Raw genomic sequence first — 115,343 nt, 5'->3', positions numbered from 1 at the left:
GTATCAAAGAATGCATGAGTTTTTTTCAGAAAGTGATATCGTCATTAAAGCAGCAGCAGTTGCAGACTATCGACCGAAAACAGTATACAGTCAAAAAATGAAAAAGCAACCCGGTGAATGGAATATGGAAATGGAAAGAACAAAAGATATTTTAAAATCCTTAGGAGAACGGAAAACGAATCAATTTTTAGTTGGCTTTGCCGCCGAAACGAACACCCCTCTAGAATATGGTTTAAATAAATTAGAAAAGAAAAATTTAGATGCTATCGTCATCAATAATGTAGCAGAAGAGGGTGCAGGTTTCGGGGCGGATACGAATATTGTTACCTATGTAAACAGATTTCAAGAAAAAGAAGAACTAAGTATAGCTTCGAAAACAGAAATAGCAAGAAAGTTATTTATTTTGATCGATCGTGATTTAAGGGCTGATAACTAGTGAATATAGCGAAAGTGATAGTAGATGTACCATCGAGCGCCATCAATCAAACTTTTGATTATTCTATTCCAAAAAGGTTTCAAGAAGTAATAAAACCAGGTATGCGAGTGATTGTACCATTTGGACCTAGGAAAATTATGGGTTTCGTAGTTGAACGTGTATCGGAATCATCATTTGATAAATTGAAAGATATTGTTGATGTACTAGACATAACTCCTGTATTAACGAAAGAATTACTTGATTTAGGGAAATGGGTTGCTAATAATACATTAAGTCTTTCCATTACTGCATTACAGGCAATGTTACCACAGGTATTAAAGTCAAAGTATAGAAAACAATTAATTCGAGAAACAGATGAAGTCTTAACTCCAGAACTGGAACATTTATTTGCTGGCAGAGGCTTTATTGACTACGAAGAATTTGAACATGCTAATATTAGTTATTATCAATTGCAAAAAGCCATTCAAGAAGGGGACATATCCATTGAATATCTTGTTGAGTCAAAGATAACAAAAAAACAAATAGTAATGGTAAAACCTTCCAAAGAATCTTATTTACTAGAAGAAGCTATCATGGACATTCCTAAAAATGCAAACAAGCAAAAACAAGTTATTTCGTATTTTTTAGAATATCCAAAAGCCGTTTCACAAAAAGAATTAATAAATAAAGTAAAGACCACTTCTAGTACGATAAAAAATTTAGTTGATAAAGGAATTTTAGAAACATATAAACAAGAAATTTTTCGTAACCCATATAATGATGATGCGATTAAACATACAACACCATTACCATTAACAGAAGAACAACAAAATGCGATTGAACCTATTCAGGCGTCTATTAATGAACATCAACATGAAGTATTTTTACTGCATGGGGTAACTGGTAGTGGTAAAACAGAAGTATATTTACAAGCTATTCAAAACGTAATAAGTAAAGGGAAAGAAGCGATTGTACTTGTTCCTGAAATATCATTAACTCCGCAAATGGTAGAGCGTTTTAAAGGACGCTTTGGTAAAAATGTAGCTGTCATGCACAGTGCTTTATCCGCTGGGGAAAAATATGATGAATGGCGAAGAATTCATCGGAAAGAAGTACAGGTTGTAGTCGGTGCTAGGTCCGCGATTTTTGCTCCATTTGAAAATCTTGGAATTATCATCATTGATGAAGAACATGAAACAACGTATAAGCAGGAAGATCAACCCCGCTATCATGCAAGGGATGTTGCAATTGAGAGAGGAAAGTATCATCAATGTCCAGTTGTCTTAGGAAGTGCAACACCGACATTAGAATCCTATGCTAGAGCTAGTAAAGGGGTATATCAATTAGCTACACTTAGTAAACGTACAAATGATCAGCCGATGCCAAATGTTGATATTATCGATATGCGTAAAGAGCTTCATGCCGGAAACCGTACGATGTTTTCTAGAAAGCTAATGCAAAAAATGGAACAATGTATTCAAAAAGGAGAACAAGTCGTGCTTCTATTGAATCGAAGAGGTTATTCTACCTTTGTTATGTGTCGTGATTGCGGACATGTTATGGAATGCCCACATTGTGACATTGCGTTGACTTATCATAAAAACTCCAATCGGCTAAAATGTCATTATTGCTCCTATGAGACAAATCTTCCTGCAAGTTGCCCAGAGTGTACAAGTGATTCCATCCGTTATTTTGGAACAGGCACACAAAGAGTAGAGGAAGCATTAGGTAAATTGTTACCAGAAGCAAGAATTCTGAGGATGGATGTTGATACAACGAGAAGAAAAGGATCACATGAAAGATTGTTAAAACAATTTGGCGATCGAAAAGCTGATATTTTATTAGGTACACAAATGATTGCTAAGGGATTAGATTTCGAAAATGTTACATTAGTTGGTGTTCTTACGGCGGATTCTATGCTTCATTTACCAGATTTCCGATCCAGTGAAAGAACTTTTCAACTTCTCACTCAAGTTAGTGGTAGGGCTGGAAGGCATGAATTAACAGGTGAGGTTCTTGTCCAAACGTATACTCCTGATCATTATAGTATAGAACTTGCGAGTGTTTACAATTTCCATGATTTTTATAAAAAGGAAATGTCGATGAGAAGGAAATTCAAGTATCCACCGTATTTTTATCTCGTGTTAATTACGGTCTCGCATGAAAATAACGTGTTAGCAGTACAAAGGACGCAAACAATCGTTCAGATGTTGATGAAGTCTGTGAAAAGAAATACAGTCGTGTTAGGACCGACACCATCACCAATCCCACGTATCAAAGATAGATATCGATATCAATGCATGATAAAATACAAAAATGAACCAAATCTACGACCGTTATTAAATAAAATAATGGAATATTTTTCGGACGATGTAAGAAAAAATAATCTTTTGATTACAGTTGATTTAGAACCGTATCATTTTATGTAGATTCCCTTAAATGCGTGTTTAAAAAGTAGGATTAGAGAAAGAAGGTTTAACAATGAAACGAATTGTATTTATGGGTACTCCTGATTTTTCGGTACCAGTATTAAGGTCTTTAGTAGAATCAGAATATGAAGTAGTTTTAGTCGTAACCCAACCGGATCGGCCTAAAGGGAGAAAGCGAGTCATTACTCCTCCGCCTGTAAAGGTTGAGGCAGAGATGCATCATATCCCCGTATTTCAACCGGAAAAACTTAAAGAAGAATTTAAGAAGATTTTATCTTATGAGCCTGATCTTATAGTGACAGCAGCATATGGCCAAATATTACCAAATGAATTATTAGAAACACCACCATTCGGTTGCATTAATGTACATGCATCTTTACTACCAGAGTTGCGAGGCGGAGCACCGATTCACTATTCCATCATCCAGGGAAAACAAGAGACAGGAATAACCATTATGTATATGGTAGAAAAACTAGATGCCGGTGATATTATTTCTCAAGTGAAAGTTCCAATAGAATATAAGGATCATGTCGGAACTTTACATAATAAGCTTTCTGAAGCAGGTTCTCAATTATTAATGCAGACTTTACCTAATATTTTTTCAAGAAGTATTCATCCAATTAAACAAGATGATACGAAAGCTACGTTTGCTTCTAATATAAAACGAGAACAAGAAAAAATTGATTGGAATAAACCAAGCATCGAAATTTATAATCAAATTCGTGGTTTACATCCATGGCCAGTAGCTTTTACGACGTATCAAGATGAAAACATGAAAATTTGGTGGGGAGAACCAGATCGTACTGAATATAATGGTGAACCTGGTGAAATAGTGAAAGTAGAAGAAGATTACTTTACTGTTGTTAGTGGTGATGGTCGTGGTATACGAATTACGGAAATTCAACCAGCTGGAAAAAAACGTATGCTAGTGAAAGACTATCTTCGTGGTGCAAGTGATCGAATAAAAACAGGGATCATTTTAGGTGATTAAATGAAAAATTATCAACTTAGAAATTCTATTTTAGACTTACTAATTCGGACTGAAAAAGACCAAGGATTTAGTCATTTATTAATTGATCATGAGATTAAATCTAAACGAATGAATCCGAAAGATGAAAAGTTACTAACGGAAGTTGTATATGGAACGTTACAAAGAAAAATATCTCTAGATTATTTTATAGATCACTATATAAATTCAAAGAAAAAACTGGATCTATGGGTAAGAATGCTTTTACGAATGTCTATTTATCAAATGGTTTATTTAGATAAAGTTCCAGATCACGCTGTTATACATGAGGCAGTGGAAATTGCGAAAAAACGTGGTCATAAGGGGGTAGCCGGTTTTGTGAATGGTATTCTTAGAAATATCCAGAGAAACGGTATACCTGATACTACTGACATTCAAGATCATGCAAAAAGACTTTCGATAGAAACAAGCCATCCTGAATGGCTTGTTAAACGCTGGATTTCAGAGTATGGGTACGAAACTACGGAGAAAATGTGTCAAGAAAATGTTGCAAAACGCCCACAATCTGTTCGCATACAACCATTAAAAATAACACGAGAAAAGGCCATTGAAACGCTAAGTGAATTTGGCCTTGTAGTGGAACCTTCCATTTTATCTAAACAAGGAATCATTGTGAAGAAAGGTAATGTATTAACTACCGATTTATTCAAAGACGGCTATTTAACGATACAAGATCAGAGCTCGATGCTTGTTGGAGAAATGCTCGATGTCAAACCAAATATGAACGTATTAGATGCTTGTAGTGCACCAGGTGGAAAAGCGACACATATTGCTGAAAAGATGGAAAATGAAGGAATCGTTTATGCTTATGATTTGCATAAGAAAAAAGTTAATTTAATAGATGAGAAAGCATCTACTCTTGGTCTTTCCATTATTAATGCAAATCAGGCTGATGCCAAAAAATTAGGTGAAGTTCATGAACCGGAAAGTTTTGATCGGATTTTAGTGGATGCACCATGTTCTGGTTTAGGTGTTATGCGTGGTAAACCAGAAATTAAATATAATAAAAAGGAAGAAGATATAACCAATCTCTCTAAAGTACAACGTGAGATTCTAGATAGTGTTTCTCCATTGTTGAAAATTGGAGGATTATTGATCTACAGTACATGCACAGTGGATACAAGTGAAAATGAAAATGTTGTTAAAGTATTTCTAGAAAGCCATCCTAACTTTAAAGTAGACGAAACATTTTTCGATGATTTACCAGATGAATCAAAAGGCTTAACCGGAATTTCCGAGTATGGATTTCAGTTGTTTCCACAAGATTTCCAAACAGACGGATTTTTCCTCACTCGTCTTAAAAAAATTAATTAATTTTGTTCTTTTATGTTGGGATTTGTGTAATACTTGGAGTAATAGAGTGTTCAAAAAGGGGATAAAAAGGACTTCTACGTTGCCCACTGGATGTGGGCGGTCTTAATAGAAGTTCCGCTTTTGCCAACGAACTTCTTAAAGGAAGGCCGACTAAAGATGAGCTTTGCGCCTAATTCACGCCTCCCCTTTTTTAGTCGCATGTCATTTTCATCGGACTTTTTGAACAACCTTTAATCGGAACGTTTTTAACTCTTTATGCTTGGGGGTATTTTATGAGAGGAACATTCTTAACTGACAGGGGTAGGGTAAGAAGTCACAATGAAGATGCCGGTGGAATATATTATAATTCTACAAATCAACTATTAGCAGTTATTGCTGATGGAATGGGTGGGCATCAGGCTGGTGATGTCGCTAGTAAAATGGCTATAACCCAAATAGATAAACAGTGGAAGAATACAAAGAAATTCGAAAAACCTAATGAAATCGAGGAATGGTTACAAAATACGATTCAAGAAATTAATAAAGCTATTTATGAGCATGCACAGAACAACCAAGAGTGTGAAGGAATGGGGACAACTCTTGTTATCGTAGTTCACATTGACGAGTTTTTAACGGTTGCTCATATTGGTGATAGTAGATGTTATCTGCTTAATCAACATAAACTAAAACAAGTAACAGAAGACCATTCACTAGTCAATGCTCTAGTTCAGTCTGGTCAAATATCCAGAGATGATGCTAAACATCACCCGAGAAAAAATGTTGTGTTAAGAGCGCTAGGTTCAGAATTACAGGTTGATGCTGACATAAAGACGATTTCGATTGACGAAAATGAAAAAATTTTACTTGCGACAGATGGACTAACTGATAAGATTCTTGATGAAGAACTGTTTGAAATTATTAACAAACATGACGATATCCATTTGGCTTGCCAAGAATTAATTGACTTGGCTAATAATAGAGGTGGCGAGGATAATATTTCTCTAATTCTTCTTTCAAATCATACATCTTTGAAAGAAGGTGAGAATGAATGAGAAGTGGTCACCTTTTAAATGAGCGGTATGAAATAAAAAATAAAATTGGTGCTGGTGGAATGGCCGATGTATATTTAGCTAGGGATACTATTCTGGAACGTGATGTAGCCATAAAATCTTTACGTTTAGAATATGCCAATGATCAAGAATTTATCGCTCGTTTTGATAGGGAGGCTCAATCTGCCACCAGTCTTTCTCATGAAAATATCGTAAGTATTTATGATGTAGGGGAAGAAGATCATTTATTATACATGGTAATGGAATACATAGATGGGATGACATTGAAAGAATACATACAGCGCAATGGTTCACTCGACGTAACGGAAACATTGGATATTATGAAACAAATTACGTCTGCAATTGCTCATGCCCATGCAAATAATATAGTCCATCGAGATATTAAACCACAAAATATATTAATCGATAATTTTGGCAAGGTGAAAGTAACTGATTTCGGAATTGCAATCGCATTAAGTGCGACATCACTTACCCAGACTAATTCCATACTAGGTTCGGTACATTATTTATCTCCCGAGCAAGCACGTGGTGGTATGGCTACTAAAAAGTCGGATATCTACTCATTAGGAATAGTAATGTTCGAAATGTTAACAGGGAGATTACCATTTTCTGGACAGTCTCCCGTATCGATAGCTTTGAAACATTTACAGAGTGATACACCTTCTGTTAGGAGGTTTAATCCAGATATCCCTCAAAGCGTTGAAAATATAGTGTTAAAAGCAACTGCCAAAGATTCCTTTCATCGGTATGAGACGATTTACGATTTGGAAACGGCAGTAGAGACTGCACTTGATCCGGATAAAATGAATGAAGCTCCCTATACTCCACCCGTAGAGGCAGGAGATGAAACAAAAGCGATACCGATTATTACAGATGACCACATTCAAGGTAATAATGATGATGAAACAATCATCCATACAAACGGTTTAACGAAAAATCATCCGGAAGATACTCCAAAGAAAAAGTTAAAAAAGGGAGATAAAAAAGCCAAAGGAAAGAAAAAGAAAAAGACGAAACAAAAGAAAAAGAGAAGAAAATGGCCCATATTTCTTTCTATATTTATAATCCTTTTAATTGGTGTCATTGGTTTGTTTTTCATCCCAGGTCTATTTCAACCAAAGCAAGTCGATGTACCTGAGGTAAAAGAAATGGAATCAGATGAAGCGAAGGATTTATTAGAAAATTTGAATCTGGTAGTCGAAGAAGAAATGGTTAGTTCAGAAGACATAGATGAAGATCTTGTTGTAAAAACAAGTCCTAGTGCTGGAAGAACTGTAAATGAAGGTTCTAATGTTACACTTTATATAAGTACTGGTAAAGAAAAATTTACTTTTGAAGACTATGTTGGAAAAGATTATAGTCAGGTTAAACGAGAGCTTGAAGTAGCTGGATTTGAAAATTTTATTCCATATGAAGAATACTCAAGTTTACCTCAAGGCCAAATAATCACACAAATATTCCCTAATCCAGATAGTGAAGTAGTACCTAGTGATACAACGGTGAGGTTTGAGGTAAGTTTAGGTCCCGAACCTGTATACTTAGGTAATCTAACAGGATTAACGGAAGCGGAAGCAAAACAAGAATTAGAGGATAATAACTTACAAATGAATAAGGTTGAAAAAAATTCCGATACAGTTGAAGCCGGTTATGTAATAAGTCAAGAACCGAGTAAGGGAACAAGTTTACAGCATGGTGATACGGTAAATGTATATATTTCTACTGGACCAGAACCAAAACCACCAAAAACAGTTTCAGTTAAGGTACCAATAGAGTACAGCCCTTCCGAGTCAGAAGACGCTGATTCTGAATCGGAAGAAGAAAAAGAAGAAAAGGAAAAAGAAGAGCCTTCAGAAAAGGTTGTAAGAATCTACATTGGTGACGCGGAACATAATATTTCAGATTTATATGAGGATAAAGTAATAACTGGTGATGATGAAGTATCATTTACAGTAACGATAGCACCGGATAGTTCAGCGGAATACAAAGTGATGTTAGAAGATGAATTAATTAAAGAAGAAAAATTAAACTATGAGGATGGTGAATAAATGGCAGAAGGCAGAATTATTAAAGCTTTAAGTGGATTTTACTATGTTAAATCGAACGATAATCTTTACCAATGTAGGGGAAGAGGGGTATTTAGAAATAAAAAAATCACCCCTCTAGTTGGCGACATGGTAGAATTTGAAATAAATGGTCCTAACGAAGGATATATTATGGAAATTAAGCCCAGAAAAAATGAACTTGTTCGTCCGCCAATTGCGAATATAAACCAAGCTATTATCGTTAGCTCTGCCATAGCACCGGAATTTAGTACTAAACTTTTAGATCGGTTTCTAGTACTAATTGAATTTAAAAATATAAAACCGGTTATCTTTATTACAAAGATAGATTTATTGTCCGAGGAAAAGTTGGAAGAACTAAAAAAATATAAGAAAGTTTATGAAAACATAGGCTACCAAGTGGAATTACTTTCAACAAAGGACTCCAACTATTCCCCCAATATTGGATTATATTTGAAGAACCATATAACTGTTATTGCAGGGCAATCTGGTGTGGGTAAAACCTCATTAATCAATTTATTAGATTCAAGTTTATTGTTAGCTACTGGTGAAATATCGGAAAGTTTAGGAAGAGGTAAACATACAACTAGGCATGTGGAATTATTAGAAGTAGAAGGCGGATTAGTTGCAGATACCCCAGGCTTTTCCGCTCTTGACTTTAATGAAATTGAGCTTGAAGAATTACCAGAACTATTTCCAGAAATGAGAGAACGAAGAAGTAATTGTAAATTCCGTGGTTGCTTACATCATAGGGAACCAAAATGTGCTATTAAAGAAGCATTAAGCAATGGTGAAATTGAAGAATTTCGATATGAACATTATTTAGACTTTTTAAAAGAAATACAAACGAGAAAGCCGAGGTATTAATTATGACAAAAATTGCTCCATCCATATTATCAGCGGACTTTTCAAAATTAGGAGAAGAAATAAAAGAGGTGGAACAAGGAGGAGCTGACTATATCCATGTAGATGTAATGGACGGTCACTTTGTGCCTAATATTACAATTGGTCCATTAGTGGTAGATGCTATTAAACCTATAACAAATCTACCACTAGATGTCCATCTAATGATCGAAAATCCGGATTTGTATATTCCATCGTTCGCAAAAAGCGGTGCATCGATTATTACAGTGCATCAAGAAGCATGTGTACATCTACACCGTACAATCCAATTAATAAAGGATCAAGGCGTGAAAGCAGGGGTTGTAATCAATCCCGCAACTCCAGCTGATGTTATTTATCCTATTCTTCCTGATGTGGATTTGGTTTTAGTTATGACAGTTAACCCTGGGTTTGGCGGGCAGTCATTTATTACTAACACATTAAGTAAAATTGAACGAATTTCTAAATGGAGAGCTGAATTAAATCTTAATTTTGAAATTGAGGTTGATGGTGGTGTCAATGTTGAAACAGCTAAATTATGTACAGATGCTGGAGCAGATGTACTTGTAGCTGGAAGTGCTGTTTTTAATCATCAAAACCGAAAAGAAGCCATTCAAAATATTCTTCAAGCAACGAAAGGTTAATGGACATGGCTGCTAAGATAGGAATTGTAGGCAACGGTCCAATCGAAACATTACCGGATTTAAAACAATATAAGGACGAGGTGGATGTGTGGATTGGTGCCGATCGTGGAGCTCTCTATATATTAAATCATGGTATAAAGGCATATTATGCAGTTGGTGATTTTGATTCCGTTAATGAGGAAGAAAAATTAAAAATCAAGGCGAATGCGATTGCTTATGAAGAATATCCTGCCAAAAAGGATGAAACAGATTTAGAATTAGCAATACAAAAAGCTTTTGATGAAAATCCGTCTACTATTTATTTATTTGGATTCACTGGTGGAAGATTGGATCATGAATTAATAAACATTCAATTATTATATAGAATCCGAAAAAAGGGAATTCGGGCAATGTTAATTGATTATTTAAATGAAATGGAATTAACATTTCCGGGAGAACATAGTATAAAAAAGGATCTAAGATATCGATATATATCTTTTATTCCATTTTCTCAAGAAGTAGAAGGGTTAACACTAACCAATTTCTACTATCCTCTTCAAAATAAAACAATCCATTGGGGTTCGACTCTATGTATTTCTAATGAGCTTATTTCAAATTCTGGTACTTTTTTTTATGAGAAAGGCATATTATTAGTTGTAAAGAGTCGCAGTGCAATTCCTGAATAAAATGGAATTGTCATTAGAGGAGGGCACTTATGAAATTTTATACTATAAAACTCCCGAAATTCATTAGTGGAATTGTGAAAGTAGTCATAGGTATTTTTAAAAAAGATTAATTATAAGGATTGCTTTTGCCTTAAAAGGCAAGGGCTCTTTTTTTGTGTGTTGTGATGATTAATCATAAAAGGTAAAATAAAAAGCACCCTATGGATGGGTGCTTTTTATTTCACTAATGTAAAACGTATATTAAACGCGTTCAACTTTACCTGATTTAAGTGCGCGAGCAGATACATAAACTTTTTTAGGTTTTCCATCTACCATAATACGTACTTTTTGTACATTAGCTTTCCATTTACGCTTATTGGAATTCATAGCGTGAGAACGTAGGTTCCCTGTGCTAGTTTTACGTCCAGTTACTACACATTTTCTAGCCATGTTATTCCCTCCTTACTCTATAACATGTGACATTAATACTTATACAATTTATCATAAGTAAGAAAAGATTGCAATTGGTTATTATAGAATAGTTAGAGTCATTCTTTTAAAATAGGCTAATATATAGTATACTTTTCATATATTAGCAGGGTTTAAGGAGGATTTTTATGTCCATAGAGCTAAATACGAATGATGGTCAAGTTACGATTACGAATGAAGTAATTGCGACAATTGCTGGGGGAACCGCCGAAGAATGTTATGGTATTGTCGGCATGGCCTCAAAAAGTCAAATTAGAGACGGAATAGCTGAAATACTTAGGAAAGAAAATTATTCTAAAGGTATAATCGTTCGTCAAGAAAACGAAAAATTACATATAGATATGTATATTATAGTTAGCTACGGAACCAAAATATCCGAAGTTGCTAGTAATGTACAGTCTCAGGTAAAATACGCATTGAATCAGTCGCTTGGTCTATCCATTGACTCTGTGAATATTTACATTCAAGGAGTCCGGGTAGCCCGAGATTAGGTTCTTTAAGTAGGAGGAAGTATTGTGACATTTGAAAAAATAGATGGCGTTATGTTAACAAATATGATTTTAACTGGAGCACATCATTTAGCCAGTAACGCCAAAATGATTGATGCATTAAATGTATTTCCAGTACCGGATGGTGACACTGGAACAAACATGAATTTATCCATGACTTCGGGTGCAAATGAAGTGAAAAAATTAAATAGTTCCAATGCCTCAGCAGTTGCGAATGCATTTTCCAAAGGGTTATTAATGGGTGCTAGAGGAAATTCTGGGGTAATTTTATCTCAAATTTTCCGGGGCTTTGCAAAAGGGATGGAAAAAAAGGAAACCCTTACTGCTGAGGATTTTGCGATGGCAGTTGACTTTGGAGTGAAAACTGCTTATAAGGCAGTGATGAAGCCTGTAGAGGGTACCATTTTAACGGTAGTTAAAGATGCTGGAAAAAAGGCAGTAGAGACAGCAAAAACCGAAACAGATATTATCCAATTAATGGAAGTTATTTTGGAGGAGGCTAAGGCTTCCTTAAAGCGAACTCCAGAACTCTTGCCTGTATTAAAAGAAGTTGGTGTTGTTGATTCAGGTGGACAAGGTTTGGTAACTATTTACGAGGGATTTTTAGCCGCACTTAAGGGTGAAGAATTACCCGAAGGACTTTCTAATATCGATATGGAAGAAATGGTTAATGCAGAGCATCATAAAGTGACACAAGATTTTATGGATACTTCTGATATTAAATTTGGTTATTGCACGGAATTTATGGTGAAGTTTGAAGAAGAAAAGTTAGCTGAAAATCCATACAATGAAGATGAATTTCGAAAAGAATTAAGTGAAATTGGTGACTCTTTATTAGTTGTTTCTGATGAAGATATTGTAAAAGTCCATGTACATTCTGAAACTCCGGGGACTTGTCTTACGTTAGGTCAACGATATGGTAGCCTCATCAACATGAAAATTGAGAACATGCGTGAGCAGCATAGTGCAATTGTTGGAGATACGCATAAGAAAAAGGTTGCAGAAGAAGAAAAGAAAAAGTATGCTATCGTAACCGTTGCAATGGGTAAAGGGATTAAGGAACTTTTAGAAAGCCTTGGTGCTACCGTTGTTATTGAAGGTGGACAAACGATGAACCCTAGTACCCAGGATATAGCTGATGCGATTAAACAAGCAAATGCTCGGAACGTTATAGTCTTACCGAATAACAAAAATATTAGAATGGCTGCGGATCAGGCTGCTGAATTAGTAGAAGAAACGGTTGCGGTTGTACCGACAACAACGATCCCGCAAGGTATTAGCGCCATACTTGCATTTCATCCCGAATCAGATATCGAAACAAACCAACAAACAATGGATTCTGCTAGACAGCAAGTAAAGACCGGTCAAATTACTTATGCAGTTCGAGATACTCAAATTAATGGCATTACAATTGAAAAAGATAACTTTATGGGTATCATTGACGGAGATATTAAATCTTCTCATCCTAATAGAGAAGAAGCACTAAAACTATTGTTAAAAGAAATGATATCAGATGATGATGAAATAGTAACCGTGTTATATGGGGAAGATGTTCAATCGTCTGAAGTCGAGAAGCTTGTGGCATATATTGAAAGTGAATATGAGGATATTGAAGTGGAAGTGCACAAAGGGGATCAACCTATCTATTCCTATATTTTATCAGTTGAATAAATAAAACACCAAATTTTTGTACGAACCCGAAACTATAGTTTTGGGTTCGTCGGTTTGGTGTTTTTTATTTTTGAATCTCTACATGGTGATTCTGCTACTTTTTGTTATAATTTAATCTAAAGTTAAAAACGATTTTAATAGTTATTAATAGAAAGAGTGATTAATTTGCTTGATGAGTCTATTACAGAACTAACTGGAATAGGTGAAAAATACGCTGAGGAATTGGCATTATTAAATATTTATACCATAAGAGATTTATTAGAATATTTCCCTTATCGATATGATGTATTTGAAATTAAACCGCTTATTGAACTCATTCATGAGGACAAAGTGACGATTGAAGGTACCGTCATACATGAACCAAGACTTCAAGTTTATGGCAGAAAAAAATCACGACTTACGTTTACTGTTGAAGTAGAAGGTGTAGCGGTTAAGGCAGTAATGTTTAATAGAGCTTTTGCCAAGAAACAAATACATTCAGATGCCACTGTGACGTTAACGGGAAAATGGGATGCCCACAGGCTTCAAATAACTGTCAGCAATTATAAAATCGGACCAGCTAATCAAGATGCAACCATTCAACCTATGTATTCACTAAGAGGGAAGCTTACGAATGCAAGAATAAGAAAAACCATTCAATCTGCAATGGATTATAAATGGAATGAAATAACAGAATTTATTCCAGAGAGATATTTAACTTCCTATAAACTTCCTGAACGAAAAACTGCGATTAAAACAATGCATTTCCCACCGAATCGAATAGCTTTAAAACATGCGAGAAGAAGATTTATATTTGAGGAATTTTTACTTTTTCAATTAAAAATGCAATTATTACGTAAAATCAATCGTGAAGCTTCTATAGGAAACGCACAAAGTTACGATGAAAAGGAAGTTGAACAATTTATTCAAGGTTTCCCTTTTACCTTAACAAATGCACAAAGGAAGTCTTTAAAAGAGATATTAAAAGATATGAAATCCCCGTACCGTATGAATCGTTTATTACAGGGAGATGTAGGGTCAGGAAAAACGGCTGTCGCAGCTATCGGATTATACGCAGCAAAGACAGCGGGAAAACAAGGAGCTCTCATGGTACCGACAGAAATTTTAGCGGAGCAGCATTATGAATCCTTACTTGAATTATTTAAGGATAAAGCCAATATTGCGTTGCTAACGGGATCCGTTAAAGGTAAGAGAAGGAAGGAAATAATATCTGCATTAGAAGAGCATAAGATAGATATTTTAATAGGGACACATGCGTTAATTCAAGAGGATGTAAATTTTTCTGATTTAGGATTTGTTATTGTTGATGAACAACATCGTTTTGGCGTGGAGCAACGTAGAATGTTACGAGATAAAGGACTTAAACCTGATGTTCTTTTCATGACTGCTACACCAATTCCTCGCACGTTAGCCATAACGGCTTTTGGGGATATGGATGTCTCCACTATTAATGAAATGCCAAAAGGAAGAAAGGAAATTGAAACATACTGGGCGAAAGACAATATGTTCGAGCGAGTGTTACGTATGATTGAGAAACATGTAGCATTGGGAGAACAAGCATATGTTATTTGTCCACTTATTGAGGAATCGGATAAGTTAGATATTCAAGATGCGGTCGACTTATATGAGCAATTAACGGAATTTTTTCCACCTGAAGTTAAAGTAGGGCTGATGCATGGACGATTAAAATCGGCTGAAAAAGAAGAAGTAATGAAACAATTTGCCGACAATGAAGTACAGGTATTGGTATCGACTACAGTTGTTGAGGTAGGTGTGAATGTTCCTAATGCTACGATCATGGTAATTTATGATGCAGAACGTTTTGGCTTATCGCAATTACACCAATTACGCGGAAGGGTTGGTAGAGGAGATAAACAAAGCTATTGCATTTTAATTGCTGATCCAAAAGGAGAAGTCGGTAAGGAAAGAATGAAAATTATGACCGAGACATCGAATGGTTTTGAATTATCAGAGCAAGATCTTAAATTAAGGGGACCAGGTGACTTTTTTGGTAAAAAACAAAGTGGTATGCCCGAATTTAAAGTAGCGGATATGGTACATGACTTTAAAGCCCTTGAAACAGCACGCTCCGATGCACAAGAAATTATTGAGAATAATCTTCTATATGCTGATGAGGAATATTATTATTTAAGACAACTATTAGAAAAAGACCCCTCATTTGCAAATATATTAGATTAATAACATTACTTGCATAAATGTTAATGGTATAATATATTACTATTAGTACCAAGTCATAGAATGAGTCGGAAATGTGAAGTTTGCTGGCCGTTGTAGCCGGAGGGAATAAAGCTAATAGATTGAACGGTGCGTGATAGGATGAAGCGATCAAAGTCAGAACGACAAAAATTATTAAAAGAAAAGATAGAGAAAACACCATTTATAACGGACGAGCAATTGGCGAATTACTTCTCAGTTAGCATACAAACCATCCGGCTAGATCGGATGGAGCTTTCGATTCCGGAATTAAGAGAAAGGATAAGAAATGTAGCAACGAATCAATGGAATGAGACTGTAAAAGCACTACCACTTGAGGAAGTCATCGGAGAAGTAATTGATCTAGAATTAGACAGAAGAGCTATATCTATATTAGATATAAATAAAGATTTAGTATTCTCAAGAAATAAAATAGCCCGTGGTCACCATTTATTTGCTCAAGCCAATTCTCTTGCTGTTGCACTAATTAATGATGAACTAGCACTCACTGCAAAGGCTGATATAAGATTTACTAGGCAAGTAAAAGAAGGCGAACGAGTAGTGGCAAAAGCAATGGTAGAGGGGAACCAAAAAGGGCTAACAAAAGTTAAAGTAAATAGTTTTGTAGGAAATGAAAAAGTATTTACTGGAATATTTCATATGTACAGATCTACGGATAAAGGAGAAGACGATCATGAGATTAGCAATTGACGCCATGGGAGGAGACCACGCTCCGAAAGAAATAGTTTTAGGAGCTATGGAAGCTGTCTCTGAAATAAAAGATCTACATATCACATTAATAGGGGATGAAAAACAAATCAATCCACTATTAACGAATCGTGAGAATCTTGATATTATCCATACAGAAGAAGTTATTACTGGAAATGACGAACCAGTGAGAGCGGTAAGACGAAAGAAAAATGCTTCTCTTGTTTTAGCTGCAAAGGAAGTAAAAGAAGGACGTGCTGATGCATGTATTTCTGCTGGAAATACTGGTGCATTAATGAGTGCGGGGTTGTTTGTCGTAGGAAGAATACCTGGAATTGATAGACCTGCATTGTCACCAACATTACCAACTATAGATGGTAAAGGATTTCTACTATTAGATGTAGGTGCAAATGTAGATGCTAAGCCACAACACCTTGTACAATATGCTATTATGGGTTCCGTTTATGCTGAAAAAGTGCGTTCCATTACTAACCCCACTATTGGATTATTAAATGTTGGTACGGAAGATGGAAAAGGCAATGATTTAACTAAAAAAGCATTTGAACAATTAAAGAACGCACCTGTCAATTTTATTGGAAACGTGGAAGCACGTGATTTACTTGACGGGGTAGCAGATGTTGTAGTTACAGATGGGTTCAGTGGGAATATCGCCTTAAAAACAATCGAGGGAACAGCAAATAGTCTTTTTACAATATTAAAAGATACGATGATGTCTTCTTTTAAAACAAAACTAGGTGCAGCAATTCTAAAAAATGATTTACGTGGTTTGAAAGGTAAATTAGATTACTCTGAATATGGTGGTGCAGGTTTATTTGGCCTAGCAGCTCCAGTTATAAAAGCTCATGGTTCTTCTAAACATAGAGCAATTGTAAGTGCTGTAAAACAAGCGAAACATATGGTGGATCATCATGTAACAGATACTATCAAAACAACGGTGGAATCAATGGAATTTGAGAAGGAGTGAAAAAAATGAAACGTGTTGCTTTTATGTTTCCAGGTCAAGGTTCCCAAGATATTGGGATGGGAAAAGAATTTTATGATACATATCCAGAAGTTCAAGAACTTTTTCATAAAGGAAATGAATTATTAAATAAAGATATTACCAAATTAATGTTTGAAGGACCGAAAGAGACGTTAACGGAAACGGAAAATGCTCAACCTTCATTATTGCTTTCAAGTATTGCTGTACATCAACTGCTTATTAAAGAGGAAATTGAACCTGTTATGACAGTTGGACATAGTTTAGGGGAATATAGTGCATTAGTTGCTGCAGGAGCAATAAGTTTTGATAATGCATTACCACTTGTTGCCACCCGAGGGAAATTAATGGAAAATGCCTTTCCAAAAGGCAAGGGTACCATGGCAGCTGTATTGGGCTTAAACGAGCAGGAAATCGCAAAGGCAATACAATCTATTACAGATGAAGTAGTGGATATTGCAAATTTAAATTGTCCAGGACAAATAGTTATTTCTGGTTCGAAGGAAGGAATTGAAGAGGCAAGTAAATTATTAAAGGAAAATGGTGCGAAGAGAGTTTTACCTTTAAATGTTAGTGGTCCATTCCACTCCAGATTAATGAAATCCGCGAACGAGGAATTCTCTAACTATTTAAATCAAATAGAATTTAATGATTCTAAAATTCCAGTTTACGCTAACGTTTCTGCTAAACCAGTTTCAAAAAAAAATGAAATAAAAGATCTTCTTATTAAACAATTGTATTCTCCTGTGAGATTTGAAGAGTCCATACGTAACATGATGGAGGAAGGAATAGATGCATTTGTGGAAGTTGGAAATGGCAAGGTTTTAAGCGGCCTTTTGAAAAAAATCGACCGGAAGATACCAACTTTCTCAATACAAGATATCGATTCAATGAATAAATTTATCTCATGGTATAAGGAGGATAACTAATGTTAAAAGGCAAAAATGCTTTAGTAACCGGTGCATCTCGAGGTATTGGAAGAGCAATTGCACTTGAACTAGCGAGGAAAGGTGCAAATGTTGCTGTGAATTATGCTGGCAGTGAAGAAAAAGCGCAACAAGTTGTGGAAGAAATTGAAAGCTACGGTGTAAAAGCATTCAAAATCCAAGCGAATGTTGCGAATGAATCGGAAGTTAAAGGCATGATAAAAGAAGTTACCAGCCAATTTGGTAGCCTAGATATACTTGTAAATAATGCTGGTATAACAAGGGATAATCTTTTAATGCGAATGAAAGAAGAAGAATTTGATGATGTCATTACTACAAACTTAAAAGGGGTATTCTTATGTACGAAAGCCGTAGCTAGACAAATGATGAAGCAAAGATCTGGTAAAATTATTAATGTTGCTTCGATTGTTGGTGTATCTGGTAACCCTGGACAAGCTAATTACGTGGCTGCTAAAGCAGGAGTCATCGGTTTAACAAAAACAACTGCGAAGGAATTTGCTTCACGTAATATTCTAGTGAATGCTGTAGCACCTGGATTTATTGCAACAGATATGACAGATCAATTAACAGATGAACAAAAAGAAGGAATGTTAGGGTTAATTCCTTTACATAAATTAGGACAACCTGAAGATGTTGCGAAAGTAGTTCGATTCCTTGCTTCAGATGATGCAAATTATATGACAGGTCAAACGCTTCATATTGATGGCGGAATGGTTATGTAAATTTCTTGAGTTTTTACTAGTAATTTATTTTATGGATATGATATTATACAATTTTAAGAAAGTCTTTTGAAATTAAAAATTTAGCTAAGAATAAGTTTTGCTAAATTAATTGATACTATTTGAAGGGAGGTGAATAGTAATGGCAGATGTGTTTGACAGAGTTAAAGCAATTATTATCGATCGTCTTGATGTAGATGAAGAAAAAATCACGCTAGAAGCATCTTTTAAAGATGACCTAGAGGCAGATTCACTAGACGTTGTTGAGTTAGTAATGGAACTTGAAGATGAGTTTGATATGGAAATTGCTGATGAAGAAGCTGAAAAAATTAATACAGTAGGGGATGCTGTTAATTACATAAATAGTCAACAGTAAACAATCCTAATAATAGGAAAGTCTCGCAAATTATTGCGAGACTTTCCGTATCTACTTCTCAGAGGTGAAAATATGGAACAACTGGAAAAGCAATTAAACCTGTCCTTTCATGATCATGATTTAATCAGGCAGGCTTTTACACATTCATCGTATGTGAATGAGCATCGGAAGGAAGTATTTTCGGATAATGAACGGTTGGAGTTTTTAGGGGATGCTGTTCTTGAACTAGGTGTGTCTCAATACTTGTATCGAAATCATGAACAAATGCCAGAAGGTGAAATGACGAAGCTAAGAGCTGCGATTGTGTGTGAACCATCTTTAGTAGGATTTGCACAAGATCTTCATTTTGGGGATTATTTGCTACTAGGTAAAGGGGAAGAGCAAACTGGTGGAAGAGAACGCCCAGCAATTTTAGCCGATGTATTTGAAGCCTTTCTTGGCGCGTTATATCTCGATCAGGGATTTGATATAGCTTTAGATTTTCTAAAAGAACATGTTTTTCCGAAAATAAAAGCTGGTACTTTTTCGCATGCGATGGATTATAAAAGCCAATTACAAGAATATATTCAGCAATATAAAAACAGAGTTATTGAGTACAAAATAGTGAATGAAAAAGGACCCTCACATAATAAAGAGTTTATTGCTAATGTATTCATTAATAATGAAGTTGTTGGCGAAGGAATTGGTAGAACCAAAAAAGAAGCAGAGCAAAGAGCAGCAAAGATTGCACTGGATACTTTTAATGCTTAGTAGAAAAGCTGTTATTCTGGGAATAACAGCTTTTTGCTATTTCTTATTTCTTTCTTATAGAGCCCAATTCTTCGACAAATGCTTGCGTCTCTAACGTACTAAGTTGTCCTTTTTTCTTAATGATATCGTACATTAGTTTCAGATCATCATATTTATTAATATCATAATCCTCAGCATCTAGTAACCCTCGATTTACCACATTTAATTTATCTGCTAATTCATCAAGAAGAATTTTAAGATTCTCTTGTGATGCTACTTTTAAATCCATTTGCAATCCCCCCATTTTAGATACAATTGCTAATCTGCGTTATGTATTGATTCCATACTTCTTTATGTCACTAATTTTATGATAAGATAAATGCGACAAAAAGCCAATGACTTTTTATCAAGTACGATAAAAAATCCGCCTTAGTTATCTGAACCCTCTATTATAATTATAACTTGGTGTTATTCCTTTTATTTATGTTTAATTATAAAAAATTGTTATTTCAATTATGGCTACGCTTGCAGTAAACTAAAAATAACCAATTTAATTAGTGTTCTTTACTTTAAAAGATAATTATTTAGCTAACTTTACAACCAATCAGCAATTAACTTTAGGACTATTGGCTTTTGCTATATATCTATGGGTTATTTTTCTAATAGCTATGTCGTAGTCTGAATTAATAGGTATCGCACTAGTTCAATTGGCCTAGTATCAAGTGTGTTTTTAACGTTTGTCGCTATCCTGGCAACATTTTTTATTGGTGAAAATAGGGTGATTTAAAAGGAGTAGATTAAAAAATGAGTCAGTACAAAATTGGCGTTCTATATGGTGACGGAATCGGTCCAGAAATTGTAGATTCAACTGTTGAGATAGTTAACGCAGCTTGCAGGCAGTTAAAGCTGAATGTTTTGAAGTTTCAATACCTCCCTATTGGCTGGGAATCTATTGATAAATTAGGTCATCCGGTACCATCTTCGACAAAAGAAGCATTAGCTGAGCTAGATGGTTGGATTATGGGTCCCCATGATTCAGCTTCCTATCCTGATAAATTTAAAGAGATAAGAAACCCTAGTGGAGAATTACGTCATTCCTTTGATTTGTATGCGAATATTAGACCTTCGAAATCAATTCCAGGTGTAAAAGGTTTGGTAGAAAATGCAAATCTAGTTATTTATCGAGAAAATACGGAAGGGTTTTATCCAGATCGCAACATGTATTCAGGAGTTGGGGAGTGGAAAATAACGCCGGATGTAGCTGTGTCCACCGGGGTCTTCACAAGAAAGGCTATTACAAGAATTGCGAAGGCAGCCTTTGAAGCGGCTATGAGTAGAAGGAAAAAAGTGACGATTGTACATAAAGCGAATGTAATTAGATTAGGAACCGGTATGTTTAAAGATATTTGTTTGGAGGTTGCAAAAGATTATCCAGATGTTCAAGTGGATGATTATCATATTGATGCAATGACGGCTCACCTTGTAAGAAATATTTATCAGTTTGATGTTATTGTAACAGAGAATATGTTTGGAGATATTTTATCAGATTTAGCGGGAGAACTTGCAGGTAGTTTGGGGTTGGCACCATCCATTAACACGAATAGCCAACAGGTAATGGCTCAAGCTGCTCATGGATCTGCACCAGATATAGCTGGTCAAAATAAAGCCAACCCTGTCGGAATAATCCTATCAACCGTAATGTTGCTTCAATGGCTTGGTGGCCGACATAAAGATGATAAGTTAATTGAAATTGCCAATCTAATAGAACAAAGTATATTTACAGTTATGGAAGAAGGAATAAAGACGGTTGATTTGAATGGAAAGGAGACGACAACTTCTTTTACCAAAGCCGTTATGAATAAGATTCAACGACAATAGTGAGAAATTACTACATAGTTATATACTTCCATACCAATACTACTCCCTAAAGCAACAAAGTAGACCACTTAAAAAAACAGGTCTAGAATATAACATATAGGGTGGTATCTACCCTAAGAAATTTGCACACATTCATGAGAGAAGGGTTTTTATGGTATTTAAAAATGTAACTGTCGCTGGTAGTGGCGTACTAGGTAGTCAAATTGCTTATCAAATTGCCTTTAAAGGTTTTAACGTAAGCGTATATGACATTAATGATAAGGCTATAGAGACAGCAAAGGGACGAATTGAAAAGCTTAAAGATCGTTACAAAGAAGATCTTGGTGCCACTGATGAGCAGGTAAATCAAGCATATAAAAGTATGAACTTTTATTCGGATTTAGGAAAAGCTGTTGAACAGGCGGATTTGGTAATTGAGGCTGTTCCGGAACTAACGGATATTAAAATAAATTTCTACCATCAATTAGCAGAGGTTGCTCCAAAGCATACGATCTTTGCATCAAATTCTTCGACAATGCTTCCGAGCCAATTCGCTGATGCAACAGGTCGTCCAGAGAAATTTTTAATGCTGCACTTTGCAAATGAAATTTGGAAAAATAATACCGCTGAAATTATGAAGCATGAAGGAACGGACATGAAGGTATTTCAGGATTTAGTGGATTTTGCAAAAGAGATTGGTATGATTCCACTTCCAATTTACAAGGAGCAGCCTGGCTATATCTTGAACTCCCTATTGGTACCATTCTTGGATGCAGCTCAACAATTGCTAGTCAATGAAATAGCAGATGTTGAAACAATTGACAAAACGTGGATGGTTGCAACAGGTGCACCGAATGGACCATTTGCTACTCTTGATATCATTGGGATTCGTACACCATATAACCTATCTAAAGCAAAAGGTGAAGCAGGAGACGAAAATGCCAAGAAAGTTGCTGAATATTTAAAGGTAAATTATTTGGACAAGGGTAAACTTGGTGTTGAATCAGGTGAAGGCTTCTACAAATATCCAAACCCAGCTTATAAAAATGAAGATTTCTTGAAATAGGTATTAAAAAGCGAAACTTATTCCCAAGTAGGGATTAAAAATATAAGTAATATGATTAAAAAGCTTCTCGAAATACGAGAGGCTTTTTTTACTTTTAGAGGAATATAGTAATAGAGTACAATACAAATATGCCTAATTCATATGTTTATGGTAAAATAAATGCGGTAAAAAGCCAATGACTTATGTGAAAGAACGAAAAAAGGTTCTTTTTATTTAGATATAGGAGAATGATTATGTATTTAAAACGGTTAGAAAGTGTTGGATTCAAATCATTTGCTGAACGTATCAGTGTTGATTTTGTTCCAGGTGTTACTGCTGTCGTTGGTCCTAACGGTAGTGGTAAAAGCAATATAACAGATGCAATCAGATGGGTGCTTGGAGAACAATCGGCAAAAACGTTACGTGGATCCAAGATGGAGGATATTATTTTCCAAGGTAGTGATTCAAGAAAACCGTTAAATGTAGCTGAAGTAACATTAGTTTTAGACAATCAAAATCATTCATTGCCATTAGATTATGATGAAGTTAGTGTAACAAGAAGGGTATATCGATCGGGTGATAGTGAATTTTATATAAATAAACAATCATGTCGTTTAAAAGATATTATAGACTTATTTATGGATTCTGGTCTTGGCCGTGATGCTTTTTCCATTATTAGCCAAGGAAAGGTAGAAGAAATTTTAAGTTCCAAAGCGGAAGAAAGACGAACTATTTTCGAAGAGGCTGCCGGGGTCTTGAAATATAAACAGAGAAAAAAGAAAGCAGAATATAAATTAGCTGAGACCCAAGAAAATTTAAATCGTGTGGAAGATATTATTTATGAGATTGAACAACAGAAAGAGCCCTTATGGGAACAAGCTGAAAAAGCAAAAAATTACATGAAATTAAAAGAAGAACTGAAGCAAGAGGAGATATCTCTTTTAATTACCGAAATTGAAAAGCTACATAATGAATGGAAAGCATTGTTGGATATAATCAATGAGAAAAAAAATGAAGAAATAAAGATGAAAACCTCCATTCGTCAAAAAGAATCCCAAATTGAAAAACAAAGACTACAAATAAATAAATTAGATAAAGAAATTGAAAATAAGCAAGATGAATTACTCCAGACTTCAGAGTTGCTCGAAAAATATGAAGGGAAAAAGCAATTATTTAACGAACGTTCGAAACACTTTGATGAAAATAAGCAAAAGTTAGAACGATTAAAAGAAGAAACAGCAGAAAGTATTAAGAATCTAGAAAAGGAATTATTAGAAGAACAAGGGAAATTAACTAACCTTTCAGATTCCAGGAAAAAAGCGAAGCAACAAATACAACAGTTACAGGAAAAATTGGCAATAAGTGAAGAGTCCATTTCTGATCAGATTGAAGGTTTGAAGTCAGATTATATTGAGTTTCTAAATAAACAAGCAGCTATCAGAAATGAAAAGCAATCCATTAAACAACAAAAACAACAAATATTTGGGAGGAAGGATAGACAAGCCTCAAGGTTTAAAGATTCATTGAGGCAAAGAGAAGAACTTTCGCTAAAGAAAGAAGAAACGGAAGCCAAATTAATTCAACAAGAGAAATTATGGACAACCATTCAAGAAGAAACGACCGATATTAAATCGAAGTTGGAAAAAGAAAGGAATTTATTTCAGGAATCACAAACAAAGCTTTATCAAGGTTATCAATATATAGAAAAGTTGAAATCCCAAAAAGAAATGCTTGAAGAAATGAAGGAGGACTTCCAAGGTTTTTTCCAAGGCGTAAAGGCAATTTTAAAAGCACGTGAACAAAAACAGTTAGAAAATATCCATGGTGCAGTCATTGAATTAATTGATGTTCCAAAGAATTACATTACAGCTATTGAGACCGTGCTTGGTGGTCAAGCTCAACATATTGTTGTGCAACATGATCTTGCAGCTAGAAATGCAATTCAGTGGTTAAAACAAACGAATAATGGTCGTGCTACTTTTCTCCCACTAGAGTCAATTCAAGAACGTTTCATAACGAATGACGTGCTTTTACAAATTAACAAACACCCCGGATTTATCGGTGTTGCTGCTAATCTCGTTCAAGTAGAATCTCTTTATCGTAAAGCCGTTAATCATTTAATGGGGCATGTAATCATATCGAAAACATTAAAAGATGCCAATGAAATTGCTCGAATGATCGGGCGGAGATTTCGGGTTGTAACGTTAGATGGCGATGTTGTGAATCCTGGAGGTTCGATGTCAGGCGGTGCGCTTAAGAAAACGAATCAATCTTTATTTTCTAGAGATAAAGATATAAAAGAATTAAATGAAAAGATAAATCAATTTCAACAAAAAATTACCTTGTTTGAACAAAAATTGGCTAATCAAAAAGAAAAAATTTCCGATCTAGAAAACCAATTCAAGACCAATGAAGAATCATTAGTACAAGAACAACAATCATTGCAAAAACTTCAGTCCTATTGTAAAGAATTAGAACTGAAATTGGATTCCTTAAATAACAATCTCTCTATATACGATCAGGATCATAAACAATATATTCATGAGAGTGAACGGCTAGAAAAAAGGGATAAAGAACTGACAAAAAAATTGCATGATATTAAACAGGAATTGGAAGAAATTCAAAAGAAGATGGATCAATTAAGTGAAGAAGAAACACAACTTAGAGATAGTAAAGAGGTAATGCAACAAGAATTACATCAATGTCAAATTTCTTTAGCAGAACAGGAAGAAAGGATAAAAAACCAGAAAGAAAAGGTAAAATCTGTAGAAACAAGGATAACGGAGTCTAATAATTTGCTACGTTCTTATAAAAAGGACCTAGATAATTTATACGAAATGGCTTATATTGAGGAAACGGAAGAAGAAATTGATCAAAAGCTGGAATTAAATCGCAAGAAAAAAGAAGGATTAACCAATCTTATTCAGGAAAGACGTTTACAACGCGCACAATTAACACAGATTATCCAAGATGAGGAAAAAGAATTAAAAGAAGAAAATAAAAGGCACCAAACTTTTGCTCAAGAGATACAACAAAAAGAGGTTCAAGCAAATCGTCTAGACGTCGATTTGGAAAATAGGTTAAACCATCTACAAACCGAATATACGATTACTTTTGAAAAAGCATCACAACTTTATGAAAAAGTAACAGATGTGACGGAGTCAAAAGCCCTTGTAACTGATTTAAAGGCAAGAATAGAAAGATTAGGAACGGTGAATTTAGGGGCAATTGACGAGTACGATAGGATTTCTGAACGATATGAGTTTTTATCTGGCCAAAGGAATGATCTTGTAGAGGCAAAAGAAACGTTATATTCTGTTATTTCGGAAATGGACGAAGAAATGATAAAACGATTTGATGATACATTTTCTAAAATAAAAGAAGAATTTGCGGTTGTTTTCCAGCAATTATTTGGTGGTGGTCATGCGGAATTAAAATTAACCGATCCCAAACATTTATTGGATACAGGTGTGGATATTATCGCCCAACCACCAGGGAAAAAACTACAAAACTTAGGGCTTTTATCTGGTGGAGAGCGATCTTTAACTGCTATAGCTTTATTATTTGCTATATTACGAGTACGTCCAGTCCCTTTTTGTATACTGGATGAAGTAGAAGCTGCTTTAGACGAAGCTAACGTTACTCGTTTTGCAAAATATATTAAATTGTATAGTGAAAATACACAATTTATTGTTATCACTCATCGTAAAGGAACGATGGAAGAAGCGGATGTCCTTTACGGAGTAACAATGCAGGAATCAGGGGTTTCTCGATTGGTTTCTGTAAGACTTGAAGACACGAAGGAATTAATTAATTCTTAAGGAGGTAGTTCACAATGGGTTTTATGGATAAGTTGAAAACTAAGTTTACACAAAATAAAGAAACCAAAAAAGTAAGTGAAAAATATAAAGAAGGTATGAAAAAAAGTAGAAATACTTTTTCCGGTAAGATTAACGACCTAATTGCGAGATATCGGAAGGTAGATGAAGACTTTTTTGAAGAATTGGAAGAAGTGCTTATTACTGCAGACGTAGGAGTTATGACAGTAATGGATCTAATTGACGAATTGAAAATGGAAGTGAAACGTCAAAATATAAAAGATACAAGTGAAGTGAAGAATGTCATTTCAGAAAAATTAGTTGAGATCTATCATGGCGACGATGATGAAGAAATAAAAACATTAAACATTCAAGAAGAAGGCTTATCCGTAATTTTAGTAGTTGGTGTAAATGGTGTAGGAAAAACAACTTCTATAGGGAAATTAGCAAATCAATTAAAACAGCAAGGGAAAAAAGTTGTGCTTGCAGCAGGGGACACTTTTAGAGCTGGTGCTATTGAACAGCTTGAGGTTTGGGGAGAACGTGCTGGTGTTGATGTCATTAAACACAGTGCGGGAAGTGATCCTGCCGCTGTCGTTTTTGATGGTATAAAAGCTGCCAAATCAAGAAATGCAGATGTTTTAATTTGTGATACTGCTGGGCGGCTTCAAAATAAAGTTAACTTAATGAACGAGCTTTCTAAAGTTAAACGCGTAATAGAACGTGAAATTCCTGGTGCTCCACATGAAGTGTTATTAGTTTTAGATGCAACTACAGGTCAAAACGCGTTAAATCAAGCGAAAACATTTTCTGAAGCAACAGATGTAACTGGAATAGTTTTAACGAAATTAGATGGTACTGCAAAAGGTGGTATTGTACTCGCAATTCGTAATGAACTTAATATTCCAGTAAAATATGTTGGACTTGGAGAAAAAGTGGATGATCTTCAGCAATTTGATGCTAATGCATTTGTCTACGGATTATTCGCAGATATGTTAGAAGAAGAGGTAGAAGAAGAATAACTAGGTAGGAATATAATCCTTGACAGACAACCTTGTTAAAGTATGATATTATGTAAAGGAGATTCACTTAACAAAGGGGTGACGTTTTGATAGAGAAAACAACCCGGGTAAATTATTTATATGATTTTTATCAAACTTTATTAACTTCAAAACAACGAAACTATATGGAACTGTACTATTTGGAAGATTATTCTCTAGGTGAAATTTCTGAACTACATCAAGTTTCTAGACAAGCAGTTTATGATAATATTAAACGAACTGAATCGATGCTTGAGTCCTATGAAGAGAAACTTCACCTATATGAACGTTTTTTAAAACGGGCTTCTATATTAGAAAAAATGGAAGAATATACTTCAGATGAAAATATACTATCTTTCATTCAGCAATTAAAAGAATTAGATTAGGGGGAAACCTTCTATGGCATTTGAAGGATTAGCCGACCGTCTGCAAAGTACGATGAAAAAAATTACCGGTAAAGGTAAGGTTTCAGAACAAGATGTTAAAGAAATGACTCGCGAGGTACGCCTTGCATTGTTAGAAGCAGACGTTAACTTTAAGGTTGTGAAAGACTTAATTAAACGAATTAAAGAACGTGCTGTTGGACAGGAAGTGATGGAAAGTTTAACTCCTGGTCAACAGGTTATTAAAGTTGTTAAAGAAGAATTAACGAATTTAATGGGTGGAGAACAAAGTAAGATTGCGGTAAGCGACCGTCCGCCAACTATTATTATGATGGTAGGTTTACAAGGGGCTGGTAAAACAACCACTACAGGAAAGTTAGCTAACCATCTTCGTAAAAAACATAATCGTTCTCCACTGCTCGTAGCATGTGATGTGTACCGTCCAGCAGCGATTAATCAATTAGAGACGCTTGGTCAACAATTAAGTATGCCAGTTTTTTCTATGGGAACAGAAGCTAATCCTGTAGATATTGCTACAAAAGCAATTGAAAAAGCGAAAGAAGAACATAATGATTATGTCATTATTGATACTGCTGGTCGTCTTCATGTCGATACCGATTTAATGGATGAACTGCAACAAATCAAAGAAAATGTCAAACCAGATGAAATCTTCTTGGTAGTAGATGCCATGACTGGACAAGATGCGGTTAACGTTGCGGAAAGCTTTAATGAACAGTTGGACATAACTGGAGTAGTATTAACGAAATTAGATGGGGATACTCGTGGTGGTGCAGCCTTATCTATTAAAGCTGTTACCGATAAATCAATTAAATTTGCCGGAATGGGTGAAAAATTAGATCAGTTAGAACCATTCCATCCTGAACGAATGGCTTCTAGGATTTTAGGAATGGGGGATGTACTTTCCCTTATCGAAAAAGCACAAGCAAATGTTGATGAAAAGCAGGCAAAAGAATTAGAAGAAAAAATGCGTACCATGTCATTTACTTTTGACGACTTTCTTGAACAAATGGGGCAAGTAAGAAATATGGGGCCATTAGATGAACTTATTAACATGATCCCAGGTGTAAATAAGATGAAAGGTCTTAAAAATGCCCAAATAGATGAGAAACAGCTCTCGCAAGTAGAAGCTATTATTCAATCTATGACAAAAAAAGAAAGGCAAGAACCCGGCATTATTAATGCTAGCCGTAAAAAAAGAATAGCTAAAGGATCCGGAACTACCGTATCTCAAGTTAATCGTCTTTTAAAACAGTTCAATGAAATGAAGAAAATGATGAAACAAATGACCAACATGCAAAAAGGCAAAAAAGGCAAAGGATTTAACCTTCCGTTTATGTAGAAAAAGCATATGCCGACATTGGCCGCAAAGGTCGCATTTAGTCGGCCTTCCTTTATTACTTTGGGTCGATGTTGACTTTCATCACAAGGGTATAAGTGCGACTAAGCCTATGGTTTCACCAGTCCGAAAGTCTTCTTTATCGTGTCATGAGGTAAAGGAAGTCTCGCTACGGCTTTAGCGCTGGAGCTAGATTAGAAAAAGCAGACGCGCTCGGAAATTTGATTTATGGATTGTTACTTTATATAATGTAATGGAAAAACACTTTACAGACAAAAAATTATCTGTTAGAATCATATCTTGTGAATAACATTAATGGAGGTGCTATAAAAAATGGCAGTAAGAATTCGTTTAAAACGTATGGGATCTAAAAGAAATCCTTTCTATCGTATTGTTGTAGCAGATTCACGTTCTCCTCGTGACGGACGTAATATTGAACAGGTTGGAACTTACAATCCGGTTGCTAACCCAGCTGAAATTAAAATAGATGAGGATAAAGCACTTGATTGGATGAAAAAAGGCGCTAAACCAAGTGACACAGTTCGTAATCTATTCTCACAACAAGGCATCATGAAAAAATTCCACGAACAAAAAAACTAATAGTAAAGTAGTGTGATATCATGAAAGCCCTAATAGAATCGATTGTTACTCCGCTTGTTGATAGCCCTGAAGATATTGTTGTTACAAAAACAGAAGAAGATAGTAAGATTGTATACCATCTTACTGTTCACAAAGACGATGTTGGTAAGGTTATTGGCAAGAACGGGCGTATTGCAAAGGCGATTCGAACAGTTGTATATGCAGCTAAAACAGATGGGAAAAAACGCATTTACTTAGATATTATGTAATCGAAGGGAAAGGAACCTGTTGGTTTTGCTTTCCCTTTTCTGTATTATTTTTAAGAGGATGTTTTAAAAGTCCGGTAAAAATGACACTTTGAATTTCTTTGTTGGTGATCATGGATTAAAGGAAGGCCGAATAAAAACAGCCTTTGTGACTAATGTCGGCATACCTAAATGTAGGGGCAGCGTTGCAACTTGTGTAGAATCGGTCCTTTTTATCCCCCTTTTTTAACGCGTATTGTAAGAGACCTTTTGTGAGAGTGAGGAAAATAATGAAGATAATAAAAAAAGTCCTAGTCAAACAAATAGTCACTGAGAAAAGTAGAAAAAAATTATTGAACCAGTTTAATAAGCAAAAAATGCGACTTGAACAAGAGTGTCAACAACTTCTGTTTGAAAAAAAGAAATTACAAAATAAACCCGGCGTTTCCAAACAAGATGTAACACGTAGATTTCAAAATGAAATTACGAAACGCAGGGAAAAAATGGATCTAATTGATTTTAAAATAGAACAAATGGAGATGCTTGAACTAGGTGTAGAAATAGTAGAAGACGAAGTTGAAGCTCTTGTTGAGGTTACAGAAGGAATGAATTGGGAAGAAATAATGAGCGAGCAATCCATTGTGATAAAAGATGGCATAATTGTTCGTGTTGATAAATAGAGAAAGAAGAGTGATAATATGACAATAAACATGTTTAACGTTGGAAAAATTCTAAATACTCATGGTATCCGTGGGGAAGTAAAAGTTTTGCGGATTAGTGATTTTGATGACCGCTTTCAAATAGGTAGTACTGTCTACTTAGATAAAAAGGATGGGGAACCATTAGAATTAGTCATTGATGGACATCGTATACATAAAGGGTATGATCTTTTACAATTCGAAGGGTATCATAATATCAATGATGTGGAGAACTTTAAGGGGTTATATTTGAAAATATCTGAAGAGCAATTGACTGAGTTAGATGATAATGAATTTTACTACCATGAGATTATTGGCTGTGATGTGCATACTACAGATAATCAGTATATTGGTAAGATAAAAGAAATCTTATCACCTGGAGCAAATGACGTATGGGTTGTGAAACAGCCGAAAGGAAAGGATATTTTAGTACCTTATATAAAAGAAGTAGTGAAGTCTGTCGACATAGAAGAAAAAAACGTTAGGATAGAACTAATGGAAGGATTGCTAGATTAATGCACATCGATATTCTCACATTATTTCCCGAAATGTTTACAGGGGTTTTTCAGAGTTCCATTCTCAAAAGAGCAAGTGAACGAGGTCAGTTCAGCTATCAATTGGTGAATTTTAGGGATTATACGAAAAACAAGCATAATAAAGTAGATGATTATCCATATGGTGGTGGCGCTGGGATGGTTCTATCTCCACAACCTGTTTTTGATGCGGTTGAATCACTCTCAATAGCTACAAAGGGAAAAAAACCACGTATTATATTAATGTGTCCCCAAGGCGAACCTTATAACCAAAAAAAAGCGGAAGAATTTGCGAACGAAGATCATCTAATATTTATTTGTGGGCATTATGAAGGGTATGACGAAAGAATTAGAACACATCTTGTCACAGATGAAATATCGATAGGGGATTATGTATTAACAGGTGGAGAGCTAGGCGCAATGGTAGTAGTGGACAGTGTAGTTCGTTTATTACCTGAAGTATTAGGAAATGAAAAGTCGGCAGTTCAAGATTCATTTTCTTCTGGTTTGTTGGAGCATCCACATTATACACGTCCAGCGAATTTCCGCGGTTTGGAAGTCCCTGATATTTTATTATCAGGTAATCATGCAAAGATTGAAAAATGGCGTAAAGAACAATCATTGAAAAGAACGTATGAACGAAGAAAAGATATGCTGGAGTCTATTCAGTTGTCTGATGAAGATAGGAAACTATTAAATAAAATAAAAAATGAAGATAGTTAAAACAAGACTTTAAATATAGTTGAACAAATGGTTGCTTTATGTTATATTAATGATTGTGCTTAAGTTCGTTTAAGCCGTAAAACGATGTTCCGCTGTTCTTAGAGAATGATGAACATTAGTTTGGAAGGAGAGTTTAGAATGCAACAATTAATTGCAGACATTACGAAAGATCAATTACGTACAGACCATCCTGATTTCCGTCCTGGAGATACTGTTAAGGTTCACGTTAAAGTTGTTGAAGGAACTCGTGAACGTATCCAGGTTTTTGAAGGTGTTGTTATTAAACGTCAAAACGGTGGAATCAGTGAAACATTTACAGTAAGAAAGATTTCTTACGGTGTTGGTGTAGAACGTACATTCCCAGTACATTCACCTCGTGTTGATAAAATTGAAGTAGTTCGTCGTGGTGTAGTACGCCGTGCTAAACTTTACTACCTACGTAATTTACGTGGTAAAGCTGCACGCATTAAAGAACGCCGATAATAAAGATAAGCCCACGCGCCCACAGGCTTTAGCGCTGGAGCTAAACATCTAAAAACTGTATACCAGTAATAAAAAAAGAACTTGAGTATTTAACCAAGTTCTTTTTTTATCCCACCTGAAAGGGCAGTAAGACTCCCGCCTTAAGCTTTTGGGGAAACAAAGAAGGTAGGTAGGAGATCAACTGCCCGTAAAGGTCCGATAAGTGCTACTAACCATCAATGAGGGATGAAGGATACCCCCCACTGATGGAAGTCTTCTTTATTAAAAACAATGAATGGTTTTTATTATTTAGTTCATTAAATTACGTGGATTATGATAAAATATAGTATAAAGAGATTGCGTGACGTGGAGGAGAACGCATGGCGAATAAAAAGAAAGAATGGTTTGATCGGTTAAAAGCATTATTACTTGCATTGGGCTTGGCACTTGTTGTACGTATGTTTTTATTCTCTCCAATAGTTGTCGATGGACCATCGATGTTGCCAACCCTACATGACAAAGATCAAATGATAGTCAATAAAATAGGGTATAAAATCGGAGAACCAGAACGTTTTGATATTGTAGTATTTCATGCGTCTGCTCAAAAAGACTTTATTAAAAGGGTAATTGGTTTACCTGGTGAACACGTTGCTGTTAAGGATGAGGTTTTATATATAAATGGTGAGCCTGTTGAAGAACCATTTTTAAGTGAACAAAAAAGAAATTTGGGACCATATCAAACCTTAACAAATGATTTTACATTGGAAGAGTTACCAGGAGAGTTTACAACTATTCCAGAAGGTCACGTGCTCGTGTTAGGGGATAATCGGGGTAACTCAACAGATAGCCGAATGTTAGGGGTTATTTCGATGGATCAAATTGTAGGAAAAGCAAGTTTAATTTATTGGCCTCTGGATAGAATGCGAATCGTAGGAGAGTAGGACTTTTATGACTATACAATGGTTTCCAGGACACATGGCAAAAGCGAAACGGGAAGTAGAGGAAAAATTAAAACTAGTTGATTTTGTAATAGAATTGGTTGATGCTAGAGCGCCATTGTCTTCACAAAATCCAATGCTTCGACAGGTATTGCAAAATAAATCTAAAATGATTGTTATGATGAAAAAGGATTTAGCTGATACGAAAATTACAGAACAATTCTTATCTTATTTTCAAGAACAAGATATACCAGCTGTAGCAGTGGATGTAAATGAGAAAGAGGATATAAAAAATGTTATTCAACTTGCCAAACAATTAGGGCAAGAAAAAATAAAAAAATTAGAAAAAAAGGGAATTAAGCCTAGGCCGGCAAGAGCGATGATTGTAGGAATCCCAAATGTAGGGAAGTCGACACTCATTAATCGACTTGCGAACAAAAAGGTCGCGAAAACAGGTGATCGACCCGGCATTACGAAACATCAATTATGGATTAAAGTTAAGAAAGACTTTGAGCTCTTAGACACTCCAGGAATTCTCTGGCCCAAATTTGAAGATCAAACAGTTGGCTATCGTCTGGCGGCAATTGGGACGATTAAAGATCAATTATTATCTCTACAGGATATAGTTGCTTTTGTTATTACCTTTATGCAAGAGCACTACCCGAATCGACTTATGGAAAGATATCAAATTGAACAGGATATGGATGATATGTGGGATATCTTTGTTAAAATTGGCAAACTTCGCGGAGCATTAGAAAGCGGTGGAAATGTAAATTTTGACAAAGTATCTGATCTTGTTTTAAGGGATTTAAGAACAGGAAGACTTGGTAAAATAACGCTTGAACGGCTATAAACATTTAAGTAATCTATTTGAAAATGACATCCATCTAGATTTGATGGATGTTTTATTTTGCGGGTAGGGAAATATTTGGTGAGATAAATCCTTCTCATCTGGGGTCTTCAATACTCGACCCACCGTAAAGATTTGTAAACTAAGTTATTCGCCGAGCCGGTATTCTAAAAAACAACATAGATAACGAGAGAGTAAGGTGTATTCATGAAAAAACAACCTATTTCAAAGCTTCAAAGCTTATTTAGACAAGGTTTAATAACTGAGGAGTTAGTGAGCGAATTAAGATTAGATGAACGAAAAGGTGTTCAAAATTTAATAAAGGGTTATGAAAAACAGAAACGTAAGGAAATGGAATTAGAAGTAAAGTATAATGAAATGTGTCAAATAGAAAATAGAGCTCGATCACTTGGAAAACAATATATAGCGGGTGTTGATGAAGCTGGAAGAGGCCCATTGGCGGGTCCGGTCGTTGCTGCGGCTGTTATACTACCATTGGATTTTAAATTACTTGGCCTAAACGATTCCAAACAACTTAATGAAGTAACTAGGGAAAAATACTATAAAATAATAATTGAAAAAGCGATAAGTTATGGTGTTGGGATCGTGGATAATAGAAAAATTGATGAAATTAATATTTTTGAAGCTACCAAATTAGCGATGACGGAAGCTATAAAAAATCTTCATGTTTCTCCTGATCATGTATTAATCGATGCAGTAAATTTGAAAAATCTCACGTATACGTATGAATCAATCATAAAAGGGGATGCAAAAAGTGTATCTATTGCTGCAGCAAGTATTATAGCAAAAGTAACGCGTGATCGAATTATGAAAGAAATACATAGAGAATATCCCGAGTATGACTTTGCATCAAATATGGGGTATGGTACTAAAATTCATATGGAAAAATTAAAGGAATTCGGCGCAACTCCATTTCATCGTTATACATTTGGACCAGTGCGGAATGCGCTCAATGTGAAGGAGGGAGTTACAGCTGAATATAAATAAAGTATTAGGAAAACCTTTTTCACAGTCTTCGTTTAATAACCCGGAATTAAATCAAGGCCAGATAGTAAGAGGGAAAGTTGCCAAATTGTTTCCGAACAATATGGCCCAAATTCAATTAAAGAATCAAACTGTTATAGCGAAACTTGAAATACCATTAGCGATTGGGGACCATTATCATTTTCAAGTTCATCTCTCTAATCAAGTGCTTTACTTAAAGGTAATTGGTAAAAAGTTAAAAAATCAATCTAAATTAGATATCCCCGCTTTATTGAAAAGTTTAGGTGTAAAAAATTCAGAAGCTAACCGATTATTTTTACAAAAATTGATGGTAGGCGGAGTCCCGTTTGAAAAGACACAATTGATGCAAGCACTAAAATTACTAGATACATATAAGAATAATGAACAAGTGCAAGATGTATTAAAAGAATTAATTCAACGTAGATTGCCTTTAACGGATTCCATATTTAAAGCGATCTATTCTAAGAATACAGAGAGTCAATCCAAGCTTATTAGTAATTTAATAAATGAACTTCAAAAACAAGAAAACTTTACCGATACTTATACCATGTTACGAAATTTTATCAAACCAGGTCCAATGCAAAGTAACAACTATTTTGAAGCCGAACCTAAAGAGCTTTTCCTTCGTCATCTTCATCAGTTTTTAGCAAATAGTGGATTAGACTATGAATATACGATAAGAAATCAAGGCGACATTACACAACCATCTATTAAGAGTTATTTATTACAAATGTTATCAGTGGACGGGGAGCATCAAATCCATGCTGAAAAGCTTCTTCATTATTTGAATGGAATGCAATTAAACACCATACATGAAACAGACAATTTCATCCAAGTTAATTTTAATTTGCCTGGTGAAGTATTAGGCTTGAATGAAGATTTAAATTTAGAACTAAAAAGTAAAAAGTCTGAAAAGGGAACGATTGATCCAAATTACTGTAGAATCTATTTTTATTTAGAACTAGAATATCTACAAGAAACCATAATCGATATGCATATACAGCAAAGAAATGTAACTATTACGGTGTATAATAATGTAGAAGGTCTAAAACAGGAAACTATCCCTTTACAAAAACGATTAAAATCTGGATTAGAAAAGTTAAATTATCATTTAACGAATGTTTTATTTAAACCAATACCATTTGAATCTAATATTTCAAGTACTGCTCTTAATAAAGATTATAATATTTCCAATTTTACAGGAGTTGATTTTCGAATATGACGAATAAAAAAGCAGTATCCTTAAAATATAATCGAATAGAGCATTCGGCTCCTGTAGTTACCGCAGCTGGAAAGGGGGCAATTGCAGATGAAATTCTTGAAATTGCAACTAATAATCAAATTCCAGTAGTAGAAGACATCGCATTAGTAGAATTACTGTCAAAACTTAATATAAATGAGACAATTCCAGAAGAATTGTATGAAGCAGTGGCAGAGGTTTTTGCGTTTATATACAATACTGAACAAAGTATTAAACAAAATAAATGACAATTTTGTGATAACTTAAGATTGTTTTTCTTGTTTAAATTATAATTTTTATATACAATGAAATAGCAGTAATTATATTAGGAGGATGAACAATGAACATTCACGAGTACCAAGGTAAACAAGTTTTACGTGAATTCGGTGTAAAAGTTCCCAATGGACACGTAGCTTATACAGTGGATGAAGCTGTAGAAGCAGCAGAAAAATTGGGCAGTGCTGTAACCGTTGTCAAGGCACAAATTCATGCTGGAGGCCGCGGAAAAGCTGGTGGAGTTAAAGTAGCTAAAAATTTGGATGAAGTTCGTACATATGCAAATGAAATTTTAGGAAAGACATTAGTTACTCACCAAACCGGACCAGAAGGAAAAGAGGTTAAGCGCCTTCTTATTGAGGAAGGATGCGATATCAAAAAAGAATACTATGTTGGTGTTGTTTTAGATCGTGCTACTTCTCGTGTCGTTATGATGGCGTCTGAAGAGGGTGGAACGGAAATTGAAGAAGTTGCTGCAGAAACCCCTGAAAAGATTTTTAAAGAGGTAATCGACCCAGTTGTTGGACTAGCACCTTATCAAGCTCGTAGACTAGCATTTAACATAAATATTCCAGATGAACTAGTTGGGAAAGCTGTTAAATTCATGACGGGTTTGTATGATGCATTTATAGCAAAAGATTGCTCCATTGCGGAAATTAACCCATTAGTTACAACTGGTGATGGCGAGGTACTTGCATTAGATGCTAAATTAAACTTCGATGATAATGCTTTATATCGTCAGCCTGAAATTATGGAATTACGTGACTTAGAGGAAGAAGATGAAAAGGAAATCGAAGCTTCTAAATATGATTTAAGTTATGTAGCTTTAGATGGAAATATCGGTTGTATGGTAAATGGTGCTGGACTTGCTATGTCAACGATGGATATTATTAAATATTTTGGCGGCGAACCGGCAAACTTCCTTGATGTTGGGGGCGGGGCAACTGCTGAAAAAGTAACAGAAGCATTTAAGATAATTTTATCTGATCCTAATGTTAAAGGTATTTTTGTAAATATCTTTGGTGGAATTATGAAATGTGACGTTATTGCTGAAGGTGTTGTAGAAGCAACAAAACAAGTAGGTTTAGAGATTCCTTTAGTAGTTCGTTTAGAAGGTACAAATGTTGATTTAGGGCAGAAAATATTAAATGAATCCGGTTTGAATATTACTTCAGCAGATTCCATGGCTGATGGTGCGCAAAAAATTGTAGCAATGGTGAAATAAATTTGATAGAAAGGACGTACAAAAATGGGCGTATATTTAAATAAAGACACGAAAGTAATTGTCCAAGGAATTACTGGTGGTACTGCTAGATTCCATACAAAACAAATGCTTGAATACGGTACGAAAATTGTTGGTGGTGTAACCCCTAAAAAAGGTGGTTCAGAGGTAGACGGTGTACCAGTTTTTAATACATTACAAGAAGCGGTTGATAAAACTGGAGCAACAGTATCTGTTGTTTATGTACCAGCACCATTTGCTGCAGACGCAATTATGGAAGCGGTTGATGCAGAATTAGATTTAGTAATCTGTATTACAGAGCATATTCCAGTATTGGATATGGTAAAAGTTAAGCGTTATATGGAAGGTAAGAAAACTAGATTAATTGGACCAAATTGTCCAGGTGTAATTACTTCTGATGAATGTAAAGTTGGAATAATGCCAGGATATATTCATACAAAAGGACATATTGGTGTAGTTTCACGTTCTGGAACATTAACATATGAAGCAGTGCATCAATTATCTCAAGCTGGTTATGGACAAACCTCTGCGGTTGGAATTGGTGGAGACCCTGTAAATGGTACAAACTTCATCGATGTGCTAAAAGCGTTTAATGAAGATCCAGAAACGGAAGCGGTTGTTATGATTGGTGAAATTGGTGGTACTGCAGAGGAAGAAGCTGCAGAGTGGGTTAAGGCAAATATGACAAAACCTGTAGTAGGCTTCATTGGCGGTGCAACAGCTCCCCCAGGGAAACGCATGGGACATGCTGGAGCGATTATTTCTGGAGGTAAAGGTACCGCAGAAGAAAAAATCCGTGTTATGAACGAATGTGGAATTGCTGTAGCCGATACACCTGCTGTAATTGGTGAAACAATGATTAAAGTCCTAAAGGAAAAAGGCCTAGATCAAAAATGTAAGACACACTAGAAAAGCGAAAGTAGCCGTTTAGCGACGTACGGACTGCGCCTGGCCATGCCAAGTCACGCTAGTCGCTGGCTACTTAAGCTAGACAAGAAAAGTGGTATTAATATAATAGAACCTAAAAGAATATTCTTTTAGGTTCTATTAACTATTAAAAAAATTACATACAGGACGTGATGAATTGAATAATGTTCGACTCCGATTGATTCATATCTCCAGATGTCGCGGCATAACAAGAAGAATAATCCGCAGACTTCTTCATATCGATTCCACGTTAAGTGGCGTCTACCAATTAACCCCTCATGATATATCAAAACAACTTCGAATCCCTCTTAAAAATGCGACATTATTTTACCATGATCTTCATCAAAATATAGTAAGAAAACAGTTAATAGAAGATTTAAGATTATATAACATTATTACGATAGTTGACGAAATTTATCCTGCTATGTTAAATACAATAAAAGATGCACCGCTCGTTTTATATGCTAAAGGAGATTTATCCTTACTACAATATAATCAAAAGTTGAGTGTGATAGGTACTAGAAATCCATCTAATAAGGCTATGCTTAAATTAGAACATATCGTCAAGCCATTGGTTAAGGATAATTGGTTAATTGTTAGTGGTTTAGCAAAAGGCATAGATAGTTTAGCTCATCAAACTGCTTTAGTTAATCATGGTAAAACAATTGCGGTATTAGGAAGTGGATTTCATCATATATATCCAAAACAGAATACAAACCTATTCCATCAAATTGCCAAATACGGATTAGTTTTAACTGAGTATCCACCAAATATTCCACCTGCTAAGTACCACTTTCCAGAACGAAATCGGATTATAAGTGGACTTAGTTTTGGGACTTTAGTAATTGAGGCAATGGAAAGAAGTGGAACCTTAATTACTGTAGACCAAGCTCTAGATCAAGGAAGAGAAGTGTATGCTGTACCAGGGTCTCCAACCGTTCCCCAGACAAAGGGTTGTAATCAAATGATTCAAGACGGTGCTAAGTTAGTTCAATCCCCTGATGATATTCAAGAGGATTGGGACTATTTATCTCACCTAAACGGGAAGTAAGACTCCCAACCTGTAAAGGTACGATAGGTGCGACTAACCTTCAGCGGGGATGAAGTACCCCCATCAATGGAAGTCTTCTTTATCAAAAAATTATGATTAAAAAAGAAAAAACAGTAACAGTTTGTTTGACAAATTCATTATAACTATTTAGTATTAGTGAGGATTTAAAATTATTTTGTAAGGTAATATAATTCCCTTGAAGTATATAAAATAAGAATACTAAGTAAAAGTATATTTCACATACTTCTATAAGGCTCCATAAAGAGAAAAATTCAAAGATATTGCCAACCTCATCTTAGGAGGATCATAGATGAAAGATTATCTTGTTATTGTAGAGTCACCTGCAAAAGCGAAAACAATTGAACGCTATTTAGGAAAAAAATATGAAGTTAAAGCTTCTATGGGCCATGTCCGCGATTTGCCAAAAAGTCAAATGGGTGTAGACGTAGAAGAAAATTTTAAACCAAAATATATTACAATACGTGGTAAAGGTGATGTGTTAAAAGATTTACGAAAGTCAGCAAAAAAGGCTAAAAAAATATATTTAGCAGCCGACCCGGATAGAGAGGGAGAAGCAATTGCTTGGCATTTAGCACATATCTTAAATGTAGATGAAAACTCAGATTGTCGAGTCGTATTTAATGAAATTACAAAAGATGCTATTAAAGAATCATTCAAACATCCACGTTCGATTGATATTGATCTAGTGAATGCGCAACAGGCTCGACGTATTTTAGACCGATTAGTTGGTTATAATATCAGCCCAATACTTTGGAAAAAAGTAAAGAAAGGGTTAAGCGCAGGCCGTGTACAATCGGTAGCAATGAAACTAATCGTAGATCGTGAGAAAGAAATTGAAACATTCGAGCCTGAAGAATACTGGTCGATTGAGGCTGAATTTTTAAAAAATGAGACAGTGTTTGAAGGCCAATTTTATGGTGAAAATGGTAAGAAACAGGAATTAAAAACGGAAGCCGATGTAAAAGAAATTATAAACAAATTAGATAAGAAATTTACAATTGAAAAGGTTACAAAACGAGAGAGAAAGCGCAATCCAGCCCAACCTTTTATTACCTCATCCCTACAACAGGAAGCAGCGAGAAAGTTAAATTTCAGGGCAAAGAAAACAATGATGATAGCCCAACAATTATATGAAGGGATAGATTTAGGTAAGAAATCTGGAGGAATCACTGGTTTAATTACGTATATGCGTACTGATTCTACTAGAATTTCGGATACTGCAAAGTCGGAAGCCTATGATTATATACTAGAGAAGTTTGGGAAGGAATATCATGGAGGAAATAAACCTAAAAAAAATAATGAAGGTGCACAAGATGCCCATGAAGCTATTCGTCCCACTTCAGTAAATAGAGATCCAAAATCATTAAAAGAAATACTATCAAGAGATCAATACAGATTATATAAGTTGATTTGGGAACGCTTTTTAGCAAGTCAAATGGCGCCTGCTGTCATGGATACAATGACGGTTCATTTATTCAATAATAATATAGAGTTCCGTGCAACAGGTTCAAAAGTTAAATTTAAAGGTTTTATGAAAGTATATGTTGAAGGAACAGACGATAATAAAAAAGTAGAAGAGAAATTTCTACCAGATTTATCGGAAGGCATGGTTGTGGATTCGAAGGAAATCATACCAAATCAGCACTTTACTCAGCCCCCTCCACGTTATACAGAGGCGAGATTGGTGAGAACAATGGAAGAGCTCGGTATTGGTAGACCTTCCACATATGCACCAACACTAGATACCATACAACGTCGTGGATATGTTACGTTAGATAATAAACGATTTATCCCGACAGAACTTGGTACAATCGTTAATGAATTGATGGAAGAATTTTTTCCCGAAATAATCGATGTTGATTTTACAGTAAAAATGGAAGGTGACCTAGATTCCATCGAGGAAGGAAAACGTAACTGGGTTTCTACTATTGATGAATTTTATAAAGATTTTAGTAAGAGATTAGAAAAAGCCGAAAAAGAAATGGAAAAAATAGAGATAAAAGATGAACCAGCTGGAATAGATTGCGAAGAATGTGGTCACCCAATGGTATATAAGATGGGGAGATATGGAAAATTCTTAGCATGTTCGAATTTCCCGGATTGTAGGAATACAAAACCAATATTGAAAGAAATTGGTGTTAAGTGTCCGAAATGCGAGGAAGGAAATGTAGTAGAACGAAAATCTAAAAAACGAAGAACTTTTTATGGGTGCGATCGTTTTCCTGAATGTGATTTTGTGTCTTGGGATAAACCAATACAGAGACCGTGTCCAAAATGTGAATCACTATTAGTGGAAAAGAAAAACAAAAAGGAAACACAAGTACAATGTACAAATTGTGATTATAAAGAAGAAGTTCAGAGTTAGTATTCAGGCTGTTCACTACAAGTGAATGGCCTTTAACATTGTAATAAATTAAATTCCTAAAAAAAGGAATAATTTTTTACGTTTTTGGCTATAAAGGATATTAATTCACATAATTTTCATTTTCCTCATCTTTCTAAAAAGATTGAATTGTATTTTATTGACTATGTGAAAAAGAATGCTATAATTATCAATTGTTGATTGCATAAATAAACAAATTGCATGACAAATCAAATAATTATGTTATAATTAATTTGCGTCAAACCATTCAGAATTTTACTTCAATTCAGTTAAATTAGTTGCAATCAAAAAGTACTTATGATATGCTTTTAAAGCCAAATGGGGTGAATGGAATGCCGGAACAGAATTTTGTAAAATACTCCAAAGCTTTTATGGAATATTTACAAATTGAGAAGAATGTTTCCCCCTACACGATTATGTTTTACCAAAAAGACATTGAAATTTTTTTTGCCTTTTTAAAAAGAGAATCCATACATGAATTGGAACAGGTCGATTCAACTGTCATTCGACTATTTCTTACCCAACTTTATGAAGAACAACTAAGTAGGAAATCAGTTTCCAGGAAAATTTCTTCATTAAGAAGTTTTTTTAAATTCTTAGAAAGAGAAGGGTTAAACACGGGTAATCCATTTTCACTCATTACGTTACCAAAAGATAAGAAAGCTGTTCCTACCTTTTTATATAAGGAAGAAATGGAAAAATTATTTGAGGTAAGTGATTTAACAACACCGCTGGGCCAACGCAACCAGGCATTAATCGAAATATTATACGGAACAGGCATCCGTGTAAGTGAGTGTCAAGGGATTTCATTGAAAGACATTGATTTTTCTATTGGAACCATCTTTATTAGAGGAAAGGGAAATAAAGAACGTTACGTTCCATTTGGAAGATTTGCGGAAATTGCCCTTGAAACATACTTGAACGAAGGTAGGAAAATTTTGCAAGAAAAGTCGAAAACTGAATTTGATGCTCTATTTTTAAATGCAAAAGGAACTCCCTTAACTGCAAGAGGAATAAGAGTTATATTAAATAAAATGGTTGATGATGCTGCATTGACGGTTCATGTTCATCCTCATAAACTCAGACACACATTCGCAACACATATGTTGAACGAAGGTGCAGATTTACGAATTGTTCAGGAACTTTTAGGACATGAGAGTTTATCGTCAACACAGATATATACTCATGTCACAAAAGATTACTTGCGAGATGTTTATATGAAAAGTCATCCGCGAGCAAAAGATTAAAAGAGGTGAGATGAGTGACTATTGAAATGCACGCAACAACAATTTTTGCAATTAAGCATAATGGTCAATGCGCCATGAGTGGAGATGGCCAAGTGACATTAGGTAATGCAGTTGTGATGAAACATAAAGCTAAAAAGGTAAGAAGATTATTTAATGGGCAAGTCTTAGCAGGATTTGCAGGTTCTGTAGCTGATGCCTTTACGTTATTTGAAAAGTTTGAAGAGAAATTACAAACATATAATGGAAACTTAACACGTGCTGCGGTAGAGCTAGCTAAGGAGTGGCGTAGCGACAAGGTATTAAGAAAATTGGAAGCAATGCTCATTGTCATGAATAAGGATCAAATGTATTTAGTATCTGGTACTGGTGAAGTTATTGAACCAGATGACGGGATTCTTGCAATTGGTTCAGGTGGTAATTATGCCCTTAGTGCTGGAAGAGCTTTAATTAAGTATTCTGAAGGGTTAACAGCAAGAGAAATTGCTCAAGCAGCACTTGAAATTGCTGGAGAAATCTGTGTGTTTACGAATGATCAAATCACTTTAGAAGTACTTGAATAGAAGGGGGCCATCTAAAGTATGAGTATCCGTTATACTCCTAGAGAAATAGTGGACCAATTAGATAAGTATATTGTAGGACAAAAAAATGCTAAGAAATCTGTAGCAGTCGCCTTAAGGAATCGTTTTAGACGAATGCAATTAGAAGATTCGATAAAAGATGAGATTGTGCCAAAAAATATTTTGATGATGGGTCCTACCGGGGTTGGTAAAACAGAAATTGCAAGAAGACTTGCTAAACTTGTCGGTGCACCTTTTGTTAAAGTAGAAGCGACTAAATTCACAGAGGTTGGGTATGTTGGAAGAGATGTTGAATCTATGATTCGGGATTTAGTTGAAATGTCTATTAGAATGGTAAAAGAAGAAAAAATGAATGAAGTTAAAGATCAAGCCGAAAGAGAGGCTAATCGCAAACTTGTTAAATTACTTTTACCACAAGCTAAAAAACAAAATACAATAAAAAATCCTCTTGAAATGTTTTTTTCAACACAATCATCGGAAGAAGAAAGTGATAATAGCGAGAAAGATGAAGAGTTTAATCATAAAAGAACACAAATAGAACAGAAACTAGCGCTCGGTGAATTAGAGGATCATATAGTAACGGTGGAAATCGATGAAATGCCGCCTTCCATGTTTGATATGCTTCAAGGTTCGGGGATGGAGCATATGGGAATGAACATGCAAGATATGTTTGGGCAATTTATGCCTACCAAGAAAAAGAAACGAAAACTCCCTGTGTCTGAAGCAAGAAAAGTATTAACGAATCAAGAAGCACAAAAATTGGTTGATATGGAAGAAGCGGCACAAGAGGCAATTGAACTAGCAGAGCAGTCTGGAATTGTTTTTATCGATGAAATTGATAAAGTTGTTGGTAAGGACAATAGTTCAGCAAATGTTTCAAGAGAAGGGGTTCAACGCGATATTCTACCAATTGTCGAAGGGTCTACTGTGATCACAAAACATGGCGCGGTAAAGACTGATCATATTCTTTTTATAGCTGCAGGTGCTTTTCATATGGCAAAGCCATCCGATTTAATACCAGAGTTACAAGGAAGATTTCCGATAAGAGTAGAATTAGAGAAATTGTCTGTTGAAGATTTTAGACGTATCCTTACCGAGCCATCCAATGCATTAATCAAGCAATATCAATCTTTATTGAAAACGGAAGGTATAAATGTAATATTTACTGACGATGCTATTATTAGACTGGCAGAAATTGCATTTCAAGTAAACCAAGAAACCGATAATATTGGAGCAAGAAGACTTCATACAATCTTGGAAAAATTACTAGAAGATTTATCTTTTGAAGCACCAGATATAACGATGGAAGAAATTAAGATTACACCTAGTTATGTTGATGAAAAACTTAAAACAATAGCTGAAAATAGAGATCTTAGTCAATTTATATTATAGTTTAAAGAATGAAATGGAGGATTTACAACATGAAACTATTAGATCGAGCAAGAAAAATCAATGCAATGTTACAAAAAGCAACTGGAAAATCTGTTAATTTTAATGACATGTCCGCATCTTTAAGAGATGTAATTGGTGGGAATGTTTATATCTTAAGTAGACGTGGGAAATTACTTGGATATGCAGTAAACCAAGAAATGGCTAATGACCGAATGAAAAATATGCTAGAAGAAAGAAGATTTCCTGAAGAATACACTCAAGGACTTTTCAGTATTCATGAAACAACAGCAAACTTAGATGTGAATAGTCAACTTTCTGTATTCCCTGAAGAAAATAAGGAATTATTTAAAGATGCATTGACAACAATTGTTCCTATTATTGGTGGTGGAGATCGTTTAGGCACATTAATTCTAGGTAGAGTAAATGAGAGCTTTAATGATGATGATTTATTGCTAGCTGAATACGGAGCAACAGTTGTTGGTATGGAAATTCTTCATGAAAAGACTGAAGAAATTGAAATGGAAGCAAGGAGTAAAGCTGTTGTACAAATGGCTATTAGCTCATTATCCTATAGTGAGTTAGAAGCAATTGATCATATCTTTGAAGAATTAAATGGTATGGAAGGACTTTTAGTTGCAAGTAAAATTGCTGACAGAGTAGGTATTACTAGATCAGTAATAGTTAATGCGCTAAGAAAATTAGAAAGTGCTGGTGTCATTGAGTCACGTTCATTAGGAATGAAAGGTACTTATATTAAAGTATTAAATGATAAATTCTTAGTTGAGCTCGATAAATTACGTTCAAGATAAAAGCTAGGTTTCCAACCTAGCTTTTTTTCGTCAGGAAATTAGAAAATTTGTATGGCTATGGATAACTTAGATACAGAAATAGCCACGTCCGGCTCCAGCGCCCAGCGACTAGCGAGACTTCCTTCACCTCCGTACGATAAGTCAACATCGACTCACTCCGTTCGTCGTGTTTCCTTTATCTCCTACGGCTCAGTCCAGTCCGTACGTCGCTAAACGGGCGCTTGCGCCTTTGTTTTTGAAATTTTCCAATACCCTTCTGTTTATAATCTCCAAGTAATTTAAAATGATACCCCAATTTAAAATCTCTGTGTTGTTATTGTTGTTATTATTATTCACATAAAAGTCACATTTCTGTTCATGCAAATTTCGACATTTTATGTATCGTTTTTTAATTAAATAAGTTAAAATGATATAGGTAATAAGTATTAGTGAAAAAATATTGCTTTACATAAGGTGTTTTAAAAGTTTATCACACCTAAATGGGCAGTAAGACCCACCTCAAACTTCCGGCGAAACAATAAGGTAAGTGAGGGATGAGGGGAAACCCTCACTGATGGAAGTCTTCTTTATCTATTTGTGTGATTAGATTCCCAACTAATGGTAATTAATACAAATAAATTTTTTCCTTTTGGAGCAAAAAATGTCGAAATGTAGTGACTTTGATCTCTGAATAAATTAAAATGTTCTAGTGTAATCTTTTAGTAACATATTTGTAAAATATATTAATAAGTAATAGGGGGGATACCGGTGGATTTATTTGGAAGTACTATTCGTACGTTAGAAAATTCACTTGATTATGCATCAACCAAAAATCGAGTCATTTCAAATAATATTGCAAATGTCGATACGCCTAACTATAAAGCAAAAGATGTAGTATTTAAAAATATATTAGACGATGCCATTCAATCAAATTTAGAAGCTAAAAAGACAAATGATAAACACCTTTCGTTTCATTCGGAAAGTAATTCTACATATCGTGTCATAACAAAAAATAACACTATTTATAATCACAATGGTAATAATGTGGATATTGATAAACAGATGAGTGACTTAGCCAAAAATCAAATCTATTATAATAGTTTAGTTGACCGTATGAATGGGAAGTTTAATAGTCTTAGAACTGTAATAAGAGGTGGAAATTAATTATGTCGATTTTTGATGCTCTGAATACGAGTGCAAGTGCATTAACGGCACAAAGATTACGGATGGATGTTGTTTCATCTAATATCGCTAATGCGCAAACAACTCGTGCAAAAGTAAATGAAAATGGGGAATATGATCCTTATAGAAGAAAAATGGTCGTACTTGAATCGGATAATCGAAGTTTTAAACAATACCTTGAGAAAGCATCAAGAAATAACAATTCTTCCTTAGGTGTGAAAGTTTCGGAAATAGTTGAAGATGAAAAACCGTTTAAATTAGAGTTTAATCCAAATCATCCTGATGCGGACGAAAATGGTTATGTACGGTTGCCAAATGTTGATCCACTTCAAGAAATGGTCGATTTAATGAGTGCAACAAGATCTTATGAAGCAAATATAACAGCCGTTAATTCTAGTAAAAGCATGTTAATGAAAGCTTTAGAAATCGGAAAATAAGAAATAAGGAGATTATGGTATGAATCCGGGAATTGATTCAATTGGTATGAATGTAAATTCAATACCAACAAAAAAAGTAGGTTCATCTGTAGAATCAAAACAAAACTTTGCAAATGTATTAAAAGGTGCAGTCGATAGTTTGAACAAAATTCAAATTGAATCAGACAAGAAAACGGAAGCTCTCGCAAGTGGAAATATCGATGACCTACATGATGTGATGATCACAGCACAAAAGGCGAGTATCACTTTAGAAACTACAGTGCAAATTCAAAAAAAAGTGATAGATGCTTATAACGAGATTATGAGAATGCAAGTCTAATTTATTTCTAGAGGATGTTCAAAAAGTCCGGTGAGAATAACATGCCACTATGTAGGGGCAGCGTTGCAACAAATTTTTACGGTGAGACGAGTAGTCGGAGTCCCAGAGCGTTACGACTTTAGCCGACCTTGGTCCTTTTCATCCTTCTTTTTGAACACGCACTACTAGTTAATTTTTTTTGCGCTTTAGTTAGGGGATATTATGAATGAAAGAGAAGTTATTAAAATGGAAGGATTCAACTGTTTCTTTTTGGACAAACCGTTCTAAAAAACAAAAGATAATCTTTATTAGTTCGATACTATTGCTGATTATTATTATTGTTGGAACGGTGTTGCTAACTTCTAAGACAAAGTACGTAACATTATATAGTGATTTGTCATTACAAGAAGTGGATCAAATTAAAACAGAATTGGATTCAAGAAGTATTCCATATGAATTGTCAAATGGTGGGACCACCATTTCGGTTCCAGAAGAACAAGGTGATTCATTACTAGTTGATTTAGCCGGGCAAGGGATACCTAATAGTGGGAATATAGATTATTCCTTTTTCAGTGAAAAATCTTCTTGGGGTATTACGGATAATGAGTTTGATATTATGAAACTTGATGCAATGCAAACGGAACTTGCTAATTTAATGAAAAGTATTGAAGGAATTAATGACGCTAAGGTTATGATTAATATTCCGAAAGAACCTATTTTTGCAAGTGATACAGTTGGTGAAGCTAGTGCATCTATAGTTTTAAATACAAAACCAGGTTATCAATTTCAAGGAAACCAAATAAATGCACTATATAATCTCGTTTCACAGGCTGTTCCTAATTTACCACAGGAAAACATCGTTATTATGAATCAGTATTTTGAGTATTATGATCAAGAATCACAAAGTCAATATCTAGCACAAGATGCACATACATATCAGCAGAAAGTGAAACATGATGTTGAACGTGATATACAAAAACGTCTACAACAAATGCTCGGTAATATGGTTGGGATGGAAAATGTAATAGTTTCGGTGACCGCCAATATAGATTTTACTCAAGAAAATAGAACTGAGGAATTAGTAGAGCCAGTAAACATTGATGATATGGAAGGCCTTCCTGTTAGTATGGAGACCATTAAAGAATCTTATTCAGGTGATGGTGCACAAGGTGGTGTTGCCGGAACCGGGGATGAAGATGTAACCAATTATCAAGCAAATGAAGAAGATGGAAATGGCGACTACGAGATGGACAAGGAAACAATTAATTATGAGTTTAATCGTATTCGCAAAGAGATTGTAGAAAGTCCATACAAAGTAAGAGATTTAGGTGTTCAAGTTGCGGTAGACAGTGTGAAAAACGTCACAGGTAAGCCTGAATATTTATCCCAACAAGAACAGAATGCTGTTCAGGATGGGATTTCATCCATATTAGATTCCATTGTATCGACATCTATTGATGAAGAATACGGGGAAATTGATCCAGATGAGAAAGTTTCAATAGTATTTCAGGAATTTACCGATGGGTCAACAACTGAAGATGCTGTGAAACCAACCATTCCTATATGGATGTATATCGCTGGAGCTATATTACTGATTATTATTTTAATCCTAGTTTTTATGTTATTTAAAAATAGAAAAACGAAAGATGAATTTGAAGAAGAAGTAGAAGATACAGTTATCTCTCAAAGTATAAATGAAATACCAGATTTGGAACATGAAGTGGAATCAGATTCAGTCGTTAGAAGGAAACAATTAGAAAAAGTTGCAAAAGAAAACCCTGAAGAGTTTGCTAAATTGTTGAGAAGTTGGATCGGTGAAGATTAGGAGGGAGATTATGGTTAGATCAAAAGACGTTGTATTAACAGGAAAACAGAAAGCTGCAATTCTTTTAATCGCACTCGGTCCTGATGTGTCTGCTCAGGTTTATAAATACTTAACAGACGAAGAAATTGAAAGGTTAAGTTTGGAAATTTCTTCTGTAAAAAAAGTAGATCCGAATGTTAAAGAGGACATAATCGAACAATTTCACCAAATAGTTGTTGCTCAGGATTATATTTCGCAAGGTGGGATTGGCTATGCAAAAACTGTACTGGAAAAAGCATTTGGTAAACAGGAAGCTTCAAACATCATTAATAGGCTAACATCATCGTTACAGGTCAGACCTTTTGATTTTGCAAGGAAGGCTGACCCACAACAACTTTTAAACTATATCCAGGGTGAACATCCGCAGACTATAGCATTGGTTCTTTCCTATTTAGATTCGGAACAAGCGGGTCAAATACTATCCGCATTACCACAGGAGATGCAGGCTGATGTGGCGAAACGAATTGCAACGATGGATTCTACCTCACCTGAGATAATTAACCAAGTTGAACAAGTCCTAGAGAGAAATTTATCCAGTACTATTACAGAGGATTATACACAAACTGGTGGAATTCAAGCTGTTGTAGATGTGTTGAATGAAGTAGACAGAAGTACTGAAAAAACAATTCTCGATGCTTTGGAGACACAAGAACCAGAACTTGTTGATGAAATTAAGAAACGGATGTTCATTTTTGAAGACATTGTTATACTTGATAACCGCGCAATCCAACGTGTGATTCGTGAAGTAGATGATGAGGATTTAAGATTGGCATTGAAAGTTTCTAGTGAAGAAGTGAAAAATCTAATCTTTTCTAATATGTCCCAACGTATGGTGGAAACATTTAAAGAGGAAATGGAATACATGGGTCCTGTTCGATTACTTGATGTAGAAGAAGCACAAACTAGAATTGTCTCTACTATTAGAAAACTAGAGGATATTGGCGAAATTGTTATTGCACGTGGTGGAGGAGATGATATCATTGTTTGATTCACAGAAAATGAATCATTCGCCAGCACAAAAACGGGTAATTAAAATCAAATCACATGAATTTTTTAAGACGGAAGAACACGTGAATAGTGGGCTCTCAAAACAAGATGAGCTGGATAACATTCAAAATGAAATTCGTTCAGCCATGGAGCAACTAAATTTGTTAAAGACTCAACAAGCTAAACAAATAGAAACGACAAAAAAAGAAATTGAAACCGAAAAAAACAATTGGCAACAAGAGAAAAATGAGTGGATTGAAAAAGCAAAAGAAGAAGGATATAAGAGCGGCTATTCCGCAGGTGAAGAACAGGCTTTACGAGAATACCGGGATTTAATCGACCAGACAAATTCTGTTATCCAACGTGCAAACGAGGAATATCATGCAATAGTTGCGAAAAGTGACGAATCTATTCTAAATTTAGCTATTTATGTTGCGGAAAAAATTTTAAATCAAAAGATAGAAGAAGACTCAAATGCATTTTTTGATATTATCAAAATCGCAATAAAAGAATTGCAGGACCAATCGGATATTTCTATTTATTTGCATCCAAATAAATATTCATTTGTTTTAGACCATAAGCAGGAATTAACTCAGCTTTTAGAAAACAATTTGAAACTATCTATTTATGTTAAAGAGGAATTGGATGTAAATGCATGTATTGTTGAGCATCCCTTTGGTCAAATCGATGCAAGTATTGATACGCAATTAAGTCAAATAAAGCAAATATTACAAGATGTTGTACAGGAGAATGGTCATGAATGAGGCTCAACTTTACTCAGCAATTGATCAGGCCGTTCCATATAAATTTTATGGAAAGGTGTTACGTGTCGTTGGGCTAATGATAGAATCACAGGGACCGCATGCTAATATTGGTGATGTTTGTCATATCCATGTGATGAAGGGGAAAGCTCCTATACTTTCAGAGGTAGTGGGGTTTAATAATGAGAAGATTATTTTAATGCCTTATTCCGAAGTAAATGAAATTGGCCCTGGTTGTTTAGTAGAATCAACTGGAAAGTCATTAACAGTTAAAGCAGGAAGTGATTTAATTGGTTCCGTTGTTGACCCATTAGGATATCCTTTAGATCAAACTCCGCTTCCCAAAGGGTTAACTAGTATATCAACCGATCAGACCCCTCCTAATCCCATGCTTCGCCCTCCTATTTCTGAACCAATACAGGTAGGAGTTAAAGTGATAGATTCTTTACTGACAGTAGGTAAAGGACAAAGAATCGGTATATTTGCAGGAAGTGGAGTTGGGAAAAGTACATTACTAGGTATGATAGCTAGAAATAGTAAGGCAGATATTAATGTCATTGCTCTAATTGGGGAGCGTGGGAGAGAAGTTAGGGAATTTATTGAGAAGGATTTAGGCCCAGAAGGATTAAAACGATCTATTGTTGTAGTAGCCACTTCTGATCAACCTGCGTTAATGAGGATCAAGGGGGCTTATACTGCTACAGCAATTAGTGAATATTTTAGGGATCTTGGTTACCAAGTTAATTTAATGATGGATTCTGTAACACGTGTAGCGATGGCCCAAAGAGAAATTGGGCTTGCAGTCGGTGAACCTCCAACGACGAAAGGATATACACCTTCTGTTTTTTCCATTCTACCAAAACTCTTAGAACGGACTGGGACAAACGCTTCGGGCACGATTACCGCCTTTTATACGGTACTAGTTGATGGAGATGACATGAATGAACCAATCGCTGACACGGTGAGAGGTATTTTAGATGGCCACTTTGTAATGGATAGAAAAATTGCTGAACGTGGTCAATACCCAGCAATAAACGTTTTGAAATCTGTTAGCCGGGTGATGAATCAAGTTACTACGAAAGAACACCAAAGAAATGCAAATCTATTAAGAACTTTCATATCAAGTTATGAAGATAATGTAGAATTAATCAACATTGGTGCATATAAACCGGGCACAAATAAAGATATCGATCGTGCAATATCTTTATATCCAAAAATTCAAGCATTTTTAAAACAAGATGTCGAAGAAGTCATTTCTTTAGAAGAAACCATTCATTCTATGGATAGCTTGTTAAACGGAGGATGAATAAATGGCTAATACAATGGTTCTCACTAAAATTTTACAACTTAGAGAAAATGAAAAGAAAATGGTTCAGAAAGATTATACCCAGTCAACGGAAAAATTTGAATCCGTAGCTATGGATTTATATCGTTTATTGAAGAAAAAAGAGAATGCTGAAAAAATGTATGAAGATTACATAAACGCTAGTGTACCTTTGCACCAGATTAAACAGATTTCCTTTTATATCGATTCTATAAAAGATGACATTCTTGCCTTTCAACAAAAGGTCAATAAAGCAAGAAACGAAATGGAATTAAAACAAGCTGAATTAACAGACGCTCATATTGAAGTGAAAAAGTTTGAAAAGTTAATAGAACGTCGAACAAACGAGGAACGTCATTATCTTAAAAAAGTAGAAAATGCGTTTATGGATGAAATTTCATTAAATCAATTTATGAACAGTAAAAATAGGTGAGTTCATGGCGAAAAAAGAAAAAGATAAAAATAGAAAGATAAATCCATTTCTTTGGTTCTTATTTGCAGTAGTTATACCAGTTGCCGTAGTTATTTCTATAGTACTAGTTATTCTAAATATAGCTGGATTTAATACATTTGACTGGTTAAAAGAAAAAGGCAATAATGTCCCCATTGTTTCTAATATGATAAGTAAAGATGATGAGGAACCACAACAATCCACAGAAATGCATTTACAAAAAGTAATTGAAGAAAAAGATAAAAAAATTGAAGATCTAAATCAAAGTATGGATGATCAGGAAGCACAAATCCAAGAGTTAGAAAGAGAAATTACTCGATTAGAAAAGAATGATTCGGATACTAAAAATATCCAAGAAACAAAGGAATTGGAAGAGGAAGACTCCAATAAAAAAGTAAAAACAGTGGCAAAATCATATGAGAAAATGGCACCGGAAAAAGCGGCTGAAATATTGGAAAACATGAGTGATCGATCTAGTGTTGTATCCATTTTAAATGCAATGTCTAATGATTCTCGTGGCGAGATATTACAAGAGATGGACCCTAAAAAAGCTGCAGAAGTTACCAAGAATTTAATGGAAAATTAATAATTTCCCTATTGAAAGGAGGTGAAGTAATGAATACCGTTGGCACTTCTATTCCTTTGTTGGATAAAGTTATGGAACCGATGAATCAGGGGAAGTTTACCGTTACGGAAAATCCTTCTTTTGAACAAATTCTAAACAATCAAGGTCCCGATATAGGTGATTTGGATAATACAAATGTTAATGGATTAAAGTTAGAACAAGAAGATAACGTGTTAACAGACGAACAATCTTCTTATGAGCGGGATAATCAAGAGGAAGTTTCGCAGGAGAATGAAAAACAACCAGTGAATCAAGAAGAGCTAATGGATTTTTTACAGAACATGAACGAAATAGAAGAACAAAATCAAATCATACATAACCAGCTTGCTATGTTGATAGATCAAATTTTGGAAAAACCTGAAACAGTTGATCATGTATTGATAAGAGATGTACTTCAATTCATTAATAAACTAGAAGAACAAACGCAAGAGACAAATAATGGTTTCCAAAGTGACTATACACATTTAACTACAGATGGTGCCTTTATCATGCAAACTGAAAGTAGCCCACTGATAACCAATGGTATGAATAAAGAAACACTAGTAGAAAACAAAGGTACTTTGAAAGATATTATTTTGGATTTTGATAGTTTAATAAAACAAATTAAAAATCCAGATGATTTACCAAAAATTTCACCTAAAGTGTTAGAACTTTTAAAGGACTATTTGAAACTGGATAAATCAGGCGAAAACTTAAATACTATTCTTCAACAAAGTAACGTCGACAATGAAGAACAAATCATTTGGAAAGATTTAATCGATTCATTTTCTAAAAGGGAATCAATGAAACAGAAGTACAATGATCACTCGGAAGTTACGAGTAAAGATGTAACAAAATGGTTGGTAAAATCGTTTGAGAAACATAATCTGCTAGAGCAGGTTTCAACGAATCAAATTCATACTGGTACCCCCTTATCGAAAATAGAGCAGCATGTGATTCATTTAAACAATAATCAAGATAAAACAACTGTAAATCAACAGTTACTCAAACAATTTGAATCCATTATGAAATCAAGTCGATTTTTAGCTACTCCAAATGGGACGAATCAGCTATCTATTAGATTAAACCCTGAAAACTTAGGGGAACTGAGAGTAAGACTGATGCAAATGAATGGAGAAATGACTGTTAAAATTGTTGTTTCTACTCAAGTTGCTAAGGAAATGCTTGAATCTAATATGAATCAGTTAAGGAATATGTTTCTTCCGCATCAGGTAATGATAGAAAAACAAGAGTTACATACACAAGGAAATATGATGCAAAGGGAATCTAGCTCCAATCATCAATGGGAAGGAAACGGTGAACAACAATCTAATCACTCGAATCAAGAAAGAAACCATACTTCCGAAGACGACAAGGAGTTAACCTTTCAAGACCTTTTAATGAATGTCAAAGTATAGGGGACTTAAATAATGAATAAAATCGACCCATCATTATACCTATCTAACCAAAATACAAGTAGGGAACCAAAACCTACTATAGATAAAGATGGCTTTTTAAAAATACTGATGACACAATTACAAAATCAAGATCCAACAGCTCCAATGAATGAAAATGAAATGGTTCAACAAATGGCTACACTGACTTCATTGGAACAAATGATGAATATGTCTAAATCCATTGAGTTACTTGTTAATAGTCAGGTCGAATCACCGGTTACCCAATATAGTCACTTGATTGGCAAAGATGTAACCTACCTTTCTAGCGGAGAGGATTCTGAAACTTCCCGCGAAGAAACTGGAAAAGTTATTGCAGTGAGCCAACGTGATGGTATTGCAATATTGGAGTTAGATAATAAAGAAAAAGTTGAAGTAACTAAAGTTTCAAAAGTTAGTTTAAATTGATGTAACAGATGATAAACAAGTAATAGGGGAAGTGATAAAACTGGATCATCGAGTTCATCAAGTACCATCACATTATGCCCTACATTTTCCAGTAGGAGAAAAGAAAGTATCAAATAATGCTATTCATTCTTTTAAGGATATTTTAGCGAATGAACAAAAATTAAAAATTAGTAAACATGCCAGTCAACGATTAACGGAGCGAAATATCAATATAGAAGACAAAGAGTGGCAATTGATAGAAACGAAAGTGGCAGAAGCAAGAAAAAAAGGAATAACCGATTCATTGGTGGTAACGAACCAAGCTGCTTTACTAGTTAGTACAAAGAATAATACGGTAGTTACCGCAATGAACAGAGAAGAAGCAAATCATAAAATATTTACTAATATTAATGGAACGATTTTAATAAATGGATAGGCTGGACCCATATGGGGGGCCAATAGCTGTTGAATGACAGATACAGCTAATTTTGAAAGGGGAAAATAAAAAATGTTACGTTCAATGTATGCTGGAATTTCAGGGACGAAAAACTTTCAAACTAAATTAGATGTGATAGGTAACAATATCGCCAATGTAAACACTGTTGGATTTAAAAAAGGAAGAGTGGCGTTTCAAGATATGTTAAGTCAAACAACAAAAGGAGCCGAGGGCCCAACTGGTGCAAAGGGTGGTATTAATGCATCGCAAGTTGGATTAGGTGGGCAACTAGGATCAATTGATAATATCCAAACTCAGGGGTTCCGTCAAATTACGAGCAATCCATTAGACCTTGCCTTGGAAGGGGATGGAATGTTTGTAGTTGAAGGCAATGGTACTACTTACTACACACGTGCAGGAAATTTTTATTTGGATGACGAGGGATTTATTGTTGATGCGAATGGAAATTATTTACAAAGTGTGGACGGGAATAATATTCAAATACCAAATGATGCACAAAGCTTTAGTATTCAAAAAAATGGGGTAGTTAATTTTATCAATGCACAAGGTGGAACAGAGACTGCTGACACGATAGGAATTGCGAATTTTTCCAATCCGGCAGGGTTAGAAAAAGCTGGGAGCAATCTTTATCTAAATACACCAAATGCTGGGTTTAATGGTATAGCGACACCTGAAACAGAAGGAACCGCATCTATCATAAGTGGTTCATTAGAAATGTCCAACGTTGATCTCGCTGAAGAATTTACAGAAATGATTACGGCTCAACGTGCTTTCCAAGCAAATACTAGAATTATTACAACATCAGATGAAATTTTACAAGAACTTGTTAACTTAAAACGATAATAAGGAGGTAGGTAGAGACTATTAAACTATGTCTCTACCACCGTATATGATTGAATTAATACGTTTAAATGGGGATTCATTTAATCTGAATGCCATGCTAATTGAACAAGTAGAATCGTTACCTGACAGTACGACCATTACACTAATTAATGGTAAAAAATTAGTTGTAAAAAATAATAAAACCGATATTGTCCAAAAGGTAACTTCTTTTTACCAGACGATAGGATTTCAATTTCCCGCGAAAACAGGTGATAGAAATGAGTAAATTAGTGAAAACGATGCTAACATCTTTAGCTATATTATTGATAGTTGTGATTGCAGGTTTTGTTGTCGTAATAAATGTAACAGATGCTAATGATCAATCTGAAGAGTTGGGTATCGATAAAATGGTTGAATATTCCTATCAAACACCTGAGATTACAACAGATTTATCAGATGGTAGTTTTGTAAGAGTGCAATTTCAAATCGTAACAAACAATAAAGACGCCAAAGAAGAAATAGAAAAACGCGACTTTCAATTAAAAAATATATTAATCAAGGAGCTCGCAACAAAAACAGAGAAAGACTTTAAATCTAATTTGACAGATATAGAATTACAACTAAAAACTAAATTAAATGAAGTAATGACTGAAGGAGAAGTTATTGACGTATACACAATAAACAAGATCTTGCAATAACTCCACTTTGGAGGTGAGTGTCATTATGGAAGAAATTCTATCGCAAAATGAAATTGATGCACTACTTTCAGCCATAACATCAGGTGAAATGGATGCAGAACAATTAAAAAAAGAAGAGAAGGAAAAGAAAGTAAGGGCCTATGATTTTAAAAGGGCATTACGCTTTTCAAAAGATCAAATCCGAAGTATTTCACGAATCCATGAAAATTACGCTAGATTACTGACCACTTTTTTCACAACTCAGTTGAGAACGTATGTAAATATCTCTGTTACATCCGTTGATCAGGTACCATATGAGGAATTTGTTAGGTCGATACCAAGATTGACAGTTTTGAATATTTACAGTGTAGCACCACTTGATGGTAAATTAATTGTTGAAATAAATCCTAACATAGCATATGCGTTAATCGAACGAATTTTAGGTGGAAAAGGAACTGGTTCGAATAAAAATAGTAGTTTTACTGAAATAGAAAAACTACTACTTACCCAATTATTTGAAAAAGGGGTATACTGTCTTGCTGAAGCTTGGAATTCCATTGCAGAAATCGATCCAGTACTGGAAGATTTTGAAGAGAACCCCCAGTTTATTCAAATGGTTGCACCAAATGAAACGGTGGTGGTTGTTTCCTTAACAACTACTGTTGGGGAATCAAGTGGTGTTATTAATATTTGTATTCCTCATGTTATTTTAGAACCAATCATTCCGAAATTATCGGAACATTATTGGATGCAATCTCATCAAAATACGAGAGACGATGAGGCGTACCATTTATTGTCAAAACAAGTACAGGAAGCGGAGGTATTAATTACTTCCATTTTAGGAAATGCAAATATTACAATTGATGAGTTTTTAAAATTAAAGAAGGGAGATGTCATAGCGTTGAATACAGCTATTGATGATCCTTTAACTTTAATTATAAATAACCAACCTAAATATTATGTTCAACCTGGAAAACATAAGAACAAAATGTCTGTGCAAATATTAGATGAAATGATAAGGGGTGAATAAGGGTGCCCAATGATGATGGAATGTTAACACAAGAGGAAATTGACGCGCTTTTAAACATTGGTTCACAAGATGAAGCACAAGATTCTCTTGAAAATAAAACAGAAGAAAAACTATCAAATATTGAGATTGACACGTTAGGAGAAATAGGAAATATTTCATTTGGAAGTTCTGCTACTACTTTATCTACACTCCTAAATCAGAAAGTAGAAATTACTGTACCTGAGGTTTCCATTATAAATAAAACGGATTTAGCCAATTCTATAACGTTTGAACCTGTTAGTGTTCAGGTGAACTATATAGAAGGATTAATAGGAAAAAATGTATTCATTATTAAAGCACTTGATGCAGCTATTATTGCTGATGTAATGCTAGGTGGGGATGGTTTAAATCCAGAAACTGAATTGAATGAAATCCATTTAAGTGCGGTACAAGAAGCGATGAATCAAATGATGGGTACTGCAGCTACTAGTATGTCGACCATATTTAATACGAAGGTAGACATATCACCACCGTCTGTAATAGATGATACCGTGGATCAGAAAGATATTTTTCAAGAAGAATCCTATGTGAAGATTTCATTTACATTAAAGATTGGGGATTTAATTGATTCTAATATGATGCAGTTAATGCCTATTAGTTTTGCAAAACAGACCGTATCGCAGCTATTAAATGATTCTAATGAAGCTGAACCGGAAAGTGCTGACTTACCTGTACTTGAAAATAATGAATTAGATCATAATGAATTAGTTCATAAGGAACAACCCAATCAGAATCATTATTCAGAACCAGCTTCGAATCAATCGGTACAACAACATAATCCGCAATTTATAGGAAATAGTATGGTACCTGAACAATCTCAAGTTCAAGGAGCTTCTTTTTCAGAACTTGAAAAAGTTGATTTGAATCAAAATGAACATCGAAACTTGGATATGCTTATGGATATTCCGTTAAATGTAACAGTTGAACTGGGAAGAACAAAGCGTGCCATAAGGGATATAATTGAATTTAGTAAAGGATCCATCATTGAACTAGATAAATTGGCTGGAGAACCAGTAGATATACTTGTTAATAATAAGCTAATTGCGACAGGGGAAGTTGTTGTAATAGACGAGAATTTTGGTGTAAGAGTTACAGATATTGTAAGCAAAACGGATCGATTAATGAAATTAAAATAGGAAAAGCGGAAGCGCCCGTTTAGCGACGTACGGGCTGGACTGAGCCGTAGGAGATAAAGGAAACACGACGAACGAAGTGAGTCGATGTTGACTTATCGTACGGAGGTGAAGGAAGTCTCGCTAGTCGCTGGGCGCAGGAGCTAGACATCTTTTAAGATAATAATTAGGAGGAAAAAATAATGAGTAAAAAAGTACTGATCGTTGACGATGCAGCGTTTATGCGTATGATGATTAAAGATATCTTAACGAAAAATGGTTTTGAAGTAGTGGGAGAAGCTCAAGATGGAGCACAGGCTGTTGAAAAATATAAAGAATTATCTCCAGATCTAGTTACAATGGATATTACAATGCCGGAAATGGACGGTATTACTGCTCTAAAACAAATTAAAGAAGTTAATCCAGAAGCAAAAGTTATTATGTGTTCCGCAATGGGGCAACAGGCAATGGTTATTGATGCAATTCAGGCTGGTGCCAAAGACTTTATTGTAAAACCGTTTCAGGCAGATCGTGTAATGGAAGCAATTCAAAAAGTGATAGGTTAAAAGAGAGTGAGCAAGTTGGGTAAAAATTTCCTATATGGTTTTCTAGTTTGTTTTATATATTTTACTACTGCATCTCCAATGGATGTTATCGCATCTCCTGATAGCGTAATGGACTGTATAGCTGAAGAGAATTGTGATGAAGAGAATAAAAACGTAGAATCTCCAGAAAATGAAAAGATATTTTCGGAGGATTCTAATCAAGGATCTGTTCTGTTTGATTTAATAAAAATGGTTTTTGCATTAATTCTTGTAATAGCCCTTATTTACATTGTGTTAAAGTTTTTAAATCAGCGGAACAAATTAACTCCAAAAGGAAAAATGGTAGAAAACTTAGGTGGTATATCATTAGGACAGAGTAAATCAATCCAAATTATTCGGGTAGGACCTAAAGTATATGTAATTGGTGTAGGTGACGATATTAACTTGTTAGAAGAAATTACAGATGAAGAAGTAAAACAAGAATTAATAAACAATATGAATGTGACGAACGACACTATGGCTCGTTCGTTGTTACCATCATTCAAATCTAACGGGGCCAATACCAATCATAAAAAAGATTTTAAAAGATTATTTTCAAATGAACTTGAAAAATTGAAACAAAATCGAAATGACTTGATTCATAATCAAAAGGAAGATAAACATGAGTAATTTTATAGATATGTTTTCAAGTTCTGACCCGACGAATGTCGCTACATCTGTAAAGCTAATTTTATTATTAACTGTTTTGTCCCTAGCACCGGCAATATTAATATTAATGACTAGTTTTACTAGAATCATTATTGTTTTGTCCTTTGTCCGAACATCACTTGCGACCCAACAAATGCCACCAAATCAAGTATTAATTGGGATTGCATTATTTTTAACTTTTTTTATTATGGCACCGACTTTTCATGTAGTTTATGAAGATGCTTTAGAACCTTTATTTGATGAGGAAATAACATTAGATGAAGCTTACACGAAAGCTAGTATCCCATTAAAGGAATTTATGGCAAAACAGACAAGGCAGAAAGATTTAGCATTATTTTTAAATTATACAAATGCAGAAAGACCTGAAAGTATAAAGGAGATTCCTCTTACGACTTTAGTACCGGCGTTTGCCATCAGTGAGTTAAAAACAGCTTTTCAAATGGGCTTTATGATTTTTATTCCATTTCTAATTATTGATATGGCAGTAGCTAGTATTTTAATGTCGATGGGAATGATGATGCTACCACCAGTAATGATTTCCTTACCGTTTAAAATCTTATTATTTGTACTTGTAGATGGATGGTATTTAATTACGAATTCATTGCTACAAAGTTTTTAAAAGTAATTTACATTGAAAGAGGCACAGAAGAATGAGCAGTGAACATGTAATATCATTGGCGGAAAATGCAATTTATACATTATTACTAATCGCAGGACCGTTATTGATTTTGGCTGTTGCAGTTGGATTAATCATAAGTATTTTTCAAGCAACAACGCAAATTCAAGAACAAACCTTGGCATTCGTTCCAAAAATCATAGCAGTATTAGTAGGGTTAGTTTTTTTTGGACCATGGATGCTTAATTTAATCGTTGATTTTACTGTTAATATTTTTCAAAATTTAAATCAGTTTGCAGGGTAATGTATGTTAGGAGAATCTATAGTTAGTTTCCCAATATTATTGCTTTTATTTGCACGTGTTTTTTCTTTTTTTGTAACGATGCCATTGTTTTCTTACCGAACCATACCTTTCCCATTTAAGCTTGGATTTAGTTTCTTTTTAGCGTTAATTATGTCTTATACAGTAGATAGTCCTACTATCATAATGAATCATACGTATGTATTTTTATTAATGAAAGAGGTTATGGTCGGTTTATTAATTGGTCTTATTGCTTTTATTATTATTTCTGCTGTACAGGTTGCTGGGGGATTTATTGATTTTCAAATGGGATTCGCTATTGCCAATGTGATGGATCCACAGACAGGTGCTCAGAGTCCTTTAACCGGGCAATTTTTAAATATTGTATCACTCCTTTTTTTATTATCCGTAAATGGTCATTATCTGATTATTGATGGGATAGTAAATAGTTATGAATTTATCGGTATCGATCAATTTATTCCATTTGCTAATAAATCGATAGCCGATTTTGTAATTGATAGTTTTAATACAATGTTTCTCATTGCCTTCCAAATGGCTATTCCCATCGTTGGTTGTTTATTTTTAGTAGATATAGCATTGGGAATTGTTGCAAGAGCTGTGCCGCAGCTTAATGTATTTGTAGTCGGACTTCCATTAAAAATTCTTGTTAGTTTTATTGCTATTTTTGTGTTTTTAAGCTTATATTACACACTTGCTAAAAAATTATTCGAATTAATGTTCATTACCATGAGGAATCTCATGAAATTATTTGGGGGTGGCTAGTTTGCAAATGAGATTAGACTTACAATTTTTTGCAGGAGAAAAAACAGAAAAAGCCACTCCGAAAAAAAGACAAGATCAAAGAAAAAAAGGTAAAGTTTCTAAAAGTCAGGACGTTAACACAGCCCTACTATTGTTGTTTTGTATAATTGGTTTAATTGTTTTTGGTAATTACATGTTAGGTCAAATGTTGAATTTATACGAGTATACTTTTACAGAATTAATCAATTGGAATATTACAGAAGGAACGACACAACGATTATTTACTGGTGTCGTTCTAGAAGCAGGAAAAATAGTTGCTCCTATAATGGTACTAGGTTTAATAGGTGGATTAGTTGCAAACCTATCACAAGTTGGGTTTTTATTTACAACAGAGCCACTGAAATTTGACCTGAAAAAAATAGACCCTGTTCAAGGGGCAAAACGTATCTTTTCCATTAGAGCACTAGTCGAATTACTAAAATCATTATTGAAAATAACATTCATTGGTTCTATTACTTTTTTTATCATTTGGATTTATAAAGATGATATGCTAATGACCGCATTTTTAAATGCTCATGGTGCATTAACTTTTTTCTCTAAAGTTACGATGACAATGGCGATTGCAGCAATTATTACATTACTGTTTTTGTCCATATTTGACTATGCATACCAAAGATTTGATTACGAAAAAAATATGAGAATGTCAAAACAAGATATTAAGGACGAGTATAAAAATATGGAAGGGGACCCTTTGATTAAATCTAAAAGGAAAGCCATTCAAAGAGAGATGGCGACCCGAAGAATGATGAGTGAAGTACCAAACGCGGATGTAATTATTACGAACCCAACTCATTTTGCAATTGCAATTAAGTATGACGAAAAAATTGCAACAGCACCATATGTTTTAGCAAAAGGAACAGATCAAACGGCATTAAAAATTAAAGAAATCGCGAAGGAAAATAATATACATATGGTTGAAAACAAACCATTAGCACGATCCTTATATAAAGTGATTGATGTTGGGGATGTCATACCCGAAGCGTTCTATCAAGCTATTGCAGAAATATTAGCTTATGTGTATCGAGTAGAAAAAAATGTTTAATTTGAGGAGAGACCATCGTGAAAGTTAGAGATTTATCTGTATTAATAGGTGTAATAGTTATTATTGTTATGTTAGTAGTACCTTTACCTGGTGGTCTATTAAGTGTACTTCTTCTATTAAATATTTCATTATCCCTAATTGTCATATTAGTTGCTATGAATACAAAGTCCACGTTAGAGTTTTCTGTCTTTCCAACATTACTCTTATTATTAACCTTATTTCGTTTAGCTTTGAATGTTTCTACAACTAGATCTATCCTATCTGAAGGTGAAGCAGGAGGAGTTGTCGATACGTTTGGGTCATTCGTTATTGGGGGTAATCCTCTCGTCGGTTTCGTTGTTTTCATTATCTTAGTAATTATTAATTTTTTAGTTATTACAAAAGGATCTGAACGTGTTTCAGAGGTTGCTGCACGTTTTTCTCTTGATGCTATGCCGGGAAAACAAATGAGTATTGATGCAGACTTAAATGCCGGGCTCATTTCGGAAAAAGAAGCAAAAGAGAGACGGGAACAAGTAGAAAAAGAAGCAGACTTCCATGGATCCATGGATGGAGCTAGTAAATTTGTAAAAGGGGACGCAATTGCTGGATTTATTATCGTTATTATAAATATCTTATTCGGTATTATTATTGGAATCGTTCAAATGGGTATGCCATTCGACGAAGCGATCAATACATTTACGCGCCTTACTGTTGGGGATGGATTAGTTAGTCAAATACCTGCATTATTAATATCTACCGCAACAGGAATTATAGTGACCCGTTCTGGAGGGAAAGATAATTTAGGTTCAGAGGTAACAACTCAGTTATTTCAATATCCGAAATTATTATACATAGCAGCTGGAGCTATCTTTTTATTAGGTTTGACTCCAATTAACTTTTTTCTGACAACAATCATTGCAATTTTGTTAGCTGGTAGTGGATATGTTTTAGAAAATCAAACAAAGGAAATGGAAATTCCAGATGTAGAAGAAGATGTTCAAGTAGAAAGTAACGAGATGAAAACCCCAGAGAATGTAATGAATCTGTTAAGTATGGATCAAATTGAATTTGAATTTGGTTATGCCCTCATTCCTTTAGCTGATGCAAATCAAGGTGGAGATTTACTTGATCGAATTGTCATGATTCGTAAACAACTTGCTTTGGAGTTAGGAATTGTTATCCCGGTTGTTCGGATACGTGACAATATTCAATTAGCACCGAATGAATATCGATTGAAAATTAAGGGGAATGAAGTGGCAACTGGCGAAGTATTATTGGATCATTACTTGGCAATGGCACCCGGAATTGATGAGGAAGATGGCCTGGAAGGAATTGATACAAAAGAGCCTGCATTTGGTCTTCCAGCAAAATGGATTAGTGAAGAGTTAAAAGATGAGGCTGAATTATCGGGTTATACAGTCGTAGATCCTCCTTCCGTTGTGTCCACACATATTACAGAAGTAATCAAACAACATGCTCATATATTGCTTGGAAGACAAGAAACAAAACAATTAATCGATCATTTGAAAGAAAGTTATCCAATATTGGTGGAGGAAGTTACACCAGACCCACTATCAGTAGGGGAAGTGCAAAAGGTTCTTGCTAAATTATTAAGGGAAAATATTTCGATACGGAATTTACCTATTATATTTGAAACACTGGCAGATTTCTCTAAAATGACGAATGATACGGAATTATTAGGAGAATATGTCAGACAATCTCTTTCCGTTCAAATTACAAAACAATATACAAAAGAAGATATGTCGTTAAATGTTGTTACTGTATCTGGAAAAGTAGAAAAAACAATTGCCGAGCATATCAAACAAACAGAGCATGGAAATTATTTATCGTTAGATCCTGAAACACAACAGAATATTATTTCTTCCATTCATGAACAAGTGGAGAAATTATTACTTCAGGAAGAAACAGCTATTGTCCTTTGCTCACCAGCCATACGTATGTATCTTAAACAATTATTAGATCGATATCTACCTCATGTCGTAATATTATCTTATAACGAATTAGAACCGAATGTTCAAGTTCAAAGTGTTGGAGTGGTGAATGTCGCATGAAAATAAGAAAATATATCGCGCCAAATATAGCAGAAGCAATGAAACAAATACGAAAAGAATTAGGTACAGATGCTGTTATTTTAAATTCTAGGGAAGTACTTCAGGGTGGATTTTTAGGCTTCTTTAAAAAAAAGAAGATAGAAGTCATTGTAGGACTAGATCCTAATCCAATAACGAATCAGCCGAATCAAGTAAAGATAGAAATGCCTTCAACGACACAACAAGAATCTGCTAATAACAGGAAGAATTCTTCGGGTCAGGATGTTTTACATGAAATCCAACAGGTAAGGAAGTTTGTTGAATTACAATCTAGAAATCAAAACGCCGACAGCTATCCAATCGAATATGAACTACTTTACCAACATTTACTTAATCAAGAGGTCAAGGCCCAATTTGCAAAAAATATAATCAATACCATGTTAGATCAACATCAAGATAAAAACTTAACAAATAACCAAATCTTAGAAGAGTTTAAAAGAATCATAACGAAGTCACTTCAAAAGTATTCATTTAATGGGATAACTACAGGTAAAAAAATAATTCAATTTATTGGCCCAACCGGTGTAGGTAAGACTACAACCTTAGCTAAGATTGCCTCCAACCTCGTTTTAAAGGAAAAGAAAAAGGTTGCATTCATTACGATGGATACGTATCGGATTGCGGCAGTAGAACAATTAAAAACATATGCACAAATTCTTCATGTTCCTTTAGAGGTAGCTTATACAGCGGAAGATTATAAACATGCAATTAATAAGTTTGATTCTTATGATACGATTCTAGTCGATACAGCTGGTAGAAATTTCAGAGAAGAAAAATATGTGAAGGATTTATTAAATAATCTAGATGCCAATATAGAAATGGATACTTTTTTAGTCTTGTCGTTAACGGCTAAACCAAAGGATATATTAGAAATATATGATCAATTTCAACATATACCAATGAAAGAAGTCATTTTCACAAAATTAGACGAGACAAGGCAATTTGGAAGTCTTTTGAATATTTGTATGGAAAAAGAAGTTGGGATTGCATACATGACGAATGGTCAGGATGTTCCAAATGATATTTTAGAAGGAAAACCGCAAAGAATAGCTGAATGGATTGTTGGAGAATACAATGAAGAATGACCAAGCTACTCAACTAAGAAGAAAAATAGAAAAGTTAAATAATCCTAAGCAGGCAAAGACTATTTGTATCATAAGTGGTAAAGGTGGAGTAGGCAAATCTAATTTTGCTGTTAACTTTGCATTGGATTTAATTTATAACGGAAAAAAAGTATTAATATTTGATTTAGATGTAGGCATGGGAAATATTGAAATATTATTGGGAAAATCAGCAAAAAAGAATATCAATGATATGTTTAATGGAAATGACTCCATTCATAGTATTATCGAGGTCTACAAAAATGGTCTAGCATTTATTGCAGGGGGATCTGGATTAAATGAGCTTTTCACATTAAACGATCAAAAGAAACAATTTTTTATTAATCAATATAACGAACTTATTCATAGTTATGATTATATCATTTTTGATATGGGGGCAGGAATACATTCAGATAGTTTGTTTTTTATTTTGGCAGCGGATGAGTGTATTGTTGTTACAACTCCCGAGCCCACCTCTATTACGGATGCTTACAGTATGGTTAAACAAATCATCAATAATCGGGGTAGGATGCCAATAAGAGTTATTATGAATCGATGTCCATCGCAAAAAAATGGAGAACAAATGTTAGAGCAATTTAGGAAAGTAATTCAACAATTTTTGCAAGTAGACATCTCAAAAATGGGGATTCTACCAGAAGATAAAGCTGTGACATTAGCTGTTTTCCATCAAGAGCCTTATATTTTTAATGAAAAATTACCAATTACGAAAGCATTAAAGCAAATAACGGCTAATTATTTAAATAACACTTTTACATTAAATTCGATACAACCAAAATTTATACAAAAGTTAAAACAACTACTGATAGAGAGGTAGAATAAATGGAGCAGATTCGAGTCATTGTTATTGATGATTCTGCATTTATGAGAAAAATGATTACAGATATTTTATCAAGTGATGAAAGAATCGATGTTATATCTACTGCAAGGAACGGTACAGATGGGATTAAGAAAATTGAACAATTTTCTCCAGATGTTGTCACAATGGATGTCCAAATGCCAATCATGGATGGAATTCAGACTTTGGAAGTATTAATGGAAAAAAACCCCATACCAGTCATTATGTTAAGTGGGGAGACAGAAGATAATCGATCTCGCGTCTTAGAGGCAATGGCAAAAGGTGCTGTGGATTTCATTACAAAGCCCTCAGGTCCTATTTCTTTAAATATGGACTCTATCAAAAATGAAATAATCTCGAAAGTAGTTGCTGCTGCATCCATCAGAAAAATAGATATTAAGAAAATAGAAATTGAAAAAAAGGTTCCAACTATAGAAAAAAAACCAAATAAGTACTTTGATAAAAAGACCGTTGTTGCTATCGGTTCATCTACCGGGGGTCCAAGGGCATTGGCGCAAGTAATAAGTAATCTACCAGGTAATTATTCTTTTCCTATTTTTATTGTACAGCATATGCCAGCGGGTTTTACTAAGTCGCTTGCTAATAGACTTAATATGAATAACGATATCTATGTCAAAGAAGCAGAAGATGGGGAACAAGTAAGGTCAAAAACAGTATATATTGCACCTGGTAACCAACATATGAGAATCAGAAAAAGAGGAGAAATATTAACTATTCAATTGTCTGAGGATTCTCCAAGAAATGGACATCGCCCATCCGTTGATATTTTATTTGAATCACTTGCTGAAATAGAAGATATCGCTAAAATTGCAGTTATTTTGACTGGGATGGGAAGTGACGGAACGAAAGGAATTCTAAAATTAAAAGAAGTGAACGAAAATACTGTAGTTATTGCAGAATCAGAAGAAACAGCAATTATTTATGGAATGCCAAAAGCGGTTGTCCATTCGAAAAAGGCGAATTTTATTTTACCAATAAATGAAATTGGGAAGAAATTACTAGACTTACAAAATGGAATGGAATAAAGCAGCCTTTAGGAAGTTTGCTAGTTTTATATAAAATTATATATGTATAAAAGGGGAAATTTAGCGTGACTAATTCAAAGGTAAGAAAAATGATTGTATTTCAGTTAAAAGAAGAGGAATATGCGGTTAGTGTTCAAGGGATAGGTTCGATTGAAAGGATGATTCCTATTACTAGAGTTCCACAAACTCCCGAACATGTGAAAGGTGTTATCAATTTACGAGGTGTCGTTACTCCAATTATAGATTTGCGTTTAAGATTTGGTTTTGAAGAGGCAGAAATCACTGATGCGACTCGGATTCTTATAGTTTACATAAACGGAATGGAAGTAGGTCTAATTGTGGATTCTGCAAATGATGTAATAGACATTCCTGAAAATATGATAGAGGTAAATCCAGAGGTTATTGGTTCTATTGATGTGAATTATATTGAAGGAGTAGCAAAAATAGATAATCGTTTATTTATATTATTGGATTTACATAAAGTATTAAGTCTTGAAGCACTAGAAGAAATAGTGGAAGGGTAGTAAGTATGGAGTATTCAAATTTATCAGGAATGCAATTAGACGCTCTACGTGAAGTTGGAAATATAGGAGCTGGAAATGCTGCTACATCTATGTCTATCTTACTTGATAGAAAAATTGATATGAATGTTCCATCAGTTAGCATAGTGGATTACAATGACATGATGGAAATAATAGGCGGCCCAGAGGAATTAATAGTTGCGATTGTTTTTCAAATTAAGGATGAATTTCCGTGTACAGTTTATTTTATACTTTCTGTCGATGAAGCGGAACATTTAATTCAAGATTTGACAGGTAACAAGGATTTCACCCTAATGAACGACCTGTATCATAATGAATTAGCGATGTCTGCACTTAAAGAAACTGGAAATATTGTAATCGGTTCTTATCTATCCGCATTATCAGACTTTATTAAATATAACATGCATCCCTCCATCCCTTATTTAAGTTTCGATATGGCTGGTGCAGTATTAACCGCAGGATTACTAGAGATTTCTGAGGTTTCTGATTATGCCATTGTCATTAATACTAGCATTTTAAGTGATGCTTCAGAAAATATTCAGGGTCATTTTTTTCTATTACCAGAACCCGAATCATTAAGTAAATTATTCGAAGCTTTAGGTATTGAAAATGATTAAAGAGAAGAAAATAGTTAAAGTTGGGATTGCTGATTTAAATATCGTCACACCACCGGATATTATCCGTACAGCTGGATTAGGTTCTTGTGTTGGTGTCGTTATATATGATAGTTCTAAAAAAATAGCCGGTCTTGCACACGTACTGTTGCCAGAATCAAGTTTAACGCAGCAAAGTGATTTCAATAAATATAAGTATGCAGATACTGCTGTTCCTATATTAATTGAGAAATTACTAGCTAATGGGGCTCGAAAATATGCCCTTAAAGCAAAAATGGCCGGAGGAGCACAAATGTTTCAATTCGCAAGTAATTCCAAAACAATGAGGATTGGCGCACGAAATATCGAAGCGGTTAAAGAACAACTTACTCATTTTAACATACCCATTATTTCATCTGATGTTGGTGGAAATGTTGGAAGAACGATAGAGTTTGACCTAGTTAGTTGTCAGTTGAAAGTCCGAAAAGTGAATCAGGAAACAGTGTTTATATAATTAAAAGATAAAGGGGAACTCGTAAAAGGGGAGTTTAAAACTATGTATCATAATCCATCTTCTCTTGAACAAGATTTATGGAATAACTGGATAAACGATAAAAATAGTAAGAACGCAAATGAGTTGATTCATCACTACGAGTATTTAGTTCATTTTCATGTTGAGAGAATGTGTATTCATCTTCCTAAAAGTATTAATAAAGAAGATATTAAAAGCCTTGGTTTCATTGGATTATACGATGCTTTAAAGAAGTTTGAACCAAATCGGGATTTGAAATTCGATACATATGCCTCTATTCGGATTCGCGGATCTATTATCGATGGATTAAGAAAAGAGGACTGGCTACCTAGATCGTTAAGAGATAAAGTTAAGAAAGTAGATCAAGCTACTCAAAGTCTCGAACAAAAGTACCAACGATCTCCGAATCCAGAGGAAATTGCTAAGTATTCAGGATTAACTGTTGAGGAAGTAGAAAATACGATAAAAGACTCACTGTTTTCTAATATTTTATCTATTGAGGAAAAATCAAAAACAGATTATGTTCAAGAAACGGGGATTGGGTATTCGATTGCAGATGATTCTTCACAATCACCCGAGTCTAAAATTCTACAAAAGGAATTAGAAAAAGAGTTAAAAGAAGGAATAAAAGAATTAAATGAAAAAGAGCAGCTAGTAATTAGTCTATTTTATTTTGACGAATTATCATTAACTGAAATCGGACAGGTTCTTGAGTTAACGACTTCTCGTATATCCCAAATTCATAAAAAAGCAATAGTTAAATTACGAAAAACGTTAAATAAATTAAAATATTTATCCCATGTAAACGGGCAGTAAGACTCACACCACAAGCTTCTAGGGAAGTAAGGAAGATAGGTGGGAGATAAAGGAAAATTCCACTGGTGGAAGTCTTCTTTATTGTAATGGATTCTTGAATTGACTCAAAATGTTTAAACAGAAAGGGATTTTTATGGTTTCATTTTTGCTAATTATTAGCTTTTTACTTCATATCATATCAATCTATGCAATTTATATGTTAAATAAACAATTACAAAAAAAAGAAGATACAAATGAAATTGCACAATTATTTGAAGAGTATTTACAAGAGATAAAAAAGGAAAATGACCGTTTACAAAATGATCTAATAAGGTACACTCATAATAAGAGTGATAAACCGATTGAAGCAGTTGAGAAAGAAAAAAAGGTTGGTAATCTTGTAATTAACGATGCAGAAGATAAATGGCTGAAGAATGTTAATGAGGTAAATGATTCTGTAGAGTCTTCATTGGAAGGTAAAGTATTACAGTTGTATCACCAAGGTTTATCGATAGCCGATATAGCAAAAAAATTGGATTGTGGGATAACAGAGGCTGAACTTATTATTCGTTTTCACGATTAGAAAAAATGGCTTTCCCTAAGAATGCCTTCTACAGATGGTAAAGACTTTTATCCCAGCTCAAGCTTCTTGGGAACTGCCCGTAAAGATCCGATAAGTATGACTAATCATCAGTGGGGGATGAAGGGAACCCCCCATTGATGGAAGTCTTCTTTATACTTTCTAACGAAAAAAATAGGATTAGTCTTGATAACGCAGGAATGATATGGTATATTAATTTTTGGTGTAAATGCTCATGTTTTGTTGAAAAAATATTGAGTAAAAAAACACACGTTTAGTAATTCATATAAATGGTGCCACATCAACTGTGTGGTGTTTATGTGAAGATGATCTAAACGGAGGAAAAAAACCATTAGGAGGAAATTTATATGTCAGCAATATCTATGAAGCAATTATTAGAAGCTGGTGTACATTTCGGACATCAGACACGCCGTTGGAACCCGAAAATGAAAAAATACATTTTCACAGAACGTAACGGTATTTATATCATTGACCTACAAAAAACAGTTAAAAAGGTTGATGAAGCTTACAATTTCGTAAAAGATATCGCAGCAAATGGCGGTACAATTTTATTTGTTGGTACGAAAAAACAAGCTCAAGATTCTGTACGCGATGAAGCTATTCGCTCAGGAATGTTCTATGTTAACCATCGTTGGTTAGGTGGAACGCTTACTAACTTCCAAACAATCCGCAAACGTATTAACCGTTTGAAAGATATTGAGAAAATGGAAGAAGATGGTACATTTGAAGTACTACCTAAAAAAGAAGTTGTAAATTTATTAAAAGAAAAAGAACGTCTTGTTAAATTCCTAGGTGGAATTAAAGAGATGAAGAGTCTTCCAGACGCTCTATTTGTAATCGATCCTCGTAAAGAACGTATTGCAATCGCTGAAGCACATAAGTTAAACATTCCAATTATCGGAATTGTAGATACTAACTGTGATCCTGATGAAATTGATTATGTAATTCCAGCAAACGATGATGCAATCCGTGCTGTAAAACTATTAACTTCAAAAATGGCTGATGCTATCTTAGAAGTGAAACAAGGTGAAGTTACAGAGGAAGCAGAAGTAGCGGAAACTGTTGAAAAGGCAGAAGAAGCTGTAGCAAATCAAGAGTAATTTTAAAAGGTGAGGGTGATAAGAGGAATAAGAGCCTTTTATCACCTTTTTTAAAAAGGTTGTTCAAAAAGTCCGGTGAAAATGACACTTCGGCCTTTCTTAGGACGTTGCGCTCTTAGCTGGCCTCGGCCCTTTTCATCCACCTTTTTGAATATGCACTTAAAAGAAAAATTAATATAATTAATGGAGGAATAATCATGGCAATTACTGCGAAAATGGTTAAAGAATTACGTGAAAAAACTGGTGCTGGCATGATGGATTGTAAAAAAGCACTACAAGAAACAGATGGAGATATGGATAAAGCAATTGACTTTCTACGTGAAAAAGGGATTGCTAAAGCTGCTAAAAAGTCAGACCGTATTGCTGCTGAAGGGTTAACACATATTGAAGTGGAAAATAATACCGCAGTTCTTCTAGAAGTGAACTGTGAAACAGACTTCGTTACAAAAAACGATCAATTCAAAGATCTTTTATCTGAACTTGGTAAACATATAGTTAAAGAACAACCATCTAGTGTTGAAGAAGCACTTGGACAAAAACTTCATGGTGAAGGCGAAACTTTAGAAACTTTTATCAATACTGCAGTATCTAAAATTGGTGAGAAGATTACTCTAAGACGCTTCACTATCTTTACTAAATCAGATGATGATGTCTTTGGTGCATATCTACATATGGGTGGACGCATCGGTGTATTAACTGTTCTTGAAGGAACAAATGATGAACAAGTAGGGAAAGATATCGCTATGCACGTTGCGGCGGTTAGCCCTCGTTATGTATCACGTGATGATGTTAACGAAGAAGAAGTTAATCATGAACGCGAAGTATTAAAACAACAAGCATTAAATGAAGGAAAACCAGAAAACATTGTTGAAAAAATGGTAGAAGGACGCCTTGGCAAATTCTTCCAAGAAATTTGCTTGTTAGAACAAGATTTTGTTAAAGACCCAGATCAAAAAGTGAAGAAATATGTTGCTGACAAAGGTGCTACCGTTAAAGAATTTGTACGTTATGAAGTGGGCGAAGGTATTGAAAAACGTGAAGAAAACTTCGCTGAAGAAGTAATGAATCAAATGAAAAAATAATCAAAGTTAATGATTATCATCTAAAATAAAATAAAAATAGGGAACTTAGAAGTTCCCTATTTCACCATGTTTAATAAAAATAATAAATGTTTTCTTGGAGGTTATTATGACAACAGCACGATACCGAAGAATAGTATTAAAACTGAGTGGTGAAGCATTAAGTGGAGAACAGGGGTATGGAATAGATCCTAAAGTAATTCAATCTATTGCTAGCCAAGTCAAAGATGTGGTTGAATTAGGTGTAGAAGTAGTTGTTGTTGTTGGTGGTGGAAACATTTGGCGTGGAAAAGTAGGTAGTGAAATGGGAATGGATCGTGCTACTGCTGATTATATGGGAATGTTAGCTACAGTAATGAATTCACTTGCATTACAGGATGGATTAGAAACAATTGGAATTCCAACCCGCGTACAAACATCCATTGAAATGCGTCAAGTCGCTGAGCCATACATACGAAGAAAAGCAATTCGCCATCTCGAGAAAAAACGTGTTGTTATTTTTGCGGCAGGTACCGGAAATCCTTATTTTTCAACAGATACTACTGCAGCACTTAGAGCTGCAGAAGTTGAAGCAGAAGTTATTTTAATGGCAAAAAACAATGTTGATGGTGTATACACAGATGATCCTAAAATTAATAAGGATGCAAAGAAATATGACACACTTTCTTATTTAGAAATGTTAAATGAAGGCCTTGGGGTAATGGACTCTACAGCTTCTTCATTATGTATGGATAACGATATCCCATTAATTGTATTTTCTATTACGGAAGAAGGAAATATTAAAAAAGTTGTTCAAGGTGAAACAATCGGAACAATAATAAGGGGGAAATAAGTATGTCAGATACGATTATGAGCACAATGCGTGAAAAAATGAATCAAGCAGTTCAATCTTACTCAAAAAGCTTAGCTACAGTAAGAGCAGGGAGAGCAAACCCAAGTCTACTTGACAATGTTTTTGTTGATTATTATGGTGCCTCAACACCACTTAATCAGCTAGCAAATATATCGGCACCTGAAGCAAGAATGCTTGTTATTACTCCATATGATAAATCTGCACTATCCGATATTGAAAAAGCTATTCAAAAAGCTGATTTAGGTTTATCTCCATCAAATGATGGAAATATTATTCGAATTAGTATCCCGCCGTTAACGGAAGAACGTCGTAAGGACTTAGTGAAAGTAGTTGGAAAATACGCAGAAGAATACCGTATCCAAGTAAGAAATATACGTAGAGATACGAACGATCAATTGAAAAAGCTTGAAAAAAATGGTGAACTTACTGAAGACGAATTAAGAGGTCTACAAGATAATGTTCAAAAAGAAACAGATAATCAAATCAAACAAATAGATCAGCTTACTAAAGAAAAAGAAGATGAAATAATGGAAGTTTAATTTTTTCATTATGAATCTTTCATAACCTTGTAAAAAAGTGTAAAATAAATTAAAGCCCTCTTTTATAAGGGGGTTTTTGTATTCGAGTTGCTTTTGGTTAATACTATAGAAAGTTATAGCTACTATCCATTTACCCCACCTAAACGGGCAGTAAGACTCCCGCCTCAAGCTTCTGGGAAAACCAAGAAGGTAGGTGGAAGGTTAACTGCCCGTAAAGGTCCGATAAGTGCGACTAAGCATCAGTGGGGATGAAGGAACCCCCCTACTGATGGAAGTCTCCTTTATCATATTCTATATCCTAATGGTACGTAATATATTTCCTTTTTTCCTCATAACAATAGTAAAAGGGATGTATGCAATAACAATATTCGGAGGACTAACCATGTCTATGAGAATTCCTTTTTTAAAAAAGAAACAAAAAAATGAAAAACAGGATAAAATAGAAAATGTACCAAAACATGTTGCTATAATTATGGATGGGAATGGTCGTTGGGCTGAAAAAAAAGGTCTTCCGCGTGTTGCCGGTCATAAAGAAGGCGTACATGTAGTTAATAAAATAGTAAGGGCTGCATCAAATGCAAACGTAGAAGTTCTTACCTTATTTGCATTTTCTACTGAAAACTGGAAAAGACCAAAAAGCGAAGTTGATTTCTTAATGAAGCTTCCAAAAGAATTTTTACATGTATATTTACCTGAAATTATGGAGAATAACGTAAAAATTAACACAATTGGCGAAATAGAAGTGTTACCTAAGCATGCAAAAAATGCTTTTGAGTATGCAATGGAGAAAACAAAAAATAATGATGGCATGATATTAAATTTTGCATTAAATTATGGTGGCCGGTTTGAAATTCTTCAAGCAATCAAACATTTAGTAAATGATATGGAAACTTCTAAAATCTCAAGTGAAGCTTTAGACGAAAAAATATTTTCACGATACTTATACACAAATGATTTTCGTGATCCTGATTTATTAATTAGAACTAGTGGAGAAAAACGTTTGAGTAATTTCTTATTATGGCAGTGTGCATACACTGAACTTTGGTTTACTGATGTACTTTGGCCAGACTTTGATGAGCAAGTTTTCCACGAAGCGTTAAATGAATACCGACAGCGTCAAAGAAGATACGGTGGATTGTAGGATGGTGACTAATAGATGAAGCAACGAACAATTACAGCAATATTAGCACTAATAGTTTTTATCCCATTTATTATTATAGGTGGTTTCGCATTCGAACTTTTTGTTTATCTACTCGCTACAATTGCATTATTTGAACTAGTAAGGATGCGAAAAATGGGGGGATATATGGTTCCATCCATATTAGCAGTGCTACTATTATGGATCTTATTATTGCGTGACTCCCTCTTTTTGTTAACAGATTTTTCGAAATTTGAATGGATAACAATCATTATTTTACTATTACTTGCTTATACTGTATTAGTAAAGAATAAATTTACATTTGATCATGCAGGCTTTATTCTTTTGGCCACTTTCTATGTTGGAATTGGATTCTACTACTTGATTGAAACTAGGGACGGTTCTGGTATAGTTGGATTAAAAAATATTTTCTTTGCCTTTTTAATTGTTTGGTCTACAGATACTGGAGCTTATTTATTTGGACGAGCATTTGGTAAAAGAAAGTTATGGCCAACCATTAGCCCGAATAAGACTATTGAAGGTGCACTTGGAGGAATCGTACTTGCTATTGTGATTTCCGTTATTTTTCACCTAATAACACCATTTCCGCATTCATTACTTGCTGTTATTTTGGTAACCATTATCGCTTCCATTTTCGGTCAAATTGGGGATTTAGTTGAATCGGCCTTGAAACGAATTTATGGAGTGAAAGATTCCGGTAAAATTTTACCAGGACATGGTGGAATATTAGATCGTTTTGATAGTTTACTTTTTGTTATTCCTCTGTTACATATCATCCAATTTTTTTAAGGGCGAAAGATTCAACAAATTGCTTGTTTCATGGTTTAGGAAATTACAAAATTTGCTGCATGTGGATAATTATTCAGAATAGGCCACGTCCGGCTCCAGCGCCCAGCGACTAGCGAGACTTCCTTCACCTCCGTACGATAAGTCAACATCGACTCAAAGTATTAAAGGAAGGCCGACTAAGTGCGGCCTTTGCGGCCAACGTCGGCATACCCCTATGAAGGGGCATGTTTCCTTTATCTCCTACGGCTCAGTCCAGTCCGTACGTCGCTAAACGGGCGCTTGCGCCTTTGCTCTTTCTTAAACTTGAACAAACCTCTATAAACAGTTAAACTTATTTAGATAAAGATAAGTCATTTAGACTGGAAAAGGATGTGCTTTTTTTGACCACTGTTATTGCGTTTATCTTTATGTTTGGCTTACTTGTGTTTGTACATGAGTGGGGACATATGATTTTTGCTAAGCGTGCGGGAATGCTTGTTCGAGAATTTGCAATCGGTTTTGGTCCAAAAATATTTTCATTTACAAAAAATGAAACATTATATACAATCCGTTTGATTCCAGCAGGTGGATATGTACGTGTCGCTGGAGAAGATCCAGAAATTATTGAATTAAAACCAGGTCACCATATAGGACTTGAATTTAATGAGTCTGGTAAAGTTGACAAAATAATCGTTAACAATAAATCAAAGCACCCCAATGCGCGAGTTATTGAAGTTGAGCGTGTTGATCTAGATCATGAATTAATTATCGAAGGTTACGAAATGGACGAGGACGAGAGACTTGTATTTAAGGTTGATCGGAAGGCATTTTTTATCATGGATGAAAGAAAAACGCAGATTGCACCTTATGATCGCCAGTTTGCTTCAAAAAGTGCTGGCCAAAAAGCGATGCAATTATTTGCTGGTCCAATGATGAACTTTATACTTGCCATTATTCTTTTCTTAATCATCGGACTAGTTCATGGTGTTCCGGTAGATGAAGCCAAAATGGGTGAAATCCAGCCTAATACACCCGCGGAACAGGCGGGTTTAATGGCCAATGATGAAATTATTAAAATTGAAGATACCACGATTACTACATGGGAAGAGTTTACAACTATAGTTAGAGAAAATCCCGGTGAAGAACTATCTATGACTGTTCTTCGTAATGGAGAAGAAAAAACTCTTAATATTGTACCTAAAGAAGGGGAAGCCATAAATGAAAAAGGTGAAACTATCACGATAGGTCAAATAGGGGTTCGTCAAGCTTTTGAGAAATCCATGATTGGAACGGTTAAATATGGCTTTGAACAAACATATACCATTACTAAAATGGTATTAACCAATTTAGGTATGTTAATTACTGGTCAAGTTCCTTTAGAAATTCTCTCAGGCCCGGTAGGAATCTATGACGCTACAGATCAAGTTGTTCAAAGTGGATTTATCAGTTTAATTATGTGGACAGCTATGCTAAGTGTAAACCTAGGTATTGTTAACTTAGTTCCACTTCCAGCACTTGATGGTGGACGTTTATTATTTGTAGGAATTGAAAAACTTCGAGGGAAGCCTGTTCCACCGGAGAAAGAAGGAGTTTTCCACTTTATTGGATTTGCTCTCTTAATGTTACTAATGATTGTAGTAACCTGGAACGACATACAACGATTATTTCTTTAATAAATGGTGAACGGAACCCTTGTCTAGAATTTGGCAAGGGTTCCGCATAATTTACAAGCTATTTTGGAATAAATCACCAGTTTAAATTTGTACAACTTCTTACCAACACCTGTTTTTAGGGGGATAACAATGGATATATCCAAACAAGAAAAAATGAACTTATTATTAAAGCAAATACAGATAACTGATGAGCAAATGTTAAATTATTTTTCTAATAGTTATTTAGAGAAATTAGAAGTATATAAAAAGTCAAAAATATGGCATTTCTATGTTCATTTAAATCATATTTTGCCTCCTTATATATATCAAGTATTTATTGCAAAACTAAAACAAACATTTCAACCGATAGCTGAAGTCGAATTATCAATTAATACAGAAAACAAAACTTGTGATGAAAATATGGTTATTGGCTACTGGGAGTATTTCATTACATCTATAACGAATTTATCTCCTGCTTACAAAGACCTAGTCCAAAATCAAACGCCGACAGTAAACAATAATAAGATTATGTTAACTGCAAGGAATGATGCGGAAGCTCACGCATTAAAAAAACGATTAGATGATAGTTTCAAATCTTATTGTAAAAAAATAGGAATGGCCATGTATACAATTGAAATAGAAGTGAAAACAAATTTGGCCGACATTGAAAAATTTAAAGAGCAAAAAGCATTAGAAGATCAGCAGTTAGTGTTAAAAACCGTAAAAGAAAAAGAAAAGCGGGATAAAGAAAAGGGAAATCAAGAGGAATCTTTACCTTTAATGATTGGATATAAAATTCAAGATGACCCTATTCCAATGGAAAGTATTCTTGAAGAGGAGCGCAGGGTAGTTGTTCAAGGGTATATCTTTTCAACCGAAATACGTGAATTACGTTCTGGAAGAAGTCTTTTAATTGTTAAAACGACTGATTATACAGATTCTCTAACGATTAAAATGTTCTCTAAAGGGGACGAAGACGTAGATAAGTTTAAAACTGTAAAAGAAGGAATGTGGGTTAAAGCAAGAGGTAGTATTCAAACGGATATGTATACAAATGAGCTAGGGATGATGGCAAACGATATTCATGAAATTACGGTAGAACCCAGGAAGGATTTATCTGCTGAAGGAGAAAAACGTGTTGAACTCCATGCTCATACGACGATGAGTCAAATGGATGCTGTTGTTTCACCACAAGCATTAGTATCTCAAGCAGCTAAATGGGGTCATAAAGCAGTAGCTATAACAGACCATGCCGGTGTACAAGGATTCCCAGAAGCATTCGCTGCTGGGAAGAAAAATAATATAAAAGTGTTATATGGGGTAGAAGCTAATTTAGTTGATGATGGGGTTCCAATTGCGTATAACGAAAAAGATATCGATTTAGAATCAGCAACTTATGTAGTTTTTGACGTAGAAACAACAGGACTCTCAGCGGTCTATGACACTATTATAGAGCTTGCGGCGGTGAAAATAAAAGAAGGGGAAGTTATAGATCGTTTTGAAGCTTTTGCAAATCCACATCATCCATTATCCCAAACGACCATTGACCTGACAGGTATCACTGATGAAATGGTTCAAAATGCTCCCGATATTGATGAAGTATTGAAAGACTATTATGAATGGATGGGTGATGCCATTTTAGTTGCGCACAATGCTAGCTTCGATATGGGCTTCTTGAATCAAGGACTTAAAAAGATCGGATATGATGAAGCAGAAAACCCTGTTATAGATACATTAGAACTTGCTAGATTTCTATTACCGGAATTAAAAAATCACCGGTTAAACACGATTAGTAAACATTTAGATGTTGAATTAACACAGCATCACCGAGCAATTTATGATGCTGAAGCAACAGGCTACATTCTTTGGAAACTAGTTAAAAAATTACTTAATAAAGAGATTGTTAATCATAATCAGTTAAATAACCATATGGGTGAAGGAAATGCTTATCAACGTTCAAGGCCATTTCACTGCACGATTTTAGCTAAAAATGAGTTAGGGTTAAAAAATCTTTATAAATTAGTTTCATTCGCTCACATTGATTATTTCTATCGTGTTCCTAGAATACCTAGATCTGTGTTACAAAAATATCGGGAAGGCCTTTTAATTGGAACTGCATGTGATAAAGGGGAAGTCTTTGAAACCATGATGCAGAAATCAGAAGAAGAGGCAGAAAATGTTGCTAAGTTTTATGATTATATAGAAGTTCAACCACCTACGAATTATATTCATCTAATTGAAAAAGAATTAGTACAAAACGAGGCACAAATTCTCGATATTATATCGAAGTTAGTAAAATTAGGAGAACGAATGGAAAAACCTGTTGTTGCAACAGGGAATGTTCATTATATGGATGAGCATGATAAAATATATAGACAAATTTTAATTAAAGCCCAAGCGGGAAATCCCCTTAATAGGCAAACACTGCCAGATACTCCTTTCCGTACAACCGTCGAAATGTTAGATTGTTTTCGATTTTTAGGGGAGGAAAAAGCGAAAGAAATCGTTATAACAAATACGAACGCGATTGCGGACCTTATTGAAGAAATTTCTCCTATAAAAGAAGGTTTATTTACACCAACTATTCAAGGAGCGGAAGAAGAAATAAGAGAACTTTCCTATGGGCGTGCAAAGAAAATATACGGCGATCCGGTTCCAAAAATTGTTAGTGATCGATTAGAAAAAGAATTGGATAGTATTATTGGTAACGGATTTGCTGTTATTTATTTGATTTCTCAAAAGCTAGTTAAAAAATCCTTGGAAGATGGATATTTAGTAGGTTCCCGTGGGTCTGTAGGTTCTTCTTTCGTAGCAACTATGACTGAAATTACTGAAGTTAATCCACTTCCTCCACATTATGTTTGTTTGGAATGTCATTACAATGAATTTATTAATGATGGAACCGTTGGTAGTGGTTTTGACCTACCGGATAAAGCTTGCCCAAACTGTGGACGTTCATTAACAAAAGATGGACAAGATATTCCGTTTGAGACATTTTTAGGTTTCAAAGGGGATAAAGTTCCAGATATTGATTTGAACTTCTCAGGTGATTACCAGCCAAGGGCGCATAACTATACAAAAGAATTATTTGGTGTAGATTATGTTTATCGTGCGGGGACAATAGGAACGGTGGCAGAAAAAACCGCCTATGGATATGTGAAAGGTTATGCTTCAGATAATAATATTGTTTATAAGAATACGGAAGTCGATCGTCTCGTAAAAGGCTGTACGGGTGTAAAACGAACAACTGGACAGCATCCAGGTGGGATTATCGTAGTTCCTGATGATAAAGAGATTTATGATTTTACGCCTATTCAATATCCGGCAGATGACCGAAATAGTGAATGGAGAACGACACACTTTGATTTCCATTCCATTCATGATAACTTATTGAAATTAGATATACTAGGACACGATGATCCGACCGTTATCAGAATGCTGCAGGACCTAAGTGGAATTGATCCGAAAACAATCCCGACTGATGATAAGGAAGTAATGAAAATATTCTCGGGTACAGAATCATTAGGGGTTACTCCTGAACAGATTAATTGTAAAACTGGTACACTAGGTGTTCCCGAATTTGGTACAAAATTTGTTCGACAAATGCTTGAAGATACGAAACCATCTACTTTCTCAGAACTATTAATTATATCTGGTTTATCCCATGGTACAGACGTGTGGTTAGGTAATGCGCAAGATTTAATTAATGAAGGTATTTGTGAACTATCTGACGTAATAGGATGTCGTGATGACATCATGGTTTATTTAATGCACAAAGGGTTAGAGCCTTCTTTAGCGTTTAAAATTATGGAATTTGTTCGTAAAGGGAAAGGTTTGCAGGATGATTGGATTGTTGAAATGAAAAAACATAATGTGCCGGATTGGTATATTGATTCTTGTAAAAAGATAAAATATATGTTCCCGAAAGCCCATGCGGCAGCTTATGTTTTAATGGCGATTCGAATTGCCTATTTTAAAGTACACCATCCGATTTTATTTTATGCTGCTTATTTTACGGTTAGAGCAGATGATTTTGATTTAGAAACGATGGCCAAAGGATCAACTGCTATTAAAAGTAGAATTGATGAAATTGCTGCAAAGGGCAATGACGCATCACCGAAAGAGAAAAACTTAATGACAGTACTGGAAGTGGCGCTTGAAATGTGTGAAAGAGGATTATCCTTTAAGAAGGTAGATTTGTATAAATCTAGTGCTACAGACTTTTTAGTAGAAGGGGATAGTTTAATTCCTCCATTTAATGCGGTTGACGGTTTAGGAACCAATGCAGCAATTAATATCGTTAAAGCAAGAGAAGAGGGAGAATTTCTTTCTAAAGAAGACCTTAGGGAAAGGAGTAAAATCTCTAAAACGGTTTTGGAATATCTTGATAATCAAGGATGTTTAGAAGGTATGGCAGAAAAAAACCAATTATCCTTATTCTAAAGATATTTACAGTTGGTGTAAAAGTACCAAAAAATGTAAGGAAATGCTAATTCTTGCATGAATGTTATTTTTATGATATATTTTTATTGGTAAGTAATGATACGAAATGTTAAAAGAGTGGGCGAATGCTCACTCTTTCTTCATACCCATTCCACATGAACTCGATTCCCCCTTGCCAAGCACTTTTGGGCAGGGGTTTTATATTGAATAGATAGTATTCGGGTGAATCGTTCATAATAAGAAATAAACAGTTCAGCGTAAAGGAGGATTACGATGAGTTCAAAGGTCATTCAAACAACAGAAGAATTAGTATTGCCAATTCTCCGTAATAAGGGTTTAGAATTAGTTGATATAGAATACGTCAAAGAGGGAAAGAATTGGTTCCTTCGCATATATGTTGATAAACCTGGTGGGGTAGACATTACTGAATGTGGAGAAGTATCTGAACAATTAAGTGAGAAATTGGATGAAGTAGATCCTATAAAAGATCCTTATTTCTTAGAAGTTTCTTCTCCAGGTGTAGAAAGACCATTAAAGAAGAAAGAGGACTTTGAGAACAACATTAATCAAAATATAAATGTTAAACTTTATGAACAGATTGATGGAGAGAAAGAATATGAAGGCACCTTAAAAGCTTTCACTAATGATATTTTAACCATTGAGTACAAAGTAAAGACAAGAAAAAAACAGGTAGAAATACCATATAAAAAAGTTGCTAAAGCTAGGCTTGCAGTAGTTTTTTAAAGGGGGATTAGTAAAGTGAGCAGTCAATTGTTTGACGCATTGAATAGTTTGTCCGAGGAAAAAGGAATTGATAAAGAAATTCTGTTAGAAGCACTAGAAGCTGCTCTTATTTCTGCATATAAGAAAAATTTCAAATCCGCTTCCAATGTGAGAGTCGAACTAAATGAAAATACAGGAAAAATGGCCGTTTTCTCTAGGAAAACAGTTGTAGAAGAGGTTGAAGACCCACAACAAGAAGTTTCATTAGAGGTTGCCAGAGAAATCGATCCTAATCATGAAATGGACGATATTATCGAAGTTGAAGTTACTCCAAAAGATTTTGGCAGAATCGCGGCACAGGCAGCAAAACAAGTTGTTACACAAAGAGTAAGAGAAGCAGAACGTGGTGTCATCTTTTCTGAATTTGTCGATCGTGAAGAGGATGTTATGACAGGTATTATACAAAGAAAAGATTCACGCTTTATTTATGTGAATTTGGGTAAGATTGAAGCTAAATTGGCTGAAACGGAACAGATACCTAACGAGGAATATAATATTCACGATCGGATAAAAGTGTTTGTGACAAAAGTTGAAAATACAAGTAAAGGTCCACAAATTTTTATTTCTAGATCTCATCCCGGGCTATTAAAAAGGTTATTTGAGATGGAAGTGCCCGAAATATACGATGGAACGGTTGAAATTAAGTCTGTAGCTAGAGAAGCAGGAGACAGATCGAAAATATCAGTTCATGCACAAGATCCGGAAGTAGATCCTGTAGGGTCATGTGTAGGTCAAAAAGGGCAACGTGTTCAAGCAATCGTTGACGAATTAAAAGGTGAAAAGATTGATATTGTGCAATGGTCAGAAGATCCTAAGGTGTATGTATCAAATGCATTAAGTCCTTCCAAAGTGATAGAAGTGTTAGTTGACGAAGAGGAAAAAGCCACGACAGTGATTGTTCCCGATTATCAATTGTCACTAGCTATAGGGAAACGTGGCCAAAACGCAAGGCTTGCAGCTAAATTAACCGGTTGGAAAATCGATATTAAGAGTGAATCAGAGGCTAGAGAAGAAGGTATTTTGTCGGAAGTAGAAGACGCTTATTCCAACGATGATGAAGATTTGTTTGAATAAGGAGGGGACACTCGGTGAAAAAAAGAAAAATACCAGAAAGAAAATGTGTTGTAACTAATGAAATGAAGCCAAAGAAGGAACTCATTCGTGTCGTTCGAAATAAAGATGGGGAAGTTTTTGTGGATCCTACAGGGAAAAAGAATGGCCGAGGAGCTTACTTAACAAAGGATTTAGATGTGATTATAGAGGCAGAAAAATCAAATGTTTTAAACAGACACTTAAACGCAGAAGTAGATTCATCTGTGTTTGTAGAACTTAAAAAAATGGTAAAGAGCAATGAAAAGTAATTATTTAAACATACTTGGGCTAGCATATCGTGCAAGGAAATTATCAATAGGTGAGGAAACAATTATTAAAGATATTCAAAGCAATCGGGCAAAGTTAGTTTTACTTGCAAATGATATCGGTCCCCAAACGAGGAAAAAAATAACAGATAAATGTAAATTTTACAAGGTACCATATGAATTGGTGGATAATCGAGAAACATTATCCAATGCAATTGGAAAATCCCAAAGAGTAGCAATTGCAATTTTAGATAAAGGTTTTGCCAATAAAATTAAATCGTTGCTCGGGTAATTAATTTCGGGGGTGAACGTATGAGCAAAATTCGTGTATATGAATATGCTAAACAAAATAATACAACTAGTAAGGATGTTATCAATTATCTAAAAGAGTTAAATGTGGACGTAACGAACCATATGTCTACTATTTCGCTAGATACTGTGACACAATTGGATAAGAAATTTGGATCGAAACAAAATCAAGGGAAACAACAAAAGGAAGCTCCTAAGCAAAAATCTGAAGGAATGAATTCAGGAAATAAAAAACAATCTGATCATAATAAGTCAGACAAACAAAAAGCAAAAAATCATCATAATAATAAGCCTAAAAATAAGAATTTTAAAGGTCCTAAGAAGGGGAATAAGAACAATAAGCCAGCAAATTATCAGGAACCTGTCAAAAAGGAAACTCCTGAAAAAATTACTTATAGTGACACGTTAACTGTAAGTGATTTAGCTGATAAGCTTAATAAAGAACCAGCGGAAATCATTAAAAAATTAATGTTTTTAGGTGTAATGGCGACTAAAAATCAAGATTTAGATGATGATGCAGTAGAACTTATTTGTAGTGAATTTAATGTTGAAGCTGAAAAGGTAGTTATTTTAGAAGATACAGATCTTGATAAATACATCATGGAAGATAAAGAAGAAGATTTAATGGAAAGGCCTCCTGTTGTTACAATTATGGGACATGTTGACCACGGAAAAACAACAACACTAGATTCCATACGAAATACAAAAGTGACCGCTGGAGAAGCTGGGGGTATTACACAACATATTGGTGCATACCAAGTAGAGTTCGGTGGTAAAAAGATAACATTTTTAGATACACCTGGCCACGCCGCCTTTACTAGCATGCGTTCAAGAGGTGCACAGGTTACGGATATCGCTATTTTGGTTGTGGCTGCAGATGATGGTGTCATGCCACAAACGGTAGAAGCAATTAATCATGCCAAGGCGGCCGAAGTACCAATTATTGTTGCAGTTAATAAAATGGATAAGGAATCAGCAAACCCTGATCGTGTTATGCAAGAATTAACAGAGTATGAATTAATACCTGAAGACTGGGGCGGTAGTACGATATTTGTTAATATCTCCGCGTTGAAGAATGAGGGTATCGATGATTTGTTAGAGATGGTTCTTTTAGTATCGGAAGTTGAAGAATTAAAGGCTAATCCGAAAGCTAATGCTACAGGAACGGTAATCGAAGCGGAGCTAGATAAAGGTCGTGGAAGTGTTGCAACTTTACTTGTTCAAAATGGTACCCTCCATGTTGGAGATTCACTAGTTGTAGGAAATACTTTTGGTAGAGTTCGTGCCATGATTAACGATACTGGTAAACGTGTAGAAATGGCTGGTCCTTCTATGCCGGTAGAAATTACAGGTTTACAAGATGTACCACAAGCTGGGGACAGATTCGTAGTATTTGATGATGAGAAAAAATCTCGTCAAATTGGAGAAGCGCGTCAACAGGAAGCTATAGCAGCTAACCGTAATGAACAGACTAAAGTTAGTCTAGATGACTTGTTTGAACAAATCAAACAAGGTGAAATGAAAGAATTGAATATCATTATAAAAGCTGACGTTCAGGGTTCTGCAGAAGCACTTTCTTCTTCACTACAAAAAATTGATGTAGAAGGTGTTAAAATTAATATAATCCATACGGGTGTTGGTGCTATTACGGAATCCGATATCATTCTAGCTTCAGCATCGAATGCGATTGTCATTGGTTTTAATGTTCGCCCTGACGCGAACGCAAAAGGCTCAGCGGAAAGAGAAAAAGTGGATGTTCGTTTGCATCGCGTCATTTACAAAGCAATCGAAGAAATTGAATCTGCTATGAAAGGTTTACTCGATCCAGAATTTGAAGAGAAAATAATTGGCCAAGTAGAAGTCCGAGAAACATATAAGGTTTCAAAAGTTGGAACAATTGCGGGATGTTACGTGACAGATGGTAAAGTTACTAGGGATGCAGGTGTTCGAATTATTCGTGATGGAGTTGTCCTATATGAAGGTGAAATTGATACATTAAGACGATTCAAAGATGATGTTAAAGAAGTTGCAAAAAATTATGAATGTGGAATAACAGTCACCAATTTTAACGATATTAAGGTTGGGGATACTATGGAAGCATTTGTAATGGAGGAAATTGAACGTACATGATTTTATATGCGGAAGTCGAATGTATCATGTACGACGGACATTCACTGAAACATAAACGGTCAATTATTAAAAAAATAATTGCTAAACTAAAAAAAGATTTTAATGTTGCTGTTACGGAATTAGATTATCATGATCTGTGGCAGCGCACTAAATTGGGAATAGTAACTATTTCAACAAGTTTGACAAACGCGGAACAAATCATTCAAGAGGTGCTACGTGTAATTGACACGTTTCCGGAGTTGGAACGAACAATTACGAATGTAGAAAGAGTTTAAGTATGTGTTCAAAAGGAGGGCAAAAGGACCGGGGCGGATATAGTCGCAACTTTCTGGGGCTCCGATGATTAGCCTCACAGTAAAGATTTGTTGCAACTCCGACTTCGCTATTGCCAACGAACTTCTTTAAAGGAAGGCCGACTAAAGAAGAACTTTGCGTCCAACTTACGCCCCCCTTTTTAGTGGCATGTCATTTTTACCTGACTTTTGGAACAATCTCTTTTAAGTCACTTCTTTAATAATGGGTTTTTCACGAGGTGAATTTAATGGCTGAATTACGAGCAAATCGTATTGCGGAACAAATGAAAAAAGAATTAGGTGAAATTCTTACAAGGAAAATTAAAGATCCAAGAGTAGGTTTTGTTACAGTGACCGATGTAGAAGTAACTGGAGATCTTCAGCAAGCAAAAGTATATATATCTGTTTTAGGGGACGAAAAACAAAAAAAAGATACTTTACTAGGACTTGCTAAGGCCAAAGGATTTATTCGTTCTGAAATCGGTAAACGAATTCGATTAAGAAAAACACCGGAAATTTCTTTTGAATTCGATGAAGCATACGCCTATGGTAATCATATTGAAAAATTATTACGTGATTTAAATAAATAGTAGATTTTTAACTATTGGAAATCTGACTCGGGAAATGAGTCAGATTTTTCCATAGGAAGATCAAAAGCGAAAGCGCCAGTTTAGCGACGTACGGACTGGACTGAGCCGTAGGAGATAAAGGAAACATGCCCCTTCATAGGGGTATGCCGACGTTGGCCGCAAAGGCCGCACTTAGTCGGCCTTCCTTTAATACTTTGAGTCGATGTTGACTTTCACCACAAGGGTATAAGTGCGACTAAGCCTCTGGTTTCATCCATCGGCAAGTCTTCTTTATCGTGTCATGAGGTGAAGGAAGTCTCGCTAGTCGCTGGGTGCTGGAGCTGGACGTGGCCTTCCTTATGACAAGATTTAATAAGATAAATTTTAATTTTTACCCAATAACAAAACCTTTGATATTCAACATGAATGGAGTTGATGACGTGGATGGTATCTTATCATTATGGAAACCGCGAGGAATGACATCACATGATTGTGTCATGAGATGTAGAAAACTTTTTAAAACAAAAAAAGTAGGACATACTGGGACTTTGGATCCGGAGGTGGATGGGGTTTTACCCATATGTATTGGTAACGCTACAAAAATTGTGCCTTTTTTAACCGATACAAAGAAAACATACATAGCTGAAGTAAAGTTAGGAATAGCCACGGATACAGAAGATGCCCAAGGAACAGTACTGGAAGAAATGGAAGTATCCGAATCACCAAGTACAGAAAGCGTTCGTAATGTCTTGCTTTCATTTCAAGGTTCTATTACACAAGTTCCTCCAATGTATTCAGCAGTTAAGGTAAACGGAAAAAAGCTATACGAATATGCAAGAGAAAACAAGACGGTGGAACGACCTAAGAGAAAGATCACCATATTTGATATTGAATTATTAGACAAGAAGCATGACTCTTTTAAAATAAAAGTAATTTGTTCAAAAGGTACATATATCCGTACTTTATGTGTTGATATAGGTAAGAAATTAGGATACCCTGCACATATGTCAGATTTAACTAGAATAAAAATGGGATCTTTTTCAGAGAAAAATTCAGTTGATTTTGCTATTATAGAAGAAGCAGTAATGAAAAATGAAGAAAGTAATCTACTATTTCCAATAGTAAAGGGATTAGATCACCTAGACACACTTTATGTGGATGAAACGTTGGAGAATAAAGTGAAAAATGGACAAAAACTTCCGATTCCGGAAGTCCTACCAAAGACCAATCCTTTTATGGTAATACATAAGAATAAATTACTCGCAATCTATCAAATACACCCTGAAAACAAAAATCAAATTAAACCCATCCGTGTTTTTAATGGGTAATAAGTGCAGGTGAAGAATATGAATATCTATGAATTGAGTTTTCCCCATTCTTTAATAAAGGATGATATTCCAGATACAGTATCTGCGATTGGCTTTTTTGATGGTATACATAGGGGACATCAAAAAGTAATAAATGAAGCAATCAGGCGAGCAGAAGAAAATAATATGGAAAGCGCTGTTATAACGTTTCATCCACATCCTTTAGTTGTTTTAAAAGGTGAACATCATGTTAACTATATAACACCATTGAAAGAAAAAATTGAAATTATGAAAGGGTTAGGTGTGGATCGATTATATATTATCGATTTTAATAAGGAGTTTTCCAAGTTATCACCACAAGAGTTTGTCGATCAGTTTATTATTGGTTTAAATATTAAACATCTTGTAGCAGGATTTGATTATACTTTTGGTCATAAGGGTAAAGGGAATATGGAGAATATTGCGGAATATACGCGGGATAAATTTTCCTATACTACTGTGGAAAAAGTTTCTTTAGATCATGAAAAAGTGAGTTCTACTAGAATTAGAAAACTGTTAAGAGAAGGAAATATTGAAGAGGCTAATGAATTACTTACTCGTCCTTTTAAATTAAGAGGGATTGTAATTAGGGGAGATCAACGTGGTAGGGAAATTGGCTTTCCTACAGCGAATTTACAAGTTGATAAGCAAGCATTGTTGCCTAAACCGGGCATTTATGCTGTAAAGGTGCTATATAAGAATGAAACCTATTTTGGCATGGCTAGTATAGGCACAAACCCAACGTTTACAGCTGAAAGGGAAGATTTGTCTATAGAAGTTAATATTTTAGATTATAATAATAATTTATACGGTCAAGAATTAACAGTAGAATGGTACAAATATATGCGGGAGGAAGAGAAATTCGATAGTGTAGAAACGTTAATAGAACAAATCAAATTGGATGAGGTTAATATTCGACGTTTTTTCTCTATTTAATGATTTTTTCCTTGCAATTTTTAATGAAAGACGTTATGCTTAAGAACGTGAACCATCCCTTGGCAAATCGTAACTCCGACGTTTGCTAGGAGATTGGGGATATGAAATAAATATTTAGGAGGTGCCCAAATGGCAATTACACAAGCTCGTAAAAATGAGATCATCAATGAATACAAAGTTCATGAAACTGATACAGGATCTCCAGAAGTGCAAATCGCTGTACTAACTGAAGAAATTAACACGTTAAACGAACATTTACGTATTCATAAAAAAGATCACCATTCACGTCGTGGTTTACTTAAAATGGTTGGTAAACGTCGTAATTTATTAAACTACCTAAGAAATAAAGACGTTACTCGTTACCGTGAATTAATTAAAAGACTCGGTTTACGTCGATAATGAATTTACAGAAGCAGGAGCAATCCTGCTTCTTCTATTATCCACGACTTTTTTAGCAAGTAGGAAAGTATAAAATCTTTCCCGTTTGCATAAGTGCAACTAAGGCGTCGACCAAAAGCTTGTCGAACGCCAAGTTTTCTAACATTTACATAATATAAACAGAACCTGTAAACGCCTATTATTTAATAATGCGTTCAAAAAGGAAGATAAAAGGACCAAAGTCGGCCAAGAGTGCAACGTCCTGGGGCTCCGATTACTCGCCCCCACTGTAAAAACACTTGTTGCAACACCGACACTATTACGAACTAGAAACGTCGAAGTGTTATTTTCATCAGACTTTTTTGAACAACCTTTAATAGGGGATAAAATTTACATTTATGTTTATAAACTATAAAATGAAGGTAGAATGAGCAATGAAAGGAGTACTATATGAAATGACAGATGAAAAATATGTTTTCTCCACTGAAATTTCGGGTAAAAAATTTACCGTTGAAGTAGGAGAACTGGCGAAACAAGCAAATGGAGCTTGTATGGTTCATTATGGCGATACTTCCGTATTAGCTGTTGCTACAGCATCAAGTGAACCAAAGGATTTACCGTTCTTTCCATTAACGGTTAACTATGAGGAACGTTTATATGCAGTCGGTAAAATTCCAGGTGGTTTTATCAAACGTGAAGGAAGACCGAGTGAAAAGGCAATTCTTGCTTCTAGACTAATTGATCGTCCAATCCGCCCTATGTTTCCTGATGGTTTTAGGAACGAGGTACAGGTAATAAGTACGGTTATGAGTGTTGATCAAGATTGTTCATCAGAGATTGCAGCTATGTTAGGGTCATCTATTGCATTATGTGTTTCCGATATCCCGTTTGAACAGCCAATCGCTGGTGTCCATGTTGGACGTGTCGATGGTGAATTCATTATTAACCCAACAGTGGAACAAGATGCGAAGAGCGATATAGATTTAACAGTTGCGGGAACAAAAGATGCGATTAATATGGTAGAAGCTGGTGCAGATGAAGTACCAGAAGAAGTAATGCTAGATGCTATTATGTTTGGTCATGAAGAAATCAAACGATTAGTTGCATTTCAAGAAGAAATTATTCAAGCAATTGGTACAGAAAAATTTGAGGTTAAATTATTTGATACCGATGAAGAACTAAGTGCTAAAGTAGAGGCAGATGCAAAGGAAAGCCTATTACAAGCAATTCAGGTAAAAGAAAAACATGCTCGAGAAGAAGCAATAAAACAGGTTAAAGATAGTATTCTTGAGGGTTATGATGAAGATGAACCTGAAATTTACAATCAAGTTAAAACAATTCTAGATAAATTAGTTAAGGCTGAAGTTAGACGCCTAATTACGGTTGAAAAAGTTCGACCAGACGGAAGAATGATTGATGAAATTCGTCCACTTTCTTCACGTGTTGGTGTTTTACCTAGAACGCATGGTTCTGGATTGTTTACACGTGGGCAAACACAAGCGCTAAGTGTATGTACTCTTGGGGCTTTAGGTGATGTTCAAATATTAGATGGGTTGGATTTAGAAGAATCCAAACGCTTTATGCATCATTATAATTTCCCGCAATACAGTGTAGGGGAAGTAGGACCAATTCGTGGACCAGGTCGTCGTGAAATTGGACATGGTGCATTAGGTGAAAGAGCATTGGAGAAAGTAGTCCCTTCTGAAAAAGAATTTCCTTATACGATTCGTTTAGTATCGGAAGTACTTGAATCTAATGGTTCTACATCACAAGCAAGTATTTGTGCAAGTACATTAGCGATGATGGATGCAGGTGTACCAATCAAATCACCGGTTGCAGGTATTGCTATGGGGCTCGTGAAATCAGGTGAGGATTATACGATTCTTACTGATATTCAAGGGATGGAAGACGCACTTGGAGATATGGATTTTAAAGTAGCGGGAACAAAAGATGGTGTAACTGCATTACAAATGGATATTAAGATTGACGGATTGTCCAAAGAAATCTTGGAAGAAGCTTTAACTCAAGCTAAAAAGGGTAGAATGCAGATTCTAGAATCTATGCTCGCCACCATTAATCAACCAAGAGAAGGACTTTCTCGATATGCACCTAAAATTCTTACTATGTCTATCAATCCGGATAAAATTCGTACGGTTATAGGTCCTAGCGGAAAACAAATCAATGAAATCATTGATGAAACAGGTGTTAAGATTGATATTGAGCAAGATGGAAATATCTTTATTTCCTCTACTGATCCTGAAATGAATGAAAAAGCAAAGAAAATTATAGAAGATTTAGTTCGAGAAGTTGAGGTTGGACAAATTTATTTAGGAACTGTAAGACGAATTGAGAAATTTGGTGCGTTTGTTGAACTATTCAAAGGAAAAGATGGATTGGTTCATATATCCGAACTTGCAGAAGAAAGAACGAATAAGGTAGAGGATGCAGTGTCCGTTGGTGATAAAATATTAGTAAAAGTAAAAGAAATTGATCGTCAAGGCAGAATTAATCTTTCCAGGAAAGCAGTTTTAAAAGAAGAAAGGGAAAGAAAAGAAAAGGCGAATCAATAATAGTAAGAGAAAGAAGCTGTATGAGCAGTTTCTTTTTTTATGCTTTAAATATCATCTTGGTAACTTAATCATACCTTGTCCCCCTTATGCATACATTTGTATAAGAAGGAGGGCAAGGATGATGTACCGATACCGAAAATACATAAATTTATGTCTATTCATTATTATAGTGGCATTATCTTACAACAGCATTAATAATCCAATTGAAATAAATGAAGAGGTGACAACAACTCTCTCTCATGCAATAAAAAAAGAAGATTCCTTATATATGGAAATTGAAGAAAAAAGCAAAGAATTTGAGCAACCACCAGTTGATGCATATATAGATGACGTGTGGAAAAAGACCCCAGGTAGAAACGGGATTAAGGTGAATATAGATAAATCATATGAAAAAATGAAGGATAAAGGTGTCTTCGATGAATCACTTTTGGTTTATAAAGAAATTCCTCCTAAAGTTAAATTGGCAGATTTACAAGCATCTCCAATTTATAGAGGCCATCCTGAGAAAAAAATGGTCTCATTTTTGATAAATGTTTCATGGGGAACGGAATATATTCCAGATATTTTAAAAACGTTAAATGATCATAAAGTGAAAGCAACCTTTTTTATTGAAGGAAAGTGGGCAAAAGAAAACCCTGAATTGGTTAAAATGATTGATGAGCAAGGACATATCATTGGTAATCATGCCTATAATCATCCAGATATGGCCACACTGTCTAATCAGAAAATAGTGGAGCAAATTACACAAACAAATGAAATCTTAACAGCAATCACAGATAAAACACCAAAATGGTTCGCCCCACCAAGTGGAAGTTTTAATGATCAAGTTGTACAAAGTGCCTTTAATTTAAAAATGGAAACAATACTATGGACAGTAGATACGATTGATTGGAAGAATCCTTCTGTAAATGTTATGATTAACCGAGTAAATAGTAAAATTCATCCAGGGGCAACCATTTTGATGCATCCGACATCTGTAATCGCAAATGGACTAGATGATTTAATTAAAGTGATTAAAGAGAAAGAGTATCGTATAGGTACTATTGAGAAATTATTAAGTGAAGAAAGGTAATCAAAACGCATTAGGAGGACGAACTTTGATACAAAGACATACATGTGGAAATGGATTAAGAATTGTTCTAGAAAATATACCCTCTGTACGTTCTGTGACAATTGGAATATGGGTATTAACTGGTTCGAGAAATGAAACAAAGATGAATAATGGCATCTCACATTTCTTGGAACATATGTTTTTTAAAGGAACGGATACAAGATCTGCGCAAGAAATAGCAGAAGCTTTTGACTCTATAGGCGGTCAAATCAATGCCTTTACTTCTAAAGAATATACTTGTTTTTATGCGAAGGTTTTAGATACACATAAGGATTACGCATTAGAAATATTAGCGGATATGTTCTTCAATTCTTCATTTGATGAGGAAGAAATGGAAAGGGAAAAGAAAGTAGTTTATGAAGAAATAAAAATGTATGAGGATACTCCTGATGATATCGTACATGATTTATTAGCTCGAGCGTCATTTGGAGACCATCCATTAGGATATCCTATTCTTGGTACAGAGGAGCATTTAAAATCTTTTTCACCTGAAGATTTACGAAATTACGTAGAACAACGATATACACCTGATAATGTCGTAATTTCTGTAGCTGGTAATGTGGATGAAAGCTTTATTAACAATATAGCTTCTTATTTTGGTAAATTTGAACGTAATGTAGGTAAAGAATCGCTTGAAACACCAACTTTTTTAGCTAATCGGATTGAAAGAAATAAAGATACGGAGCAGGCACATTTATGCTTAGGATTTAATGGATTAAAATTAGGTGATGAAAATACGTACAGCTTAGTTGTCATGAATAATGTTCTTGGTGGTAGTATGAGTTCTAGGCTATTCCAAGATGTTAGGGAAAAACAAGGTCTTGCTTATTCTGTCTTCTCTTACCATTCAACCTATTTAGATAATGGACTTCTAACCATTTATGCAGGTACTGGAAAAGAACAGCTACCATTACTGCAAGATACAATTAATAATACGTTAGAGTTATTAATTAAAGATGGTTTAACTGATAAAGAGTTAAGAAATAGTAAAGAGCAACTAAAAGGAAGCTTAATGTTAAGTTTAGAAAGTACCAATAGCAAAATGAGTAGAAATGGAAGAAATGAATTATTACTTAGAAGACATAGAAGTTTAGACGACATGATTAAAGAAATTGATGCAGTAAGTCATGAATCTATAAGAAAAGTGATTGATTATACGTTTCGTAATTCTCAATCAGTCGCATTAATTGCACCGGAAATTTCATAGAAAACGAAGGCATTCGCTATTAGGCTGCGAATGCCTTCGTTGTATTTATGTGGAAATGGATTCATTCAGCTTATAATATGTATTTTGCTTACATAAAAAGGACATACGACCATACGATGATACATATAAATTAACTATATATCATCGTATGGGGGTTATTTATATGCGCTTTAAAGATATTAGCAGTAAGGAAATAGTTAATATTAACGAAGGGGAAAGGTTAGGAATACTTGGGCAAACTGATTTAGAAATCAATGCAAAAACAGGTCAGATTGAAGCTTTCATTATACCAACTTATAAATGGTTTGGATTAAAAAAAGAAGGGGAAACGACGAAAATTCATTGGAGTGAAGTAAAAAAAATTGGTGAAGATATGATCATGGTTGAAATGAAAAATGATAAGTTTTAATGGAAAATAAAAATATAATTGTTGTGGTCCATAATCAAAAGGAGATTATGGTCTTTTTTTTGGTTTTTTAGCTATGGACGAATCACTCTCATTGCAGAAAGACATAAGCTATAAAGAACAGATTTAGGATTAGTTATGTATGGAGGGTAGAAATAATCATGAGTCGAATAATTGCTGTAATTGGTGGGGATGCAAGATATATAGAATTAATTAGGCAATTAGAACTAATGCCAGAAACAACTATTATTCTTGTGGGTTTCGATAATTTAAATCAAAGTTTCACAGGCTTAAAACAAACTCAATTTGATGAATTAGAATTAAATACATTGGATAGTGTTATTTTACCAATAACTGGAACGGATTCTAAAGGAAACATTGAAACAGTTTTTTCTGATCAAAAAATAAAGTTAACTCCTGAATGGTTCGGACAGCTACAAAAAACAACAAAAGTATTTACCGGAATTACAAATGAATATTTGAATCATGTTACAAAAGAAGCTGGGATAGAGCTTTTTCCATTGTTTAATAGAGATGATGTCGCTATCTATAATTCAATACCTACAGCAGAAGGTGCAATCATGATGGCGATTGAGAATACAGACTATACGATTCATTCCTCACGTGTACTCGTAACAGGGTTTGGTAGAGTTGGTCAAACTGTAGCAAATCGATTTTCTGCATTTGGTGCGAAAGTTTCGGTTAGTGCCAATAATATTAGAGAATTAGCAAGAATAACAGAAATGGGCTTAACGGCAATTCCAATTGATAAACTCCATGAACACACTAATAATTGTGACATAATAATAAATACTGTACCGGCATTGGTCGTTGATCAAAAGGTAATACAGCAATTACCTTCTCATGCAATTATTATAGATCTTGCGTCAAATCCAGGAGGAACAGATTTTGAATATGCAACAAAACGTGGTATTCAAGCAATTTTAACTGGAAGTTTGCCTAGTATTGTAGCTCCGAAAACAGCTGGAAGAATTTTGGCAGATGTTATTAAACAAATATTATTAAACGAGGGGAGTTTATCATGAATTTAAAAGGGAAACGTATCGGTATTGGATTAACTGGTTCACATCACACATTTAGTAAAGTGTTTTTGCAAATTGAAAACTTAGTAAATAAAGGTGTTGAAGTCATTCCAATTGCATCCTATACCGTACAGAGTACTGAAACTAAATTTGGTAGAGGAGAGGACCATTTAAATAAATTAGAGGAATTAACTGGTCAAAAAGTAATTACTTCTATGCCCGATGCAGAGCCATTAGGACCCGATAAACCACTAGATTGTATGGTGATTGCACCACTTACCGGAAACTCCATGGCAAAACTTGCGAATGGGATTACCGATAATCCCGTATTAATGGCAGCAAAATCCACTATCAGAAATCAAAATCCTGTCGTTCTATCCGTTACTACAAATGATGCCCTCGGATTAAATGGTATCAATTTGGCGCGATTATTAAATAGTAAATTTATTTATTTTGTGCCATTTGGTCAAGATAATCCTATGAAAAAACCAAACTCCTTAGTAGCGAACCTTGACTTATTAGAGGATACAATCAAATCCGCTTTAGATCGTGAACAACTTCAACCTATTATTATTCCTTTTTAATAAAAAAATATGTTAAAATAATAAATTAAGAGATTTAATTTTTAGCAGTAAAAAAACTGCAAACTTTTTATCTGCATGAGTATAACGAAGGCATCGCCAAAATCTTGTCGTGCCGAGTTTTCTAATAAGATTAAGGGGAGAGTTTTAAATGTCAGAAAAAACAGCATATAATGTAGCAGTAGTTGGAGCAACCGGTGCAGTAGGTCAAAAAATAATGAAAATATTAGAAGAAAAAAAGTTTCCTTTAAATAAATTAAAGCTTTTGTCTTCCAAAAACTCAGCTGGGAAAGAACTTACATTTGCTGGTAAAACAATTATAGTAGAAGAGGCAAAACCGGAGAGCTTTGAAGGAATAGATATAGCGTTATTCTCTGCAGGGGGATCTGTTTCGAAACAATTAGCTCCAGAAGCTGTTAAAAGAGGAGCAGTGGTAGTAGACAATACTAGTGCATACCGCATGGACGAAAATGTACCACTAGTTGTACCAGAGGTGAATGCAGAAGACATTAAAGAACACAAAGGAATTATCGCAAATCCGAACTGCTCCACTATTCAAATGGTAGCAGGTTTGAAACCAATTAAGGACCATTTTGGATTATCTAGAGTTATTGTTTCCACCTATCAAGCTGTTTCTGGAGCAGGTGCAAAAGCAGTGGCTGAATTAGAACATCAAGCAAAACAATATCTGAACAATGAAGAAATGGAAGCAAATATATTACCTGCTGGTGGTGACAAAAAGCACTATCCAATCGCATTTAATGCATTACCACAAATAGACCTTTTCCAAGATAATGGATATACATTTGAAGAGATGAAAATGATAAATGAAACTAAAAAAATTATGCATGAACCTAACTTATCAGTAGCAGCTACATGCGTGCGATTACCATTTTTCACGTCTCATGCCGAAAGTGTATATATTGAGGTAGAAAAAGATGGAGTAACTGTCCAAGATATTTGGAGAACTTTTGAGAATGCAGAAGGAATTATTTTACAAGATGATCCCTCTACACAAACGTATCCTACTCCTTTAAGTTCAGCAAATAAAGAAGAGGTTTTCGTTGGTCGAGTAAGAAAAGACTTAGACAATGATAAAGGATTCCATTTATGGATTGTATCTGACAATCTTCTTAAAGGTGCTGCTTGGAATACGGTACAAATAGCTCAAACATTAGTGAAAAATAACTGGCTATAAGTAGTTTATTAGAGGTGTTAAGATGCAGATTTTAGTACAAAAATTTGGCGGTACTTCTGTACAGTCTGAAGAAAATAGGAAACATGTTATCAAGCATATTAAAAATGCATTAGTGAAAGACTATAAACTAGTAGTTGTTGTTTCTGCATTAGGAAGGAAGCCAGATCCATATGCAACAGATTCACTTTTAGAGTTAGTGGGTTTTCCAGCAACGAATAGTTCAGATCGTGAAATTGATTTACTTATGTCCTGTGGGGAAATTATTTCTTCTGTTGTCTTATCCAATGAATTAAAAAAACAACATATTAATGCAATTGCATTAACGGGCGCACAAGCAGGTTTTATTACGAGTGAGGACTTTACACAAGCAAAGATTAAAGAAGTAAAACCAGAAAGAATTTATAAAGAGTTAGAAAATAATGATGTCGTTGTAGTGGCAGGCTTTCAGGGACAAACAGAAATGGGAGAAATTACTACCATTGGCCGTGGAGGTAGTGATACTTCTGCGGCTGCCCTTGGAGCGGCATTACAGGCAGAGATGGTTGAAATATTTACGGATGTTGAGGGTATTATGACAGCAGATCCAAGAATAGTTGAAAATGCACATTCTTTAGATGTCGTTACTTATTCGGAAATTTGTAATCTCGCCTATCAAGGTGCGAAAGTAATTCATCCTAGGGCGGTAGAAATCGCCATGCAAGCAAAAATCCCATTACGTGTTAGATCAACTTACTCGCTTGAACCTGGGACATTAGTAACCTCGTCTAGAGTGAAGGAAATGGGTGTTGATATTCAAGATCGTTTAGTAACAGGGATAGCCCATATGTCTTCCATTACTCAATTAAAGGTTCAAACCAAAGAAGAGGCATATAGACTTCAATCGGATGTATTTAAAGCGATGGCTGAAGCGGGAATCTCAGTCGATTTCATCAATATTTCACCAGCAGGGGTAATTTATACAGTGCCAAATGATTTAGCAGATAAGGCAGTTTATGTACTTGAAACATTAGGGTTTAAACCGGAAATCACAAGAAATTGTGCCAAAGTTTCGGCTGTGGGCGCGGGCATGACTGGAGTACCTGGGGTTGCAGCTGAAATCGTTCAAGCATTAACCAATGCAGGTGTACAGATTTTACAGTCTGCCGATAGTTACACAACAATTTGGGTTCTTGTTCATGAGAAAGATTTAAAAACCGCTGTGAATGCCTTACACGATGTTTTTAGTCTTTAATAATATGTAAAGTCAACAGGATCTTCTTCAATATTATTAAGAAGGTGAAAAAATGAATTTCGGTCAAGTGTTAACTGCTATGGTTACGCCATTCGATAAGGATGGTAAATTAGATTATAGCCAATTAGAGGATTTAATTAACTATTTATTAGAAAATGGTACTGATGGATTGGTTGTTGGCGGAACTACTGGTGAATCACCTACGTTATCCGTAGATGAAAAGATGAAATTATTTCGTCATGTAGTAAAAATAGTTAATAAAAGAGTTCCTGTTATTGCGGGTACCGGAAGTTATAATACGAAGGAATCAGTCGAATTAACGAAGCGAACGGAAGCATTAGGGGTTGACGGTTTCTTACTTGTAGCACCGTATTATAATAAACCTAACCAAGAAGGTATGTTTCGACACTTTTCCCAAATTGCAAAAGAAACAACACTGCCTATCATGCTGTATAATATTCCGGGACGTTCTATCGTAAATATGGACGTAGATACAGTTGTAAGGTTAAGTGAAATAGATAATATCGTTTCCATTAAGGAAGCAGGAACTGATTTAGATCAAATCTCCGAAATTATTGAAAAAACAAATGATGACTTTACTGTTTATAGTGGTAATGATAGTCTAACTTTACCTATGCTGTCTATTGGGGCAACTGGTGTTGTTTCCGTTGCATCCCATATTATAGGAAATGAAATGAAAGAAATGATTAATCGGTTTTTTAATGGTGATATAACACATGCAGCTACCATGCACCGTAAATTATTGTCGGTAATGAATGGATTATTTACGTCTCCATCCCCAGCCCCGGTTAAAGCAGCCTTACAAATGAAAAACATAGAGGTTGGTGGCGTTCGATTACCATTAGTCCCATTAAATGAAGAAGAAAGAAACGAACTAAATACACGAATAGAAAATATCGGCTTATAAAAAGCCGATATTTTTTTGCATATGTACATAAACTTTCTATCTTATAAATTTCTGCATTGTAATACAAAATTCGTTCATACTAAAGTTAATATAAGCTTTAGGGAGTGATTGACAGATGAGTAAAGAACAAGAAGAAAAAAAGGATGAGCAATCGAATGCCTCGTCTTTAGTACAAAAAATCCAGTCATTAGGACAAACAAACGTTCCACAGGCTCCTGATTCGAATATTCATGTTTTATCTATTATTGGTCAAATAGAAGGTCATGTTCAACTTCCACCACAAAATAAAACAACGAAGTATGAACATATTATCCCCCAATTGATTGCGATTGAACAAAATCCGAAGATAGAAGGTGTCGTAATCTTATTGAATACGGTAGGAGGAGATGTAGAAGCGGGTTTGGCATTATCTGAAATGATAGCATCTATGTCAAAACCAACCGTTTCAATCGTTTTGGGCGGCGGTCATTCCATTGGTGTGCCAATTGCGGTTTCCACGGATTATACCTTTATCGTGCCAACAGCAACCATGACTATCCATCCGGTAAGGTTGACTGGTCTCGTTATCGGTGTTCCGCAAACATTTGAATACTTAGATAAAATGCAAGATAGAGTGATTCAGTTTGTTGTTAATCATTCTAATATTAAAGAAGAGGTGTTCAAAGATCTTATGTTTGCCAAGGGGAATTTAACTCGAGATATTGGAACAAACGTTGTTGGAGCTGATGCAGTAGAATATGGGTTGATTGATGAAGTTGGAGGAGTCAGTAACGCAATGAGAAAATTAAACGAGCTCATCGACAATAATCGGGGAAATGAAAGTCAGGTGATACAGTGATTTTGTATACACCTTTATCGCAATCAGACATCTTTCCACCTTCAGATGAGAGTTTTAAGAATAGGGAATGCATTTCATATGAAGGAAAAATGATGATAGCCGAAAAGAACGTGGATGGTTCCTATCAACTAGTACAATTGTTATCCACTGATCCGCAAGATTTCCTTAAATATTCACCCGGATCTATTCTACACTAGCCTTTTAAAGCATGTTTTTCAATTTTCCACTGATAATAGACTTTATGTTATAATATAGTTAATATAATCCTTGCCAAATTTGGCAAGGTTTTCCTTTATCCCACCTAAACGGGCAATAAGGCTCCCACCTCAAGCTTCTGGGGAAACAAAGAAGGTAGGTGGGAGATCAACTGCCTGTAAAAGTCCGATAAGTGCGACTAACCATCAGTGGGGGATGAAGGAAAATCCCCCACTGATGGTTAGTCTTCTTTTTAGAGAAGTTGGTATGGTGGAAATAGTGAGGTGAAAGAATGAAAAAAAAGAAGGGAAAGAAACGGAAAAATTCAAATCGCAAAAAGAAATTGCAAAATGAGTTGCTAGGATTATTGTTTATTGCTTTAGCAATCTTCGGAAGTGGAGCAAGTGCAATTAGTGATGGGGCCATTCCTGGTGGATTAGAATATTTATTCCGATTCTTTCTAGGAATCTGGTATTTTTTAGCTTCGGTATTTTTACTGATAATTGGTATTTTTCTTATGGTAAAAAGAAGGTATCCATATTTATTTCATAAAAAATTCGTTGGATTTTATATTTTATTTGCAGGGGTCTTGTTAATAACGCATATACAAACTTTTGAGCAGTTAATGCTGCAAAATGTCTCTATAATTGGCTCAACCTGGAATCATTTTTTACAATTTATTAATGGTAATGGGACTGCCGTGCAAACAGGTGGGGGAATGATAGGTGGATTGCTCTTTACTTTTACAAACTATTTATTTTCATTAGTAGGGGCGAAAATTGTTGCTGTCTTCTCTATCATCATTGGTATTGTATTCTTAACGGATATATCTTTAGGAGATATTTTTTCTAAATTAATAGGAAAATGTAAGAATATGTTTGTACGTTTTGGTGAAGGAATAAAAAATGTTAAATTGAAAAGAGATGAAGTGAAGGCAGAAGATAGTGTAACAGAGGCAGAAATAGTAGATAATCAACAGGTAAACACAGAGGAACCTGAAATAACAGATTTTACAGATGTTGCTTATCAACCCCAAGAAACAAATGATGAAATAGTAAATCAACCGAGTAAAAAAGAAGAGACCCAACTTAACCATACAGATGAAGAAGAAATGGATTACTCCATGTCGATACCGATGACTGAGACGGAAAACCATGAATATATTTTACCATCTCCAGATTTACTAGCGGAACCTGCTCATAATTCGCAGTATCAAGAAAAATCACAAATCCAAGCAACGGTAAGAAAGTTAGATCGTACATTTAAAAGCTTCGGAGTTCGGGCAAGAGTTACGAAGGTAAATGTAGGTCCTGCGGTTACAAAATATGAAATATCACCTGAAGCAGGTGTAAAGGTTAGTAAGATTGTAAGTTTACATGATGATTTAGCACTAGCTCTAGCCGCTAAGGATTTACGGATTGAAGCTCCAATTCCCGGAAAATCAGCTGTCGGAATTGAAGTTCCTAATCAAGAAGTTGCAATGGTGTCGATTAGAGAAGTGTTAGATAGTACATGGAACAACAAATCTTCTAAACTACTAGTTGCATTAGGAAGAGATATTTCAGGGGATGCTGTTGTTGCTGAACTAAATAAGATGCCGCACCTACTCATCGCAGGTGCTACCGGAAGTGGTAAAAGTGTTTGCGTAAATGGTATTATTACTACCATTTTAATGCGGGCGAAACCACATGAGGTTAAAATGATGATGATTGATCCGAAGAAAGTGGAATTGAACGTATATAATGGAATACCACATTTGTTAGCTCCAGTTGTAACAGATCCGAAAAAAGCTTCAAAAGCCTTAAAGAAGGTCGTATCGGAAATGGAGAGAAGGTATGATCTATTCTCCGATACTGGAACTAGAAATATAGAAGGATATAATGAATATATTCGAAAGTATAATTTATCATCCGAACAATCACAACCACACCTCCCATACATTGTTGTGATCGTGGACGAACTTGCCGATTTGATGATGGTTGCTTCGAATGATGTGGAAGATTCTATTACAAGATTAGCACAAATGGCAAGGGCTGCTGGTATTCATATTATCATTGCAACCCAAAGACCTTCTGTAGACGTTATTACTGGGGTTATTAAAGCGAATATCCCTTCCAGAATTGCTTTTAGCGTTTCCTCACAAACAGACTCTAGAACCATATTGGATTCTGGAGGAGCAGAGAAGCTTCTTGGGAAAGGCGATATGTTATTTTTACCAGTTGGTGCTTCCAAACCAAAAAGGGTTCAAGGGGCATTTTTATCAGATGATGAGGTTGAAAGAATTGTGGATCATTGTATTGATCAACAAAAAGCATCTTATCAAGAAGAAATGATCCCCGATGAAAATGATGAAGTTCATACTGAAGTTGATGATGAACTTTATAATGATGCGGTACAACTTATTATTGAAATGCAAAGCGCAAGTGTTTCTATGTTGCAAAGAAGATTTCGAATCGGTTATACAAGAGCTGCAAGACTTATCGATGCAATGGAAGAACGTGGCATTGTAGGGCCTTATGAAGGAAGTAAACCAAGAACAGTGTTAGTTTCTGGTACTCAGGAAGAAAAAACGTCTTAAATGTATAGAAATAAATGATTCAGCAGACTTGTATATTCGCAAGTCTGCTTTTTTTACCGTATAATGGATGATAACTGGAAAAAATGTGCAATATAGAAGTATCAAGGAAATTTTTTTTGGGAGGTTCATTCATGCAAGATATCACGGAAAAACGTTTGAACGAAAATAATATAGAGTTTCATTTTATTCAAAGTAATAAATATAAAACGATTAACATCGTAGCAAAGCTAAAAGCTCCTTTAGAAAGAGAAACAATTACCAAAAGAGCATTACTTCCCTATATATTGAAGCAAGGAACAAAATCTTATCCAACTCGAAAAGAATTACAATTAAAATTGGATGATTTATTCGGTGCAATCCTATCCGTTGATGGAGGCAAAAAAGGAGAAAATCATATTTTAACCTTTAGATTAGAACTAGCGAATCCAAAGTTCATCCCTGAAGAGACTTCTATTATCAAAGAAGGTATTGCTTTATTAAGCGAATTTATGTTCCATCCAAAAAGTAAAAATAATGCATTTGATGAGGCTATTTTTAATCGAGAAAAAGATACATTAAAACAAAAAATGAGTGCAATTAAAGATAATAAAATGCAGTATGCAAATATGCGTTTAATCGATGAAATGTGTAAAGATGAACCTTATTCATTACATGTTCATGGCTATGAAGAAGACTTGAATTCGTTAACAGCTGGAGATCTTTATAGTTATTATCAAAGCTTACTTCAAGATAATCAATTAGATATCTATGTATTAGGAGATTTTAATGAAGAAGAAATAAAAAACGAAATTATTGCTTCGATGAATCGTAGTTCCGTAAGCTTACTAGATAGACGAGAGACAACGAAGAAGGAAATTACGGAACCGCAAGAAATTATCGAGAAACAAAATGTCCAACAAGCTAAATTGCATATTGGTTATCGAACCAATACGTATTTTAAAGATGAGGATTATTATGCTCTGCAAGTGTTTAATGGAATTTTTGGTGCGTTTCCTAGTTCTAAACTATTTATCAACGTTAGAGAAAAAAATAGTTTAGCCTATTATGCTTCCTCACAAATGGAGAGTCATAAAGGGTTGCTTTTTGTTTTTAGTGGTATTGCTCCAGAAGATTTTGAGAAGGCAAGAGATATCATTAGAGAACAATTAACGGCGATGAAAAATGGAGATTTTACAGAGGAGAATTTATCAGAAACAAAAGAATTAATTTGTAATCAAATGTTAGAGACAATGGATCACCCACAAGGATTTATTGAGCTTTTATATCAACAGGTAGTTGGGGAAAAAACTATAGATCCAGATGAAATAATCAGTCAAATTAAAAGTGTAACGAAAGAACAAGTTATACAAATTGCACAAAAAATAGAAGAAGATACAGTTTATCTTTTAACGAGTGAAGGAGGCCAAGAAAATGAATAAACAAACGTATAATGATATCGCTGAAACACTCTATACTGAGAAATTAGATAACGGTTTAACTGTATTTTTATTACCGAAACCCGAAATGGCTAAAACATATGGGATTTTTACAACTAATTATGGCTCGATTGATCAGACCTTTGTTCCCATTGGGCAATCCGAAAAAATAACGGTTCCAGAGGGTATCGCACATTTTCTGGAACATAAATTATTCGAGAAAGAAGATCATGATGTATTTGCTGACTTTGGGAAACAAGGCGCTTCCGCTAATGCTTTCACTTCGTTTACCAAAACAGCATATCTATTCTCTGCTACTAATCATATCGAGAAGAATGTAGAGACCCTAATTAATTTTGTGCAGGATCCTTATTTTTCTGAACAATCGGTTGAAAAGGAAAAAGGTATTATCGGTCAAGAGATTAAAATGTATGATGATCAACCAGATTGGCAATCGTTTATGGGAACCATTAAAGCGATGTTTAAAAATCATCCAATCAATATTGACATAGCTGGTACAGTAGAATCTATTAGTAAAATAACAAAGGATGATTTGTATACTTGCTACTATACATTTTATCATCCAGAAAATATGACGTTATGTATTACAGGCAACTTTAATCCTGAACAAATGATGAATTTAATTAAATCAAACCAGGCTTCTAAGGACTTTAAGAAGATGGATGAAATTAATCGTTATTTACCGAATGAGCCAAAAGAAGTAGCCATGAAAGAACATCATATTAAAATGCCCGTTTCTGTACCTAAATGCACGGTTGGAATAAAAGAATCATCAGAAGAGATTAGTGGGGAAGAATTTCTGAAAAAAGATTTATTACAGAATATGATTGTGGATTATTATTTTTCAAAAGGTGGTTCTTTTTATCAAGAACTCTATCAAGAAAAATTAATTGATGATAGCTTTTATTTTGAAACAACATTAGATAAAAATTATGGATATACTTTAATAGGTAGTAATAGTGATGAACCACAAGTGTTTTCAAATAAAGTGAAGGAATTGTTATTATCTACTCGCGATGAAACATTAAGCGAGGAAGATTTTAATCGTATGAAGAAAAAGAAAATTGGCAGGCTGTTGCGTTCTATGAATTCATTGGAATTTATGGCAAATAAGTATACGCATTATCATATATCAAAAGTAGATTTATTTGATATCATCCCAACGATTCAGGCGTTACAATTAGAAGAAGCAAATCGATTTTTAAAAGAATGGATCGAAGAAGAACGTTTAGCAGTTTGTACGATTTCTGCTGAGTAGGAGTAGAGTATGGGGAAGAATGTTTTAGTTATCGGTGCTAGTGGAGATATTGGTCAAGCGATTGTGGAACGTTTAGCAGAAGACGGATATCAATTGATTTTACATTACCATAAAAATTCAGAAGCGATGATGGAGCTTCGTAGAAAGATTAAAGACAAAGGTGTTCTTAGTGTTATTCAAGCAGATCTTAGTAATGAAAAAGAAACGAATGAATTTTTAAACCAGTTAGTCTTTCGAATTGATATCGTTGTTTTTGCAAGTGGCAAAGCTGAATTTCGTTTATTTCAAGAAACGTCAGATACATTAATGGACCAAATGTTAAATCTTCATGTTAAAGCTCCGTGGAAAATTACAAGGCAGGTATTGCCAAATATGGTTCAACAACATTTTGGTAATATTATTTTTATTACATCGATTTGGGGTAATGTAGGTGCAAGTTATGAGGTTGTGTACTCTTCTGTTAAAGGGGCACAAAATAGTTTTGTTAAAGCTTTAGCTAAGGAAGTGGGACCGAGTGGAATCTCAGTAAATGCCATTAGTCCAGGTTTTATTGATACGAAAATGAATCGCTCCTTATCAGAAGAAGAAAAAGCCCAAGTCATATCGGAAATTCCTGTAAATCGTGCTGGTTTACCAAGCGAAATTGCGCATGCTGTATCTTTTTTATTAGATGAAAAATCCAGTTATATACAAGGTGAGATTTTAAATATAAATGGTGGTTGGTAATGTATTCATGTATAAATGAATTTTAAATTCACATACTATATCCGTAATAAACTCGTGGAAGGAGAGAAATAGTATGTCAATTCTTGAAAACTTCGATACATGGAAAGGTTTTTTAGCAAATCGCTTAGAGCAGGCTCAGCAACAAGGGATGAATCAACAGACAATAAACAGTATTGCTGCAGAAGTTGGCGATTATTTAGCTGAAAACGTGGATGCCAAAAACAAGGAAGAAGCTGTTCTAAAAGAACTTTGGAATGCTGCTTCCGAGCAAGAACAGCAAGCTATTGCTAGCACGATGGTAAAGCTAGTTCAAAAATCAAATTAAAGTTAATTTAATTAGAAGCTGTATACTTAACCGTTACAGCTTCTTTTAGTAATTGTCTGGGAAATTATAAAATTTGTATGGCTGTGGCTAACTTAGATATAGAAAAAGCTACGTCCGGCTCCAGCTCCCAGTGACTAGTAGACTTCCTTCACCTCCGTACAATAAGTCAACATCGGCTCGCTTACACTCACCGTGTTTCCTTTATCTCCTACGGCTCAGTCCAGTCTATACGTCACTAAACGGGCGCTTGCGCCTTTGTTCTTTAATAAGGAATTTGGTAAAGTTTACATATTATGCTTTTCACTTGCGACAAAATCATTTATGATAGTATTTAGTATTGTATAATGTATCATAAAGGGGCTTTCTATGGATAAAGAATGGTACCTTGAATATGAAATTCAAACAAATAGACCAGGGTTGTTAGGAGAAATATCGTCATTATTAGGTATGTTATCCATCAATATTATGACAATAAATGGTGTAGAAAATTCTAGACGGGGTATGCTTTTAGTTTCAGAATATGATGAAAATATTGCACGTCTGAAAACCGTCTTACAAATGATTGAAACAATAAAAATTACCAAGATACGTAAACCTAAGTTGAAGGATAAATTAGCTGTCAGGCACGGAAAATATATTCATACAGATAGAGATGACCGTAAGACTTTTCGTTTTGTGAGAGATGAATTGGGCTTATTAGTCGATTTTATGGCAGAATTATTTAAACAGGATGGACATAAATTGATTGGGATTCGCGGTATGCCTCGGGTTGGAAAATCAGAATCTGTAGTGGCCGCAAGTGTATGCGCCAGTAAACGTTGGTTATTTGTTTCTAGTACAATGCTTAAACAAACAATACGAAATCAATTAATAGAAGGGGAATATAGTACAAATACGATTTATATTATGGACGGTATTGTCTCAACTAAGGCTAATGAACAACATTGGCAATTAATTCGAGAATTGATGCAATTGCCGGCAGTGAAAATAGTAGAGCATCCGGATATATTTGTTCAATCAACAGAATATACAATGGAAGATTTTGATTATATTATTGAATTAAGGAGTCATGAAAACGAAGAAATTACGTATGAAAAGTTTGAGAATCAACCATTTCATGGCGGAAATGGATTTTCCATGTTCGATTTTTAAACTTTTGTGATCAGACTTCGGATTAACCTATAGTTAGAACGGAAGGTGTTTTTTAAATGGACATAGGGGCAAGGCTGAAAGAGGCAAGAGTCTCTAAAGGTATGTCATTAGATGAACTACAAGAAATAACTAAAATTCAGAAGAGATATTTAGCAGCAATTGAAGAGGGAAAACTTGAAATACTTCCGGGTAAGTTCTATGCAAAAGCTTTTATAAAGGAATATGCAAATGCTGTTGGAATTGATCCGAGTGAATTATTAGAAGAACATAAAGAAGAAATTCCTGAAACAAAAGAGGAATCTCCCCCGGTAGAATATAGTCGAATGCAGAGGGCTAAAAAGGAAAGTGTAGAGAAAAATTCAAAACTCTTCTCCATATTTCCTGCTATTATCGTTATTTTATTAATTCTTGCTATCGTATTCGTAATTTGGTTTTTTAATGGCAGTTCGAGTAAAGGGGATAATGCTGCAAAAGAAGAGAAATTAGATGATACAGAAATTATCATTAACAATCCGAATGATAAAGATAAAGAGAGTTCCGCAACAGAAGATAACAACAAAAATGAAAAATCAACAAATTCAGATTCTAAAGAAAAACAAAAGGATATGAAACAGGAAAATGAATCTCAAGCGGAACTAACAGTTGTAGAAGCGGGAACAGGATCCAGTCCTAAATCTACTCTTGAATTATCGAATGCAGGAGATGAAATTAAATTAGTTTTTGAGACAGATTCAAGAACATGGCTTGATGTGAAAGGTGATCAAGATCAATCTTTATATAGTAGTACTTTTGAAGCTGAGAGCTCACCACTCGAATTAGATTTAAGTGGGTCAAGTCAAATTTACCTAAACATCGGAAATGCCTCCGATTTAAAAGTCACCATCAATGGTATAGAATTAGAATATCCGGTAGATGCTAACCAATATGTGCATCAACAATTATGGATTAATATTAACGATCAAGAAATTGAATAAACATAGTAGACCCTTCCAGTTATCTATGTGGAAGGGTTTCTGTTTCTTTAGTTATAAAAGATAGAAGGGAAAAAAACATGAATTTACCAAATAAACTTACATTATCTAGAATTTTAATGATTCCTATTTTTATTTTACTACTTAGTTATCCATTTGAATGGGGAATATGGGATATAGGATATAGTGAATTACCTGTAGCTCATTTCATTGCTGCACTGATTTTTATTATTGCATCCACAACGGACTGGGTGGATGGTTATATAGCAAGGAAGCATAATTTAGTAACAAACCTAGGGAAGTTTTTAGATCCATTGGCAGATAAATTACTTGTTTCTGCAGCGTTAATTCTTCTTATTGAAATGGGATATGCCCCTGCATGGGTTGTTATCATTATTATTAGTAGAGAGTTTGCCGTAACAGGTTTGCGTTTAGTAGCAGCTGGTGAGGGAATTGTTTTAGCTGCAGGAAGTATGGGTAAAATTAAAACAGCAACACAGATGATTGCCATAGCAATATTATTATTGCATAATTTTCCATTCTCGTATTTTGGATTACCAATTGGTATAATTATGTTATATATCGCATTATTTTTCACTGTTTTATCGGGTATTGATTATTTTATAAAAAATTGGCATGTAATGAGGGATTCTAAATGATGACAAATGTTAAAGCTGAAATAATAGCAGTTGGAACAGAATTACTTTTAGGACAAATAGCAAATACAAATGCACAGTGGTTATCAAACCAACTTGCTTCTTTAGGTATCAATGTGTATCAGCATGGAGTAGTAGGCGATAATTTAAATCGTGTACAGGAAGCATTTGAACAAGCACAAAAACGATCAGATATTATTATAGTTACTGGTGGTTTAGGGCCAACAGATGATGATTTAACGAGAGAAGCTTTTCAACTGATGACAGAACTTGAATTAGTTGAACATAAACCGTCTATGGATAAAATTCAATCATTTTTTGAAAAAAATAATACGGTTATGACACCGAATAATAGAAGACAAGCACGAGTGTTTAAAGGAAGTCAGGTTCTTTTTAACAGGAAAGGTATGGCTCCAGGTATGATTGTTAGTCATGAGTCAACCACGTGGGTTTTCCTTCCAGGTGTGCCAAGGGAAATGAAAGGTTTATTTACAGAGGAAGTTTTCCCATATCTTCAAAAGTTAACCGGGAATACTGAGGTCATTAAGTCGTTGGTATTGAAATTCTTAGGCATTGGAGAGTCAGAATTAGAACATAGATTAAGCCATTTAATCCAGGCTCAGAAAAATCCTACTATTGCACCGTTAGCTCAAAATACTGGTGTCGTTATTCGTTTAACCGCAAAAGAAGAGACTGAGGAACGGGCAGAACGATTATTAGAAGAAAGCAAAAGGCAGATTCTCCATGAAGTTGGAGATTATTTCTATGGAATTAACGATGAGACGATCGAAGAAAATATTATTTCGTTGTTAAAAGAGAAAAAGATGAAAATTGCTAGTGCTGAAAGTTTAACGGGTGGGATGTTTTCGAATAGACTTATTTCGGTAAGTGGTGCTTCTAATGTATGTCGCGGAGGAATTGTTTGTTATGATACGAATGTGAAACAAGATGTGTTAGGTGTTTCCAAAGAAACTATTCAAAATAAAGGTACGGTTAGTGAAGAATGTGCGTTAGAGATGGCAGAACAAGTTTCTAGTAAACTGGATGCCGATATTGGAATAAGTTTTACCGGGGTTGCTGGTCCTGATGAAGTAGAAGGCAAAAGTGTAGGTACCGTTTATATTGCACTTACAACTAGTAATGGAGAGAAAAAAGTAGAGAAATTTATATTTTCTGGTGACAGAAATGCAATTAGAAGAAGAGCGACTTTAAAAGGCTTAGAAATAGTTTTCCACTTTCTAAAATTTTAATTTTGCAAGAAAAGTTAATAGATTTGATGTTTTCTAGTAGTACAAATCAACTTTTCTGGATAATTTTGACTACCAAAACATAAGAACATTTATTCGATTCTTTCTTGGCAAAAGCTAAAAATCATTGTATGATAGTAGTAGTAATTTAAGGAGGTAGTCTCGTTGAGTGATAGAAAACAAGCTTTAGATATGGCTTTAAGACAAATAGAGAAACAATTTGGAAAAGGCTCGATTATGAAACTCGGTGAACAGGAATTAGTGAAGATTGCAACTATTCCAAGTGGTTCCCTAGCATTGGATGTTGCATTAGGTATAGGCGGTTATCCAAGAGGTAGAGTAATAGAAATATATGGCCCAGAGTCTTCTGGTAAAACAACTGTAGCGCTACATGCAATCGCAGAAGCGCAAAAACAAGGCGGACAAGCAGCTTTTATCGATGCAGAGCATGCTTTAGATCCAATTTATGCACGTGCATTAGGGGTAAATATCGACGAATTATTACTTTCACAACCCGATACAGGTGAACAAGCATTAGAAATCGCTGAAGCGTTAGTCCGTAGTGGAGCGGTAGATATTATTGTTGTGGACTCTGTTGCAGCACTTGTGCCGAAAGCAGAAATTGAAGGTGAAATGGGAGACGCCCACGTTGGCTTACAAGCTCGACTGATGTCTCAAGCATTAAGAAAACTTTCTGGAGCGATTAATAAATCTAAAACAACGGCTATTTTCATTAACCAAATCCGTGAAAAGGTTGGTGTTATGTTCGGGAACCCCGAAACAACACCAGGTGGACGTGCGCTTAAATTTTACTCTTCTGTAAGATTAGAAGTTCGCCGTGCGGAGCAGTTAAAACAAGGAAATGAAATTGTTGGGAATAAATCAAGGGTTAAGGTAGTTAAGAATAAAGTTGCTCCTCCATTTAGACAGGCAGAAGTAGATATTATGTACGGTGAGGGAATTTCTAAAGAAGGAGAAATTCTAGATATCGGTTCGGATTTAGATATTGTTGAAAAGAGTGGAGCTTGGTATTCTTATAATGGTGAACGTCTTGGTCAAGGGCGTGAAAATGCAAAAATATTCTTAAGAGAAAATCCAGAAATGATGGATGAAATACACCTAGCAATTAGAAACCACTATAATTTAGATGATACGGATCCCGAAGATGCGGAACAAGTAGGTCAAGAAAGTCTAGATGTTTAATCCATTGAAAAAGGTCTTTACGATAAAATTCGTAAGGACCTTTTTTGGTTAAAATGTATTAAGTTATTTCTTAAGGAAATATATGGATTTTTTTATCGTGTTTTTATGACTATGTGTAAAATAGTTCTCGGGGATTTGAAACAAAATTCTAGAAAAAAAAGAAAAGGCGCTCTATCATAAATGT

The 115,343-nt window shown here is 34.8% G+C and carries 117 protein-coding genes (1 of these 117 running past the window's edge); 115 read left to right on the top strand and 2 right to left on the bottom strand.

Translation table 11 applies throughout. The annotated features are described in order from the left end of the window. From coaBC to spoVM, 10 genes are all read left to right on the top strand, one after another. On the top strand, nt 1–436 hold the final stretch of the coding sequence (gene coaBC / locus KM885_RS04990) for a bifunctional phosphopantothenoylcysteine decarboxylase/phosphopantothenate--cysteine ligase CoaBC (protein ID WP_047185999.1). It extends 770 nt beyond the left edge of the window; 436 of the gene's 1,206 nt are visible here — the last part of the coding sequence; its start codon lies off the left edge, out of view; its stop codon occupies nt 434–436. Continuing rightward, nucleotides 436–2,844 (top strand): primosomal protein N', encoded by a 2,409-nt coding sequence (gene priA / locus KM885_RS04985; protein WP_216883633.1) that lies wholly within the window; start codon nt 436–438, stop codon nt 2,842–2,844. Before coaBC ends, priA begins: the two co-directional genes overlap by 1 nt. 52 nt (nt 2,845–2,896) lie before the next feature. Beyond that, entirely contained in the window at nt 2,897–3,835 is a 939-nt protein-coding gene (gene fmt, locus KM885_RS04980; protein WP_047186001.1) for a methionyl-tRNA formyltransferase, read from the top strand. Further along, a complete protein-coding gene (gene rsmB / locus KM885_RS04975) occupies nt 3,836–5,185 on the top strand; it encodes a 16S rRNA (cytosine(967)-C(5))-methyltransferase RsmB (RefSeq protein ID WP_047186002.1) in 1,350 nt (449 codons plus the stop codon). It begins immediately after the preceding gene. A gap of 272 nt (nt 5,186–5,457) precedes the next feature. Beyond that, nucleotides 5,458–6,216, top strand: a complete 759-nt coding sequence (locus KM885_RS04970; protein ID WP_047186003.1) for a Stp1/IreP family PP2C-type Ser/Thr phosphatase — start codon at nt 5,458–5,460, stop codon at nt 6,214–6,216. Then, nucleotides 6,213–8,279, top strand: a complete 2,067-nt coding sequence (pknB, locus tag KM885_RS04965) for a Stk1 family PASTA domain-containing Ser/Thr kinase (protein ID WP_216883632.1) — start codon at nt 6,213–6,215, stop codon at nt 8,277–8,279. Before KM885_RS04970 ends, pknB begins: the two co-directional genes overlap by 4 nt. After that, nucleotides 8,280–9,161, top strand: a complete 882-nt coding sequence (gene rsgA, locus KM885_RS04960) for a ribosome small subunit-dependent GTPase A (RefSeq protein WP_047186005.1) — start codon at nt 8,280–8,282, stop codon at nt 9,159–9,161. Between the two features lie 2 nt (nt 9,162–9,163). Then, nucleotides 9,164–9,820 (top strand): ribulose-phosphate 3-epimerase, encoded by a 657-nt coding sequence (gene rpe, locus KM885_RS04955; RefSeq protein WP_047186006.1) that lies wholly within the window; start codon nt 9,164–9,166, stop codon nt 9,818–9,820. A 5-nt stretch (nt 9,821–9,825) separates the two neighbouring features. Further along, nucleotides 9,826–10,485, top strand: coding sequence for a thiamine diphosphokinase (locus KM885_RS04950; RefSeq protein ID WP_204797800.1), 660 nt, complete (start codon nt 9,826–9,828; stop codon nt 10,483–10,485). A gap of 29 nt (nt 10,486–10,514) precedes the next feature. Then, nucleotides 10,515–10,595 (top strand): stage V sporulation protein SpoVM, encoded by an 81-nt coding sequence (gene spoVM, locus KM885_RS04945; RefSeq protein ID WP_047186007.1) that lies wholly within the window; start codon nt 10,515–10,517, stop codon nt 10,593–10,595. Nucleotides 10,596–10,725: 130 nt separating this feature from the next. Here the strand turns inward: spoVM and rpmB are convergent, their stop codons facing one another. Then, entirely contained in the window at nt 10,726–10,914 is a 189-nt protein-coding gene (gene rpmB / locus KM885_RS04940) for a 50S ribosomal protein L28 (protein ID WP_047186008.1), read from the bottom strand. Nucleotides 10,915–11,081: 167 nt separating this feature from the next. Here rpmB and KM885_RS04935 point away from each other — a divergent pair, with 167 nt between their 5' ends. The 9 genes from KM885_RS04935 to rnc all read left to right on the top strand — a co-directional run bounded on the left by KM885_RS04935 (nt 11,082) and on the right by rnc (nt 19,847). Next, nucleotides 11,082–11,444, top strand: coding sequence for an Asp23/Gls24 family envelope stress response protein (locus KM885_RS04935; protein WP_047186009.1), 363 nt, complete (start codon nt 11,082–11,084; stop codon nt 11,442–11,444). A gap of 24 nt (nt 11,445–11,468) precedes the next feature. After that, nucleotides 11,469–13,133 carry a DAK2 domain-containing protein gene (locus KM885_RS04930; RefSeq protein ID WP_216883631.1) on the top strand — a complete coding sequence of 555 codons (1,665 nt, stop codon included), beginning with the start codon at nt 11,469–11,471 and terminating at the stop codon, nt 13,131–13,133. Between the two features lie 165 nt (nt 13,134–13,298). Beyond that, nucleotides 13,299–15,332 (top strand): ATP-dependent DNA helicase RecG, encoded by a 2,034-nt coding sequence (recG, locus tag KM885_RS04925; protein WP_145523415.1) that lies wholly within the window; start codon nt 13,299–13,301, stop codon nt 15,330–15,332. A 138-nt stretch (nt 15,333–15,470) separates the two neighbouring features. Continuing rightward, the gene (gene fapR / locus KM885_RS04920) at nt 15,471–16,058 is read left to right on the top strand and encodes a transcription factor FapR (protein WP_216883630.1); all 588 of its coding nucleotides are present in this window, start codon (nt 15,471–15,473) and stop codon (nt 16,056–16,058) included. After that, on the top strand, nt 16,042–17,040 hold the full coding sequence (gene plsX, locus KM885_RS04915) for a phosphate acyltransferase PlsX (protein WP_216883629.1): 999 nt from the start codon (nt 16,042–16,044) through the stop codon (nt 17,038–17,040). Before fapR ends, plsX begins: the two co-directional genes overlap by 17 nt. A 5-nt stretch (nt 17,041–17,045) precedes the next feature. Then, nucleotides 17,046–17,984 (top strand): ACP S-malonyltransferase, encoded by a 939-nt coding sequence (gene fabD, locus KM885_RS04910; RefSeq protein ID WP_216883628.1) that lies wholly within the window; start codon nt 17,046–17,048, stop codon nt 17,982–17,984. Beyond that, complete coding sequence (gene fabG / locus KM885_RS04905) at nt 17,984–18,724, top strand: 3-oxoacyl-[acyl-carrier-protein] reductase (RefSeq protein WP_047186014.1); 741 nt, start codon at nt 17,984–17,986, stop codon at nt 18,722–18,724. Before fabD ends, fabG begins: the two co-directional genes overlap by 1 nt. Nucleotides 18,725–18,863: 139 nt before the next feature. Beyond that, on the top strand, nt 18,864–19,097 hold the full coding sequence (acpP, locus tag KM885_RS04900; protein ID WP_047186015.1) for an acyl carrier protein: 234 nt from the start codon (nt 18,864–18,866) through the stop codon (nt 19,095–19,097). Nucleotides 19,098–19,169: 72 nt separating this feature from the next. Further along, nucleotides 19,170–19,847 carry a ribonuclease III gene (rnc, locus tag KM885_RS04895; RefSeq protein ID WP_047186016.1) on the top strand — a complete coding sequence of 226 codons (678 nt, stop codon included), beginning with the start codon at nt 19,170–19,172 and terminating at the stop codon, nt 19,845–19,847. 43 nt (nt 19,848–19,890) lie between these two features. Here rnc and KM885_RS04890 read toward each other — a convergent pair whose 3' ends face one another. Further along, entirely contained in the window at nt 19,891–20,115 is a 225-nt protein-coding gene (locus tag KM885_RS04890) for a DUF1128 domain-containing protein (protein WP_047186017.1), read from the bottom strand. 515 nt (nt 20,116–20,630) lie between these two features. Here KM885_RS04890 and KM885_RS04885 point away from each other — a divergent pair. The 96 genes from KM885_RS04885 to recA all read left to right on the top strand — a co-directional run bounded on the left by KM885_RS04885 (nt 20,631) and on the right by recA (nt 115,159). Beyond that, a complete protein-coding gene (locus KM885_RS04885) occupies nt 20,631–21,704 on the top strand; it encodes an isocitrate/isopropylmalate dehydrogenase family protein (RefSeq protein ID WP_060667889.1) in 1,074 nt (357 codons plus the stop codon). A 151-nt stretch (nt 21,705–21,855) separates the two neighbouring features. Continuing rightward, nucleotides 21,856–22,749 carry a 3-hydroxyacyl-CoA dehydrogenase gene (locus tag KM885_RS04880; RefSeq protein WP_216883627.1) on the top strand — a complete coding sequence of 298 codons (894 nt, stop codon included), beginning with the start codon at nt 21,856–21,858 and terminating at the stop codon, nt 22,747–22,749. 233 nt (nt 22,750–22,982) lie between these two features. After that, nucleotides 22,983–26,549 (top strand): chromosome segregation protein SMC, encoded by a 3,567-nt coding sequence (gene smc, locus KM885_RS04875; protein WP_145523425.1) that lies wholly within the window; start codon nt 22,983–22,985, stop codon nt 26,547–26,549. A 14-nt stretch (nt 26,550–26,563) separates the two neighbouring features. After that, nucleotides 26,564–27,568 (top strand): signal recognition particle-docking protein FtsY, encoded by a 1,005-nt coding sequence (ftsY, locus tag KM885_RS04870; RefSeq protein WP_047186021.1) that lies wholly within the window; start codon nt 26,564–26,566, stop codon nt 27,566–27,568. A gap of 86 nt (nt 27,569–27,654) precedes the next feature. Next, nucleotides 27,655–27,972 carry a putative DNA-binding protein gene (locus KM885_RS04865; protein WP_047186022.1) on the top strand — a complete coding sequence of 106 codons (318 nt, stop codon included), beginning with the start codon at nt 27,655–27,657 and terminating at the stop codon, nt 27,970–27,972. Between the two features lie 13 nt (nt 27,973–27,985). Continuing rightward, a complete protein-coding gene (ffh, locus tag KM885_RS04860; RefSeq protein ID WP_204798249.1) occupies nt 27,986–29,329 on the top strand; it encodes a signal recognition particle protein in 1,344 nt (447 codons plus the stop codon). Between the two features lie 330 nt (nt 29,330–29,659). After that, nucleotides 29,660–29,926, top strand: a complete 267-nt coding sequence (gene rpsP / locus KM885_RS04855) for a 30S ribosomal protein S16 (protein ID WP_047186024.1) — start codon at nt 29,660–29,662, stop codon at nt 29,924–29,926. Nucleotides 29,927–29,946: 20 nt separating this feature from the next. Beyond that, nucleotides 29,947–30,174, top strand: coding sequence for a KH domain-containing protein (locus KM885_RS04850; RefSeq protein WP_047186025.1), 228 nt, complete (start codon nt 29,947–29,949; stop codon nt 30,172–30,174). 266 nt (nt 30,175–30,440) lie between these two features. Further along, nucleotides 30,441–30,830 (top strand): YlqD family protein, encoded by a 390-nt coding sequence (locus KM885_RS04845; RefSeq protein ID WP_216883626.1) that lies wholly within the window; start codon nt 30,441–30,443, stop codon nt 30,828–30,830. Nucleotides 30,831–30,848: 18 nt separating this feature from the next. Continuing rightward, nucleotides 30,849–31,364, top strand: a complete 516-nt coding sequence (gene rimM / locus KM885_RS04840; protein ID WP_047186027.1) for a ribosome maturation factor RimM — start codon at nt 30,849–30,851, stop codon at nt 31,362–31,364. After that, nucleotides 31,364–32,104 carry a tRNA (guanosine(37)-N1)-methyltransferase TrmD gene (trmD, locus tag KM885_RS04835; protein ID WP_145523429.1) on the top strand — a complete coding sequence of 247 codons (741 nt, stop codon included), beginning with the start codon at nt 31,364–31,366 and terminating at the stop codon, nt 32,102–32,104. The genes rimM and trmD overlap by 1 nt, the downstream gene beginning before the upstream one ends. Before the next feature lie 138 nt (nt 32,105–32,242). Next, nucleotides 32,243–32,587, top strand: coding sequence for a 50S ribosomal protein L19 (gene rplS, locus KM885_RS04830; RefSeq protein ID WP_047186029.1), 345 nt, complete (start codon nt 32,243–32,245; stop codon nt 32,585–32,587). Nucleotides 32,588–32,946: 359 nt separating this feature from the next. Then, entirely contained in the window at nt 32,947–33,507 is a 561-nt protein-coding gene (gene lepB, locus KM885_RS04825; protein ID WP_216883625.1) for a signal peptidase I, read from the top strand. A 7-nt stretch (nt 33,508–33,514) separates the two neighbouring features. Further along, nucleotides 33,515–34,357 (top strand): ribosome biogenesis GTPase YlqF, encoded by an 843-nt coding sequence (gene ylqF / locus KM885_RS04820; protein ID WP_047186031.1) that lies wholly within the window; start codon nt 33,515–33,517, stop codon nt 34,355–34,357. Nucleotides 34,358–34,561: 204 nt separating this feature from the next. Then, entirely contained in the window at nt 34,562–35,362 is an 801-nt protein-coding gene (locus KM885_RS04815; RefSeq protein WP_047186032.1) for a ribonuclease HII, read from the top strand. A gap of 85 nt (nt 35,363–35,447) precedes the next feature. Beyond that, the gene (locus KM885_RS04810; protein WP_128723432.1) at nt 35,448–36,602 is read left to right on the top strand and encodes a hypothetical protein; all 1,155 of its coding nucleotides are present in this window, start codon (nt 35,448–35,450) and stop codon (nt 36,600–36,602) included. Continuing rightward, a complete protein-coding gene (locus KM885_RS04805; protein WP_047186034.1) occupies nt 36,599–36,868 on the top strand; it encodes an EscU/YscU/HrcU family type III secretion system export apparatus switch protein in 270 nt (89 codons plus the stop codon). The genes KM885_RS04810 and KM885_RS04805 overlap by 4 nt, the downstream gene beginning before the upstream one ends. Nucleotides 36,869–36,960: 92 nt before the next feature. Next, nucleotides 36,961–38,121, top strand: coding sequence for an ADP-forming succinate--CoA ligase subunit beta (gene sucC, locus KM885_RS04800; RefSeq protein WP_060667977.1), 1,161 nt, complete (start codon nt 36,961–36,963; stop codon nt 38,119–38,121). Between the two features lie 24 nt (nt 38,122–38,145). After that, on the top strand, nt 38,146–39,048 hold the full coding sequence (sucD, locus tag KM885_RS04795) for a succinate--CoA ligase subunit alpha (protein ID WP_047186036.1): 903 nt from the start codon (nt 38,146–38,148) through the stop codon (nt 39,046–39,048). Between the two features lie 175 nt (nt 39,049–39,223). Next, nucleotides 39,224–40,117 carry a DNA-processing protein DprA gene (gene dprA, locus KM885_RS04790; protein ID WP_047186037.1) on the top strand — a complete coding sequence of 298 codons (894 nt, stop codon included), beginning with the start codon at nt 39,224–39,226 and terminating at the stop codon, nt 40,115–40,117. Nucleotides 40,118–40,427: 310 nt separating this feature from the next. Further along, a complete protein-coding gene (gene topA / locus KM885_RS04785) occupies nt 40,428–42,503 on the top strand; it encodes a type I DNA topoisomerase (protein WP_216883624.1) in 2,076 nt (691 codons plus the stop codon). A 350-nt stretch (nt 42,504–42,853) separates the two neighbouring features. Beyond that, entirely contained in the window at nt 42,854–43,768 is a 915-nt protein-coding gene (xerC, locus tag KM885_RS04780) for a tyrosine recombinase XerC (protein ID WP_244986912.1), read from the top strand. A gap of 14 nt (nt 43,769–43,782) precedes the next feature. After that, nucleotides 43,783–44,328 carry an ATP-dependent protease subunit HslV gene (hslV, locus tag KM885_RS04775; RefSeq protein WP_047186040.1) on the top strand — a complete coding sequence of 182 codons (546 nt, stop codon included), beginning with the start codon at nt 43,783–43,785 and terminating at the stop codon, nt 44,326–44,328. An 18-nt stretch (nt 44,329–44,346) separates the two neighbouring features. Continuing rightward, entirely contained in the window at nt 44,347–45,738 is a 1,392-nt protein-coding gene (gene hslU / locus KM885_RS04770; protein WP_047186041.1) for an HslU--HslV peptidase ATPase subunit, read from the top strand. Between the two features lie 29 nt (nt 45,739–45,767). Beyond that, nucleotides 45,768–46,547 carry a GTP-sensing pleiotropic transcriptional regulator CodY gene (gene codY / locus KM885_RS04765; protein ID WP_047186042.1) on the top strand — a complete coding sequence of 260 codons (780 nt, stop codon included), beginning with the start codon at nt 45,768–45,770 and terminating at the stop codon, nt 46,545–46,547. A 747-nt stretch (nt 46,548–47,294) separates the two neighbouring features. Continuing rightward, nucleotides 47,295–47,690: a flagellar basal body rod protein FlgB gene (gene flgB, locus KM885_RS04760; protein ID WP_047186043.1), complete on the top strand. Its 396-nt coding sequence runs from the start codon at nt 47,295–47,297 to the stop codon at nt 47,688–47,690. 2 nt (nt 47,691–47,692) lie between these two features. Then, nucleotides 47,693–48,145, top strand: coding sequence for a flagellar basal body rod protein FlgC (flgC, locus tag KM885_RS04755; protein ID WP_047186044.1), 453 nt, complete (start codon nt 47,693–47,695; stop codon nt 48,143–48,145). 46 nt (nt 48,146–48,191) lie between these two features. After that, complete coding sequence (gene fliE / locus KM885_RS04750) at nt 48,192–48,464, top strand: flagellar hook-basal body complex protein FliE (RefSeq protein WP_471764781.1); 273 nt, start codon at nt 48,192–48,194, stop codon at nt 48,462–48,464. Between the two features lie 205 nt (nt 48,465–48,669). Next, the gene (gene fliF, locus KM885_RS04745; RefSeq protein ID WP_047186046.1) at nt 48,670–50,268 is read left to right on the top strand and encodes a flagellar basal-body MS-ring/collar protein FliF; all 1,599 of its coding nucleotides are present in this window, start codon (nt 48,670–48,672) and stop codon (nt 50,266–50,268) included. A 10-nt stretch (nt 50,269–50,278) separates the two neighbouring features. Beyond that, nucleotides 50,279–51,295, top strand: coding sequence for a flagellar motor switch protein FliG (fliG, locus tag KM885_RS04740; RefSeq protein WP_047186047.1), 1,017 nt, complete (start codon nt 50,279–50,281; stop codon nt 51,293–51,295). Then, the gene (fliH, locus tag KM885_RS04735) at nt 51,288–52,058 is read left to right on the top strand and encodes a flagellar assembly protein FliH (protein ID WP_047186048.1); all 771 of its coding nucleotides are present in this window, start codon (nt 51,288–51,290) and stop codon (nt 52,056–52,058) included. The genes fliG and fliH overlap by 8 nt, the downstream gene beginning before the upstream one ends. Beyond that, nucleotides 52,051–53,361, top strand: coding sequence for a flagellar protein export ATPase FliI (gene fliI / locus KM885_RS04730; RefSeq protein ID WP_047186049.1), 1,311 nt, complete (start codon nt 52,051–52,053; stop codon nt 53,359–53,361). The genes fliH and fliI overlap by 8 nt, the downstream gene beginning before the upstream one ends. Before the next feature lie 4 nt (nt 53,362–53,365). Next, on the top strand, nt 53,366–53,812 hold the full coding sequence (fliJ, locus tag KM885_RS04725) for a flagellar export protein FliJ (protein WP_047186050.1): 447 nt from the start codon (nt 53,366–53,368) through the stop codon (nt 53,810–53,812). A gap of 4 nt (nt 53,813–53,816) precedes the next feature. Next, nucleotides 53,817–54,416: a MotE family protein gene (locus KM885_RS04720; RefSeq protein WP_047186051.1), complete on the top strand. Its 600-nt coding sequence runs from the start codon at nt 53,817–53,819 to the stop codon at nt 54,414–54,416. A 29-nt stretch (nt 54,417–54,445) separates the two neighbouring features. After that, on the top strand, nt 54,446–55,852 hold the full coding sequence (locus tag KM885_RS04715; RefSeq protein ID WP_047186052.1) for a flagellar hook-length control protein FliK: 1,407 nt from the start codon (nt 54,446–54,448) through the stop codon (nt 55,850–55,852). Nucleotides 55,853–55,864: 12 nt separating this feature from the next. Then, nucleotides 55,865–56,296 (top strand): flagellar hook assembly protein FlgD, encoded by a 432-nt coding sequence (gene flgD, locus KM885_RS04710; protein ID WP_216883622.1) that lies wholly within the window; start codon nt 55,865–55,867, stop codon nt 56,294–56,296. Between the two features lie 40 nt (nt 56,297–56,336). Beyond that, on the top strand, nt 56,337–56,711 hold the full coding sequence (locus tag KM885_RS04705; protein ID WP_047186132.1) for a TIGR02530 family flagellar biosynthesis protein: 375 nt from the start codon (nt 56,337–56,339) through the stop codon (nt 56,709–56,711). A gap of 72 nt (nt 56,712–56,783) precedes the next feature. Next, entirely contained in the window at nt 56,784–57,575 is a 792-nt protein-coding gene (gene flgG, locus KM885_RS04700; protein WP_047186054.1) for a flagellar basal body rod protein FlgG, read from the top strand. 28 nt (nt 57,576–57,603) lie between these two features. Continuing rightward, nucleotides 57,604–57,840, top strand: coding sequence for a flagellar FlbD family protein (locus KM885_RS04695; protein WP_370447399.1), 237 nt, complete (start codon nt 57,604–57,606; stop codon nt 57,838–57,840). Next, nucleotides 57,833–58,252: a flagellar basal body-associated protein FliL gene (gene fliL / locus KM885_RS04690; protein WP_047186055.1), complete on the top strand. Its 420-nt coding sequence runs from the start codon at nt 57,833–57,835 to the stop codon at nt 58,250–58,252. Before KM885_RS04695 ends, fliL begins: the two co-directional genes overlap by 8 nt. Before the next feature lie 25 nt (nt 58,253–58,277). Beyond that, nucleotides 58,278–59,261 carry a flagellar motor switch protein FliM gene (gene fliM / locus KM885_RS04685; protein WP_216883621.1) on the top strand — a complete coding sequence of 328 codons (984 nt, stop codon included), beginning with the start codon at nt 58,278–58,280 and terminating at the stop codon, nt 59,259–59,261. 20 nt (nt 59,262–59,281) lie between these two features. Next, nucleotides 59,282–60,436 (top strand): flagellar motor switch phosphatase FliY, encoded by a 1,155-nt coding sequence (gene fliY / locus KM885_RS04680; RefSeq protein ID WP_216883643.1) that lies wholly within the window; start codon nt 59,282–59,284, stop codon nt 60,434–60,436. A gap of 179 nt (nt 60,437–60,615) precedes the next feature. After that, on the top strand, nt 60,616–60,978 hold the full coding sequence (locus tag KM885_RS04675) for a response regulator (protein ID WP_047186057.1): 363 nt from the start codon (nt 60,616–60,618) through the stop codon (nt 60,976–60,978). A gap of 15 nt (nt 60,979–60,993) precedes the next feature. Beyond that, the gene (locus KM885_RS04670; protein WP_216883620.1) at nt 60,994–61,626 is read left to right on the top strand and encodes a flagellar biosynthetic protein FliO; all 633 of its coding nucleotides are present in this window, start codon (nt 60,994–60,996) and stop codon (nt 61,624–61,626) included. Further along, a complete protein-coding gene (gene fliP / locus KM885_RS04665) occupies nt 61,619–62,284 on the top strand; it encodes a flagellar type III secretion system pore protein FliP (RefSeq protein WP_047186059.1) in 666 nt (221 codons plus the stop codon). The genes KM885_RS04670 and fliP overlap by 8 nt, the downstream gene beginning before the upstream one ends. 31 nt (nt 62,285–62,315) lie before the next feature. Beyond that, nucleotides 62,316–62,585, top strand: coding sequence for a flagellar biosynthesis protein FliQ (gene fliQ, locus KM885_RS04660; RefSeq protein WP_047186060.1), 270 nt, complete (start codon nt 62,316–62,318; stop codon nt 62,583–62,585). A gap of 3 nt (nt 62,586–62,588) precedes the next feature. After that, the gene (fliR, locus tag KM885_RS04655) at nt 62,589–63,365 is read left to right on the top strand and encodes a flagellar biosynthetic protein FliR (RefSeq protein WP_216883619.1); all 777 of its coding nucleotides are present in this window, start codon (nt 62,589–62,591) and stop codon (nt 63,363–63,365) included. A gap of 7 nt (nt 63,366–63,372) precedes the next feature. After that, nucleotides 63,373–64,446: a flagellar biosynthesis protein FlhB gene (gene flhB, locus KM885_RS04650; RefSeq protein ID WP_370447400.1), complete on the top strand. Its 1,074-nt coding sequence runs from the start codon at nt 63,373–63,375 to the stop codon at nt 64,444–64,446. A gap of 17 nt (nt 64,447–64,463) precedes the next feature. Further along, entirely contained in the window at nt 64,464–66,500 is a 2,037-nt protein-coding gene (flhA, locus tag KM885_RS04645; RefSeq protein ID WP_216883618.1) for a flagellar biosynthesis protein FlhA, read from the top strand. Beyond that, nucleotides 66,497–67,624, top strand: a complete 1,128-nt coding sequence (flhF, locus tag KM885_RS04640) for a flagellar biosynthesis GTPase FlhF (protein WP_047186064.1) — start codon at nt 66,497–66,499, stop codon at nt 67,622–67,624. Before flhA ends, flhF begins: the two co-directional genes overlap by 4 nt. Then, on the top strand, nt 67,614–68,474 hold the full coding sequence (locus KM885_RS04635) for a MinD/ParA family protein (RefSeq protein ID WP_047186065.1): 861 nt from the start codon (nt 67,614–67,616) through the stop codon (nt 68,472–68,474). Before flhF ends, KM885_RS04635 begins: the two co-directional genes overlap by 11 nt. 5 nt (nt 68,475–68,479) lie before the next feature. Further along, nucleotides 68,480–69,541, top strand: a complete 1,062-nt coding sequence (locus tag KM885_RS04630) for a protein-glutamate methylesterase/protein-glutamine glutaminase (protein ID WP_047186066.1) — start codon at nt 68,480–68,482, stop codon at nt 69,539–69,541. 89 nt (nt 69,542–69,630) lie between these two features. Beyond that, nucleotides 69,631–70,065, top strand: coding sequence for a chemotaxis protein CheW (locus KM885_RS04625; protein WP_047186135.1), 435 nt, complete (start codon nt 69,631–69,633; stop codon nt 70,063–70,065). Between the two features lie 5 nt (nt 70,066–70,070). After that, the gene (locus KM885_RS04620) at nt 70,071–70,700 is read left to right on the top strand and encodes a chemotaxis protein CheC (protein ID WP_047186067.1); all 630 of its coding nucleotides are present in this window, start codon (nt 70,071–70,073) and stop codon (nt 70,698–70,700) included. Continuing rightward, a complete protein-coding gene (locus tag KM885_RS04615; protein ID WP_047186068.1) occupies nt 70,693–71,190 on the top strand; it encodes a chemotaxis protein CheD in 498 nt (165 codons plus the stop codon). Before KM885_RS04620 ends, KM885_RS04615 begins: the two co-directional genes overlap by 8 nt. A 42-nt stretch (nt 71,191–71,232) precedes the next feature. Further along, the gene (locus KM885_RS04610) at nt 71,233–72,024 is read left to right on the top strand and encodes a FliA/WhiG family RNA polymerase sigma factor (RefSeq protein WP_047186069.1); all 792 of its coding nucleotides are present in this window, start codon (nt 71,233–71,235) and stop codon (nt 72,022–72,024) included. Nucleotides 72,025–72,157: 133 nt separating this feature from the next. Next, a complete protein-coding gene (locus KM885_RS04605) occupies nt 72,158–72,586 on the top strand; it encodes a DUF6115 domain-containing protein (protein ID WP_216883617.1) in 429 nt (142 codons plus the stop codon). A gap of 365 nt (nt 72,587–72,951) precedes the next feature. Continuing rightward, nucleotides 72,952–73,704, top strand: a complete 753-nt coding sequence (gene rpsB / locus KM885_RS04600; RefSeq protein ID WP_047186071.1) for a 30S ribosomal protein S2 — start codon at nt 72,952–72,954, stop codon at nt 73,702–73,704. A 197-nt stretch (nt 73,705–73,901) separates the two neighbouring features. Then, complete coding sequence (gene tsf / locus KM885_RS04595) at nt 73,902–74,786, top strand: translation elongation factor Ts (protein WP_060667964.1); 885 nt, start codon at nt 73,902–73,904, stop codon at nt 74,784–74,786. Nucleotides 74,787–74,892: 106 nt separating this feature from the next. Next, complete coding sequence (gene pyrH, locus KM885_RS04590; protein ID WP_216883616.1) at nt 74,893–75,615, top strand: UMP kinase; 723 nt, start codon at nt 74,893–74,895, stop codon at nt 75,613–75,615. A gap of 2 nt (nt 75,616–75,617) precedes the next feature. Next, nucleotides 75,618–76,175 (top strand): ribosome recycling factor, encoded by a 558-nt coding sequence (frr, locus tag KM885_RS04585; protein ID WP_216883615.1) that lies wholly within the window; start codon nt 75,618–75,620, stop codon nt 76,173–76,175. Nucleotides 76,176–76,557: 382 nt separating this feature from the next. After that, nucleotides 76,558–77,316: an isoprenyl transferase gene (locus tag KM885_RS04580; RefSeq protein WP_216883614.1), complete on the top strand. Its 759-nt coding sequence runs from the start codon at nt 76,558–76,560 to the stop codon at nt 77,314–77,316. A gap of 15 nt (nt 77,317–77,331) precedes the next feature. Next, on the top strand, nt 77,332–78,123 hold the full coding sequence (locus tag KM885_RS04575; protein ID WP_216883613.1) for a phosphatidate cytidylyltransferase: 792 nt from the start codon (nt 77,332–77,334) through the stop codon (nt 78,121–78,123). Nucleotides 78,124–78,503: 380 nt separating this feature from the next. Further along, entirely contained in the window at nt 78,504–79,775 is a 1,272-nt protein-coding gene (rseP, locus tag KM885_RS04570) for an RIP metalloprotease RseP (RefSeq protein ID WP_216883612.1), read from the top strand. 129 nt (nt 79,776–79,904) lie between these two features. Then, nucleotides 79,905–84,197: a PolC-type DNA polymerase III gene (locus KM885_RS04565; protein WP_216883611.1), complete on the top strand. Its 4,293-nt coding sequence runs from the start codon at nt 79,905–79,907 to the stop codon at nt 84,195–84,197. A 273-nt stretch (nt 84,198–84,470) separates the two neighbouring features. Next, nucleotides 84,471–84,941, top strand: a complete 471-nt coding sequence (gene rimP / locus KM885_RS04560) for a ribosome maturation factor RimP (protein ID WP_216883610.1) — start codon at nt 84,471–84,473, stop codon at nt 84,939–84,941. Between the two features lie 15 nt (nt 84,942–84,956). After that, on the top strand, nt 84,957–86,054 hold the full coding sequence (nusA, locus tag KM885_RS04555; protein ID WP_216883609.1) for a transcription termination factor NusA: 1,098 nt from the start codon (nt 84,957–84,959) through the stop codon (nt 86,052–86,054). Between the two features lie 14 nt (nt 86,055–86,068). Then, a complete protein-coding gene (gene rnpM / locus KM885_RS04550) occupies nt 86,069–86,341 on the top strand; it encodes an RNase P modulator RnpM (RefSeq protein WP_225344082.1) in 273 nt (90 codons plus the stop codon). After that, the gene (locus KM885_RS04545) at nt 86,331–86,630 is read left to right on the top strand and encodes a YlxQ family RNA-binding protein (RefSeq protein WP_060667961.1); all 300 of its coding nucleotides are present in this window, start codon (nt 86,331–86,333) and stop codon (nt 86,628–86,630) included. Before rnpM ends, KM885_RS04545 begins: the two co-directional genes overlap by 11 nt. A 20-nt stretch (nt 86,631–86,650) precedes the next feature. Then, the gene (gene infB / locus KM885_RS04540) at nt 86,651–88,777 is read left to right on the top strand and encodes a translation initiation factor IF-2 (protein ID WP_145523454.1); all 2,127 of its coding nucleotides are present in this window, start codon (nt 86,651–86,653) and stop codon (nt 88,775–88,777) included. Beyond that, on the top strand, nt 88,774–89,052 hold the full coding sequence (locus KM885_RS04535; protein WP_047186083.1) for a DUF503 family protein: 279 nt from the start codon (nt 88,774–88,776) through the stop codon (nt 89,050–89,052). Before infB ends, KM885_RS04535 begins: the two co-directional genes overlap by 4 nt. A 266-nt stretch (nt 89,053–89,318) precedes the next feature. Further along, on the top strand, nt 89,319–89,660 hold the full coding sequence (gene rbfA / locus KM885_RS04530; protein ID WP_047186084.1) for a 30S ribosome-binding factor RbfA: 342 nt from the start codon (nt 89,319–89,321) through the stop codon (nt 89,658–89,660). 419 nt (nt 89,661–90,079) lie between these two features. Then, nucleotides 90,080–90,967 (top strand): tRNA pseudouridine(55) synthase TruB, encoded by an 888-nt coding sequence (gene truB, locus KM885_RS04525; protein WP_216883608.1) that lies wholly within the window; start codon nt 90,080–90,082, stop codon nt 90,965–90,967. An 18-nt stretch (nt 90,968–90,985) separates the two neighbouring features. Beyond that, complete coding sequence (locus KM885_RS04520; RefSeq protein WP_060667959.1) at nt 90,986–91,921, top strand: bifunctional riboflavin kinase/FAD synthetase; 936 nt, start codon at nt 90,986–90,988, stop codon at nt 91,919–91,921. A 129-nt stretch (nt 91,922–92,050) separates the two neighbouring features. Continuing rightward, the gene (gene rpsO / locus KM885_RS04515; protein ID WP_047186087.1) at nt 92,051–92,320 is read left to right on the top strand and encodes a 30S ribosomal protein S15; all 270 of its coding nucleotides are present in this window, start codon (nt 92,051–92,053) and stop codon (nt 92,318–92,320) included. Nucleotides 92,321–92,754: 434 nt separating this feature from the next. Then, nucleotides 92,755–94,869: a polyribonucleotide nucleotidyltransferase gene (pnp, locus tag KM885_RS04510; RefSeq protein WP_216883607.1), complete on the top strand. Its 2,115-nt coding sequence runs from the start codon at nt 92,755–92,757 to the stop codon at nt 94,867–94,869. 121 nt (nt 94,870–94,990) lie between these two features. Beyond that, nucleotides 94,991–95,941, top strand: a complete 951-nt coding sequence (locus KM885_RS04505; protein WP_216883642.1) for a polysaccharide deacetylase family protein — start codon at nt 94,991–94,993, stop codon at nt 95,939–95,941. Between the two features lie 25 nt (nt 95,942–95,966). After that, nucleotides 95,967–97,187, top strand: a complete 1,221-nt coding sequence (locus KM885_RS04500) for a M16 family metallopeptidase (protein ID WP_216883606.1) — start codon at nt 95,967–95,969, stop codon at nt 97,185–97,187. Nucleotides 97,188–97,350: 163 nt separating this feature from the next. Beyond that, nucleotides 97,351–97,596 (top strand): YlmC/YmxH family sporulation protein, encoded by a 246-nt coding sequence (locus KM885_RS04495; protein ID WP_047186089.1) that lies wholly within the window; start codon nt 97,351–97,353, stop codon nt 97,594–97,596. 158 nt (nt 97,597–97,754) lie between these two features. Beyond that, nucleotides 97,755–98,639, top strand: a complete 885-nt coding sequence (gene dpaA / locus KM885_RS04490; RefSeq protein ID WP_047186090.1) for a dipicolinic acid synthetase subunit A — start codon at nt 97,755–97,757, stop codon at nt 98,637–98,639. After that, nucleotides 98,636–99,220 (top strand): dipicolinate synthase subunit B, encoded by a 585-nt coding sequence (gene dpaB, locus KM885_RS04485; protein ID WP_047186091.1) that lies wholly within the window; start codon nt 98,636–98,638, stop codon nt 99,218–99,220. Before dpaA ends, dpaB begins: the two co-directional genes overlap by 4 nt. Before the next feature lie 148 nt (nt 99,221–99,368). After that, entirely contained in the window at nt 99,369–100,415 is a 1,047-nt protein-coding gene (gene asd, locus KM885_RS04480) for an aspartate-semialdehyde dehydrogenase (protein ID WP_216883605.1), read from the top strand. 22 nt (nt 100,416–100,437) lie between these two features. Next, nucleotides 100,438–101,646, top strand: coding sequence for an aspartate kinase (dapG, locus tag KM885_RS04475; protein ID WP_047186093.1), 1,209 nt, complete (start codon nt 100,438–100,440; stop codon nt 101,644–101,646). 52 nt (nt 101,647–101,698) lie between these two features. Continuing rightward, a complete protein-coding gene (gene dapA / locus KM885_RS04470; RefSeq protein ID WP_216883604.1) occupies nt 101,699–102,574 on the top strand; it encodes a 4-hydroxy-tetrahydrodipicolinate synthase in 876 nt (291 codons plus the stop codon). A 115-nt stretch (nt 102,575–102,689) separates the two neighbouring features. Beyond that, a complete protein-coding gene (locus KM885_RS04465) occupies nt 102,690–103,412 on the top strand; it encodes a ClpP family protease (protein ID WP_047186095.1) in 723 nt (240 codons plus the stop codon). Beyond that, entirely contained in the window at nt 103,409–103,609 is a 201-nt protein-coding gene (locus KM885_RS04460) for a YlzJ-like family protein (protein ID WP_047186096.1), read from the top strand. The genes KM885_RS04465 and KM885_RS04460 overlap by 4 nt, the downstream gene beginning before the upstream one ends. 290 nt (nt 103,610–103,899) lie before the next feature. Continuing rightward, complete coding sequence (locus KM885_RS04455; RefSeq protein WP_047186097.1) at nt 103,900–106,185, top strand: FtsK/SpoIIIE family DNA translocase; 2,286 nt, start codon at nt 103,900–103,902, stop codon at nt 106,183–106,185. A gap of 131 nt (nt 106,186–106,316) precedes the next feature. Then, the gene (gene yfmF / locus KM885_RS04450; protein ID WP_047186098.1) at nt 106,317–107,603 is read left to right on the top strand and encodes an EF-P 5-aminopentanol modification-associated protein YfmF; all 1,287 of its coding nucleotides are present in this window, start codon (nt 106,317–106,319) and stop codon (nt 107,601–107,603) included. After that, nucleotides 107,596–108,879 (top strand): EF-P 5-aminopentanol modification-associated protein YfmH, encoded by a 1,284-nt coding sequence (gene yfmH / locus KM885_RS04445; RefSeq protein WP_204798229.1) that lies wholly within the window; start codon nt 107,596–107,598, stop codon nt 108,877–108,879. The genes yfmF and yfmH overlap by 8 nt, the downstream gene beginning before the upstream one ends. A gap of 9 nt (nt 108,880–108,888) precedes the next feature. Next, nucleotides 108,889–109,605 (top strand): elongation factor P 5-aminopentanone reductase, encoded by a 717-nt coding sequence (gene ymfI / locus KM885_RS04440; RefSeq protein WP_047186100.1) that lies wholly within the window; start codon nt 108,889–108,891, stop codon nt 109,603–109,605. A 73-nt stretch (nt 109,606–109,678) separates the two neighbouring features. Continuing rightward, complete coding sequence (locus KM885_RS04435; RefSeq protein WP_047186101.1) at nt 109,679–109,930, top strand: DUF3243 domain-containing protein; 252 nt, start codon at nt 109,679–109,681, stop codon at nt 109,928–109,930. A 366-nt stretch (nt 109,931–110,296) separates the two neighbouring features. Further along, nucleotides 110,297–111,082 carry a DUF3388 domain-containing protein gene (locus KM885_RS04430; protein ID WP_047186102.1) on the top strand — a complete coding sequence of 262 codons (786 nt, stop codon included), beginning with the start codon at nt 110,297–110,299 and terminating at the stop codon, nt 111,080–111,082. A 56-nt stretch (nt 111,083–111,138) separates the two neighbouring features. Further along, nucleotides 111,139–112,056 carry a helix-turn-helix domain-containing protein gene (locus tag KM885_RS04425; RefSeq protein ID WP_060669022.1) on the top strand — a complete coding sequence of 306 codons (918 nt, stop codon included), beginning with the start codon at nt 111,139–111,141 and terminating at the stop codon, nt 112,054–112,056. Between the two features lie 77 nt (nt 112,057–112,133). Beyond that, on the top strand, nt 112,134–112,712 hold the full coding sequence (pgsA, locus tag KM885_RS04420; RefSeq protein ID WP_047186104.1) for a CDP-diacylglycerol--glycerol-3-phosphate 3-phosphatidyltransferase: 579 nt from the start codon (nt 112,134–112,136) through the stop codon (nt 112,710–112,712). Beyond that, nucleotides 112,709–113,959 carry a competence/damage-inducible protein A gene (locus tag KM885_RS04415; RefSeq protein WP_338113662.1) on the top strand — a complete coding sequence of 417 codons (1,251 nt, stop codon included), beginning with the start codon at nt 112,709–112,711 and terminating at the stop codon, nt 113,957–113,959. Before pgsA ends, KM885_RS04415 begins: the two co-directional genes overlap by 4 nt. Nucleotides 113,960–114,121: 162 nt before the next feature. Then, nucleotides 114,122–115,159: a recombinase RecA gene (recA, locus tag KM885_RS04410; RefSeq protein WP_047186105.1), complete on the top strand. Its 1,038-nt coding sequence runs from the start codon at nt 114,122–114,124 to the stop codon at nt 115,157–115,159. The last annotated feature ends 184 nt before the right edge of the window (nt 115,160–115,343 follow it).

It is taken from the genome of Oceanobacillus caeni (assembly GCF_019037185.1).
GTDB lineage: Bacteria > Bacillota > Bacilli > Bacillales > Amphibacillaceae > Oceanobacillus > Oceanobacillus caeni.
The sequence above is the reverse complement of the archived record's forward strand: the minus strand, read 5'-3'. Positions and strand labels throughout refer to the sequence as shown.

Excerpts from the sequence above, each read along its gene's own strand:
- codY (WP_047186042.1), top strand. The coding sequence starts at position 45,768 with ATGAAACTATTAGATCGAGCAAGAAAAATCAATGCAATGTTACAAAAA.
- fliM (WP_216883621.1), top strand. The coding sequence starts at position 58,278 with ATGGAAGAAATTCTATCGCAAAATGAAATTGATGCACTACTTTCAGCC.
- spoVM (WP_047186007.1), top strand. The coding sequence starts at position 10,515 with ATGAAATTTTATACTATAAAACTCCCGAAATTCATTAGTGGAATTGTG.
- fliR (WP_216883619.1), top strand. The coding sequence starts at position 62,589 with ATGTTAGGAGAATCTATAGTTAGTTTCCCAATATTATTGCTTTTATTT.
- KM885_RS04635 (WP_047186065.1), top strand. The coding sequence starts at position 67,614 with ATGAAGAATGACCAAGCTACTCAACTAAGAAGAAAAATAGAAAAGTTA.
- fmt (WP_047186001.1), top strand. The coding sequence starts at position 2,897 with ATGAAACGAATTGTATTTATGGGTACTCCTGATTTTTCGGTACCAGTA.
- dpaA (WP_047186090.1), top strand. The coding sequence starts at position 97,755 with ATGAGTCGAATAATTGCTGTAATTGGTGGGGATGCAAGATATATAGAA.
- yfmF (WP_047186098.1), top strand. The coding sequence starts at position 106,317 with ATGCAAGATATCACGGAAAAACGTTTGAACGAAAATAATATAGAGTTT.
- rsgA (WP_047186005.1), top strand. The coding sequence starts at position 8,280 with ATGGCAGAAGGCAGAATTATTAAAGCTTTAAGTGGATTTTACTATGTT.
- KM885_RS04565 (WP_216883611.1), top strand. The coding sequence starts at position 79,905 with ATGGATATATCCAAACAAGAAAAAATGAACTTATTATTAAAGCAAATA.
- KM885_RS04695 (WP_370447399.1), top strand. The coding sequence starts at position 57,604 with ATGTCTCTACCACCGTATATGATTGAATTAATACGTTTAAATGGGGAT.
- asd (WP_216883605.1), top strand. The coding sequence starts at position 99,369 with ATGTCAGAAAAAACAGCATATAATGTAGCAGTAGTTGGAGCAACCGGT.
- KM885_RS04720 (WP_047186051.1), top strand. The coding sequence starts at position 53,817 with ATGGCGAAAAAAGAAAAAGATAAAAATAGAAAGATAAATCCATTTCTT.
- rnc (WP_047186016.1), top strand. The coding sequence starts at position 19,170 with ATGGAACAACTGGAAAAGCAATTAAACCTGTCCTTTCATGATCATGAT.
- KM885_RS04815 (WP_047186032.1), top strand. The coding sequence starts at position 34,562 with ATGAAAAAACAACCTATTTCAAAGCTTCAAAGCTTATTTAGACAAGGT.
- KM885_RS04675 (WP_047186057.1), top strand. The coding sequence starts at position 60,616 with ATGAGTAAAAAAGTACTGATCGTTGACGATGCAGCGTTTATGCGTATG.
- pyrH (WP_216883616.1), top strand. The coding sequence starts at position 74,893 with ATGACAACAGCACGATACCGAAGAATAGTATTAAAACTGAGTGGTGAA.
- tsf (WP_060667964.1), top strand. The coding sequence starts at position 73,902 with ATGGCAATTACTGCGAAAATGGTTAAAGAATTACGTGAAAAAACTGGT.
- lepB (WP_216883625.1), top strand. The coding sequence starts at position 32,947 with ATGGCGAATAAAAAGAAAGAATGGTTTGATCGGTTAAAAGCATTATTA.
- pgsA (WP_047186104.1), top strand. The coding sequence starts at position 112,134 with ATGAATTTACCAAATAAACTTACATTATCTAGAATTTTAATGATTCCT.
- frr (WP_216883615.1), top strand. The coding sequence starts at position 75,618 with ATGTCAGATACGATTATGAGCACAATGCGTGAAAAAATGAATCAAGCA.
- KM885_RS04605 (WP_216883617.1), top strand. The coding sequence starts at position 72,158 with ATGGTTTCATTTTTGCTAATTATTAGCTTTTTACTTCATATCATATCA.
- KM885_RS04715 (WP_047186052.1), top strand. The coding sequence starts at position 54,446 with ATGAATACCGTTGGCACTTCTATTCCTTTGTTGGATAAAGTTATGGAA.
- infB (WP_145523454.1), top strand. The coding sequence starts at position 86,651 with ATGAGCAAAATTCGTGTATATGAATATGCTAAACAAAATAATACAACT.
- KM885_RS04630 (WP_047186066.1), top strand. The coding sequence starts at position 68,480 with ATGGAGCAGATTCGAGTCATTGTTATTGATGATTCTGCATTTATGAGA.
- rpsB (WP_047186071.1), top strand. The coding sequence starts at position 72,952 with ATGTCAGCAATATCTATGAAGCAATTATTAGAAGCTGGTGTACATTTC.
- KM885_RS04885 (WP_060667889.1), top strand. The coding sequence starts at position 20,631 with ATGAGTCAGTACAAAATTGGCGTTCTATATGGTGACGGAATCGGTCCA.
- KM885_RS04890 (WP_047186017.1), bottom strand. The coding sequence starts at position 20,115 with ATGGATTTAAAAGTAGCATCACAAGAGAATCTTAAAATTCTTCTTGAT.
- flhF (WP_047186064.1), top strand. The coding sequence starts at position 66,497 with ATGAAAATAAGAAAATATATCGCGCCAAATATAGCAGAAGCAATGAAA.
- sucD (WP_047186036.1), top strand. The coding sequence starts at position 38,146 with ATGGGCGTATATTTAAATAAAGACACGAAAGTAATTGTCCAAGGAATT.
- rsmB (WP_047186002.1), top strand. The coding sequence starts at position 3,836 with ATGAAAAATTATCAACTTAGAAATTCTATTTTAGACTTACTAATTCGG.
- KM885_RS04620 (WP_047186067.1), top strand. The coding sequence starts at position 70,071 with ATGGAGTATTCAAATTTATCAGGAATGCAATTAGACGCTCTACGTGAA.
- KM885_RS04465 (WP_047186095.1), top strand. The coding sequence starts at position 102,690 with ATGAGTAAAGAACAAGAAGAAAAAAAGGATGAGCAATCGAATGCCTCG.
- sucC (WP_060667977.1), top strand. The coding sequence starts at position 36,961 with ATGAACATTCACGAGTACCAAGGTAAACAAGTTTTACGTGAATTCGGT.
- fapR (WP_216883630.1), top strand. The coding sequence starts at position 15,471 with ATGAAGCGATCAAAGTCAGAACGACAAAAATTATTAAAAGAAAAGATA.
- rpmB (WP_047186008.1), bottom strand. The coding sequence starts at position 10,914 with ATGGCTAGAAAATGTGTAGTAACTGGACGTAAAACTAGCACAGGGAAC.
- dapG (WP_047186093.1), top strand. The coding sequence starts at position 100,438 with ATGCAGATTTTAGTACAAAAATTTGGCGGTACTTCTGTACAGTCTGAA.
- fliF (WP_047186046.1), top strand. The coding sequence starts at position 48,670 with ATGAAAGAGAAGTTATTAAAATGGAAGGATTCAACTGTTTCTTTTTGG.
- fliL (WP_047186055.1), top strand. The coding sequence starts at position 57,833 with ATGAGTAAATTAGTGAAAACGATGCTAACATCTTTAGCTATATTATTG.
- rplS (WP_047186029.1), top strand. The coding sequence starts at position 32,243 with ATGCAACAATTAATTGCAGACATTACGAAAGATCAATTACGTACAGAC.
- fliQ (WP_047186060.1), top strand. The coding sequence starts at position 62,316 with ATGAGCAGTGAACATGTAATATCATTGGCGGAAAATGCAATTTATACA.
- KM885_RS04495 (WP_047186089.1), top strand. The coding sequence starts at position 97,351 with ATGCGCTTTAAAGATATTAGCAGTAAGGAAATAGTTAATATTAACGAA.
- rpsO (WP_047186087.1), top strand. The coding sequence starts at position 92,051 with ATGGCAATTACACAAGCTCGTAAAAATGAGATCATCAATGAATACAAA.
- KM885_RS04615 (WP_047186068.1), top strand. The coding sequence starts at position 70,693 with ATGATTAAAGAGAAGAAAATAGTTAAAGTTGGGATTGCTGATTTAAAT.
- KM885_RS04435 (WP_047186101.1), top strand. The coding sequence starts at position 109,679 with ATGTCAATTCTTGAAAACTTCGATACATGGAAAGGTTTTTTAGCAAAT.
- rimM (WP_047186027.1), top strand. The coding sequence starts at position 30,849 with ATGACAATAAACATGTTTAACGTTGGAAAAATTCTAAATACTCATGGT.
- rimP (WP_216883610.1), top strand. The coding sequence starts at position 84,471 with ATGAGTTCAAAGGTCATTCAAACAACAGAAGAATTAGTATTGCCAATT.
- smc (WP_145523425.1), top strand. The coding sequence starts at position 22,983 with ATGTATTTAAAACGGTTAGAAAGTGTTGGATTCAAATCATTTGCTGAA.
- ftsY (WP_047186021.1), top strand. The coding sequence starts at position 26,564 with ATGGGTTTTATGGATAAGTTGAAAACTAAGTTTACACAAAATAAAGAA.
- KM885_RS04425 (WP_060669022.1), top strand. The coding sequence starts at position 111,139 with ATGGACATAGGGGCAAGGCTGAAAGAGGCAAGAGTCTCTAAAGGTATG.
- fabD (WP_216883628.1), top strand. The coding sequence starts at position 17,046 with ATGAAACGTGTTGCTTTTATGTTTCCAGGTCAAGGTTCCCAAGATATT.
- rpsP (WP_047186024.1), top strand. The coding sequence starts at position 29,660 with ATGGCAGTAAGAATTCGTTTAAAACGTATGGGATCTAAAAGAAATCCT.
- dapA (WP_216883604.1), top strand. The coding sequence starts at position 101,699 with ATGAATTTCGGTCAAGTGTTAACTGCTATGGTTACGCCATTCGATAAG.
- flgD (WP_216883622.1), top strand. The coding sequence starts at position 55,865 with ATGAATAAAATCGACCCATCATTATACCTATCTAACCAAAATACAAGT.
- KM885_RS04950 (WP_204797800.1), top strand. The coding sequence starts at position 9,826 with ATGGCTGCTAAGATAGGAATTGTAGGCAACGGTCCAATCGAAACATTA.
- KM885_RS04455 (WP_047186097.1), top strand. The coding sequence starts at position 103,900 with ATGAAAAAAAAGAAGGGAAAGAAACGGAAAAATTCAAATCGCAAAAAG.
- flgG (WP_047186054.1), top strand. The coding sequence starts at position 56,784 with ATGTTACGTTCAATGTATGCTGGAATTTCAGGGACGAAAAACTTTCAA.
- KM885_RS04520 (WP_060667959.1), top strand. The coding sequence starts at position 90,986 with ATGAATATCTATGAATTGAGTTTTCCCCATTCTTTAATAAAGGATGAT.
- pknB (WP_216883632.1), top strand. The coding sequence starts at position 6,213 with ATGAGAAGTGGTCACCTTTTAAATGAGCGGTATGAAATAAAAAATAAA.
- ylqF (WP_047186031.1), top strand. The coding sequence starts at position 33,515 with ATGACTATACAATGGTTTCCAGGACACATGGCAAAAGCGAAACGGGAA.
- KM885_RS04535 (WP_047186083.1), top strand. The coding sequence starts at position 88,774 with ATGATTTTATATGCGGAAGTCGAATGTATCATGTACGACGGACATTCA.
- flhB (WP_370447400.1), top strand. The coding sequence starts at position 63,373 with ATGAGATTAGACTTACAATTTTTTGCAGGAGAAAAAACAGAAAAAGCC.
- pnp (WP_216883607.1), top strand. The coding sequence starts at position 92,755 with ATGACAGATGAAAAATATGTTTTCTCCACTGAAATTTCGGGTAAAAAA.
- KM885_RS04625 (WP_047186135.1), top strand. The coding sequence starts at position 69,631 with ATGATTGTATTTCAGTTAAAAGAAGAGGAATATGCGGTTAGTGTTCAA.
- KM885_RS04575 (WP_216883613.1), top strand. The coding sequence starts at position 77,332 with ATGAAGCAACGAACAATTACAGCAATATTAGCACTAATAGTTTTTATC.
- KM885_RS04845 (WP_216883626.1), top strand. The coding sequence starts at position 30,441 with ATGAAGATAATAAAAAAAGTCCTAGTCAAACAAATAGTCACTGAGAAA.
- KM885_RS04850 (WP_047186025.1), top strand. The coding sequence starts at position 29,947 with ATGAAAGCCCTAATAGAATCGATTGTTACTCCGCTTGTTGATAGCCCT.
- fliP (WP_047186059.1), top strand. The coding sequence starts at position 61,619 with ATGAGTAATTTTATAGATATGTTTTCAAGTTCTGACCCGACGAATGTC.
- rpe (WP_047186006.1), top strand. The coding sequence starts at position 9,164 with ATGACAAAAATTGCTCCATCCATATTATCAGCGGACTTTTCAAAATTA.
- fliE (WP_471764781.1), top strand. The coding sequence starts at position 48,192 with ATGAATGTAAATTCAATACCAACAAAAAAAGTAGGTTCATCTGTAGAA.
- KM885_RS04970 (WP_047186003.1), top strand. The coding sequence starts at position 5,458 with ATGAGAGGAACATTCTTAACTGACAGGGGTAGGGTAAGAAGTCACAAT.
- fliG (WP_047186047.1), top strand. The coding sequence starts at position 50,279 with ATGGTTAGATCAAAAGACGTTGTATTAACAGGAAAACAGAAAGCTGCA.
- ffh (WP_204798249.1), top strand. The coding sequence starts at position 27,986 with ATGGCATTTGAAGGATTAGCCGACCGTCTGCAAAGTACGATGAAAAAA.
- KM885_RS04935 (WP_047186009.1), top strand. The coding sequence starts at position 11,082 with ATGTCCATAGAGCTAAATACGAATGATGGTCAAGTTACGATTACGAAT.
- fliJ (WP_047186050.1), top strand. The coding sequence starts at position 53,366 with ATGGCTAATACAATGGTTCTCACTAAAATTTTACAACTTAGAGAAAAT.
- flgC (WP_047186044.1), top strand. The coding sequence starts at position 47,693 with ATGTCGATTTTTGATGCTCTGAATACGAGTGCAAGTGCATTAACGGCA.
- fabG (WP_047186014.1), top strand. The coding sequence starts at position 17,984 with ATGTTAAAAGGCAAAAATGCTTTAGTAACCGGTGCATCTCGAGGTATT.
- KM885_RS04545 (WP_060667961.1), top strand. The coding sequence starts at position 86,331 with ATGAAAAGTAATTATTTAAACATACTTGGGCTAGCATATCGTGCAAGG.
- hslU (WP_047186041.1), top strand. The coding sequence starts at position 44,347 with ATGAGTATCCGTTATACTCCTAGAGAAATAGTGGACCAATTAGATAAG.
- KM885_RS04415 (WP_338113662.1), top strand. The coding sequence starts at position 112,709 with ATGATGACAAATGTTAAAGCTGAAATAATAGCAGTTGGAACAGAATTA.
- fliI (WP_047186049.1), top strand. The coding sequence starts at position 52,051 with ATGAATGAGGCTCAACTTTACTCAGCAATTGATCAGGCCGTTCCATAT.
- trmD (WP_145523429.1), top strand. The coding sequence starts at position 31,364 with ATGCACATCGATATTCTCACATTATTTCCCGAAATGTTTACAGGGGTT.
- KM885_RS04880 (WP_216883627.1), top strand. The coding sequence starts at position 21,856 with ATGGTATTTAAAAATGTAACTGTCGCTGGTAGTGGCGTACTAGGTAGT.
- plsX (WP_216883629.1), top strand. The coding sequence starts at position 16,042 with ATGAGATTAGCAATTGACGCCATGGGAGGAGACCACGCTCCGAAAGAA.
- KM885_RS04580 (WP_216883614.1), top strand. The coding sequence starts at position 76,558 with ATGTCTATGAGAATTCCTTTTTTAAAAAAGAAACAAAAAAATGAAAAA.
- KM885_RS04610 (WP_047186069.1), top strand. The coding sequence starts at position 71,233 with ATGTATCATAATCCATCTTCTCTTGAACAAGATTTATGGAATAACTGG.
- yfmH (WP_204798229.1), top strand. The coding sequence starts at position 107,596 with ATGAATAAACAAACGTATAATGATATCGCTGAAACACTCTATACTGAG.
- ymfI (WP_047186100.1), top strand. The coding sequence starts at position 108,889 with ATGGGGAAGAATGTTTTAGTTATCGGTGCTAGTGGAGATATTGGTCAA.
- KM885_RS04505 (WP_216883642.1), top strand. The coding sequence starts at position 94,991 with ATGTACCGATACCGAAAATACATAAATTTATGTCTATTCATTATTATA.
- KM885_RS04805 (WP_047186034.1), top strand. The coding sequence starts at position 36,599 with ATGACGAATAAAAAAGCAGTATCCTTAAAATATAATCGAATAGAGCAT.
- fliY (WP_216883643.1), top strand. The coding sequence starts at position 59,282 with ATGTTAACACAAGAGGAAATTGACGCGCTTTTAAACATTGGTTCACAA.
- rbfA (WP_047186084.1), top strand. The coding sequence starts at position 89,319 with ATGGCTGAATTACGAGCAAATCGTATTGCGGAACAAATGAAAAAAGAA.
- dpaB (WP_047186091.1), top strand. The coding sequence starts at position 98,636 with ATGAATTTAAAAGGGAAACGTATCGGTATTGGATTAACTGGTTCACAT.
- KM885_RS04430 (WP_047186102.1), top strand. The coding sequence starts at position 110,297 with ATGGATAAAGAATGGTACCTTGAATATGAAATTCAAACAAATAGACCA.
- acpP (WP_047186015.1), top strand. The coding sequence starts at position 18,864 with ATGGCAGATGTGTTTGACAGAGTTAAAGCAATTATTATCGATCGTCTT.
- topA (WP_216883624.1), top strand. The coding sequence starts at position 40,428 with ATGAAAGATTATCTTGTTATTGTAGAGTCACCTGCAAAAGCGAAAACA.
- xerC (WP_244986912.1), top strand. The coding sequence starts at position 42,854 with ATGCCGGAACAGAATTTTGTAAAATACTCCAAAGCTTTTATGGAATAT.